Genomic DNA, 113993 nt, shown 5'->3' with positions numbered 1-113993 from the left:
ATACGACCACGTCAAGTACGGCCTGGGAGCAAAAGATCCGGACAAAGGCAGGGTCGATTGTTCTGGCTGGGTGGTCGAGATGCAGAACGCGACCATGGATGAAATCAACGAGGGCGCCGGCAAGGTCATCTTCACTAAGGACGAGAAGTTCAGCCCTGGTTTCGATAGTGCATCCGAACTGCTGCGCAAGGCCGAACAACGCTCTGGTGTCCTGATCCAAGGCAAAGACGTCACTGCCCAGAACCTCAAAGAAGGCATGATCATCGGCGAGGACAATGGCCCCCAGAGTTGGGACAAGGGGCGCTACAAGGGCATTGACCACATCACCATGGTGGTACGTGATCCCAAGGATGGCGAGCTCAAGATCAGCCAGTCGCGTGGTGGCGAGGGCGTCGAGCTCAGCTCGCTGGATTCTTACCTTGAGCGTAAGCACGCCAAGGGCGTCAAGCTCTATGCCAGCGACCCGCTGTCCGAGGCGCGCGAGTTGCTGCAGGACCGCAGCCAGAGCAAGCAGCAGTCTCACGACGGTAACGCACCCAAACCGGCGCATGCGCAGGCTGTGGCAGAAACATCCGGGGTGCTGCGCGACAAGGCGCATGGCACTGAGGTTTTGAAAGTGCAGCAGACCTTGCAGCAGTTGGGCTACAAGGACGCGAAGGGCAATGCGCTCGATGCCGACGGCGCCTATGGTCAGCGAACGGGTGAAGCGGTCAAGGCCTTTCAGCGTGCACACGGGCTGCAGGATGATGGCGTAGTGGGTGGCGATACGCTCAAGGCACTGAAGCAGGCCGAGAAGACGCCATTGCTGTCGGAAAAAACCAATCCCGATCATCCGCTCTACAACCAGGCCGTGAGCAAGCTGGAACAGCTGGGTCCGAATGCATTCGCCGACCGTCGCGCCTTGGAGAATGCAGCGGGTTCATTGGCCTTCGAAGCCAAGGTGAGCGGTCTGCAGCGCATCGACGCGGTGATGCCAAGCAAGGACGGCACCGGACTGTTCGCAGTGCAGGGTCAGCCAAACGACCCGGCGCACCAGCGGATCTATGCGGACAAGGCCGCCGCTGCAGAGCGCCCGTTGGAGCAAAGCAGCAATGCCGTGCGGCAGGACGCGCAGACGCAAACGCAGGTCCAGGATCAGCAAGAGCAGCAACGCAGCCAGGCACGCAATGTAGGCTGATGCATCTGCAATTCCGAAAGGCTGAACGGGCACTGATCGATGGATCAGTGCCCGTTTTGGTTTAAGGATGCGTGATGTCGATTTTTACAGATCACCGTAGCGGCCGCATATCCGACCTCACTCGATCTGAAGATCAGTTAGAGGCAGTCACAGTCGCTCTATCGGGGAACCACTGCGGCAACTGCTCGGCGAATTTTGCAGCGCATTCGTCGCTGTAAGCCTGCGCGGCTTCTTTGACCATCGCGTAATCGTTTGCTTCCCACTCTTCCAGCGATGCGGTGCGCGGGGTTGGTATGCAGTCCATCGAAACCGGGCTTGCCTTGCGCTTCAAAAAGCCGCTGCGCTCGCCGCCGATCGTCACTGCGTAGCGCAGTTCGTAAGGCGACTTGGTGTCGGCCAGGCTCTGGTAAACAAGCAGCCAGTCGGACATCAACACCTGCAGCGGGAACGGATCCACTGGCAATGCTGCAGGATGACCGGTGAAGTAGCTCTTCAGATGTGCATTGACCGCATCGCGCTGCAATTGATAGCCGGGATTGCCGACGCCTTCCATCTTCTCGCCTTTCAGCTGGTCCTTGCCGAAGGAAGACGCTACAACGCCGCGCGCGAACAGACTGGCGGCGACCTGCAATCCCACCATCGCGCCGGTATGACCGCGGCGCACCACGCGCAGCATTTCATCGCCGTTAGGCAGACCGTTCGAGCCGACCCGCATGGTGGCATGCAACGGTAGCAGCAACGCCCAATCTGCCGACGGTGCAACGACCGCGGCTGCATCGGCCTGCGCCTGTGACGAGGATTGTCCGTCTGCTACCACCACTAGCGTCCCCGCCTTTGCAGCAGCGACATACACGGTTGCGGTAGAAAAGTCCCCGGCAGCAAACGCGGGCACTACCGCGACAGCTTCTGCATGACGCGTCGGGGTACAGAACGTGCTGGCAGCACGCATCTGCGCTGCATGGAAACCGATACCGTTGGTCTGGTGCACCACGGCATCCTTGCCGTACTGCTCCACCAGCTTGCCGATCACAACATCCGATGGCGGTTGCTGTGCACAGACCTCGGCAGCGGCGATGCGCGACCAGACGAACTGCAGTGCAGGATCCCAGCCCATCGCATCTTCGCCGACGAAGCCGTGGTCGTAGTGATACGCATAGATGGCAGGGTCGATTTCCTGCAGCGTCATTCCGCCCTCACCGGCATAGCCCGGCGGCAGGTCTTGTGCAACAGCAAGCCCGGACAGTGCCAACAGCACCGTCGCGATACATGTCTTCATGAATCCACGTCCCTCTGGATGATTGCGGCGCGCAGCATGTCCCCCATGCTGCGCGCACGATGCGCCGCAGCGCATCGACGCTACGACGATCAACACTGCAGGGCACTGATCGTGAGGTAATGGCACTCACCCGGCGGATCTGCCTGCCGGGGTAGTGTGCGCGCAGACGCGGGCAATCGCAGTCGGGGCGGGCCCGACGCGTGTGTCGGGACCACCCCTGCCCAGGCTCACTGCTCAGGCATGCAAGATCCCGCCCGCTCCAGGTTGCCAATTGGGTGGCGTGCGTAACGCAGCAAGGATGCGAACCAACTCGCGATAACTGTCGGCCAGTTGCGCGAACAGGCTTGCATCGCTGCAGCGGGTGTCGGCGACGTCGGAATAGGCGCCGCGCCCGAGATCGATGAAGTAGTCCACGCTGACCCGGCGGCGTTGTGCCAGGCCGGGAAACAGCCCGGCAATCAGCAGACAGCCATCGCCCACATCCCGCAACAAATCGGCACGCACACTGCCGACCTGCTCCTGCGCGTGCAACCACGCCAATGCCTGCGTGCGCGACAACAGATGCGCATCGCGCTGAAAGCGCAGCAACACGAAGACCAGATAATGCTCGCGCGACTCGTCCAGCGGACGTGCGATCCGCTGCCCCGCCTCGCGCACCAACGCCTGCCACAATTCGGCCGGCGCCCCCTGTTTGAAAGACTCGTGCATACGTCCTCCTGCGTGGTGTTGACCCTCGCAAGAAGCTTATGCATAACCTGAGCCAAAGCGTTGGCAGAGGCTGTGGTCGAGCGCCAGAAACCGCTGACCAAGCTGCTGCCGGCCGTCAGGCACGTATGGGCGTTGCGCGAATCGACCTGCGCTACTCGCAACAGCAGAGACGTCTGCGCCTCGCGACCACGGCACAACCACGGCGATGCACGCGCCACTCGCGATCGCTGCCTTGCCGATCGCATCGCATCGCATCGCATCGCATCGCAGAATGATTCCGTCGCGAGGGTGGATGGAAGCGAACGATTTCGCAGCGCGATGCGGCAGCGCGCGACCACCCCACATCGCCACCACATGCCTCAAAGAGTGACTTAACTCCCGCAGCGAGACATTGGAACCAAGCGAGCACAACTGTGTGACATCTGTTCGCATTCAAACAGCTATGCATCTCTAGGATGGCCGCTGCTCGGCGAGCCCCACGCCACTGAGCATCATGGTTCTGCGGTTCTAGCAGGTGCATGCGCGTGTGCGATGCACCGCTGTCGTCATCCAGCAACAACCGTTGAACCGTCTTGCACGATCCTTGCGCAACGCATCGCGTGGTGGTCGCACGTTCCGGAAGCCCTTCGCTTCCGCATCAGGAGTGATCCGACATGGGTGTAAAAACCTCCAAACTTACGACCTTTATCGCAGTGACCCTTTGCGTTGCCAGCACTGATGGCAGCGCATCCCAACGGCCTGATCTGGGCACTGACCAAGCACGCGCCGGACGCGCGGCTTCTCCTGCATCGCTTGCCTATCCACGGCATGACGAGGTGCCGCCAGGTACCGCAATGACGTTCTGGGCATCGCAGCCGGTCGATCGCAACGAGACGGTCGTCGTGAGCGGCGGCAATCTCAGCCCAACCGCCACAGTGCACCTTACCCGGCTCGATGATGGCGCAGTAGGCAGCCCATTGGATGTCGCCGACAGCAGCAATAGCGGTTGGATCGACGTGGTGCCGAGCCAGGCCACCGAGCAATCACTCAAGTTTCAGCTACCTGATCGCGCGCGCGGCGTCTACGCGTATCGGATCGTCACCGGCAGCGGGACCGGTGCGACAACGCTGGTGAATGCGCCGGATATCTGGTTCGTGCAAGGCAACGTCGGCGGTGGCGCGTCTCCAGGCGGCAGACTCAACGTCTTCGGCACGGCACTGGGCAGGATGTCGGCATCGAGCCAACTGGTACGGATCGCATTGGTCAGAAACGGAAGCGTGCAGCGAATCCTGAGCGCAGATCCCTCCAATCCGAAGGAAGGCATGTATGTGCAGAGTTTTGCCATTCCCGCCGACGTGCCGCCAGGCGATTATGAGCTGTATCTACACAATGGCTCCGGTGGCCCAAGCGCATGGAGCCGTTATCAGAATTTCGGCAGCGGACCGGATCGCACGGCGCCGCGCACTACCATCACCAGCATCAACATCGGGTATGCCACCAATTGGCCGCAAACCCGATGCAACGTCGCGCCGCCCATCGGCAACGGCGCTTCGGACGACGCCAGCTTTGCGGCCGCATTCGCCTGCGCGGCCAATGCAAAGGGTGGCGTGGTGTCCATTCCTGCGGGCAGCTACACCTTGTCCGGCCGAGGCTTCGACAACATCCCCAACCACACCGTCATCGCAGGTGCGGGCAAACAGGCAACCGTGCTGAACTTTCCGCAGGTGGTCGGCAGCAAGGATGCACAGGCGGTGATCTTCAAGGGTGGCTCCACTGCCTACAACCAGGCCAAACAACCTAAATGTGGCCGCCCGATCAATTATGCCGCTGGCGTGTATGGCGTACGCGATCTCTCCATCAACGCGCCGGAACTGCGCGAAGGCAGTGCAATCCTGTTCGAACACATGTCCGTCGAAGACCTGCACTCGATCCCGTTCGTACGCGACTCAATCATCACACTCGGCAAGCCGTCAGATCGGACAAGAACCGATCCGCACACGACCGGCATCAAGGCCAGCGATACGTCCAACTTGCAGATCACCGGCAACGACATCACCAGTAGCAAACCGATTTTCATGGACGGCAATGTGTATGGCGTGACAGTGCAGGGCAATACCTTGCGTTGGCACGAGACGGCGCTGGCGTTCAACCACGACGCGCAGAACGCGCTCATCACCCACAACAGGAACATTTCCGCAGGGGCGCCCTATTACGGTACACCGTCGGAACTGCAATTCAGCGCGCCAAGCCGGGATGTGTATTACGCCAACAACGCCAATCAATACCAAGTCGACGCCGAGCCCCCACCGTGGCAGCTCACGATGGACGAAGGCACGGGCAACTACTTCGGGAAGGCTGCTGCGGTCTCGGGGAAGCAACTGACATTGGCAAGGCAAGCCATCGATGTGGCGTACCGCTGCGATGCCGACGGCAACTCAGCGATGATCGTCGCTGGAAGAGGCACCGGACAGCAGCGCTACCTGACAGGCAACCCGCTGACTCTCGGCAACACCGTCACCCTAGACAGCGCCTGGCAGATCCCCCCTGATCAGCAATCGGATCTGAGCATCGTGACGACCAATGGCAGGATGCTGTTCGTCAACAACGATTACAACGGGTCCGGCCCTGTCACCAACTTCTATCCATCCGCTGAGGTGATCCATGCGTACAACCGTTTTAATCGCTTCGGCGGGAGCCTGGTGCAGGCGAACGGTTTTTACACCGATGCCCAAGCGCTGCTACCCGGTTGGCATTCGCAAATGCTCAACAATGAGGTCACCGCCGAGGCGACGACGAATCCATTGTCGTCGCAAGACTCGACCGCAACGTTCAACGTACAAGGCAGCAATTGGATGATCACCCAAGGCGATCTGCAGAACCGCACGTACACCGGCTCCGTTCTCAGTACCGCCATCATCCGCAACAACCGGTTTGCCACCGGTGCGAGCGGCAGCGTTGGGCTGTGGGATCGGGTGAGCAATTCGCTGCTAGAGAACAACATCGTCCCGGCGTTTCGAATTCAGAATGAAAACGTCAAAGACTCGCTGATCCGCGCCAATCGCACTGCAGGCGGAGGCGAACCGCAGCGCTTGATCAATGAGCCCCGCCCTGGCAACGGCAACGTGCTTTGCACAAGCACTGACGCCAGCACCTGCGCGGTACTGAACCGCTAGCGCGCACTCCCGGATGGACGCCGGCGCTGCACGCACGCAGCGCTGGCGTTACTCCACCGTCACCGACTTGGCCAGGTTACGCGGCTTGTCCACGTCGGTGCCGCGTGCCAGTGCGGTGTGATACGCCAGCAATTGGACCGGGATGGTGTGGATCACCGGCGACAGCACGCCGGCATGGCGCGGGGTGCGGATCACGTGCACGCCTTCGGACTCGCTGAAGTGGCTGTCCTGGTCGGCGAATACGAACAGCTCGCCGCCGCGTGCGCGCACTTCCTGCATATTGGATTTGACCTTTTCCAGCAGCCGGTCGTTCGGTGCGATCACCACCACCGGCATCGCCGCATCCACCAGCGCCAGCGGGCCGTGCTTCAACTCGCCGGCCGGATACGCTTCGGCGTGGATATAGGAGATTTCCTTGAGCTTGAGCGCGCCTTCCAGCGCGATCGGGTAATGCAGGCCACGGCCGAGAAACAGCGCATTTTCCTTCGGTGAGAAGCGCTCGGCCCAGGCCATGATCTGCGGTTCCAGATTCAAGGCGTGTTGCACGCTGCCGGGCAGGAAGCGCAGCTGCTCCAGATAATCGGCCTCTTCAGCCTCGCTGATGCGGCCCTGCAGCTTGCCCAGCACCATGGTGAGCTGGAACAGCACCGCCAGCTGGGTGGTGAAGGCCTTGGTCGAGGCCACCCCGATTTCGGCGCCTGCGCGTGTGTAGCAAACCAGTTCGCTGGCGCGCGGGATCGCGCTCTCGGGCACGTTGCAGATCGACAACGTATGCAGATGGCCCAGCGATTTTGCGTATTTCAGCGCCTCCATCGTATCCAGCGTTTCGCCCGACTGCGAAATGGTGACGATCAGATGCTTGGGATTGGCGTACGCGGCGCGGTAACGGTATTCGCTGGCGATCTCCACGCTGCACGGCAGCCCGGCAATGGCTTCGATCCAGTAGCGCGCGGTCATGCCGGCGTAATAGCTGGTGCCGCAGGCCAGGATCTGCACGCCTTCGACATCGCGCAACACCGCTTCGGCGTTGGCGCCGAACAGCGACGCCGGGAAGCCCTTCGCATCGATCGCCGCTTCGATGGTATCGGCCAGCGCGCGCGGCTGCTCGTGGATTTCCTTCTGCATGAAATGGCGGAACGGCCCCAGCTCCAGCGATGCCAGCGACACATCGGACAGATGCAGCGAGCGCTCGACCGGCGCGTCGTTGGCATCGAAGATGCGCACGCCCTCGCGACGCAGCTCGGCGGTATCGCCTTCTTCCAGGAAGATCACCTGACGGGTGGCCTGCACGATGGCCGAGACATCGGAGGCGACGAAGTTTTCGCCCTCGCCCACGCCGATCAACAACGGGCAGCCCATGCGCGCACAGACGAACCGTTCCGGCTCGGCCTGGCTCATCACCGCCAGCGCGTAGGCGCCGGTAAGTTCCTTGACCGTGCGCTGCAGCGCGCTGAGCAAATCGCCCGCGCCGGCCAGGTGGTGATGGATCAGATGCGCGATGACTTCGGTGTCGGTCTGCGACTCGAAGGTGTAGCCGAGCGCACGCAGCTTTTCGCGCTGTTCTTCGTGGTTTTCGATGATGCCGTTATGCACCAGCGCCACGCCGGCACTGATGTGCGGGTGCGCGTTGGCTTCGGTGACGCCGCCGTGGGTGGCCCAGCGCGTATGGCCGATACCCAGCGTTGCGCCGAACTGTTCGGCCTGCGCCGCCTGCGCCATCTCGACCACCCGCCCGGTCCGCCGCACCCGGCGCACCTGCGCGCCATCGAGCACCGCAATACCTGAAGAATCGTAGCCCCGGTATTCCAGGCGCTTGAGTCCTTCGATCAGGACCGGGACCACATCGCGCCCGGCGATCGCTCCGACAATGCCGCACATAGGGACAGCTCATGAGGAAAGAAGGCCGACATTTTAGCGTGTCCGCTGTTGTCCACTGCATGACCGTGCCCGGACAGCGTGTCCGCGCCGGTGTCCGCGGACACTGCGGACACTCGCCTGACCGCCTCGAATTTCTTTTATATCAATCACTTGGATGTTGGCACGCACCCTGCTTTCTCAACCCGACGCCACCGAGCACGCCGACCATGATTCGTGATACTTCTGCCCAGGACCAGGTTCTCCGCACCCACGCCGGCAACGCGCCGTGGCGTCGTTGGCTGTGGCCCGGCGTCGCCACCGTGGCGGTGCTGGCCGGTATCGGTTGGGCGATCAGCGCGTGGAGCGCGGGCAGCAGTTCGTTCGATGCCAGCCGGGTGCGGATCGCCACGGTGAGCCAGGGCGATCTGGTGCGCGACATCGCCGCCGACGGCCGGGTGATCGCCGCCAACAGCCCGGTGCTGTACGCCATCTCGGCCGGCACAGTAACGCTGAGCGTGGTGGCCGGCGATGTGGTCAAGCAGGGCCAGGAGCTGGCGCGCATCGACAGCCCCGAGCTACGCAGCAAGCTGGCGCAGGAACAAGCCACGTTGGCCGGACTGGAAGCCGAGTCCAGCCGCGCAGGGCTGGACGCCACGCTCGCCCGTGCCAACGCCAGCAAGCTCACCGACCAGGCCAAGATCGACAAGCAGGCCGCCGCACGCGACCTGGAGCGCTATCAGCGCGGCTTCGATGGCGGCGCGGTGCCGCAGGTGGAGCTGGCCAAGGCGCAGGACACCTTGAAGAAAACCGACATCGATTTGCAGCACGCCGAGCGGGATGCGTCGTTGAAGAGCCAGGGTGCGGATCTGGATTCGCGCAACAAACGTTTGCTGGCCGACCGCCAACGCGCCGTGGTGGCCGAAGTGCAACGCCAGGTCGACGCACTCACGCTGCTGTCGCCGTTCGATGGTCAGGTCGGCCAGGTGCAGGCGGTGCAACACACCCAGGTGGCGGCGAACGCACCGATCCTGGGGGTGGTGGATCTGTCCAAGTTCGAAGTGGAGATCAAGGTGCCGGAAAGCTTCGCGCGCGATCTGGCGATCGGCATGCCGGCCCAGCTCACCAGCGGCAGCGGCGAACCGTTCCCCGGCGCCATCTCGGCGGTGTCGCCGGAAGTGGTCAACGGCGAAGTCACCGCACGCATCCGCTTTGCCGACAAGCAGCCGCCGGGGCTGCGCCAGAGCCAGCGCATGAGCGCGCGTGTGGTGATGGATACGCGTCGCAATGTGCTCAAGGTCGAGCGCGGCCCGTTTGTCGAGCAATCCGGCGGCAGCTACGCCTACGTGATGGAGGGCAATACCGCGGTGCGCCGCCCCGTGCGCATCGGCGTCAGCAGCCTGGGCGAAGTGCAGGTGCTGTCCGGGCTGCAGGTCGGCGACCGCGTGGTGGTGTCCGGTGCAGATAATTTTGGCGACGCGCCGCGCGTCACCGTTCACTGATTCGTTCAATCCTCTTCGTCGCACTCTCTTTCGCAAAGGAATCGGCAATGCTCAAGATGCAAGCGGTCTCCAAGGTCTTCCGCACCGAACAGGTGGAAACGCACGCGCTGCGCTCGTTGGACCTGCATGTGCGCGAAGGCGAATTCGTCGCGGTGACCGGGCCGTCGGGTTCGGGCAAGACCACCTTCCTCAACCTGGCGGGACTGCTGGAGACCTTTACCAGCGGGCAGTATCTGCTGGATGGCGAAGACGTCAGCCATCTCTCCGACGACGCGCGTTCGCGGCTGCGCAATCAGAAGATCGGTTTCATCTTCCAGGGCTTCAATCTGATCCCCGACCTCAACCTGTTCGACAACGTCGACGTGCCGCTGCGCTATCGCGGCATGCCCGCGTCCGAGCGCAAGCAGCGCATCGAAGAAGCCTTGACCAAAGTCGGGTTGGGTTCGCGCCTGAAGCATTACCCCACCGAACTGTCGGGCGGCCAGCAGCAGCGCGCCGCCATTGCACGCGCGCTGGCCGGCAGCCCACGCCTGCTGCTGGCCGACGAACCCACCGGTAACCTCGACTCGCAAATGGCACGCGGGGTGATGGAGCTGTTGGAAGAAATCAACAGCCAGGGCACCACCATCGTGATGGTCACCCACGACCCGGAACTGGCCGCACGCGCGCAGCGCAACGTGCACATCGTCGACGGCCAGGCCACCGATCTGGAACGCAATCCCAGCCTGATGCGCGCGCCCGCCGCCACTGCAAGCCTGGCCGAATGAGGAGCGCCCCCATGTTCGGCTATTACTTCAATCTCGCGCTGCGCAGCTTCCGCCGCAACAAGGTGCTCACCGCGCTGATGGTGCTAGCGATCGCGCTGGGCATCGGCGCCAGCATGACCACCTTGACGGTGTTCTACATCCTGTCTGGCGATCCGCTGCCCGGCAAGAGCCAGACCATCTTCATTCCGCAACTGGATGCACGCTCGCTTGATCACCGGAGTACGGAAGCACTCGAGCAGTTCACACGGTTCGACGCAGAAGCCTTGCTCCGCGAGAAACGCGCCGATCGACAGGCGATGATGAGCGGCGGTGACGTTGCTGTGGAACCGGACAATGCATCCTTGCGACCGTTTTCGCTTGACGCGCGCTACACCTCTACCGATTTTTTCCCGATGTTCGACGCGCCTTTTCTCTATGGCGGCGCCTGGTCGACCAGCGATGACGGCAGCCGCGCGCGCGTGGCAGTGCTGTCAGAAACGCTGAACAAGAAGCTCTTCAACGGCGAAAACAGCGTGGGCCGCACCGTGCGCGTGAATCGCAACGCGTTGCGCGTCGTCGGTGTCCTCAAGGACTGGCGTCCGACTCCGAAATTTTACGACCTCAACAAGGGGAGCTATGCCAAGCTCGAACAGATCTTCATTCCCTTCAGCACCGCGATGGAGTTGAAATTTGCCACCAGTGGCTCGCGTTCCTGCTGGGGGTCGAGCAGCGCGGAGAAAAAAGGCATCGATGAGCCCTGTGTATGGGTCCAGTATTGGGTCCAGCTGGACACTCCCCAGAAGGCCATCGCTTATCGCCAATACCTGGAAAACTATTCCGATCTGCAACGGCGTGCCGGTCGCTTCGAGCGACCCAACAATGTAGAGCTGCGTAGCCTGATGGAATGGCTGGACTTCATGAAAGTGGTGCCCAGCGATGTCCGCCTGCAGACCTGGCTTGCATTCGGGTTTCTGCTGGTCTGCCTGGTCAACACCATCGGCCTGATGCTGGCCAAATTTTTGCGGCGCAGCGGGGAGATCGGTGTGCGCAGGGCGCTTGGCGCGACCAAACGCAGCATCTTTGCGCAAGCGCTGGTGGAGGCCGGGACGATCGGATTGACCGGCGGCCTGCTGGGTCTCGGCCTGGCCGGCCTGGGGCTCTGGGCCGTACGACAACAGCCCAGCAGCTACGCCGATCTCGCGTATCTGGATCCAGCCATGCTGCTGAGCACCTTTGTGATGGCTCTGCTCGCCAGCATCCTGGCTGGAATGCTGCCGGCATGGCGAGCCTGCCAGGTCGCGCCGGCCATTCAACTCAAGTCCCAGTGACGCCTTGGCGTCAGGTACGACCTTCGTCGCATCGGACGCAGCCAGCAACCAGAAAGGACACTCTCATGGAAATCCGCCCCATCCTGTCCACGCTGCAACGGCACAAGACCGCTGCTGCGTTGATCGTGCTTGAGATCGCACTGAGCTGCGCCATCATCTCCAACGCGTTGTTCCTCATCGGCAACCGGATAGAGCGTATACAGCGCCCCAGCGGCCTGGCCGAAAACGAAATCGTGAGCATCAGCATCGCTGGCATCGGCGAAGATCAAAACGCCAATGCACTGACCGAAACCGACCTGGCTGCGCTACGCAACATCCCGGGAGTGAAGTTTGCCTCCTCGGTCAGCCAGGTCCCGTTCGGCGATAACATGTGGGTCACCGGTATCAACCTGACCGCTGATCAACGGGTCCCGACCGCTGACCTCAACGCCTACACCGGCGATTCCCAAATGCTCGATACGCTCGGCCTGCGGCTGGTGCAGGGGCGGCGTTTCACCGAAGGCGAATTCAACTGGAGCAATGACAAGAAGGCCACGGTTCCCAGCGTCATCCTGACCAAGAGCGCAGCGGAAAAATTGTTTCCCGGGCAATCAGCATTGGGTAAATCCATCTACACCGGGGACACGCCGAGCAAGATCGTCGGCATCGTGGAGCACCTGGCGCGTGTCAACGACTACGGTGGGGCGACTGTCTACGACGACTCGATGCTGTCCCCTGTCAAAATTGCCTACAGCGAGGGACATCGTTACCTGCTGAGGACCGATCCGGACCGACGCCAGGAGGTATTGCGTCAAGCGGTCGCGATCCTGGAGAAGAACAGCAACAGTCGCATCATCCAGAAGAAAAAGACGCTGGAAGAAATGCGTCGCGACTTCTATCGCCAGGATCGCTCCATGTCCTGGCTGCTGGTCACCATGAGCATCGCCCTGCTGATCGTCACCGCGCTGGGCATCGTCGGTCTTGCCAGCTTCTGGGTGCAGCAGCGCACCAAGCAGATCGGCATTCGCCGTGCACTGGGCGCCACGCGCGGGCAGATCCTGCGCTACTTCCAGATCGAGAATTTCCTGTTGGCCTCGATCGGGATCGTGCTCGGCATGTTGATGGCCTACTCGATCAACCTGTGGTTGATGGCGCGCTACGAATTGCCACGCCTGCCGTTGATCTACCTGCCGATCGGCGCGCTCATATTGTGGCTGCTGGGCCAGATCGCCGTGTTCTGGCCCGCACGTCGCGCGGCGCTGGTGCCGCCGGCAGTCGCTACCCGCAGCGCCTGAGCAGGCCATGGGACGCTGCCTCAAGCCCATCACCACACCCTGGCGCCCGGCGATGCCGGCCGCAGGTCAACTGCGCATGCCGACAAACCGCGATACTTCCCTCCCAAGGACTCTCTCCCTATGCGTCAGATCGTCTATCCCCGCAGCGTCGCCGCTGTACTCGCCATCGCTGCGATGAGCGGCGCGCTGCATGCCGGCAGTGACGCCTCCGTACGCCCCACTGCGCAGACGCGTAGCCAAGTGACTGAGCGCACCGCACTGCGCATCGACGATCATCAGCTGCGCTGGCGCCACAACGCACAGACGCTGGTGCTGACCGCCACAGACGCCGGCCTGCTGGTCACGCAGGCCAGCGAGTCGCTGGCACTGCAGCTGCGCAAGGGCGATACCCTGCGCGCAGCCGATGGCCGCGGCATCGCCACCGTGGAAGAACTGCTGCACGCATTACGCGCTGCAGCCGGCCGTCCAGTGCAGGTCCAGGTGGCACGCGGTCAGGCACCCTTGAGCCTTACCTGGACCGCGCAGATGTATGCATCGCTGCTGCCACCATTGCCGCCTGCGCCACCGGCACCACCACAAGCGCTGCGGTAGCCATCGCTTGCAGCCGGGGCACGCGCGCCAGCCTGTCGCAAGTCCAGCGTCAACTACTCCGGCGCATTGCCCCGTCGCAACGTCCGTTGCCATCGACACCGGCTTGCGCCGTATGCTGTGGCGAGCACCTCCCCCGATACCTTTCGCCTTTCGAGCGCGCAATGCCGCAGATCCTGATCATCGACGACAACACCGCCGTGGCCACCGCGCTGGAGGTGCTGTTTTCGTTGCACGACATCGAAGCGCGGCATGCGTCATCGCCGCAAGCCGGATTGGCGCTGCTGGACGAGCAGGCGTTCGATCTGGTGATCCAGGACATGAACTTCACCGCCGACACCACCTCCGGTGAAGAAGGCGAGGCGCTGTTTACCCAGATCCGCCAGCGTCATCCGGATCTGCCGGTGATTTTGCTCACCGCCTGGACCCATCTGGGCAGTGCGGTAGGCCTGGTCAAGGCCGGCGCCGCCGACTACATCGCCAAACCGTGGGACGACACCAAGCTGCTGACCACGGTCAACAATCTGCTCGAACTCTCCGAAGCGCGGCGCGAACTCGCACGCCGTCGCGAACGCGAGCACCGCGGCCGCGAGCAACTGACCCAGCGCTACGATTTGCGCGGCGCGGTCTTCGCCGACCCCGCCAGCGAGCGGGTCATCGCGCTCGCCTGCCAGGTCGCACGCTCGGAACTCCCTGTGCTGATCACCGGCCCCAATGGCAGCGGCAAGGAAAAGATCGCCGAGATCATCCAGGCCAACTCGGCGACCAAACATGGCCCCTTCATCGCGCTCAATTGCGGCGCCCTGCCGGGCGACTTGATCGAGGCAGAATTGTTCGGTGCCGACGCCGGCGCCTATACCGGTGCCAACAAGGCGCGCGAAGGCAAGTTCGAAGCGGCCGATGGCGGCACGCTGTTCCTGGACGAAATCGGCAACCTGCCGCTGGCGGGCCAGATGAAACTGCTGCGCGTACTGGAAACCGGGCGCTATGAGCGGCTGGGTTCCAATCGCGAGCGGCATGCCAAGGTGCGCGTGATCAGCGCCACCAATGCCGACCTGCAGTCGATGATCCGCGATGGCAGCTTCCGCGAGGATCTCTACTACCGCCTCAACACCGTGGAGATCGCGCTGCCCGCACTGGCCGAGCGTCCGGGCGACATCGCGCCACTGGCCGAGCATTTCCTGGCGGGCGGCAAGCCGTTGTCTGCACAGGCGCGCGATGCGCTGCAACGGCACGCGTGGCCGGGCAATGTGCGCGAGCTGCGCAACGTGCTGCAACGTGCGTCGCTGCTCGCGCAAGGTGCGCGCATCGAAGCCAGCGATCTGAACCTGCCACGCGCCGCAGCGGCGCGGCCGGTGGCGGCAGTCGCCGGCGAGCCCGATCGCGCGCGCATCGAACAGGCGTTGGCGCGCGCGCAAGGCGTGATCGCCCAGGCCGCCGCCGACCTGGGACTGAGCCGGCAGGCGCTATATCGGCGCATGGACCGTTACGGCATCAAATCGGAATGAATCTCCGCATGCGGCATCGTTCCTTCACACTCACCCTGTTCTTACGGCTGTTGCCGGTGCTGGCACTGGCCGCCGCGCTGCCCTGGTTCATCGCGTACTGGCTGGATCGCGGCTGGCAGGTGGCTGCGATTTCGGTCGTCGTTTTGCTGGCCGCGATGTGGTTCAGCCTCAACCGCGCCACCGCACCGATGCGCTCGTTGTTCCGCGCGCTGGCCGGCACCACCAGCAGTTACCGCGATGGCGAATACAACTTCGGCGTGTATTGGCGCGGCACCGACGAACTGGCGCAGTTGGTGCAGGCACATGCCGAACTCGGCGACGTGCTACGCGCGCAGCGGCGCGATCTGGTGCAGCGCGAATTGATGCTCGACACCATGCTGCAGAACACGCCTGTCGCGATGCTGTTGGTGGTGGCCGGCGGCGATGGGCTGCGCCGCATCGGCTTTTCCAACAACGCCGCGCGCAAACTTCTCTACGGGGGACGCAAGCTCGAAGGCCAGCATCTGGACGATGTGCTCGAACGCATGCCTGGCGAGCTGCGCGACGCATTGGCACGCGGCGGCGACTGCCTGTTCGCTGTGCGCGAGGATGGCGATGACGAAGACGATGAGCAGATCTATCACCTGTCGCGGCGCAGCTTCCACCTCAATGGTCGCGGCCATGAATTGCTGTTGATCCGCACCCTGACCACCGAATTGCGACGGCAGGAAGTGCAGACCTGGAAGAAGGTCATCCGCGTGATCAGCCACGAATTGAATAACTCGCTCGCACCGATCGCCTCGCTGGCGCATTCCGGCGCCGAGCTGCTACGGCGCGAACGCACCGACCGCCTGGGCACGGTTTTCGAAACCATCGAAGAACGCGCGCGTCATCTGGAAGGCTTTATTCGCGGCTATGCGCGCTTTGCCAAGCTGCCGCAGCCGCAATTGCAGACCATCGCCTGGGCGCCATTTCTCGAACGCCTGCAACAGCAGATCCCGTTCCAGATGCAGGGCGAGATCAGCGATGTCAGCAGCCGCATCGATGCAGCGCAGATCGAACAGGCCATGCTCAATCTGCTCAAGAACGCACATGAGGCCTGCAGCGAAGCGCAGCCGCCCAATAGCGACGTCGCCGTGCGCGTGACACGCGTATCGCAGTGGCTGCGGATCGAAGTGCTTGATCGCGGTAATGGCATGAACGAAGCGGTCTTGCACAATGCCCTGATGCCGTTCTACTCGACCAAACGCAATGGAACCGGGCTGGGGCTTGCGCTCACCCGCGAGATTGCCGAAGCGCATGGCGGGCGTATTTCGCTGCACAACCGCGAGCACGGCGGCCTGTGCGTGACCTTGTTGCTGCCCTCGGCATCGGCTGCGTAGTCAACCACATTCGACACGATCGAACGCGCCTTCTAGCGCAGCGTACTGATCGTTTGCCGGGTCCGGCGGGCCACCCAATGCGCAGGTAGTCGCTGCAACAAACGCGCACAATCGCGTTGCGATCACAGCGTCGTCAATCGGGCTTCGACGTACCGCGTTCAGCGATGCGCGGTCGTTTGAGCGCACCACATGCATCGTCTGCCCCAGTGGTACGTGTCGCCTCAATGGCGCGGTAATACCCGATACCCACGGTATTGCCAACAAACTCACCGCCCTGCGACGGGCACTCGCCATCGGCTTTGAACCAATCCGAAAACGCGGCGTACTTGCCGGCCCTGAGAAAGTGGTTACCGCCGACATAGGTCCGGTCCGAGGCATCGCGCGTGCGTATTGCGTCGCCGTTGACGTCCACAAACGTATTGCCCTCGATCCGGTTACCGGACGAGTGCCGCGCCAGATACAGCGCATGGATGAAACCCGAGGTGTCGGTATCGTTTTCGATCGACACAAAGCGATTGTGTTCGATGCGGTTGTCGCGCGACTGTTGCAGCCGGATCGCTGCAAACGAATACGCGGCCTCGTCACTGCGGCCGTAGCGCCCGCCGATCCGCTCGAACTGCATGTTGCGGATCGTGTTGCCGCCATTGCCGTCCTCACCGGCCTTGCTGCTACCCAGATCCAGCGCCATCCAGTAATTGCGGACCTTCAACCCATCGAAGGTCAGCCGCGTCGGCGCATTTCGACCACCTTTCAAGGCGAACCAGGTCGCGCCACCGCGCCCGTCGAAGAGCGGCGGGCTGGCAGCGCCGGGAGCGGCGATAAAACGGATGGGCGCGCCGTTGGCAAAGGTCCATTGCACCGACTGTTGAAGATAGGTGCCCGGGGCGATCACCACTTCCACCTCCCCTGCCGGTCGTCGTTCGACCAGGCGTTGCTGGGCAGCACCGAGACTGCGCAATGCGGTCGAAGGTTCGGTACCTGCCGCCGCATCGTCGCCATCGGGCGCCAGATACAGCCGGTAACTGGCAGCCGCTGCAGTACCCGGCTGCAGCATCAGCACGCCAAGAGCGGGTAACAACACGTAGCGAGGAATCGTCATGTGGTTACGGACAGCGCACAGGAGCCGGAGTGCAGGCGTGGTCCATGCCGCTTCCGAGAAAAGGCCACGCCCGCCTGACGGCTGCACAGTCGGGTGTTGGCCGCTCTCAGGAGCAGGATCAATAACGTGTCTGGTCGTCGCTGCATCGTGCACCTTCAGTCGTTACCCGCGGCACAGCCAAGCATCGCCGTGCTGCGGCTGCGTAGCGTCACCCACCCGCGCACCACGACACCACTCCATGCTACTTCTTGGTCGGCCGCTCCCAGCCTTCGATCACGGTCTGACGCGGCCGCGCCACGCTGAGCTGGCCGGCCGGCGCGTCGCGGGTGATCACAGAGCCGGCACCGATGGTGGCATTGGCGCCGATCTCGATCGGCGCCACCAACGCGCTGTTGGAGCCGACGAACGCGTTATCGCCGATGGTGGTCTGCGACTTGTTCACGCCATCGTAGTTGCAGGTGATGGTCCCGGCGCCGATGTTGACCTTGCTGCCGATCGTTGCATCGCCCAGGTAAGTGAGGTGGTTGGCCTTGCTGCCCACCCCCATCGTGACCTTCTTGGTCTCGACGAAGTTGCCGATATGCACCCCATCGGCCAACAGCGTGCCCGGACGCAACCGCGCGAACGGGCCGATCATTACCGCACCCTCGGTCACCACGCCTTCCAGATCGCAGTGCGCACGTACTTGCGTGCCGGCACCCAGCGTCACATCGCGCAAGCGTACGAACGGGCCAATCACCACGTCATCGCCCAGCGTCACATCGCCTTCCAGAATCACATCGATGTCCAGTTGTACATCGCGCCCCACCTGCACCGTGCCGCGCTGCTCCACGCGCGCCGGGTCGGCCATGCGCACGCCCTGCAGGCATAACGCACGCGCCGCACGCAGCTGCCAGGCGCGTTCGAGCTGAGCGAGTTGCCAGGGGTCGTTGGCACCTTCCACATCCTGTGGGTCGCCCACATGCACCATGTCGGCCGGGGTGAAGTCGCCGGCGGCGCTGGCAAACACGTCGGTGAGATAGAACTCGCCCTGCGCATTGTTGTTGGACAAGCCACCCAGCCAACGCCGCAGTGCAGTGGATTCGGCGGTGAGGATGCCAGTGTTGATGGTGCGGATGCGTCGCTGCTCGTCGTTGGCGTCCTTCTGCTCGACGATCGCCGCCACCTTGCCTTCGGCATCGCGCAGGATGCGTCCGTAGCCGGTGGGGTTGGCAAGCTCGGCCACCAGCACCGCCATCCGGCCGGGCGCATGCAGCAACTGCAGCAGGCTCTCGCTCTGGATCAGCGGCACATCGCCGTACAGCACCAGCACGGTGGCCGCATCCGGAATCGCATCCATCGCCTGCTGCACGGCGTGGCCGGTGCCCAGTTGCTGCTGTTGCTCGGCCCACTGCAGATCGGCCTGCCCGGCAAATGCCGCGCGCACCTGATCGCCGCCGTGCCCGTAGACGATATGGATCGCGGCCGGCTGCAGCTGCCGTGCGGTGGCGATGACATGCGCCAACATCGGCTGGCCCGCCAACGGCTGCAGCACCTTGGGCAGGGACGAGCGCATGCGCTTGCCCTCGCCCGCAGCCAGGATCACGACGTGCAGGGGCAGGGTCATCAAGAATTCCAAAGGCGGGAGATAGGCCAAATTCTAGTCGCAGCCATGCAAAACCGCGTGCTTGATCGATGTCTTAGAGCGGCTAACAACACGTAGCGAGCAGTCGTCAGGTGGGTGCGGGCGGCGCGGAGGAACCGGAGTGGACGAGTGGTACATGCCGCACCGAGCACCGGCCGCGCCCGCCTGGCGGTGAGCACAGTCGTTTTGTTAGCTGCTCTTAAACACGCGATGACAACTTTTTTAGCACTGCGGCCGCTAGGATGGGCGCCCTTTCTTCGTCCCCGTCACGCATGAGCCTGTTCCGCCAAGGCAGCCAGTTCACCCTGATTGGCGGCCTGCAATTGGCCGTGGATTGCGGCATCTTCATCGCCGCCACCGCCGCCGGCATGCCGACGGTGCCGGCCAATCTGCTCGGGCGCATCAGCGGCGCGGTGCTGGGTTTCTGGCTCAACGGCCGCTACACCTTCGCCCAGCAGGGCGGCGGCGCGCGGCTGGGCTGGCAGCGCTTCCGCCGCTTTGCGGTGATGTGGCTGGCGTTGACGCTGATCAGCACCTGGCTGCTGTCGGCAACGGTGGATCTGGTCGGCCTGCGCCAGGCCTGGCTGGCCAAGCCACTGGTCGAAGGCGGGCTGGCGATCGTGTCGTTCTTTCTCGGCCGGCATGTGGTGTATCGCTGAGGGCGCGCGGCAAGCGAGGTTGGAGCGCGCGCCAGCGTGCGTCGTCAAACCAAGGTGGCCGGCTGTTTACCGTTTCATGCTGCCAAGCAACGCGCGCACTGCTGGCGCTTGCCAAGCTTGAGCTGCGCACATGCGACGTGATCGAGGCTCAAGCCCATGTACCGCCCTTGGGTACCCCGGCGACAGCACACCCAATCTGCTGCGGGAACCGGGCAGCCACCACGCGGGGCACCTTGCCCCGCTGGCGACTTCATCACCCGATTACGTGTCCAGCCCTATTGCGATCGAGGTGGAAGCCGCGCGGCACGATGCGGCGGCGTGGTCGCTTAGAAAGTGCGTCGACCTTGCCGATACATCATCACCGCAAGCGCGTTGCCTCGCCACGCACTGCAGCAACAACGCCGCGCTAGCTCTTGGCGGGTGCCTGCTGGCAAAAGTCGCCCAGGCCACGCACCAGTGCCGCACGGTGCAAGGCATCCAGCTGCCATTGCGCCGCGTAGTGCGACGCGGACCGTGCCGTGTTGGCGGCGCATTGCGGTGCCGAGCGCGCCGCTGCGGCATCGGCCAGCGCATCGAGCAACTCGCCCTGCAGTTGGTCCAGGCGCGCGCGCAGTGCGGCCAGATCCGGGCGTGCGGTGTCCGGCGCACGCCCACGTTCGTGCCAATGGTTCAGCAGCGCGTACTGCACCGATTTATTGGCCTCGATCTGCGCCGCAAAGAAGCGCGCTGCATCGTCGGCATCCAGTCCATGCGCCGGCGCCTGATCGCGCACGCTCTGCAGCACCGCCGCTTCGCGCGCCTGGTCCAGTACCGGCTTGCCGCTATCCCACTTGCTCAGCGCCACCGCATCGCCGATCGCATTGCGTTGCACGATGCGATCCAGCAGCGGATCCAGCGGCGGCTGGCTGCGTGCCGGAAGCGCGCAGCCCAGCAGTGCAACCGCAAGCGTGCAAGTCAGTGCATAACCGCGGAAGCCATCGATCGAGCGAGTCATGGGGTGTCCTCAATGTCGGGGGTGATCATGCCATGGCGCAATGAAGCGCTGCATGGCAACCATGCCACGCAGTGTGCGCGCTGTCGGCAACACGCGGCCTTGTGCCACGCAGGCGCATCTCCAAAAACGAAAACGCCGACACGAAGGTCGGCGTTTTCAATCCACATCTGCATCCGGCATTACAGCTGAAGCAAGTCGCTTGCCCACGCAATGGGCCAGGCGATCGATCAGTGCTTGAGGGTGCGTCGCAACCGCTCCAGCGCCTGCAACTGCACCGTCGCCTCGGCCAGCTGACGCTGCGCCTGCGCCACGTCCACCGTGTCGCCACGGTTGGCCAGCAGACGCTCGGCTTCTTCCTTGACCTTGCGAACTGCAGCCTCATCGATGTCCTGCGCACGCACCGCGGTGTCGACCAGCACGGTCACCACCTGCGGCTGCACTTCCAGGATGCCGCCGGAGATGGCGAAATCCAGCTGTTCGCCACTGGCGGTGGTGACCACCACCTTGCCCGGCTTCAGGCGGGTGATCAGCGGCGCGTGCTTGGGCGCAATGCCCAGCTCGCCCAGTTCGCCGGTGGCCACGACCAGCGTCGCCTCACCGTGGAAGATTTCCTTCTCGGCGCTGACGATGTCGCAACGAATAGTGCTCATGGTGCCTCACTGTAGTGAGGCGGGGAATCGGGAATCGGGAGTCGGGAATCGGAAGAGCGCATGACTGCGCGCACTTCCAGATTCTCGTGACTTCCAACTCACCTAAAACCCGCCTTTACGATTCCCGATTCCCGATTCCCGATTCCAGCCGCATGGCGGCTGGGATCAATCAGGCCTTGGTGCTCATCTTGTTGGCTTTCTCGACGGCCTCTTCGATGCTGCCGACCATGTAGAACGCCTGCTCCGGCAGGTGGTCGTATTCGCCATCGCAGATCGCCTTGAAGCCACGGATGGTGTCCTTCAGCGACACGTACTTGCCCGGCGAGCCGGTGAACACTTCGGCCACGTGGAACGGCTGGCTGAAGAAGCGCTCGATCTTGCGTGCGCGCGACACCGACTGCTTGTCTTCTTCGCTCAGCTCGTCCATACCCAGGATCGCGATGATGTCCTTCAGTTCCTTGTACTTCTGCAAGGTCTGCTGGACGCGCTGGGCGGTGTCGTAATGCTCGTGGCCGATCACCAGCGGGTCCATCTGGCGGCTGGTGGAATCCAGCGGATCCACGGCCGGGTAGATGCCCAGCGAGGCGATGTTACGGCTCAGCGTGACGGTGGAATCCAAGTGGGCGAAGGTGGTCGCCGGCGATGGGTCGGTCAGGTCGTCCGCAGGCACGTACACGGCCTGGATCGAGGTGATCGAACCGCTCTTGGTCGAGGTGATGCGCTCCTGCAACACGCCCATTTCTTCGGCCAGGGTCGGCTGGTAACCCACCGCCGACGGCATACGGCCGAGCAGCGCGGACACTTCGGTACCGGCCAGCGTGTAGCGGTAGATGTTGTCGACGAACAACAACACGTCCTTGCCCTTGCCGTTCTCGTCCTTCTCGTCGCGGAAGTACTCGGCCATGGTCAGACCGGTCAGCGCCACGCGCAGACGGTTGCCCGGCGGCTCGTTCATCTGGCCGTACACCATCGCGACCTTGTCCAGAACGTTGGAGTCCTTCATCTCATGGTAGAAGTCGTTGCCCTCGCGGGTACGCTCGCCCACGCCGGCAAACACGGACAGACCCGAGTGCGCCTTGGCGATGTTGTTGATCAGTTCCATCATGTTGACGGTCTTGCCGACGCCGGCGCCGCCGAACAGGCCGACCTTGCCGCCCTTGGCAAACGGGCACATCAGGTCGATGACCTTGATGCCGGTTTCCAGCAATTCGGTGCTGGACGACTGGTCTTCGTACGACGGTGCGGCGCGGTGGATTTCCCAATGGTCCGATGCCTGCACCTCGCCAGCTTCGTCGATCGGACGACCCAGCACGTCCATGATGCGACCCAGCGTACCCGCACCGACCGGCACCGAAATGGCACGCTCGGTGTTGGTCGCCAACAGGTTGCGCTTCAGGCCGTCGGTGGAGCCGAGCGCAATGGTGCGCACCACGCCGTCGCCGAGCTGCTGCTGCACTTCCAGGGTGATGGCGGTGCCCTCGACCTTCAGCGCGTGATAGACCTTGGGTACTTCATTGCGCTGGAACTCGACGTCGACGACCGCGCCGATGATCTGAACGATCTTGCCCTGACTCATTTGGATAACTCCACTCATGTCTGTTCGATTCTTGTGTCGGGAATGGGAAATCGAGAATGGGGAATGGGAAGATCAAGAGCACCGAAGCCTTGCCTATTCCCGTTTCACGATTCTCCATTCCCGGCTAGACAGCGGCCGCGCCGCTGACGATTTCCGAAATTTCCTGGGTGATCGCCGCCTGACGTGCCTTGTTGTAGACCAGTTGCAAGGTGCCGATCATCTTGTTGGCGTTGTCGCTGGCGGCCTTCATCGCCACCATGCGCGCGGCATGTTCGGATGCCACGTTTTCCAGCACGGCCTGGTACACCAGCGACTCGATGTAACGCGTCATCACGTGCTCCAGCACGGTCGCGGCATCGGGTTCGTACAGGTAGTCCCAATCGTGATGCGCCACCTTGTGCTCGGCGGCCGGCAGCGGCAGCAGCTGATCGAAGCTGGCCTTCTGCGTCATGGTGTTCACGAAGCGGTTGTAGACCAGATACACGCGGTCCACCTTGCCGTCGATGTAGGCATCGATCATCACCTTGATCACACCAATCAGCTGCTCGACCTGCGGGCTGTCGCCCAGGTGGGTCACGCTGCCGACCATGTTGACCTTGATGCGACGGAAGAACGCCGAGGCCTTCTGACCGATGGTCACCACGTCGATCTCGGCGCCCTTGTCCTGCCACGGGCGCACTTCGCCCAGCATCTTGCGGAACAAGTTGTTGTTCAGACCACCGGCCAGGCCGCGGTCGGAAGAGATCACGATGTAACCGACCCGCTTGACCTGCTCACGCTCGACCAGAAACGGATGCTGGAAATCGGTGCTGGCCTGCGCCAGATGCCCGATCACCTGCTTCATCGCCTGCGCATACGGACGCGAGGTCTTCATGCGCTCCTGCGCCTTGCGGATCTTGGAGGCCGAGACCATTTCGAGCGCGCGCGTCACCTTGCGGGTGTTCTGCACGCTCTTGATCTTGGTTTTGATTTCGCGTCCGCCTGCCATTGCTCGCTCCGCTCGTGAGAATCGGGAATCGGGAATCAGGAATGGCCAGAGCCTCCCGCGTCCCACTTCACGACTCTCTAATTCCTAAATCTGGGATTCGGCAGCGGTGATTCGACATGGGCCAACGCCCCGAACCACCGCTCCTACAAATCCCGAATGCCCAATCCCCAATCCCGGCGCCTTACCAGGTGCCGGTGGTCTTGAACTCTGCGATGCCCTTCTTGAACGCGGCTTCGATGTCGTTGTCCCAACCGCCGGTGCTGTTGACCTTGTCGATCAACTCGCCCTGGGTGTTGGCGAAGTGCGCGTGCAGGCCTTCTTCGAACGCCAGCAGCTTGTTGACCGGCACTTCATCGAGGTAACCCTCGTTGACGGCGTAGATCGACAGCGCCTGGTTGGCGATGGACATCGGTGCGTACTGCTTCTGCTTCATCAGCTCGGTGACGCGCTGACCGCGCTCGAGCTGCTTGCGGGTGGCTTCGTCCAGGTCCGAGGCGAACTGCGCGAACGCCGCCAGCTCGCGGTACTGCGCCAGCGAGATACGGATGCCGCCGGACAGCTTCTTGATGATCTTGGTCTGGGCCGCACCACCGACGCGCGACACCGAGATACCGGCGTTCACGGCCGGGCGGATACCGGCGTTGAACAGGTCGGTTTCCAGGAAGATCTGGCCGTCGGTGATCGAGATCACGTTGGTCGGCACGAACGCGGAGACGTCGCCGGCCTGCGTTTCGATGATCGGCAGCGCGGTCAGCGAGCCGGTCTTGCCGGTCACCGCACCGTTGGTGAACTTCTCCACGTATTCCTCGGACACGCGCGCGGCGCGCTCCAGCAGGCGGGAGTGCAGATAGAACACGTCGCCCGGATAGGCTTCGCGGCCCGGCGGGCGCTTGAGCAGCAGCGAGATCTGGCGGTAGGCCACGGCCTGCTTGGACAGATCGTCGTACACGATCAGCGCGTCTTCGCCGCGGTCCATGAAGTACTCGCCCATGGTGCAGCCGGCATACGGGCTGATGTACTGCATCGCGGCCGATTCGGACGCGGTCGCAGCCACCACCACGGTGTGCGCCAGCGCGCCGTTTTCTTCGAGCTTGCGTACGATATTGGCAACGGTCGAGGCCTTCTGGCCGATCGCCACATACACGCACTTGATGCCGGTGCCCTTCTGGTTGATCACCGCATCGATCGCCAGCGCGGTCTTGCCGGTCTGGCGGTCGCCGATGACCAGCTCGCGCTGGCCGCGGCCGATCGGGATCATCGCATCGACCGACTTGTAACCGGTCTGCACCGGCTGGTCGACCGACTTACGCCAGATCACGCCCGGCGCAACGCGCTCGACCGGTGCGGTCTGGGTGGCGCCCAGGGGGCCCTTGCCGTCGATCGGCTCGCCCAGTGCGTTGACCACGCGGCCCAGCAGTTCCGGACCCACCGGCACTTCCAGGATGCGGCCGGTGGTCTTGGCCACGTCGCCTTCGCGCAGGTTTTCGTAATCGCCCAGCACCACGGCGCCGACCGAATCGCGCTCCAGGTTCAACGCCAGGGCGAAGGTGTTGTTGGGCAGTTCGATCATTTCGCCCTGCATCACGTCGGCCAGGCCGAAGATGCGCACGATGCCGTCGGACACGCTGGTCACGGAGCCTTCGTTGCGCGACTCCGCGGACAGCTTGACCGTCTCGATGCGGGTCTTGATCAGGTCGCTGATTTCGGAGGGGTTGAGCGTGGTTGCCATCGTTCAGTCCTAGGTGCCGGCCGCGAGGGCCATGCGTTTATGTGAATTCAGTGGGCGAGCGAGCTTTGCAGACGCGCGAGCTTGCCCTTCAGCGAGCCGTCGATGACCACGTCGCCGGTGTCGATCACCGCGCCGCCGATCAGCGATGCATCCACCGCGGTGGTGATGTCCACCTCGCGGCCAAAACGCTTCTTCAGTGCAACGGCGATCGTATCCAGCTCGGCCGCGGTCATTTCAGTTGCCGAGGTCACGGTCGCCTTGACGACGTGTTCGGCCTCGGCGCGCAGCTGTTCGTACAAGCCTGCGATTTCCGGCAGCGCCGACAAACGCTGCGCATCGGCCAGCAGGCCGAGGAAACGCAGATAGTCTTCGCTCGCCTGCGGCGGCGCCAGCAACGTCACTGCCTGTTCCTGGCGCAGGGCCGGGTTGAGCAGCAGCGCAGCCACGCGCGGATCGCCAGCCACCTGCGCCGAAAACGCCAGCGCATCGGACCAGGGCGCGAACGTACCGCCCTCACGCGCGATTGCAAACGCGGCACGGCCGTAGGGACGGGCAAGTGTGAGGGCCTGACTCATCGATTAAATCTCCGCCGCCAGCTCGTCGAGCAGCGCCTTGTGGGCGTTGGCATCGATTTCGCGCTTGAGCAGCTTCTCGGCGCCGCTGACCGCCAGCACCGAGATCTGCTTGCGCAGTTCTTCACGGGCACGGGTGGCAGATGCGTCGATTTCGGTCTGGGCCAGATCCTTCTGACGGTTGGCTTCGGCAATCGCCTCGAGCTTGGCCGCTTCGATGATCTGGTTGGCGCGCGCATGGGCCTGATCGATGATCTCGTTGGCCTTGGTGCGTGCGTCTTTCAGTGCTTCGTTGACCTTTTCCTGCGCCTGCGCCAGATCTTTCTGGCTGCGATCGGCTGCGGCCAGACCTTCAGCGATCTTTTGCTGACGCTCTTCGATCGCCTGCAGCAGCGGCGGCCAGATTTTGGTCGCGACGATCCAGATCAGACCGGCGAAGGCCAGCGCCTGGGCAAAGATGGTAAGGGTGATATCCATGGGTCGCTCAATCGCTGTTTAGGGGTGAAAGCGCCGCCGCAGTGGCGACGCTTTCCGACCTTCATCCGCGGATGCAACCGCACTGGCTGCCTCCACATCCTGCTACCGCTGGATCAGCCGGCAGCCGACAGACGCTCGATGAACACCTGAGCCAGCGGGTTGGCGAAGGCGAACAGCAGGCCGACGGCGACGCTGATGATGAACGCGGCGTCGATCAGGCCGGCGGTGATGAACATACGCACCTGCAGCACCGGGATCAGTTCCGGCTGGCGCGCGGCCGATTCCAGGAACTTGCCAGCCATGATGGCCAGACCGAGGCCGGCACCCAGCGCGGCCAGGCCGATCATGATGCCGACGGCGAGGACGGTGGAGCTCTGGACTTGAGCGAGGTTGGTCAGGACGGCGAGGTACATGGTGATCTCCGAACGAAAGTTTCTAAGGGTGATGGATGAATCGGGATGAAGCGTATGAAGGGTGTAGCGAAACTCAGTGACTGTCTTCCGCAAGGCTCAGATACACGATCGACAGCATCATGAAAATGAAGGCCTGCAGCGGAATCACCAACAGGTGGAACAGCATCCAGCCGAGGCCGAATACGCCGCCAGCGACCATGCCGGCGATGCCCGCACCGCCCAGCACCCAGATCAGCAGGAAGACGATCTCGCCGCCGAACATGTTGCCGAACAGTCGCATCGCCAACGAAATCGGCTTGCTCAGCCACTCGACGATGTTCAAAAGCAGGTTGAACGGCATCATCCATTTGCCGAACGGCGCCGTCAGGAATTCCTTGGTCATGCCGCCCACGCCCTTGGAGCGCAGCGAGAAGACGATCATCAGGAAGAACACGCTGATCGACATGCCCAAGGTGGCATTGACGTCGGCGGTGGGCACCGGCTTCCAGGCGTGGATGCCTGCCCAACCCAGCGGAATGGCGATGAAATCGGCCGGAATCATCTTGATGAGATTCATCAACAGGATCCAGAAGAAGATGGTGATCGCGATCGGCGTCACCAGCTTGCTGCTGCCGTGATAGGTGTCCTTGGCCTGCCGGTCGACGAACTCCAGGCAGATTTCCACGAATGCCTGCCACTTGCCCGGCACGCCGGCCGTGGCATTGCGGGTCGCCGTCCAGAACGCCAGCACCATGACCAGGCCCATCAACACGGCCATGACCAGAGTGTCGACGTGGATGGTCCAAAACGTGCCGCCACCCTCGCGAACCGGATAGATCAGGTTCTGCAAGTGATGCTGGATGTAGGAGGTAGGGGTTGCTGCCTCGCCCGCCATGTGTCTGGAGCCCTTTAAGTTCGAATCAACGTCTGGCCAGAGCCAGAACCTGAAAAATCAACCCGATGGCGATACCCGCCAACAGAGCCAGAGGAGGCAGCCGCCACAGGGCAAAGCCCAGCGACAACGCCGCAAATACCAACACCCACTTCAGCACCATCGCCAGCACCAACCGCACCATCGCGATGCCTGCTGCCTGGATGCCGCCGCCGAGCGCGGTGCGTGCCGCAACCCAACCGCCCAGTACCGTTGCAAAGCCGGTCAATGCCAGACCGGCAGAGTAACGGGGACCAACCAACAGCAACCCCAGACTGGTTATAGCTACGGCGGCAAGCGGATATACCGCAGCGCGCAGCATCAACCGCCGACCCGCGTCAACGGAGTTCAGCACTACGGTTACCTTACGTGTGAATGAGGGGGAGGCGCAGTTGCGCCTCGTCGAGCCGCGAAAGTATAGCAATGGGACAAATTGCGAGACAACCGGCAAAGGTCATCGGCTGCTGCAACGCACCAAACATGCACGGCGGCGGCGGGTGGGAACTTTGCCACAAACTGGCGGTCGGAACCTGCGAGGCCTGCACATCCTCGTCGAAAGGTACCGCCGCAGGTCGCGTATGGGAGCCCTGGGAGACCGGGGCTCCTGCTTTTTACGCATTTTGTCGCACCCTGACACTTTCCCATCGGCGGTCCAATCCGCTGCATTGCACGCTCGTTTCGCTCTATGCAGGGCCACGATGGAGGCCCGATTGCCGCGTGCAGCATCATCGGCTGCGCAGTTGGCAGCGACGACCGTACCCGCAGGTATGCACTACGGCACACTTTTCGCGTGTCGTCGTCAGCGCCGGATTGGGCGCCGCCAGCGCGCGATGCCCATGCCTATTAGGCATGCGGACCGTTTTGTCCGATTGCTATGTCCGCCTTCACGGATGTGCGACAGGCTCTTCACTTATGGAAGACGCGGGCTTATCGATAGTGCGCGCCACTGGCCCATCGGCCTGACCATTCCAAGATTACGGAGCTCCCCATGAAACACCTCCTCGCACTGGCGATCCCGTGCGTTCTGGCCGTCGCCTACGTCGCGCCGGCACACGCCGAAGATACCGATGACCGCTTCCAGATTCGCCTCGGTGCGATGAATGTGGACAACGACAACACCATCCGCGGCAACACGCTGCTGGCGGGCAACAACGTGTCGGTCAATGAAGATTTCAAGCTGGGCGGCAAGGAATGGGAGCCGCGCGTCGATGGCGTGTTCCGCATCAGCACCCGTCAGCGCCTGATCTTCGATTACTTCAAGTACGACAAGGATCGCCGCGAGACCCTGACCCAGGATCTGAGCGCAGGCGGCGTAACCGTGCCGAGCGGCAGCTTCATCAAGGGCGAGCTGAAGTATCAGGTCGCGACCCTGGTGTACGACTACTCGGTGATCGATGCACCGGAATTCAGCCTGGGCCTGCAGATCGGTGCCGAATATGCCAAGGTCGAAGCCAACGGATATGCCGATCTGGGCACCGTGTTCTCCGGCGACGTGCTGGACGAGAAGGCCGACGGCGTGGCACCGGTGGTGGGTATCCGCTTCACCGCGCGTCCGAGCGAGCATTGGCTGTTCAACGTGCAGGGCCAGTACCTCAACACCAGCTGGGGCAACTTCGACGACTACGAGGGCGACCTGAGCCGCGCCAACGCGATCGCCGAATACCGCTTCACCAAGAACTTCGGCATCTTCGCCGGCTACGACTGGTTCAAGCTCGACGTCGACCAGCGCGGCAGCGATGGTCTGATCGGCCTGAAGCAGGAGTTCAAGGGCCCGGTGGCAGGCGTGACGTTCGCGTTCTGATCTGCGCCACCGTTGCTAGCGAACGGCCCGCCCTGTGCGGGCCGTTTGCGTTTCAGCTGCCGGGCGGCGTCGACGGCACCGGGAACAGCTGCGTGGCCACGCACACGTAGTCGGCCAGCGGCATCTCGTCCATGCCGGCGCGTAGTACGTCCACCTGCGCCGGATCGGCGATCGGCTTGGGCACCCAACGCCCCTGCTCGGGCACCAGTTGGCTGCCGTAACGCTGCGGTTTGCCGTTCGCGACGAGCACGCGGTCGGTCAGCAAGACCTGCTGGTGCACCGACACCTCGCCACGGCGTGCGCCCTGCCGGGTCAGCGTGCCCAGCACGCGTTCCTGCAGGGCCGGATCGGCGTCGGCATGCTGCACCAGCAGCCAGGCGGCGGCCACGCCGTCGCGTCCGACCTGGGCCACACTGGGCAAGCCATCGTGTTCGGCGACGATGCGACGCATCTGCGGCAGATGTTCGGCGTCCAGCGCCAGCATCTTGCCCATCGCTGCCTGCGACCAGTCACCGTTGCGGACCTGTTGATCCAGGCGCTCCATTTCCAGCAACCGCGCGCGCAATGCGGGCTCGCTGGGAGCCGCCGTCTCGGCAGGCGGGGCGGTAGCGGCATCTGCCTTGGCCTGCTCCTGCGTGCGCACGAACGCTGCCGCTCCCGGGCATTTGGCCAGCGCCGCCGCCATGGCCGGATCGTCCTGCGTGGACGCTGCTGTGGTGTGCGCTGTCGCGAGCATGCAGACAAACCATATTCCAAGCACGGCCTTGCGCATCGATCGACACTCCCTGTGATGGACTGCGTGGCCGGACCTCCGCACAGCTTCCACCTGCAGCATGCCCAGGCCACGATGCCTCGTGCAAGACGGGGCGACGCGATCTTGCAGCGGCTGAGCGTGCGCCTGCGTTGTGGGCAGCGTGCGCAGACGTGGCCACTCGCAGGTTCGGTGAGTCCCGTGCCGATCAACGCGCCAGTGGCGCGCATATCGTCAGGCAGCCGCGCGCGTGCAGCTCCGCACCGGCGAGCGCCAGGGTGCTCACTCGGCGACGCGTTCGCCGCCCTTGATCACGCCCTCTACCTGCCGCAGCACGGTGACGTCCTGCAGCGGATCGCCGCTGACCGCGACCAGATCGGCGTAGCGGCCCGGGGCGATGGCGCCGACATCGTTGCTGCGCCCCAGGGCCTCGGCTGCCTCCACGGTGGCGGCGCGGATCGCTTGCAACGGCGTCATGCCCCACTCCACCATCTTGGCGAACTGGCGGGCGTTGTCGCCGTTGGGATACACGCCGCCATCGCTGCCGAACACCAGCTTGACTCCGGCCGCGTGCGCGGCGCGGAAGGTCTCACGCTGTTTGCGTCCGATCTGGCGCTCCTTTTCCAGCGATTCGGCGAACAGGCCGTTCTTTTCGCCCTCGGCCAGGATGTAGTCGTCGTTGTAGATGTCCATCGAAAACCAGGTGCCGTGCGCCTTGGCCAGCTTGAAGGACTCCGCATCGGCCAGGCTGGCGTGCTCGATGGTGTCGGCACCGGCGCGGATCGCATCGTTGATGCCGGCGGTGCCATGCGCGTGCACGGCGACCTTCAGGCCCAGCCGGTGCGCTTCGTCCACCAGCGCGCGCATTTCCTCCAGGCTGTATTGCTGCCCGCCGACACTGTCGGTCTTGGACAGCACCCCGCCGGTGCCGCAGAACTTGATCACTTCTGCGCCGTATTTGCGCAGCGTCCGCACCGCGGCGCGGATCGCGTCCGGACCATCGGCGACACCGGGGCCGGTGACCTTGACCGAGGGCGGGAATTCGGTCGCATCGCAGTGGCCACCGGTCGCGCCGATGGCGTAGGTCGCCGGCACGATGCGCGGGCCGGGCACGGTGCCGCGCTCGATCGCCTGCTTGAGCGCGACATCGTCGTAGTTGAGCGAACCGACATTGCGCACCGTGGTGAACCCTGCGCGCAGCGTTTTTGCGGCATTGGCCACGCCGACCACGGTCCAGAAATTGTCGGTGTACTCCAGGCCCTTGTAGCCGCCCAAGGTGGGGGCCACGGTGAGATGCACATGCATGTCGATCAGCCCCGGCAGCAGCGTGCGCTCGCCCAGATCGATGCGCTGCGCAGCGGCCGGCAGCGGATCGCCCTGCCGACCGACGCGGGTGATGCGGCCGGCGGCCACTTCGATCTGCGGCTTGTCCACATAGCGACCGGTCTGCACGTCCAGCAGGCGCGCGGCGGTGATCACGGTGGTCTGTGCGTGCGCGCACAGCGATGCACACAGGCAGCCAGCAGCGGCGAGCAGCACCGGCAAACGCATCTTCGACATCGGGGTCGTCCCTGAGCTGCGAACGGCGTGTCCGCGCATCGATGGTGCAAGCCCGCTGCGGACTGCGCAAGCGCCCTGGAGATCGCATCGTGGCAATGCCCTGCGTGGCGTGGTCAGCCCTGACGCGCGCGCGAGCGATGCACGATCGCCACGCACCCAGACTGGAGGCTGCCGGATAACCTGCGAAATCTGCTTGCAGGGATCAGTATTGTCGACGCATGCGATCGAGTGCAGCCGCCAAGCGGGGCAGCCACATGCGGCTGCGTACTACCCTGGAAACCCAGGAAAAATCCGCACGTGCGCAGTAGCGCCGCATGCACTTGACGCCTACCAAACGCAAGGAACAGCACCGTAAAGGCAACGGCAACGACAACGACCACAGCAAAAGGCGATCACGCGCACCAATCCCCATCACGACAACGCCCCGCACAAGGCGGGGCGTTGCTGACAGCAGCCGAGGCGAGCCGTTACTTTTTCTTCGGGATGTACAGGTCGGTGATGGTGCCGTCGTACACCTCGGCCGCCATGCCGACCGACTCGCTCAGGGTCGGATGCGCGTGGATGGTGTGGCCGATGTCTTCGGCTTCGGCGCCCATCTCGATGGCCAGGCCGATCTCGGCCAGCAGGTCGCCGGCATGCACGCCGACGATGGCGCCACCGATGATGCGGTGGGTGTCTTCATCGAAGATCAGCTTGGTGAAGCCTTCGGTGCGGCCAATGCCGATCGCGCGGCCGCTGGCGGCCCACGGGAACTTGGCCACGCCAACCTTCAGGCCCTTGGCCTTGGCTTCGTTCTCGGTGACGCCGACCCAGGCGATTTCCGGGTTGGTGTATGCCACCGACGGAATCACCCGCGCCACCCATTCCTTCTTCTCGCCGGCCGCCACTTCAGCGGCCAGTTTGCCTTCGTGGGTGGCCTTGTGCGCCAGCATCGGGTTACCGACGATGTCGCCGATGGCGAAGATGTGCGGCACGTTGGTGCGCATCTGCCGGTCCACCGGGATGAAGCCGCGCTCGGTGACGGTGACGCCCGCCTTCTCCGCGCCGATCTTCTTGCCGTTGGGCGAGCGGCCCACGGCCACCAGCACGCGATCGAACGCGGTGGCCGGCAGGCCGGGCTTCTCGCCCTCCACGGCCGCTTCGAAGGACACGGTGATGCCGCTCTTGTCGGCCTTCACGTCGGTGGCCTTGGTCTTGAGATGGATCTCCACGCCCTGCTTCTTCAGGCGGTCGGCCAGCGGCTTGACCAGGTCCTTGTCGGCGCCCGGCATCAGATGATCCATGAACTCGACCACGGTGACCTTGCTGCCGAGCGAGCTGTACACCGTGGCCATTTCCAGGCCGATGATGCCGCCGCCGACCACCAGCAGGGTCTTGGGAATGTCGTGCAGTTCCAGCGCGTCGGTGGAGTCCATCACGCGCTTGTCGTCCCACGGGAAGTTGGGCAGCTTCACCGCCTGCGACCCGGCAGCGATGACGCAGTGCTCGAAGCGCAGCAGCTGCGTCTTGCCGTCGTTGCCGACGATCTCCAACTCGTTGGGGGAGACGAAGCTGGCCACACCGGTGACGGTGCGCACCTTGCGCTGCTTGGCCATGCTGGCCAGCCCGCCGGTGAGCTTGCCGACCACTTTTTCCTTGTACTCGCGCAGCTTGTCCAGGGTGATCTTGGGCTGGCCGAAGTCCACGCCGAAATCGCCGGCATGGGCCACTTCATCGATCACCGCGGCGGCATGCAGCAACGCCTTGGACGGGATGCAGCCGACGTTGAGGCAGACGCCGCCCAGGCTGGCGTAGCGCTCGATCAGCACCGTGTCCAGGCCCAGGTCGGCCGCGCGGAAGGCGGCGGTATAGCCGCCCGGGCCGGCGCCGAGCACCACCATCTTGCAGTCGATATCCGCGGCCTTGCCGCTGGCCAGCGCCGGCTTGGGCGCTGCCGGCTCGGCCGGGGCGCGGTGCGACGGCGTCACCGGCGGCTTGCTGCCGGGTGCGGCGGCCGCAGGGGCCGCAGCAGGTGCAGGTGCCTTGGTCTCGGCCTTGACGGGCGCAGGCGCTGCGGCCTCGCCTTCGGTTTCCAGCAGCAGCACCACCGCGCCTTCGGACAAGGTGTCGCCAATCTTGACCTTGAGCTCTTTGACCACACCGGCAGCCGAGGACGGCACTTCCAGCGTGGCCTTGTCCGATTCCAGCGTGACCAGGCCCTGGTCCTTGGCCACGCTGTCGCCCACGGCGACCAGCACTTCGATGACGGGGACATCGCTGTAATCGCCGATGTCGGGAACCTTGATTTCAATGACCGCCATTTGCTTCTCCTGTGGCTTAACCGGCCGTGCCGGCAAGCGTCTGCTGGAGTTCATCCAGCGACGATTCGATTTGGGTCCAGCGCTTGTCGCGCTTCTTTTCCTTGCCGTCGCTGGCTTCGATCAGCAGCGCGGCCTGTTGCAGCAGCAGTTCGCCGGCGCCGCAGCTCGGGCGCGTGCCGCTGTAGCGCACGCCCTCGACCTGGAACGACAGCACTTCGCCCTCAGTCACCGGCGCGGTGCGGCCGCTCGGTGCCAGCTGGGTCAAGGCCGCGGTCCAGTTGCTGACCAGCCGTTTGGCCAACGCCGCCGGAATCGGGATCTCGACCGTTTCAGGCGTCTGCTCGGTGCGGAACTGCACACTGCCGCGATCGCTCTGGCTGACCCAGCTGTAGACGCGCTCGTCGGCGCGGCTGTGGCGCAGGGTCCAGTCGGCGCCGTCCTTACCCGGCACCAGCGACACGCCGCTTTCCACGCCACGTGTGGGCAGAGTCAGCAACGACAATGCCGGCTTGTTGCCGCCGTCGAGCAGCGTGCTCACCGCAGTGCCGTAGTTGCCCACGGCCGGCGGCCAGCCGCGCCCCAGCGTGCTGTCGCACTCGCGTGCCGTCGCGCAGGTCCACGGCAACACGCCGAGCACGGCGATCGTCAGCAGCGCAATCCTCACAGCAGGACGCGACGCATGTCGGCCAGCACCTGGCTAAGGTAGGTGGTGAAGCGGGCCGCCAGCGCGCCGTCGATGACGCGGTGGTCGTAGCTCAACGACAACGGCAGCATCAACGTCGGTACGAACTCCTTGCCGTTCCAGACCGGCTGCATCGCCGACTTGGACACGCCCAGGATCGCCACTTCCGGGGCATTGATGATCGGCGTAAACGCGGTGCCGCCGATGCCGCCGAGCGAGCTGATCGAGAAGCAGCCACCGCTCATGTCGGCCGGGCCCAGCTTGCCGTCGCGCGCCTTCTTGGCCAGCTCGCCGCTTTCCTGGGCGATCTGCAGCACGCCCTTCTTGTCGACGTCGCGGATCACCGGCACCACCAACCCATTGAGCGTATCGGCGGCAAACCCGATGTTGATGTACTTCTTCAGCGTGAGGTTTTCGCCGGCCGCATCGAGCGAGGCGTTGAACTCGGGGAACTTCTTCAACGCCGCGGCGCTGGCCTTGACCAGGAAGGCGAGCATGGTGAGCTTGATGCCCGCCTTCTCGTTTTCCTTGTTCAACGCCACGCGCAGTGCTTCCAGGTCGGTGATGTCGGCCGATTCGAACTGGGTGACGTGCGGAATCATGGCCCAGTTGCGCGCCAGGTTGGCACCGGAAATCTTCTTGATGCGCGACAGCGGCTGGGTTTCGGTCTCGCCGAACTTGCTGAAGTCCACCTTCGGCCAGGCCAGCAGGTTCAGGCCGTTACCACCACCGGCCGGTGCGGCACCGGCTGCGGCAGGCGCGCCACTGGTGAGCGCGGCCTTGACGAAGCGCTGCACGTCTTCACGGGTGATGCGCCCGCCCTTTTCGCTGCCCTTGAGCTGGTTCAGATCCACGCCCAGCTGGCGTGCGAACACCCGCACCACCGGGCTTGCATAGGCCACCTTGGACGGCAGCACGCTGTCGGCGTCGAAGGTCACCGGCGGGCTGCTCGGGTTGCCGGCCGATGGCTGGCTGCCTTGCGAGGCATCGCTGGAACGTGCGCCCTGCACCTGCGCGATCTCGCGCTGGGCCAGCTTGTCCGGCTCGGCCGACACCGCGACCGGCTCGACCTTGCCGGCAGTTTCGGCGGTGTCGGTGCTGGGTTTGGCCGGAGACTGCGCCGCACCGGCGCCGCCATCGCTGGCAGCGATGATCGCCACCACATTGCCCTGCGACAGGGTGTCGCCGACCTTGACCTTGAGCTCCTTGACCACGCCGGCGGCCGAGGACGGCACTTCCATCGTGGCCTTGTCCGATTCCAGCGTGACCAGGCTCTGGTCCTTGGCAACGGTATCGCCGACGGCGACCAGCACTTCGATCACCGGGATGTCGGTGTAGTCGCCGATATCGGGCACGCGCGCTTCGACCAGACCGCCTTCGGCGGCGGGTGCAGCCGGCGCGGCCTTGGCGGCAGGTGCCGGTGCAGCAGCGGGAGCAGACTTGGCCGGAGCGGCAGGAGCAGCTGCTGCTGCGGGCTTGGCCGCGGTGTCGGCACCGGCATCGGCCACTTCGATCAGCGCCACCAGGGCACCCTGCGACAGCGAATCGCCGACCTTGACCTTGATCTCCTTGACCACGCCGGAGACAGACGAGGGCACTTCCATGGTGGCCTTGTCCGATTCCAGCGTGACCAGGCTCTGGTCCTTCGCGACCGTATCGCCGACCGACACCAGCACCTCGATTACCGGGACGTCGCTGTAGTCACCGATATCGGGGACAAGTGCTTCCTTGATTTCGGCCATACGGGGAACTCCGGCAACAGATGGGGAAACCCCTATTGTGGCCGGCCACGGGCCGCAGCGCCAACCATTGGCGCGGAAAAAAACGCACAGCCGGCAGGATGCAGCGTCCGCACACGCACGTGCATGCTTATTTCGAGGCGCGTCGATCCACCCGCAACAGTTGCAGTGGCGCGCCCGAGGGCAAACGATACGCCAGCGCATTGTCCAAGCCATCCAGCGCTTCGACGCGGTCGCACAAGCGCTGCGCACGCGGGCGCAATGCACGCGCCTGCGGCTCGACCAGACGCTCGATGCGCGCTTCCAGCCCATCGAGCGAACGCAGCTGCATCTCGTTGCCGGTGAGCCCGGACTGCACCGCACCGGCAACCACATCGCCGATCAACTGCGGCAACACCTCGGCAACCAGCGCGCCGATGTCGTCGTCGATATTCACGGGCGTGAGCTGGCTTTTGCTGAAGCTCTGCTTCAAGCGCAGATCGATCTTTTCGCGCACGCTGGCCAATTGCGCACGAGTCGCCTCGGGACTGCGGCTGAACCCGGCCGCCACTTCGCCGAGCGCGGTGACCGCGATGTCGGCGGCCTCGCGCCCGACCTCCTGCGCCAGCGGCACGACCTCGCGGGTCTGCCGCTCGAACTGGATCAGGCGCGCACGGTCGTCTGCGCTCAGCGTCACCCAGCGATCGTCGACGAACAACGCACCCTCGCGCATCACGACGCGCGCGGGCGCGCCGGAGGATTCAGGCGTGCGGATCAGGATGAGGCTGCGCGGATTGAGCGTGAGGTCGCAATCGCTGCTGACATCGCACTGCATCTCCCCAGCAACGGCCACATCCGCCACGGCGAACAGGCCCAGTGCCAGCGCTGCCGCCATCGTCGTTGCGTGTCCGATCATCATCGCGGTGCTCCTTCATGTACTGCCTGCACTGTGCGGCCACGCGCTGCGGGCTGCCTGTGCCGGACGCTGGCATGACGTATGGCGGCAGGTGGCAGCGTGCTGATTGCATGCGCACGCGCTGACGGGCATGCATTGCGCGCAGACACGCATCATCGTCGGCGATTCATTGACGTGGGCCAGAGCCGCATCAGTCCAACGCATCGCGCACCGGTTGCCATGCGGCGCATAGACGCGGCAACGACCAAGCGGCGTTGGCCGGACTGGTGGACGGCAAGGCCAGCAGCGGCACGCTGCGCGCCTCCGGCGTCAGCAACGGATGCACGTGGCGATGCCAGGCCTGCGCTGCCGCGGCGCCATTGCAGGCCACCATGCGCAGCTGCGGCAAACCCGCCAGCAACGCAGGCAGCGGATTGACCACCACACTGTCTGCGACGATCGCAGCATCCAGGCTGCCGCGGCGCGCGCATTGGCCGATCACATCCCATACGCCGACGCCGCACGCGTTCAGCGCCCGCATACGCAAGGCATACGTTGCGGCGGCATCGATACCCAAAAGGGCATGTATCAAGGGCCAGAACCGATTGCGTGGATGCGCGTAATAGCGGCCGGCCTCCAACGAGGCGATACCTGGCATCGAGCCAAGCACCAGGACACGGCAATCGTTAGGAATGTGCGCTGGCAAGCCGTCACGTACGGCGTTTTTCGTCACGGCAATCGCATCTGCGTGAATGTCTTTTTCAGCTTGCATGTCGCAACCACGGCCTTCTTGGGAAAGTTCCTGAACAAACGAAATTTTAGCGAGTCGCAGGTGGGCGTGGATTCAGATTTTCAGGAATAGCTTTGGCGCGGCCCACTCCACGGGCCTAACAAAAATTATGCGAGGAGACCTCCAATGCGTGCCATTTCCATCCTGAGCCTGGCTGCTGTATCCGCTCTTGCGATTGCACCGTCCGCGTTCGCGCAGGACACCACCTATACCAGCGATACCTCCTCGACTTCCACCAGCGCCGAGAGCGCGTCCGGCAAGCATTGGGCAGTGGTCGGCGGTGTCGCCTTGATCAAGCCGAAGAACGATCCGGCTCCGGGCCTGGACGTCGATGGCGGCCCGGCACCGACGCTGAGCGCCAGCTACTACATCAACGACAACTGGGCCGTTGAACTGTGGGGCGCCGCCGACAAGTTCAACCACCGCGTCAACGCTGATGGCGTGGGCAAGGTGGGCACCGTCGAGCAGCAGCCGATCGCCATCAGCGGCCAGTACCACTTTGGCCAGGCCGACAATGTGTTCCGCCCGTTCGTGGGCGTGGGCTACTACGAGTCGAACTTCAGCAACGAGAAGATCGATGCGGCCTCGACCACCGGTCAGCACGTGGGCCTGGATACCGCCAAGGGCGTGATCGGCACCGTCGGTGTTGACATGAACATCAACTCCACCTGGTTCGCACGTGCCGACGCCCGCTATATGCGTTCGCGTCCGGAACTGCGTGTGGGCGGCCAGGGCACCGGCAGCGAGCTGGAACTGGATCCGTGGACCGTTGGCTTCGGTGTCGGCGCGCGCTTCTAAGCACGTCGCGACACACAACGTCTGAGTCGAAAAAACGGGCCGCAAGGCCCGTTTTTTTATGTCCAACATCCACGTGCGCCAGCCTGCATCGACGCATTCGGCATTGCTGGCTGGCGTGCGCGTCGCGCTTCAACGCCAATAGACGCTGCCGCGCAAGCGCGCGCTGCGCCAACGCCACCACAGCAAGGTGGCATAAGCCAACGCATAGCCGAGCAGCACGCCGGCGGCGCCCAACAGGCTGGCATGGCTGAGCCAACCATCAACCGGCCACGTCACACCCTGCCAGGCACTACGCCAGCCCTGCACCATGCCGGCGATCACCCGCACCACCACCAGCGTGGTCAATGCCAGCACCAGCCAGAGATTGGGGCGATAGAACAACCCTTGGGCGGTGCGCTCGAACCGGGTCAGGCGCAACGCCAGCACACCCAGCGCCAGCCCGCAGGCCCAACCGAAGGCGGCATGACGGATCGCACCGGGCCAGAATGCCGCAGCGATCCCGGTAAAAATGACGAACAACACGCTGGACAGCGCCGCTGAGGCCAGGTTGATCATCAGCAACCAGCCACGTGCCTGACGGCGCGCGGTACCGACACGGAAACGTTGCAGCAGCGATAACGGAAACAGCACCGCGAACACCGCCAGGGCGATGATCACGGCCAGCGGGATGGCAAGAAGCAGGGGCATCGCGTCAGGAGCCGGAGATCAGGACAGACCACGCTACTACGCCTGCGTCAGGCGCGCGTGTTTTCGGCGCTGCACGCGCAATCGGCCGCGTACGCTTGCAGCGTCTCCACTTTGCAGCGCGCGGCATAGTGAGCGGCTGGGCGGGCGGTCTGCGTTCAAAGCACGTCGCGTACTGCATGCCCCTCCCAGACCATCGGCCACGCACACCAGCTGGTGTGCGCGCCCGTGTCGTTATCGCGCTCAGAACGCCGGCAGGACCGCGCCCTTGTATTTCTGTTCGATAAAGGCCTTTACTTCCGGGCTGGTCAATGCCTTGGCCAGCTTCTGCACGCGCGCATCGTCCTTGTTGTCTGCGCGTGCCACCAGGAAGTTCACGTACGGCGACTCCTTGCTTTCGATCGCCAGCGCATCGCGCGTCGGGTTGAGCCCGGCGTCGAGCGCGTAGTTGGTGTTGATCAGCGCCAGGTCGACCTGATCCAGCACACGCGGCAGCATCGCCGAATCGAGCTCGCGGAATTTCAGCTGCTTGGGGTTGTCGACGATGTCGCGCTGGGTGGACAGCGCGTTGCTCGGGTCCTTGAGTTTGATCACCCCGGCCTTGTCGAGCAGGATCAGCGCGCGGCTGTTGTTGCTCGGATCGTTGGGGATCACCACATCGGCGCCGCTCGGCAGATCGGCCAGCGCCTTGAAGCGGCGCGAGTAAGCACCGAAGGGCTCGATATGCACGCCGACCACGGTCACCAGCTGGCTCTTGCGGTCGCGGTTGTACGCGTCCAGATAGGGCTCGGTCTGGAAGTAATTGACGTCGATCTGCTTCTGTACGACCTGGTCGTTGGGCTGTACGTAGTCGTTGAACACGCGCACGTCCAGCTTCACGCCCTGCTTGGCCAGCAGCGGTTCGACCACTTCCAGGATTTCGGCATGCGGCACGGCGGTGGCGGCGACGGTCAGGGTGTCGCCACCGCTGCCGCCATTGCCGCCGCAGGACGCCAATGCCAGCGTGGCCGCAGCAAGAAGGGAACGAAACGCAAATGTGCTCATGAAAGGGTCCGTGGGAGGAGGAATGCGGACGGGCCGCAGGCGTTAAACCTAGCAGACCGCAGGTGCAGCGGCGATCCGCACGGGCCGTGCATGGAACACAACCACCCCAGGACGGTGCCAGCGCATCCGCCTGCAGCCCGCAGCAGCAATGGACGCGGTGCCGGCTGCAGCGTCGCAGCTACCGGCCGCGCGCGGCGAGGCAGCTGGCTCAGCGGCGGCTGTAGCGGGCCACCAGACGGTCGCCCAGCATCTGCAGCAGTTGCACCAGCACCAGCAAGGCGATGACGGTGATCAACGCGACGTCCGCATGCGAGCGCATATAGCCCTCGCGGTAGGCCACATCACCCAGGCCGCCGGAGCCGATCGCCCCGCCCATGGCGGTGAATCCGATCAGCGCGATGGTGGTGACGGTGGCGCCGGCGATCAGGCCGGGGCGCGCTTCGGGCAACAGCACCCACAGCACCAGCTGGCGGGTGGTGGCGCCCATCGCCTGGCTGGCTTCGATGATGCCGCGGTCCACCTCACGCAACGCGGTCTCCACCAGCCGCGCATAGAACGGCGCGGCGCCCACCACCAGCGGCAGGATCGCGCCGCGCACGCCCAGCGAGGTGCCCATCAACGCCAGGGTGAGCGGAATCATCGCAATCATCAGGATGATGAAGGGCACCGAGCGCAGCAGGTTGATCACCAGCGCCAGCGCGCCGTACAGCACCGGGCGACGGCGCAGCTGCGGGGCGCCGCACAGGAACAGCGCAACGCCCAGCGGCAGGCCGATCAGCAAGGTCAGCGGCAACGCGCCGGCCAGCATTAGCAAGGTATCCAGAGTCGCCTGCCCGATGTCGCCCCATTTGGCGGCATCGAGATTGCGGAAGAAGCCGCCAGCGGCGGCGATCGGCAGCAGGTTCATACGCGCAGGTACTCCACGTCCACGCAGGCGGCGACGAAGCCGGCGCGCGCTGCATTCTGGTCGCCACCGGTCAGGGCGACGATGAGCTGGCCGTACGGCGTGTCCTTGATACGGTCCACGCGCCCGGACAGGATGTTGTAGTCCACCCCGGTCTCGCGGGCGATGCGGCCCAGCACCGGCTCATAGGTGCCGTTGCCCAGGAAGGTCAGCCGCACCACACGCCCGCCGACGGCGGCGAAATTGCGGTGCAGCTCGGCCTCGTCCACGTGCTCGGCTTCGGACACGAAGCGCCGCGTGGTGGCATGTTTGGGATGCAGGAAGACCTCGGTGACCGGGCCGGTTTCCACCAGCGTGCCGGCATCCAGCACCGCCACGCGGTCGCAGACGCGGCGGATCACGTCCATCTCGTGGGTGATCAGCACGATGGTCAGGCCCAGCTCGCGGTTGATCTGCGCCAGCAGCTGCAGCACCGACGCGGTGGTCTGCGGGTCCAGCGCGCTGGTGGCCTCGTCGCACAGCAGGATCTGCGGGCGCGTGGCCAACGCGCGCGCAATGCCCACGCGCTGCTTCTGGCCGCCGGACAGCTGCGCCGGATACTTGGTGGCGTGCTCCTGCAGCCCGACCCGCGCCAGCAGCTCGGCCACCCGCGCATCGATCTCGGCGCGCGCGGTGCCGGCCAGTTCCAGCGGAAAGGCGACATTGCCGGCAACGGTGCGCGAGGACAGCAGATTGAAATGCTGGAAGATCATGCCGATGCGCCGGCGCAAGCCACGCAGGCCCTGGCTATCCAGCGCGGTGACGTCGTCCTCGCCAATCAGCAGGCGCCCGCCGCTGGGCTCTTCCAGCCGGTTGATCAGCCGGATCAGCGTGGATTTGCCGGCACCGGAATGGCCGATGATGCCGAACACCTCGCCGGGGCCGATCCGCAGATCGAGCGGGTGCAGCGCCACGATCTGGCGACCGTCGACGGAGTAAGACTTGTGCAGGCCCTGAAACTGGATCACCGCGCGTGGCCGATTGGGGGGTCGTGAAGCCTACCAGTCAATGTTCACGGCCGGGAGTCGGGATTGGGGATTGGGGATTCGCAAGGACAACGGCATTCCTGCTGTTGCCAATCCCGAATCCCCAATCCCCAATCACGGCCTATCCAACGGCGGCGGCCTGTCGGTCTGCCGTATCCGCTCCCGCCGCAGCAGATACAGCCCGCTGGCGACGATGATGCCGGCGCCGGTCCAGGTCCAGCCGTCGGGCAAGGTCTGCCACAGCAGCCAGTCCCAGCCGATCACCCAGACCAGGCCGGTGTACTCCAGCGGTGCGATCATCGAGGCCTCGCCGCGCAGGAATGCCTGGGTCAGCGCAATCTGCCCCAACGCGCCGGCCAGGCCCATGCCGGCGATCAGCCAGCCGTGGCCGGCCTGTAACGGCACCCAGTCGGGGATGGCCAGCAACCCGGCGCCGATCGCCATGAACAGCAGGAACCACACCACCATGGACTGCGGCGTGTCGGTGCGGGTCAGCAGGCTCACCGTGACCGCGGCGATGGCGTAGGCCGTGGCCGCCAGCAGCACCATCAGGCCAGGCAGCGAGACCAAGCCGCCCACGCCCGGGCGCAGCACTACGATGACCCCGACCAGGCCGATGCCGATCGCCGTCCAACGCCGCGGCCCCACGTGCTCGCCCAGCAGCGGCACCGACAAGGCGGCCACCAGCAACGGCGCCACAAAGTAGATGGTGTAGGCGGTGGACAGCGGCATGCGTTTCAGGCCGTAGACAAAGCAGCCGATCATCACCATGCCCAGGGCCCCGCGCAGCAGATGCAGGCCCCAGCGCACCGGCACGATGGCACGCGGCCCGGCAGTGGCGAACACCCACACCAGCACGAACGGCAGCGACGCGGCGCCGCGCAACAAGGTCACCTGCAATGGCGGGTACTGCGCCGACAGCAGCTTCATCGCCGCATCCATCAGCGAGAAGCAGGCCACGGCGGCGACCATCCAGGCGATGGCGGGAAGCGGAGAACGGGTGCTGGGCATTGGTGCATTATCGCCATCGCAGCGCGCCGACCGCCATGCGTCGATGACGGCCGTCGTGGCGTGATGGCCTAGAATGGCCGCTGTTTTCAGACAGCAGGAGCTTTGCATGCCTTCCTTCGATGTGGTGTCCGAAGTCGACAAGCACGAACTGACCAATGCGGTGGACCAGGCCAACCGTGAACTGGACACGCGTTTCGACTTCAAGGGCGTGGAAGCCAAGTTCGAACTGGAAGACGGCAAGGTGATCAACCAGTCCGCCCCCAGCGACTTCCAGATCAAGCAGATGACCGACATCCTGCGGGCGCGGCTGTTGGCGCGCAGCATCGATGTGCGCTGCCTGGACTTTGGCGATGTGGAAACCAATCTGGCCGGCGCACGGCAGAAGGTGACCGTCAAGCAGGGCCTCGAGCAGAAGCAGGCCAAGCAGCTGGTGGCCAAGCTCAAGGAAGCCAAGATCAAGGTCGAAGCGCAGATCAACGGCGACAAGCTGCGCGTGACCGGCAAGAAGCGCGACGACCTGCAGGATGCGATCGCGCTGCTGAAAAAGGCTGATTTCGAGCAGCCGCTGCAGTTCGACAACTTCCGCGACTGAGCGTGATTGGGCGATGCCGGTGAGTGTGCTGGCCGACGCGGACATGCAGGCGCCTGCAGTGCGTTGCGGCGCCGCGCAGGGGGGCCGGCACCGCCTGCGGTGCGCCCGCGGCGATCGCAATCGCTGCCGCAGGCCGCAGGTCTAGCGGCGCGATGCGCTCCCTGCTCACCCGCCTGTTGCATCGCCTGCGCACCGGGCAGGCCAACGCGCCTGCTGCAGGCGGCATGCACGCGGTCAAGGTTCATGCGCAACCGCAGATCGAACGCGGATCGACGCTGCACACCATGGCCGCCCTCGACCCAGTGGCTGCAGCGGCCTTTGCCGACGCCTTCGCGGTGGAGATCGAACACGCCATTGCGCGCTGCACGCTGGGCGATGCCAACACCAGCCAGGCGCAGGCGCTGGAACAGATCCACTCGTTGAAGAACACCATCTCGTTGACCGGCTCCCAGCCGTTGCTCAAGGCCTGCGACCAGCTGCGTGGCGATGTGGAACGCGACGCGTTGAGCGACATGCTTGCGCACCGCTTCACCGCCGTGGCCACTGCCGCAGGTCTACTGGTCAAGCGCTACCGGCGCACTCTTCCCACCGACGACGCGGAGCCTCATGCGTAGCACTTCCGATCGCGCAGCGCCCGGCCTGATTCTGGCCGCCCGGCAGCTGCGCAACGACAGACTGGTGCGGCTGTTCGAGTCGTTTCTGGAATACCGCGCCTGCGTCGGCCGCGTGATCGTGCAGACCATCGTGACCTTGTGGTGCCTGGGCTGGCTGTACGGCCCGCAGCCGGTGCTGGTCAAGGATGCGCATAACGTCTTCCCCACCGCAGTGACCGTGTGGGTGATCTCGGTCACGTGGATGGTGCTGGTGCGGCGCCGGATCATCCCGCCGGGTGAGTGGCTGGATGCGATGGGCTTTGCGATGAGTCTGCTGTTCATCGGCATACAGACCACGCTGGCCTTCATCCTGTTGATGTCGTTGAACGCGTTTCTGCCGTTCATCACCATCGCTGCGGTGGCGCGCTATGGGCAACGCGCCACCTTCCCGGTGCTGCTCAGCACCTTCGTGCTGATGCTGTTGACCGCACCCAGCGGCTACTGGCTGTCGCGGCCGGCGTACTTTGTGTATGCGGTGGCGCTCAGCATGGTATTGCCGCTGCTGGTGGCGCGCATCGTGCTTGCGATGCAGGAAGTGGCGCTGCAGGCGCTGGCCTCGCGCGATGCGCAAAGCCGCTTTATCAGCACCATGAACCATGAGCTGCGCACGCCGTTGAATGCGGTCATCAATTGCGCACAGCTGATCGATACCGACGGCATGCCAGCCGAACAGCGCGACCTGATGCAGGCGGTGACGGTCAATGCGACCGCGCTGCGCCATCGCGTCAATGAAGTGCTGGACGTGGCCAGCATCGACGGTGGGCGGCTGCAGCTGCAGAGCAAGCCACTGAGCATGCTGGACGTGCTGACCACCGTCAAAGCGGTCTGCGCGACCGCCGCATCCACCAAGGGCGTGTCGCTGAGCGTGCGCCTGGAGGCACCGGACACGCCCCATGTGCTGGGCGACGAGGGCCGCATCGAGCAGGTCATCAGCAACCTGGTCATCAATGCGATCAAGTTCACCCCGGCCGGTGGTGCGGTCGAGTTGCTGATCGAAGCCACGCAGCTGCAGCAGCGCTGGTCGATCGCCGCGACGATCACCGACACCGGCATCGGTGTGCCCGACGACAAGAAGGCCTACATCTTTACCCCGTTCACCCAGCTCAGCACCGGATTCGGCCGTGCCGAGGGCGGCGTCGGCCTCGGGTTGTATATCGCCTTGTCGGTATCCGATGCGATGGGCGGCAGCCTGACGGTGAGCGACAACCCCGCCGGTGGCAGCATCTTCCGCTGGATCTTCGAGCTGCCTGTAGCCGCGGCCGACAGCAGCCGCACGCTCGGCCTGCGCGATGCGCTGGCGCACCACGCGCAGACGGTGCCGCCGCTGCATTGCCTGGTCTTCGAGGACATGGACACCAATCGCCTGGTGATCGGCAACCTGCTGACGCGTGCCGGGCATCGGGTGAGCTTTCATGTCGATGGCACCGATGCGGTGCAGCGCATCGCCCAGGCCGCGCCGGATCTGGTATTTCTCGATCTGCACATGCCCGGCACCTCCGGCTGGGATGCATTGGGCCAGGCCCGCGATGCGATTGCCGCGCTACCGCCGATCATCGTATTGACCGCCGACACGCGCATCGATTCGATACGCGAAGCGGCAGCCGCCGGCGTGGCCGGTTATTTATCCAAGCCGATCAACGCCCACGAACTGCTCGCACTGCTGGCCCACCATGCACACCAACGACAGCACTGAGTTGAAGCCCGGCAATGCGGCGCGCATGCATTGGCGCGGCGCTGCCCAGACACGCACCGCTGTGGCGCTGCTGTTCCTGCATGGGTTTTCTGCAAGCCCGGGCGAGGCCGGCGCGCTGCCCGAACAGATGGCCGATGCGCTAGGTGCCAACGGCTACGTGCACCGCTGGCCCCGCCATGGAGGCAGCGCACCCGATGCGATGCAGGGGCTGACGACGGCGGCGCTGCAGCGCTCTGCGCTGGAGGCGCTGGCGCAGGCGCGGCGCATGGGCGAGCGCGTGGCGATTGTCGGCTCATCGATGGGCGGCAGCTTGGCGCTCTGGCTGGCGGCGCAGCATCCCGAGCAGGTTGCGGCGGTGGTGGCATGGTCGCCCGGCATCCAGCCGGTCAATGCGGACTTGCTCGATCGGCTTTGCGACGCCGATGCGCCGATCGCCGACCCGTACCCGCGCAGCGCTGAGGAACTGGCGTATTGGTCGGACACCATCCACCCGGACGGCTTTCGCACCTTGCGCGGCGTGTTCAGAGAATTCGCCGCCACCCCGCCGTGGCCACAGGTGCGCTGCCCGGTGCTGCTGGGCTATTACCGCGCGCCCAATGGCGACGAAGATCAGATTGCCTCGGTGCCGGCGATGCTGTCCATGTTCGAAGCGCTGGGCACGCCTGCCCCGCTCAAGCAGGCGATCGCCTTCGACAGCGGCGCGCATGCCATCGGGTCGCCGCACAAGACGCCGCTGGCCGAGCACGTCGCACAGGTGTCGGTGGAATTCTTGCGTGCGCATGTCGGTGCGCACGTGGGCAAGGCGCTGCGCAGCGACGACAGCGACACGCGCTGATTGCCTGGGCGCGGCAGCATCGCGCCGGCAGCATCGGTTGGGTCTGCTGCGTCATCGCCGATGAATCGGCCCGCGCGGCCACGTCTGCAGCGATCGCATACACTGGTGTGCCATCACGCCGCCGCCACGATGACCACCACGCCTGCCACGCCCGATCCGTTGACCGCGACCCGCACCTGGATCGAGCGCGCAGTGATCGGGCTGAACCTGTGCCCGTTCGCCAAGGCGGTGTACGTCAAGGACCAGGTGCGTCTGGTGCTCAGCGATGCCAGCACGCCCGAGGCGCTGCTGGAACAACTGGCCGAAGAACTGGTGCTGCTGCGCGACACGCCGGCCGAGCAGATCGACACCACGTTGATCGTGCATCCGGACGTGCTCACCGACTTCCTGGAGTACAACGACTTCCTCGACAACGCCGACGCAGCGGTGGACGCGCTGGACCTGCAAGGCATCCTGCAGGTGGCCAGCTTCCACCCCGATTATCAATTCGCAGGTGCTGCGCCGGACGATGTGGCCAACTTCACCAACCGCTCGCCGTTCCCGACCCTGCACCTGCTGCGCGAGGACAGCGTGGAGCGTGCGGTGGCGGCGTTCCCGGATCCGGACGTGATCGTCGAGCGCAATATCCAGACGCTGGAACGGCTGGGCCATGCGGGCTGGGACCGCGTATTGAATGGCGCCGAGCACTGAACGTGTCGGCTGCTGGCGCACCATTGCGTGCAGCAACGGCAGATTGTCGGCACCGTGCGGCGGCAGGTAATCCCTTGAAGTACCGGTAAACAGCAGGTTTGCGTGATTGTCGTGGGCGTACCTGGCGTTGCTGCAGCGCTGACATGGCGCGCGCTACAGTGCTGCACCCTTCCATCAAGTGCGCACGCCATGGCTCTGATTCCCACTGTTTCCGCATGGAACCCGTTGCCGCTGCAGGACCGCGTGGTAGTGATCACCGGTGGCGCGCAAGGCATTGGACGCGGCATTGCGCAGGCCGTGCTCGGTGCCGGCGGCAGCGTGGTGATCGGCGATCTGGACGCCGCTGCCGGAAAGGCCTGTCTGCAGGAATGGGCGTTGCCGCAACGCAGTGCGTTCGTGCGTTGCGATGCGGCGCGCGAGACGCAGGCCGCACGCTTGATCGCCACGGCGCGCAAGCGCTTCGGCAGACTCGATGGCCTGGTCAATAACGCTGGCGTAGCGGACCCGCATGTCGCGCCGTTGCCGCAGCTGGAGTGGGATGACTGGAATCGGCGCCTGGCAAGCCTGCATGGTGCGTTTTTATGCAGCAAACATGCCTTGCCTGCACTGACGCAGGCAGATGGCGGTGGTGCGATCGTCAACATCGCCTCCACCCGCGCCTGGCAGTCGGAGCCGCATAGCGAAGCCTATGCGGCGGCCAAAGGTGGCCTGGTCGCGTTTACCCACGCATTGGCACTGAGCGAAGGCCCGCAGGTGCGCGTCAACAGCATCAGTCCGGGGTGGATCAGCACCGACGCCTGGCGTGCACCGCAGCGTCGTCGTGCGCCCAAACTGTCGCGACGCGACCATGCGCAGCATCCGGCCGGACGTGTGGGCACGCCGGAAGACATCGCGCAGCTGGCGGTGTACCTGCTGTCGCCGCAGTTATCCGGATTCGTCACCGGGCAGGACTTCATCGTCGACGGCGGCATGTCGCGCAAGATGCAGTACGTGTGAGGGCGTGCTGCTGATACGGCTTGGGTGATGCGCTTTGCAGCGCGCTGCTGCGACGCGGGGACGCGCGTGCTTGCCGGTCTTTGGTGTTCGTCATGCACGACCTCGACGTTGGGATCGGTGAGGCGGAAGCTCGGAGACCGGCACGCGCGTCGTGCATCTACGTCCGCTGCTGCTGCGCTTTGGGCGTTGTCCATGCGTGGTGTGATGTGAGTCGGTTTGCTGGTGCCCTCACCCCAACCCCCGCTCCGCGCCCCAGCCCGCGTTTGCGACGCGGGCGCTCCAAGGCACGCGCACCAGTGCCGCGCAAACCGTGCCTTCTCGCACCGGCGGGAGCTGGGCTTTGGTTGTTGCGCACTGATCGCTCGTGCGTGGTGGACTGATCGCCAGCGCGTATTGCTACGACTGTCACTTGGGCGCTGCGTTCCAGACGCTTTTTCGGATACTTTTTCGGACGCTAATCCACACCCGCTGATCAACCCGACAGTCGCGCTTCCAGCAGGCGCTGCGCATCGGCCAGCGAGGGCATGATGCGATGGCCCAACGCGCGCACGTTCGCATCGGGTTCGAGCAGGTCCGGGATCTGGATCGGGGTCATGCCTGCTGCCAATGCGGCGCGCACGCCGGTCGGCGAGTCTTCCAGCACCAGACAGTGTGCAGGCTCCACGCCCAGCGACTGCGCTGCCAGCAGGTAGATATCCGGCGCCGGCTTGGGATGCTGCACATCGCTGGCGCTGCACACCGCATCGAAGCGCCACAGCAGATCGGCCGCTTTCAGCTTGCGCAACGCAAGCGGGCGTTGGGTGGAGGTCGCCACCGCACGTGGCATATCGAGCGCAGCCAGATACTCCAGCAGCGCAATGATGCCGGGCCGGTGCGGAATACCACGCTCTGCGACGGCGTCATAGAGCAGTTGCGCGCGCGCCAGCATGCGTTCGGCAGCGGCGTCGCCGACGCGTTCGCCAAGCAGACGGCGGCACGCCACATCGCCGGTACCGACCATCTGCAACCAGAACGTCGGCTCGATTGTCAGCCCTTGCGCATCGGCCGCCTGCGCCAGACAGGCAGTGATGGCGCGCTCGCTGTCGAGCATCAAACCATCCATATCGAAGATCACCGCCTGCGGGCGAAACGGCAGCGGTATGGCCGCCGTCATGCAGTCGCTCCGCGCCCGAACAACACCTCCAGATCGCTTGCCTCCAAGGCACGCCATTGGCCCGATGGCAGCGCGTCCAGCGACAAGCCGCCGATGCGGCTGCGATGCAATGCCGCCACGTGATTGCCGGCGGCGGCGAACATGCGACGCACCTGGTGATAGCGGCCCTCGTGCAAGGTCAGACGTGCCTGGCGCGCGCCAAGGACCTCAAGCTCGGCGGGAAGCAATGGCTTGGTTTCGCCTTCCAGCAGCAGCTCGCCGCTGGCAAACAGCGCCGCTTCATCGCCGCGCAGGTCTTCGGCCAGGCTGACCTCGTAGACCTTGTCCAGCGCGGATTTGGGCGAAATGATCCGATGCAGCAACGCGCCATCGTCGGTCATCAGCAGCATGCCGCTGGTCTCGCGATCCAGCCGCCCCACCGGCGCCAATACTGGCGCACGCGAGCGAAACCGCGGTGGCAGCAGCTCGTAGATCAACCGGCCGGTGTCCTTGGTCGAGCAGGTGTAACCGCTGGGCTTGTGCAGCAACAGGCTAAAACCCGGCGGCGGGTCCAACGGCTCGCCATCGATGCGGATGGCGTCGTGCTCCACCTGATCGTCGGCATACAGCACCTCGCCCTGCACATCGGTCACGGCGCCCTGGCGAAACAGCTGGGTCACCTGCTTGCGGCTGCCATAGCCGAGATTGGCGATGTGTTTGACCAGTTTCATGCGCGCGCCGCCTTGCCGCGCACGGCAGCGATCAACTTGAAGCCGTCGCGCTCGGCAGCCACCCGTACCTGGCCGAAGCTTTCGTTGAGCACCTGCTCGTAAGGCAGATGCCGGTTGGCCACCAGTAGCAGTTGCCCGCCCGGGCGCAATGCCTGCGCGGCCACGGCGATGAAACGCTGGCCGATGTCCGGGCGATCGGCGCGCGAGGGCGTGTGGAATGGCGGGTTGCTGACGATGAAGTCGTACTGCGCCGCCAGCCCGGCGGTGACGTCCTGCCAGAGGTACTGCAACTGCGCCGGATGCGCGATGTCCTGCAGATTGCGCCGCGCCAGCGCGAGTGCGCGCGCTTCGGCTTCGTATAGATCCAGCGCGGTGACTTTGGCGCAGCGGGCCAGTACTTCGGCCGAGAGATACCCGAACCCCGCACCCAGGTCGGCACCGTGCCCGGCCAGGGTGGCCGGCAGGTGCTCGACCAGCAACGCCGATGCAGGATCGATGCGATCCCAGGCAAACACGCCCGGTCGGCTCACGAAGCGCCCATCCAGAATCTTGCGCGGCGTATCCAGCGCCGCCCAGCGCGCCTGCAGCGCGGCATCGGTGTTGGCCGGTAGCGGCGCGGTCCAATAGGTGCGGCAGTGGTGCTTGGTCAGGCTGCCGGCCAGACCGGCGAGCTGGCGCAGATCGGCCTCGCCCGAGCGCGCGCCCTCGTTATTGGACTGGCACGCCACCACCCGGCCGCCGGGCGCGGTCAGTGCCAGCGCACGTGCGAACAGCGCGCGCGCTTCTTCGCGCTGCCGCGGCGGCAGCACCAGCACCAGCGCATAACGCGTGCTGTCGGCCTCGATCTCGCCCTCTTCGCGCACGCGCCAGCCGCTGCCTTCCAATGCCTGCGCGAACGGGCGGAAACTCTGCTCGCAGGTCAGCGCATCGGCGGATGCATGCTCGCGCAGCGGGAAACCATCGCGCGCACGCAGGAACAGCACAGGGCCGGTCGGCCACGGCAGCGCGCTTTGGGCGAAGGGCAGGAACAGGGCTTGAAGCGGTGCATCGTGCGGGCCAGCCATCGGATCATCGGGTCGTGAACAGACCGCCATTGTAAGGGAGCGCTGCCTGGTGCCCGTCCTCGGCGCGCGGTCCGGCCTGCCGCGTGGCAAATCGCTGCGCGCTGACGCGGGTCAACCATTGCGTGATCTGCGAACGGCTCGCCTTGCGCTGTTTATACGGACCGTTGATGCGCACGCAACATCTGCCGGCCTAGGCTGGAAGCCAAGCCCACACCGGAGATACGCGATGCGAGCCCTGTTCGTAGGTGGAGTTGTCGACAACAGCGAAATGGACCTGGACGACACGCCGCCACCGATGCACTACCCCGAAAACACCGGCGCCGGTCGCCCCCGTTACCGCCTGCATCAGGTCGGTGAGCGCGACGACGGCAGCGTGGCCTACGCGGTCTATGGCGCCCCGGAAATGGCCGACGACGACATCAGCCGCATCACCGAGGAACGCGGCTACGCACGTCGTTTCAGTGCATCGCCAGAGGCACCGCGCTGAGCATGGTGCTTTGTGCAGATGAGTGAACTGCCTGCGGCACGTGCAGTATCAATTAACGGTTCGACTAGCAGCATCTCGTTGAAATCTAGCTAGCGGCCGCTCGGAAATCTGGCTAGCGGCTGCTCGTCGATACGCGCATAAGAGCTTGACGCGGCAGGCATGGACGCGTCAGCTGTCCTGCTTCTATTGACGATGTGGTGTCCACGTTGCATGCCACGGCATCTACGTTGCATGGCGATGGTGCCCGCGCCGCATATCCATCAAGAACCGGGCAAATGCCCGGCTCTTCTGGCCGCCATTGTTGCGACCACCAATGTCTCCTAGTCGCCAAACACGGCTGCAAAGATCGAATCGGCACGTCCTCAGCTTGGGCGCCACCGCAGGAAATCGGCGATAAGCCAAAGCTCCTTTCCCCCGCAGGAAAGGGGTTGGGATGAGAGGGCGGGGCCAAGCGCAGTACGCAGCACGTCTACGAGGCTGCGCACCTACCCTCATCCGCCCTTCGGGCACCTTCTCCCGAGGGGAGAAGGAACAAAGCCCCTCTCCCCTCTCCCCTCTCCCCTCTCCCCTCTCCCCTCTCCCCTCTCCCCTCGGGAGAGGGGTTGGGGTTGGGGTTGGGGTTGGGGTTGGGGTTGGGATTGGGATTGGGGTGAGGGTACGGGGCGAAGCCACGCTATGCGGCATGTCTACGAGGCTGCGCACCTACACTCATCCACCCCTGCGGGGCACCTTCACCCCTGCGGGGCACCTTCTCCCGGGGGGAGAAGGGAGAAAGCCCGCGAACGCCCCCGCTTATCGCGCCTTCGGCGTCACGCGCCAGATCACATTGCCCACGTCATCGGCCACCAACAAGGCACCGCTGTTGTCGGGTGCAACGCCCACCGGGCGACCCTGGGCATTGCCTTCGGCGTCCAGAAACCCATCCAGGACGGTGATCGGCGTTCCGCTGGGCTTGCCATCGACAAACGGGACGAACAGCACCTTGTAGCCGCTGGGCGGGTCGCGATTCCACGAGCCGTGCTGACCGATGAAGGCGCCCTGGCGGAACCGCTCCGGCAGCAAACTGCCGCTGGCAAAGGCCAGGCCCAGCGAGGCCGTATGCGGGCCGAGCGCGTAATCCGGCTTGATCGCCTTGGCCACCAGTTCGGGGTTCTGCGGTGTCACCCGCTCATCCACATGCTGGCCGTAGTAACTGTACGGCCAGCCGTAAAAGCCGCCATCGCGCACCGAGGTGAGATAGTCCGGCACCAGATCGCTGCCGATTTCGTCGCGCTCATTGACCACCACCCACAGCGATTTGCTCTGCGGCTCCCACGCGGTGCCCACCGGGTTGCGCAGACCGCTGGCGAACACGCGGCTGCTGCCGGTAGCCGGATCGATCTCCAGGATCGCCGCGCGGTTGAGCTCGGCCTCCATGCCGTTTTCGGCCACATTGCTGTTGGACCCGACGCCCACGTACAGCTTGCTGCCATCGGCACTGGCGAGCAGCGATTTGGTCCAGTGGTGGTTGATACCGCCGGGCAGATTGGCCACGAACGTGGGCTTGGCGCTGATGTGCGTGTCGCCCGGCTTGTACGGAAAGCTCACCAGCGCATCGGCATTGGCCACATAGAAGCGGTCGCCGACCAGCGCCATGCCGAACGGCGAAAACAGGCCGCTGATGAACTGCGTGCGCACCTCCGCCACACCGTCGCCATCGGCGTCGCGCAGCAAGGTGATGCGGTTGGCGCTGGGCACCACGGCGCCGGCTTTCTGCATCACCGCGCCCTGCACCTTCTTGCGCAAACCACCGCCGCTTTCGGCATTTTCCGGCTTAGGTGGTTCGGCGGTTTCGGCCACCAGCACATCGCCGTTGGGCAGCACGTACACCCAGCGCGGGTGATCCAGATCGCGCGCAAAGGCGTTGACCTGCAAATCGTCGGCCGCCATGGGTTTGGCGTTGGCGGCCCAGCGCTTGACCGGGGCCACCTTGACCGTGGGGATCAGGCGTTTGACCGGCTCGGGCAATTGCGGGTCAGGCCCGGTCCCCTGTTCGATGGCCAGCGTGGCGGTGTCGCCGCAGCCGGCAAGAACGGCGACCGCCAGCAACGACAGCGGCCAGCGAATGAGCGTGGGCAGGGATGCATGCATTGCGAGCCAATCCTGAACAGTTGCGACAGTCGGCCATCATGCCGACAACTGTCCAGGGAGAAGTAAATACATCGTCAACACGCCCGCGTCACGGCATGGCGTGTGGATCGGCCCCCAGCAGTAGCGGGTGCACGGCCACGATGCGATCCATCCAGATCCAGTGCGGCTCCTGCGTGGCATCCAGCTGATCCAGACGCAGCTGCCCGTTGACGCCTTCGTTGTCGTGGTCGTCGAGATAGGTCTGGATGGTGGGGCGCACCGCGACGGTGCCGCTGAGCGTGCTGCCATCGTCGAGTTCGATGCGCACACGTTCCTGTCCGCCGAGCAGGGACACCCAATGCTCGAGCGTGGCGATCTGCACGTGTTCGGAATAGACGTGCGGGGCGTATTTGGGCATCGCGGTATCTCCATGAGCGGAGCGCATCACGCTAGGCCAGCGTGCGTGAACGATGCAGCAAACGCGGCGTATCGCTGCATCTCCATCTACAGAATGCGCACGCTGCGCTGGCATCGGCGGCCAGCTCGCGCGGACCGTTATCGAACCCAACCGCCTTGCGATCGCCCCCTGCTCACCGCGCCACCGTCACCTGCGCGACATTGCCGCCGCGCCGGCATCACTCCACGGATTCGCGCGCTGCCCGGACTGCGGTGACCAGCTGCGCCACGCTGTACGGCTTGGCCAGATGTTCCTGAAACCCCGAGTCCAGCGCGCGCTTGCGATCGTCGTCGCGGGCCAGTGCCGTCACCGCCACCGCCGGCAGCGCGTGCCCATCCAGGCCCAGGTTGTCGCGCACGGTACGGATCAATCCGTAACCGTCCATGCCGGGCATGCCGATGTCGGTCAGCATCACGTCGAAACGCGCGTGACCGCGGTGATCGATCAAGGCCAGCGCATCGGTGGCGCTGCCGGCAGTGACCACTTCGGCGCCCTGTTCTTCGAGCAGGCGGCGCAGGTAGTCGAGCATGTCCGGTTGGTCTTCGACCGCCAACAGGCGCAGACCGTTGAGCGCACGCGCTTCGACGATCTGTTCGGACATCAGGCGCCGACGCAACTCGCGGCGCGGGCGCTTGGCCTGATCGGGAATATGCTCGGGCAGACGCACCGTAAAGGTGGCGCCCTTGCCGCGCCCGCCGCTGGTGGCGCCGACCTGCCCACCGTGCATTTCCACCAGCTGCTGCACGATTGCCAGACCCAGCCCCAGGCCGCCGTGCTGGCGGGTGGTGGTGCCATCGGCCTGACGGAAGCGGCCGAACAGATGCGGCAGGAACTCGGCCGCGATGCCGTCGCCGGAGTCGCGCACCGACACCAGCAGATGCCCATCGTCGCGTTCGATGGTGACGTCGATGCGGCCGTGCGCCGGGGTGAACTTGATGGCGTTGGAGAGCAGATTCCACAGCACCTGCTGCAGGCGGGTGGCATCGCCGAGCACCAGACACGGGGTCGGCGGCAGGTGCAATTCCAACACCTGGTCCTTGCCCTCGGCGGCCAGTTCCTGCGTGCCCAGCGCCTCGCGCACCTGCTCGGCCAGGTCCAGCGCTTCGACTTCCAGCTGCACCTTGCCCAGCAACATGCTGCTCAGATCGAGCATGTCCGAGATCAGCCGCTTCTGCGCGCGTGCGCTGCTGGCGATCACCGACAGGCCTTTGTAATTGGGGTGCCCTTCTTCCACGCGCTGCAGCAGCAACTCGCTCCAGCCCAGAATGGTGGTCAACGGGGTGCGCAACTCATGCGACAGCGTGGCCAGGAACTCGTCCTTCAGCCGCGCCATGCTTTCGGCTTCGTTGCGCGCACTGCGCTCCGACTCCAGCAATTGCTCGCGCGCCAACTCGATTTCGCGTTGTTCGGTCACGTCCGGGCTGCTGCCGGCCAGGCCGATGAAGCGTCCATCGGCCGAATAGCGCGGTGTGGCGGTCATTTCGATCCAGCGCCACTGCCCGTCGTGGCGGCGCGCACGCACCAGCGCACGCAGGCCGCGTTGTTCTTCCAGCGCAGCCGACAGCTCGAACTGGAAGATCGACAGATCGTCCGGGTGCAGCAATTCGCTCCACGCCGATACGGTGCCGCTGGAAATATCCAGGCCGAAGAATTCGCCGTAGGCGCTGTTGACGAAGCGCACCACGCCCTGGGCGTCCAATACCCATACCGGCATCGGCAGGCCGTCGGCCAGCGCGGAAAAACGCGCCTCGCTTTCGGCCAGCTCGCGCTCCACGCGTTTGCGCTCGGTAATGTCCATGAACAGCACCGCGACCCGCGCCTGTTCCGGCTGACCGACCCGGAACGCGTCCACCGAATACCAGCGCCGCAGCGCCTTGGCCTGCATTTCGAAATGGATACGGTTGCCGGTGCGGGCGACCTGGCCGTAACGGTCGAACCATTCCTGCTCATGCTCGGGGAGCATGCCGCGGATGGACACATTGAGCGCGTCGGACAGACCGGTATAGCGCTCGAACGCGCCATTGGTCGTGCGGATCACGTAATCGACCGCCTGCTCGCCCTCGAACACCATGTCGATGACGCAGAAACCGGCATCGATGTTGTGGAAGATCTCGTGATACATCGCCGGATCGAGAAACGGCTCGGCGATGACGGCCGGCAAGGCGGCGGCCAGATCGGGGCTGGAACTGGAGGTGCTCAAATCGGAAACCACGGATGCTGCCGGAGCGGATGACGGACGGATGAAACCACGCCCGATGTCGTCAGCGGGTGCACAGGGGTCGACGTCGTTCACGCCTGCGTTGCGCCGCTGGTCGCTCGCGTGATGCCGCTCCGCTTACCAGAGCGTGGCGGCGGCCAGGGCGATGCAGGTCGCCAGCACCACGATGCCGGCAATCACCCCGCGAAATACCCACTCGCCCTCACGGCGCAGCTGCTCGTCCATCCAGCGCTGCGCCTCTTCGCGCCAGGCGGTGGAGCGTGCGTAGTCGGCATCCAGCAACAGCAGCCTCACCCGCGACAGCCCCAGTTCTGCGCACTCGCCACGGCAGCGCTCGCTGAAGCCGTCTTCGCCGGTGACCACCTGCGTACCGAGCGGCAATTCCAGTTCGAGTTCATGCCTGGACATAACGCGGACGCTCCTGATCTAGCTCGTTTTCCAGCGCCATGCGCGCCAGCTGGGTGTAGTTGGCACGCGGCCCTTGTCCACGGCCGGTCAGCATTCCCTGGTAATCCAGGTCCTGCCAGACCCGCCCGGTCCACTCGACGCAGTCCTCGGCGATCACCAGCATCAGCGAGTAGCGATACTCCACCCCCGTTGCCGCGGTGTAGGCGTACACCGGTGGAAACTGCACGGCAACATCGACCTGACGTGCCAGCCCGGCCAGGTGCTCGCGCAGTGCATCGCGTGGGTCGGTACCGGGCTCGATGCGCAACCCACGTGTGGCCAGGTCCAGGTCCACCTCGCTTTGCAGGGCGACGAAGGCGGCGGCCCCGGTGGCGGGGTTGTGGCCGTGCTGTTTTGCCCAGTCGATGAACTGCAGGCGCACGTCCGCCGGCATGTGCGCCGGCGCCGATGAGGCTGACTTTGTGCGGAAAGAGTGGGTGTCCATGCGGCCGATCTTCCGGCGTGTGCCGTGAAGCGCGGGCGCAGGCGCAGTGAACTCGCCGTCATGGCGCCCCCGACGCGGATTAACCAGGCGGCAACGCGCGTGCGACACCGGCGCAGCGTGCGTTGCGGGCGGCCAGGTGCAGCCCCACACTGCTCTGACAGCGGGTACGCAACGTACCCTTGGCTTGGAGGCTTTCCATGAAACTTTCCAGTGTTTCCGGCGCCGGCCTGTTGCTGGCAGGGCTGCTCGCGGCAACCGGTGTGCAGGCCCGCGTGCGCAACGTCACCGACCCGCAGGCACCACGTGCGCTGAGCAGCGATGGCAAGGTGGACGTGCGTTGGACCGACCCGGCCGAATTTTCCGAAGTACGCTTCAGCGGCAATCGCTGGGAAGCGCAGCGCGGCGATTGGGTGACCCAGCTGGCCACGCATTTCCAGCAGAGTGCCGCCCGCAAGCTCCCAGACGGCCAGCACCTGAGCGTGACCATCACCGACATCCGCCGTGCCGGCCAGTACGAGCCCTGGCACGGCCCGCGCATGCAGGACGTGCGCGTCAAGGACATCTACCCACCGCGCCTGAGCTTTAGCTACACGCTGACCGGCGCCGACGGCCGGGTGATCGACCAGGGCGAACGCAAGCTGGTGGACTCGGCCTTCCTGATGAGTGGCCCGCGGCTGACCGACAGCGACCCGCTGCGCTTCGAGAAAGCGATGATCGACGACTGGGTACGCAAGCAGTTCCGCGGCGATCGCACGACGGCTGGGTTGTAAGCTGCCGCTTCAAGCACCTCTCAGTTCGGCAGAGGGGCTGGGGTGAGGGGATGAGCGAAGCGCTCGTATCGCCCAGCCTGCGCGAGGCTTCGCCCGTCCCCTCATCCGGCCCTGCGCGCCACCTTCTCGCGCCCGGCGGGAGAAGGGCAAGCGGTCGAGCTTCCGCTCAGGTCCCTCTCCCCCGCGGCAGAGCGAAGCACTCGTATTGCCCAGCCTGCGCGAGGCTTCGGCCGTCCCCTCATCCGGCGCTGCGCGCCACCTTCTCCCGCCCGGCGGGAGAAGGACAAGCAGTCGAGCTGCTGCTCAGGCCCCTCTCCCCCGCGGCAGAGCGAAGCGCTCGTATCGCCCAGCCTGCGCGAGGCTTCGCCCGTCCCCTCATCCGGCCCTGCGCGCCACCTTCTCCCGCCCGGCGGGAGAAGGGCAAGCGGTCGAGCTGCTGCTTGAAGCCCCCCTCATTTCCTCTCCTCTCATCTCCTCTCGGGACAGGGGTTGGGGTGAGGGGGGCGAAGCACTCGTGTCGTTCAAACTGCTGCAGCCTCGCCCACATACACCCGGGGCACGCGCTTGAGTCCGCACAGCAACTGATACGCGCTGACGTTGCACTGCGTCGCCAGTGGGCTGACGCGTGGCGCATCGCCCCAGAGCTGGACGCTGGCACCGATGTCGGCCTGCGGGTGATCGGTGAGGTCCACGGTGAGCATGTCCATCGACACGCGCCCGATCAGCGGGCACACCTGGCCATCCACCAGCACCGGGGTGCCGTTGGGCGCGAACTGCGGGTACCCGTCGGCATAGCCCATCGCCACCACGCCCACCCGCGTCGGCCGCTCGGCCACGAAGCGCGCGCCATAGCCCACCGGCTCGCCGGCCGGCAGGTCGCGCACCGAGATGATGCGCGAGCGCAGCGTCATCACCGGGCGCAACTGCGCGGTGATCTCGGTGTCCTGCGGGAACGGATTTGCGCCGTACAGCATCAGGCCCGGGCGCGACCAATCGTTGCGTAGCGCCGGCCAGCCCAGCAGGCCGGGCGAATTGCGAATGCTGGTTTCCGCATGCATGCCGCCAGCGGTCAGCGCGAACGCCACCGCCTGTTCGTCGGTGCGGCTGCACTCCAGCTCGTCGGCGCGCGCCAGATGCGTCATCAACACCAGCGAGGCGATCTGCGGCAGCCCGCGCAGACGCAACCAGGCAGCGCGAAAATCCTCCGGCGACAGCCCCAGCCGGTGCATGCCGCTATCCAGCTTCAGCCAGATACGCAACGGGCGCGGGCTTTGGAAGTCGGCCAGCGCGCGTACCTGTTGCGGCGTGGCTACCACCGTCCACACGTCGTGCTCGGCGATCAGGCGCAGCTCGTCCTGCTCGAAAAAACCTTCCAGCAGCAGGATCGGCGCGCGGATGCCGGCCTGGCGCAGTTCCAACGCTTCTTCGATGCACGCCACCGCAAAGCCGTCGGCCTCCGGCTCCAGCGCCTGTGCGCAGCGCACCGCGCCGTGCCCGTAGGCATCGGCCTTGACTACCGCCAGCGCCTTGCCGCCGCCCAGTTGCTTGGCCAGGCGGTAGTTGTGACGCAATGCCTCCAGATCGATCGACGCTTGCGCAGGACGCACTACGCGGCCTCCCGCTGCGGGCGCTGGCTGCGCGTGGACAGGTAACGGAATACGTCCAGGCCCTCGGTATCGATCTCGGGCGTGCGGCCCTGCATCAGGTCGGCCAGGTAGCGCCCGGAGCCGCAGGCCATGGTCCAACCCAGCGTGCCATGGCCGGTATTGAGGAACAAGTTGGCGTACGGCGTGGCGCCCACCACCGGGGTGCCGTCCGGCGTGGCCGGGCGCAGGCCGGTCCAGAACTCGGCCCGGGCCAGATCGCCGCCGCCGGGATACAGGTCGTTGACCACCATTTCCAGGGTGGCGCGACGGCGCGGGTTCAACGACAGGTCGAAGCCCGCCACTTCGGCCATCCCGCCGACGCGGATACGGTCGTCGAAGCGGGTGAGCGCGATCTTGTAGCTTTCGTCCAGCACCGTGGAGGTCGGCGCGCGCGCGGCATCGACGATCGGAATCGTCAGCGAATAGCCCTTGAGCGGGTAGACCGGCAGATGCAGGCCGAGCGAGAGCAGCAGGTCGGCCGAATAACTGCCCAGCGCCAGCACGTAGCGGTCGGCGGTTTCCATGCGGCCATCAATCTGCACGCCGGTGACGCGGCCGCCGCTGTGTTCCAGGCGCTCGATCTGCTGCCCATAGCGGAACTGCACCCCCGCCTGCGCAGCCAGCTCGGCCAGGCGCTGGGTGAACAGGCGGCAGTCGCCGGTCTGGTCTTCGGGCAGGCGCAGCGCGCCGGCCATCTGCGCGCCGCCCCCGGCCAGGCCGGGCTCGAACTGCGCGATCTGCGCCGGGCTCAGCAGCTCGTACGGCACCCCGTATTGGGCCAGGATCTCGATGTCCTGCGCGGCGGCGTCCAGTTGCTGCTGGGTGCGGAACAACTGGGTGGTGCCGAGCTGGCGGCCTTCGAATTCGATCCCGGTGCTGGCCCGCAGCGCGTTCAGGCAGTCGCGGCTGTAGTCGGACATGCGCACCATGCGCGCCTTGTTCACCGCGTAGCGCTCGGCGGTGCAATTGCGCAGCATCTGGCTCAGCCACGCCAGCTGGCGCAGGTCGCGGGTGGGGCGGATCGACAACGGGGCATGCTGCTCGAACAGCCACTTCACCGCCTTGCCCGGCACCCCCGGAGCGGCCCACGGCGAGGTGTAGCCGAACGAGAGCTGGCCGGCGTTGGCATAGCTGGTTTCCAGCGCCGACGCCGGCTGGCGGTCGACCACGGTGACCTCGCAACCCGCCTGGGCCAGATACCACGCACTGGTGGTGCCGATGACGCCGCTACCGAGAATGAGCACCCGCATGTCGCTCTCCTGAAAGGGTATTCCCCCACAACCACGCGCTGAGGGAGATAGTTAGACGCAGTATATTGCGAGCCAGGCAGTGCCATTTCTGGAATCGGCTGACCTTTGCAGTGGAACTTCCTGTCAAAGCTTGTGGAGACAAACCCCATGACCACCCGCGCCCGCGAGCTGGACAAGATCGACCGCAAGATCCTGCGCATCCTGCAGCAGGAAGGGCGGATTTCATTCACCGAACTGGGCGAACGCGTCGGTCTGTCGACCACGCCGTGCACCGAGCGCGTACGCCGGCTGGAGCGCGATGGCGCCATCACCGGCTATTACGCGCGGCTGGACCCGCACTATCTCAAGGCCAGCCTGTTGGTGTTCGTGGAAATCAGCCTGGCCTACAAATCCGGCGACATCTTCGAAGAGTTTCGCCGCGCCGCGTTGAAGCTGCCCAACGTGCTGGAGTGCCATCTGGTGTCCGGCGATTTCGATTACCTGCTCAAGGCCCGCATCAGCGAAATGGCGTCCTATCGCAAGTTGCTGGGCAGCACACTGCTCACCTTGCCGCATGTGCGCGAATCCAAGAGCTACATCGTGATGGAAGAGGTCAAGGAGACGCTGGCGTTGCCGATTGAGGGCTGAGATTGGGGATTGGGGATTGGGGATTGGAAAGTGCGGCTCGCGAGGGCCGTTGGCAATGCGGGTGGAGCGGCGGCCGGCTCGGCTTGGTGCTTCGTGCTTGGTGTTTGGCGGCAGATGTGCAGGGAGCGTGTCGGCTGAGCATCTGCCTGCTGGATGGCCGTTGATGGGGTAAGCACATTCACCCTGCGGCGCTGACCACGTTGCCCCTGCATGCCGGCGTTGCCACTGGCTGACAAGTCGGCAGGCACTACTGCGGCTGTCAGCGCACCACGCGCATGCCGTCGCCGGCAGGAACGGCGTCGTAGTAGCGCCCGGTCTTGGTATCCAGCACCCGGTTGGGGCCGGCTGGCTGCATGCCTTGCAACAGACGGCCGTTGCGGTCGTAGACCATCGGCGTGGCGGTCGGCACCTGGCTGCCCGCTGGCGCAACCAGCGTTGCTGCCGGGCCACGCGTCGGGATGCTGGGAGCGGCCGGTCGCTGGCTGAGCTGCGATGGCACCGGGCTCAACGCATTGGATGGCTGCAGCGCGCGCGGCGGCGCCACCTTGGGCTGGGCGGGGGCCGGCGTCGCGATGGGCTGCAGCGTGTTCGACGAGCGCGTGCTGGTGGCGGACTGCGCGCAGGCAGCGCCGGCAATGCCGAGCAGGGCGCAGGCCATCAGGGCGCGCGTGGAAGGATGGATCGCCATGTCAGCCACCGCAGTGAGTAAGGACACTCACGGAGTGGGGGCGCCACCGTTGCGTGGCAATGGATGTGCCCGGCCGGCACATGAACGTCAGTGCTCGACGAACCATCCGGGTGCCGGGAAACGGACCTACCCGGGCGCGAAATAGAAACGGACCTACCCGGGCGCGAAATAGACGTGTCTGCGGCAGCGGATCCCGATCAGGCATGGGAACAAGCGTTGGCAGACCCTGGTGATTGCTGTTGCATCCCTTGTCGGCGATGTCCGCTGCCCCGCAGGCACTCCGCCGGTTCGCAGGTTCGCATAGCGGCTACGACAGGTCGGCAGAACGACCGATGCAACCACGCCGATCTCCGCACGTCTGCGCGAAGACTCGGCCAGCGTGTGCCCTCGCCTGGGAGCGCCTGCGCGGCGGCTGCGGGCGTCATACGGGTGGGCCAGCGTTTGCGCTCCCCGCTCCCCGGTCACTGGTCACTGGTCACTGGTCACTGGTCACTGGTCACTGGTTGCCGGTTGCCGGTTGCCGGTTGCCGGTTGCCGCACTCCATCACGGTTGAACCAGCCCCGCCGTGCCCATATCACCTGTGCAGACGCCGGTACGTCGCCAGCGCGCGCATGCGAGAGCCCTATGAGCCAGTTCGACCTGACCCCTCCCTCCCCCGCCCAGCGCGATGCCCTGATCGCCGGGCTCAGCGACGAGGAACAGCGCGTGCTGCTGCACCATGGCACCGAGGCGCCGTTCTGCGGGGTCTTCCTGGACAACAAGCTGGACGGCGTCTACACCTGCCGGCTGTGCGGGTTGCCGCTGTTCCGCTCCAGCGCCAAATTCGAATCCGGCACCGGCTGGCCGAGCTTCTTCGCCCCCTACGATGCCGCGCATGTGCGCGAAATCCGCGATGTCAGCTACGGCATGATCCGCACCGAAATCGTCTGCGCACGCTGCGATAGCCACCTGGGCCATGTGTTCCCGGACGGCCCGCCGCCGACCGGCGAGCGCCATTGCCTCAACTCGGTGTCGCTGGGCTTTACCGAAAATGGCCAGGCGCTGCCCAACCCGCTGCACCGCGATGGCGCCGAGGCGCAGCCGGCGTGATGGAGTGCGAGCGGTCCGGCAAGGTCGCTGAGCAGCGGAGCAGGTAGGCAGCTCCGTTCGGGACCAGGCAGCCGGTCGGCCGGTGCACGAATGGTCCGGGATTGCGCCCTGAAGCGGTGCGCATCCCCGTCAGGCGACGGGTAGCCGGTCGGCCCGCTGGCGCGCGCGCGGCCCGGCATCGCGGTTGACGGAGTGCGGCATCCCGGCAGGCGCCAGGCACAGCGCGACGACTGCTCGGGCGGCCGATTCGGGTAGCGGCGTCTAGCCGGCACTCTCCCAATCGCGTTCGGTTGCGATTGCCGGCACGGCGTTTCAATGTCGGCACCATCGCCCAGCGCCTGTTGCCGCCGTCACTGCCCCGGCGACGGCTCGACGTCCCAGGTAGGAGTCCGCAGATGCGTCCATTCTCGACCCTGACACTTTCCAGCCTGCTGGCGGCCGCGCTCGCCAGCTGTCATGCAGCCGATCAGCCGCCGGCAGCCGTCACACCCCCGGCAGACACGTCACCTGCCGCAGCGTCCGGCGGGCCAGCCAGCCCGCCGCCCATCGGCACCGATGCCAGCGTGACCGGTCCGTTGCCCCGCCCTGCCCACGCCGCTCCACCGGCGCCGGCATCGCTTGCTGGTCCCGTGGACGCGGTGCCCTGGCGGTGCGGCACGCGCGCGATCACCACCCGCTTCGATCCGGCCACCGATGCGGTGCAGCTGAGCGTCGACGGCCGCACGCTGACCCTGCTCAGTGCCCAGGCCGCATCCGGAGCGCGGTTTGCCGACGCCCAGGGCAATCAGTTCTGGGAGCATGCCGGCGAGGCGACCCTGTCGCTGGCAGGCGGCGAAGCGGTGAAATGCGTGCATGAGGCCGCCACGACAATCGGCTGAGCGTTCAGTTACAGCGCACATCTTCACGCCGTGCGCTTCAAGAATCCGCCGCGCAAGCCGAAACAACTAGCACTCCCAGATTGCTTCCGGCTTCGCCATGCTCATCATCGTTGGCTTCATTGTCGTCATCGTCAGCGTCCTCGGCGGCTATGTGCTGTCGCACGGAAAGCTGGGCGCGTTGTGGCAACCGTACGAGCTGATGATCATCGGCGGCGCGGCATTCGGCGCGTTCCTGGTCAGTACGCCGGCCAAGATCGTCAAGGAGACGATCGCCGACGTGCTGGGCGTGTTCAAGGGCCCGCGCTACAAGTCCGACGACTACAAGGACACCCTGAGCCTGATCTACGAGCTGCTGAACAAGGCGCGTCGCGACGGCTTCATGGCGCTGGAAGACCATGTCGAAAAACCGCAGGACAGCACCATCTTCGGCAACTACCCCAAGGTGGTGGCCGACCATCACCTGCTGGACTTCATCACCGACTGCCTGCGTCTGATGATCGGCAGCAACATCGAGCCGCACGAACTGGAACCGCTGCTCGAACTGGAGCTGGAAAAGCACCACCACGAAGCGATGGCGCCATCGCATGCATTGAGCAAGATCTCCGACGGTCTGCCAGGCTTCGGCATCGTGGCGGCGGTGCTCGGCATCGTGATCACCATGGGGTCGATCGGCGGCCCGATCGAAGAGATCGGCCACCATGTCGGCGCCGCGCTGGTCGGCACCTTCCTGGGCATTTTGCTGGCCTATGGCTTCGTGGCGCCGCTGTCGGCGGCGATGGAAGCGCGCGCCGATCAGGACGGGCGCATGTACGAAGCGGTCAAGACCGCGCTGCTGGCCTGCCTGCGCGGCTACAACCCGAAGATTGCGCTGGAATTTGCGCGCAAGACCCTGCCGTCCAACGTGCGTCCGAGCTTCGGCGATTTCGAAACGCACCTGAAGACGATCAAGTAGGACCGCGGTCATGGCCGAGGGCAAATCCACCGTCGTCATCCGACGAGTCAAGAAGGTGCAGGGCGGCGGCCATCATGGCGGCGCCTGGAAAGTGGCGTTTGCCGACTTCGTGACCGCGATGATGGCCTTCTTCCTGGTGCTGTGGCTGATGGCCGCCACCACCAAGGAACAACGCGCGGCGATCTCCGAATATTTCCGCAACCCCAGCCCGTTGTCCGGCAAATCGCCGGCGCCATCGCCCGGCATGAACGGCCCCGGCGGGGCCAGCACCTCGATGATCAAGCTCGGCGGCACCGCCGACATGGCCAAGGGGCAGAAGGACGAGATGGGCCGCAAGCGCGACAACGCGGCCGACACCAGCGAAGACAGCCGCGCCAAGGACAAAAAGCGCCTGGAAGCGCTGATGCAGGACCTGAAGGAAGCCATCGACAAGAGCCAGGCGCTGGAGCCGTTCAAGGACCAGTTGCTGCTGGACCTCACGCCCGATGGCCTGCGCATCCAGATCGTGGACAAGCAGAACCGCCCGATGTTCGACATCGGCCGCGACCAGCTCAAGCCGTACACGGTGGACATCCTGCGCGAGCTGGCCAACTTCATCAATCAGGTGCCCAACCACATCAGCATCACCGGCCACACCGACACCACTGCCTACAGCAGCGAAGCCGGCTACACCAATTGGGAACTCAGTGCCGACCGCGCCAACGCCGCGCGACGTGCGCTGGTGGGCGGCGGCATGTCCGACGCCAAGGTCACGCGCGTCGTTGGCCTGTCGTCGTCGGTGCTGTTCGACAAGACCGACCCGCAGAACCCGATCAACCGCCGCATCAGCATCGTGGTGATGACCCAGGACGCCGAACAAACCGCGCTGGCCGGCGCCGGCCAGGGCGTGGCACTGGGCAAGCCGGTGCACGACGCCGACACCCAGGTGCCGGACCTGAGCGCCGCCGCCGGCACGGCCAGCGTAGGCGCACCCGTGGCTGGCGCTGCGCCGACTGCGGCTGCATCGGCGACACCGCCCGCTGCCGGGAAGGACGCTGCGGGAACCACCCCGGTACCGCCCGGCACCGCCGCGGCACGCCCCGCCGCACCGCGCGTGTCGTCCAGTGCACAGGTGGCCTCGGCCGCCGCACTTGCCAAGGCGGCCGAAGCGGCCGTGGCCTCGCCGCGGGTGGCGGTAGAGGGGCAGTGATCGGCGCTGGGGATTCGGGATTGGCGGGGTCTGCGGGATTCGGGATTTGAGATCCAGAAGTTGCCAGGCAATCGCACCTGGGGCGTGCACCGCGCCTGGCCCGTGACCCGACCGCTTGCCGCTGCTCATCGCATCGTGCGGCGCACGCTCTAGAATGGCCGGCCATTCCCAGCGTCGAGAACACCGTGTCCCGCAATTCCAAGGCCAAGCGCGACAAGCGCAAGAAGCAGCAACCCAAGCGCCCCATCGTCCGTCTGGGCCAGGCGTCCCAGGTCACCAACCACGCCGTGCTGCAGGACGCCGATGGCCGTGTGGTGGCCGCGATCGGTCTGCAGGGCGGCAGCGAGTGGATGCTGTCGATCGGCGGCCAGACCATGGGCAGCGCCGACAACCCGGTCCCGATGCTGGCCATGCTCAAGCACCTGGCCAACCTGCAGGAAGCCGAAGGTAAGACCATCTCGCTGGAATATTCGACCCAGCTGCAACAGATGATCGACGACCTGGCCGCCGACGAAGGCCAGACCGCAGAGGAATATCTGACCGCGCTGGTGGCCGAATTCCAGAACGCCGATGCCGATGAAGACGGCGAGGCCGAAGCCGATGACGCAGCCGACGATGCCGGCACCGACGCCGTTGCAGAAGAGGCGGCTGGCGACGACGACAGCACGGCAGACGCAGACGCCGGCGATGCCGCAACGGACGACGCCGACGGCGAGAACGCCGGCAAGAAGCCGAAGACATCCAAGAAGGCCTGACCCGGCCGATGGCTGTCTACATCGACGATGCGGTGCATCTGTGGCGCGACCAGCGCTGGGCGCACCTGCTCGGCGATACGCTGGACGAGCTGCATGCCATGGCGGCGCGGTTGGGCATTCCCCGCCGCGCCTTCCAGAACAAACTCAGCGGTGCGCATTACGACGTGCCCGCGCCGCTCCGCCTGGAGGCCATCGCCCTGGGCACCATCCCCATCTCCCGCCATACCGATCGCGCACTGCTCAAGGCGCTGATCGCCAATGCGCGAGCGCAGGCGCGCGGTGAGGTGCCGTAGCGCCGGTCCAGCGATCGCGCGAATCACGCGACAGGGACAGCACCACCGAAAGCGCATGACCCCAGCATCGCGCCAGTCGCGCAATGCTGGGCGTTGGCTGACAACAGCACGCCGGCATCTCTTGTGTTGCAGCGCCACATCAAGCCGTAAGCCGCACACCTGACGCCGCAGACGGCAGACGGCAGACGGCAGACAGCAAGCAGCAAGCAGCAAGCAGATCAGCACGACGACGCAACCAATGCGAGTCGCGCGCAGGCGAAACACCCATGGCGCAGCCACTGCGCATCATGCTCGTGCATACAACGCATGCATCTTTGCAACCCGATGACGCCTGTGGCGCACACACCCATGTGACCAGCGAAGCCGCTTCCGCGCCCACGCACAAGCCTGTCACTATCGAAGCGACCTATCTTCCGGAGCCGTTGCATTGCCTGTTCGCGTCCCGCCCTCCGAGCTACCGTCCATGTTGCGCGTCGCCGTTCTCGAAGACGACGACGTCCTGCGCGAAGAAATCCTGATTCCCGGCCTGCAGGAGTTCGGATTCGCGGTCAGTGGCGCCGGCACCGCCGGGGCGCTGTACCGACTGATGCTGGAGCAGACCTTCGACATGGTGGTGCTGGACCTTGGGCTTCCGGACGAAAGCGGCCTGAGCGTAGTTGCGCATATGCGTTCGCTGTTCACTGGGTTGGGCATCGTGGTACTCACCGGCAACCGCGGCCGCTCGGACCACGTGCATGCGCTGAGCAGTGGCGCCGACGCGTTCCTGCGCAAGCCCGCAGATCCTGAAATCCTGGCGCTGACGCTACGCAACCTATCGCGGCGCTTGCGCCCGGCCGATGCCAGCAGCGCGGAAAAACCGGCGTGGCGATTGGAATCGGATGGCTGGTGCCTGGTCGCACCGGATGCGCGGATTGTGGTGCTGACCTCGCTCGAGCGCTGCCTGATGGGCTGCCTGGATGCACAGCGCGGCCAGGCGGTGGAGCGCGATACGCTGGTGTCGGCATTGGAAGACTGCGTCGGCGATTTCGACCTGCATCGGTTGGAGATGCTGATCCATCGCCTGCGGCGCAAGGCCGCCCGCATCACCGCAGCCGATGCGCCGGCGTTTCCGCTGCTGTCCTCGCGCGGAATGGGTTACCTGCTGGCCACCTGATCGGCACGACTCGCTCGCTCCGGCGGCGCCGCAGCCGGCAACAACAGGCGGATGCAGGCACCATCGCCCGTGTTGCCGACCTCCACCCGCCCGCCGGCGGCGATCACGATTTCGTTCACCACCGATAACCCAAGACCGGTGCCCTTGCCGGCCGGTTTGGTGGTGTAGAACGGCTCCAGGATCCGCGCCAGCAACTGTTCGGGAATCCCCGGGCCGGTATCCGAAAACTGCAGCACCACCATACCGGCCTGCTGCTCGCCTTCGATGCGGAACAGCCCCTGCCCGTCCATCGCATCGCGCGCATTGGCGGCGATGTTGAGCAACGCCAGTTCCAGTTCGTCCAGATCCATCGCGATCCACAGCGGCGGCCCCGACGCGATGCCTTGCAGTCGGATCTCGTGGCCGAACAGTTGCCTGAGCGTGGGTTCGATCTCCAGCAATGCGTGGCGCGCATCGAACAGGCGCGCAATGCCGGGTTCGGCACGGCCGAAGTTGAGAATCCTGCGACTGACGGTCAGCGCGCGGCGCGATGCGGCTTCGATGTTTTCCAGCGTCTTGAGCAAGGGCGCTTCGCCACGGCCTTCCAATGCATCGCGACGCTGCGCAAAGCCGATGATCACGTTGATCAGATTATCGAAATCGTGCGCAACGCCGGAGGCCAGGCGTCCCAGCGCTTCCATCTTCTGGGTGTGCAGCAGTTGCTCCTGCACCCGCTCGCGCTCTGCCATCTCGCGCACCAGCTTGCGGTTCACCGCTTCGAGTTCGCGACGGCGGCGTTCCGATTCCACCAGGCTGTCGCGCAGCGCGGCGATGGTGCGGTCGAGCATCAAGGTGATCAACAGATACACCGCCACCGTCATCAGCCCCAGCCCGACATTGCCCCAGGTCGAACGCGATGGTGGAAACCACAGCAATTGCGCGACCAGCGCCATCGCACACACCGTCGCCAGCAGCGCAAACACGCGCCACAGATTGCGCCGACCGAGCGCCATGCCGGCGAGCACCAACGCAATCACCGGCATCGGATTGGTCATCAGGTCGAAGATATCGACCCGCACGTAAGTGACGAAGGTGCCGAGCAACGCGGCGGCAATGAACACCTTGACGCCTGCCGCACTGCGTCCGCGCCGGATCATCGGCACACCCGCCAGCGCGCCGAACGCGGTGAGCACGGCACCGGCCAACGCGCAGGCCAGATCGGGCCGCGCCTGCAAGCGGCTCAACCCGGCGACATACAGAAAAAATCCGACATCGCCCAGGTTGTACAGCGCGATGGCGACCAATAGCAGTTGCAGGAAGGCCACCTGCCGTCGATCGATCGGATCCTCGCGCCAGCGCGTGGCCAACCAGCGCGGCACGAACCTGGATTTTGCGGCAGACAGCATCGCGACAGGACGTCTTTGAGTGTTTTTGCATCCTCACATTCGTGGTGAGTGGATGCAATCGTGGCTTGGTGACACGTGGCCGAGCGCATGACTGTGTTGCGTTGTCCCGCAACATGAAATGTACGGAATTCCAAGACATGTGGGGATGTCTGGGAGCCGATATGCAGCGGTCGACCACTCCAACCACGCGCCAGGGAATCTCCATGAGCCAGATTGATCGCCTCTCGAACCGGGCCTGCGCCCGGCACGCGACCACCACCGCGCCGCACCCCCATGCCGGCACACGTCCGCAGCGCGTGCTGCTGCATGTTGCAGTGCTGACCGCGTTGCTGCTCAGCAGTAGCGCGGTGCTTGCGCAGGTCGCCACCACCCAGCGCAACAGCGGCACCACCCATGATCAAGCCGCGACCGATGCAGCCGCCATTGCAACCGATCAAGACACCAGCGCGCCGGCCGATGCCGATGCCGATGCCGACCAGGACGATGCTGCCGACACCGGCAAGCATTTCCAGATCGTCGGCGGCGCCGATGCCACCACCGATGTAGGCGCGTTCGCCGCCGAGCCGTATGCCGTGGCGATCGGCGAAGCCAGCAATGCGCTCGGTGAGGGCGGCATCGCACTGGGCGCCGGGGCCACGATCACCGAAAAGTTCGCCATTGCCGCCGGCTACGCGGCGGCGGCCACCGGCGAATCGGCGGTTGCGGTGGGTGGCACCACCGACGTGTTCGATTACGACGACGGCGGCAATATTCTCGCTGTGCACGCCGAGTCCACCGAAGCCACCGGCTTCGTGTCCACTGCGCTCGGCGGCGGTGCCAAGGCCCTGGATGCGATGACCACTGCAGTCGGCAGCGGTGCCGAAGCCAGCGTCTTCGAGGCCACTGCGCTGGGACATCGCGCCCGCGCGCTGGAGCAGGGCGCCACCGCCATCGGCACCCGCTCGCAAGCGATCGGGCTGGGCAGCAGTGCGCTCGGCAACGGCGCGCGCGCGGTCGCCGACAGTACCGTGTCCATCGGTTTCAATTCCTTGGCCAGCGGCACCGACAGCGTGGCGATCGGCGGCATCAGCACCGCCGCGGAGAGCGCAGGCAACAGTGTGGGTATCGCGGCGGCCACCGGCACCGGCGCCATCGCCCTGGGCGCCGGTGCGCAGACCCAGTCCGACTACGCCATCGCCATCGGCTACAACGCCAACATCTTCCCCAACCTGCCGGGCAACACCGATTCGGTGGCGATCGGCCACAGTGCCGGCTCGTTCGCGGCCAACACCGTGTCGATCGGCGGGTTCGCGTTGACCCAGGATGCCGAGTCGGTGGCGATCGGCCACCGTGCAGTGACCTACACCGCCAACAGCGTGGCACTCGGCGCCAATGCCGAAACCTCCTGGTTCAACCCCAACAGCACCGCGATCGGTGCCGACACCGAGGTCAACGGCGTCGATGCAACCGCCATCGGCTATGGCGCAAAGGTCGGCGACTGGGTCGACGATGCATGGAACCGCTCGGCCAGCAGCGCAGTTGCGTTGGGCGCGTATTCGAATGCCACCCGCAGCAATAGCGTGGCGGTGGGCGACGTCGCGGCCGGGTTGACCCGGCAGATCACCAGCGTGGCGGCCGGCAGCGAAGCCACCGACGCGGTCAACCTGGCCCAGCTGCGCAGCGTGGCCACCGCCCTGGGCGCCGGCAGTGCTTTCGACCCCACCGGCACTCTGATCAGCGGCAGCTACCTGGTGCAGGGCGCGAACTACGGCAATGTCGGCGAGGCGATGGGCGCCATCGATGCGGCGCTGACCGTGTTCGATGGCCGCCTCGGTGCCATGCAGAACATGTCTGCCGGTAGCGTGGCAGTTGGTGGTGGCAGCCTGGCGCCGGTGGTCGGCAGCGGCACCAATGCCGTGGCGATCGGCTCGTCCGCCACCGCCAATAGCGACAACGGCCTGGCGGTCGGCGCCGACGCGCTGGCCTACGGCCCGCAGGACACCGCGCTGGGCGCCAATGCCAGGGTCAATGCCGACGGCAGTACTGCGGTCGGTGCGAATACGAGCATTGCCACCGCCGCCACCAACGCGGTGGCCGTGGGCGAAAGCGCCAGCGTCACCGCAGCCTCGGGCACCGCGCTCGGCCAGGGCGCGCGCGTGGACGCCGACAACGCGGTTGCGCTGGGGCGCGGTGCGGTGGCCGATCGCGCCAATAGCGTCTCGGTGGGCAACGCCGGCAACACGCGCCAGATCACCAATGTCGCCGCCGGACAAAGCGATACCGACGCCGCCAACGTGGCCCAGCTCAACGCCAGCAACAGCCGCACGCTGAGTTCGGCCAACAGCTACACCGACAGCCGGGTGTCGGCGCTGAGCGACAGCTTCACGCAACTGCGCGACGGCAGCGAACGGCGCTTCCAGACGATGGATCGCCGCATCGACCGCATCGGCGCGATGAGCGCGGCGATGCTCAACATGGGCATCAATGCTGCCGGCACCCAGAGTGCGCGCGGTCGCGTGGCGGTCGGCGCCGGGTTCCAGAGCGGTGAGCGTGCGCTCTCCATCGGCTACGCCAAGAAGGTGGGCGAGCGCGCCTCGTTCAGCCTGGGCGGTGCGTTCAGCGGCAGCGACGCGTCGGCAGGCCTGGGCTTCGGCGTGGACTTGTAGGTCCTGCGCCGCGCCGTACACGTCTTCCCCCTTAACTCCATCGATTCTTGCGAGAGCCATCCCATGAACAACGCTTCGCTACCGCTCAAGCCCCTGCTATTGAGCGCAATCCTGGCCACGGCCACGTTTCAGGCCCATGCGGCCACCGACCAACTCAGCCTGCGCGGCCTGCCGACGGCCGGCGACCCTGCCGCACTCCCCGCTCGCCTGATCGTCAAATACAAAAGCAGCGTGCCGTCCGACGGCTCGCGTCTGGCGATCCTGTCTGCAGCCGCCAACCGCGCCGGAGTCCTGCGCGCGGCCAGCGGCACGGCGCGTGCCACGCCGCTCAACGCACGCGTGCTGCGGCGTACCGGCACCGGCGCCAGCCTGCTGGACCTTGCGCGCACGCTCAGCAGCGCCGACCAGGCCAAGTTGCTGGGCGAACTGCGCGCCGATCCACAAGTGCAATACGCCGAATTCGACCGCATGCTGCGCGCGGTCGATGACATTGCAGGGCCCAGGCTCAAGGCCGGTGCCGTCGCAGCGACGCCGCAGGCCACTGCCACCGCCGTGCCCCCCAACGACCGCCTGTATGCCGAGTTCCAGTGGCATCTGCAGGACAGCATCGGCGGCATCCGTGCCCCGCAAGCCTGGGAGAGCTCCACCGGTGCCGGCGTGGTGGTGGCGGTGCTCGACACCGGCATCCTGCCCGACCATCCGGACCTGAAGAACAACGACCACATCCTGCCGGGCTACGACTTCATCACCAATGCGACGATCTCCCGCCGCGACAGCGACGCGCGCGTGCCGGGCGCGCTGGACTACGGCGACTGGACCGAAGAGGACAACTTCTGCGGACTGCCGGCACGCTCCAGCAGCTGGCACGGTACCCATACCGCGGGCACGGTCGGCGAACTCACCAACAATACGATCGGCGGCGCCGGCGCCGCCTACGACGCGCAGATCCTGCCGGTACGCGTGCTCGGTCAATGTGGCGGTACCAGCTCGGACATCGCCGATGCCATGGTGTGGGCCTCCGGCGGCCATGTCGACGGAGTGCCGGACAATGCCCATCCGGCCGAGGTCATCAGCCTGAGCCTGGGCGGCCCGGGCACATGCGACAGCAATACCCAAAGCGCCATCGACACCGCAGTGGCCAACGGTGCGGTGGTGGTGGTGGCGGCAGGCAACGAGGCCAGCAATGCCTCGCAGTTCAGCCCGTCGAGCTGCGGCAACGTGATCACGGTGGGCGCCACCCGCATCACCGGCGGGATCGCGTTCTACTCCAACTTCGGCAGCAGCGTGGATCTGTCCGGCCCCGGCGGCGGCGCCACCGACGATACCGGCAACGGCGGCTGGGACGGGGTGGTGCTGTCGACCGGCTACAGCGGCCAAACCACGCCCACCTCCGGCGAGTACGAATACGTCGGCTTTGCCGGCACTTCGATGGCCACCCCGCATGTGGCCGCAGTGGCCGCCCTGGTACAGAGCGCGTTGGCCGCCTCCGGCAAGACCCCGCTGGCCCCTGCGCAGATGGAAGCCATGCTGCGCCAGACTGCGCGCACCTTCCCGGTCAGACCACCGGCCGGCCGCGCGATCGGCACCGGGATTGTCGATGCCACCGCGGCGCTGGACTACGTGCAGAACAGTTGCAGCGGCAGCGCCTGCATACCGGTCACCGTGAGCCTGACCAACCGCGTCGCCCTGACCGGTCAGAGCGGCGGTCAAAGCGAGGAAAAAACTTATCGCTTCGCCGCCACCGCCGGCAGCGCCTTGAATGTGCTCAGCTTCGGTGGCGGCGGCAACGTCGCGCTGTATCTCAGCTACGACGTCGAGCCGACCACCAGCAGCTACGCGTTGAAGTCCGCACGCACCGGCAGCGCGCAGACGCTACGGCTGACCGCACCGCAGACCGGCACTTACTACATCAAGTTGGTCGGCGGCACAGGGGGGTTCAACAACGTGTCGCTGATGGCGCGGCAGTAATCGGTAAGCGTGCCGGAGGTGGTGCACACCACCTCCGGCACCGGTGTTGCGCCCGGCTTAAAACGCCTCGTTGCCCAGCCGCACTTCCACGTCCAGCAGCGAGGTCAACGCCAGCATCGCCTCGTCGTCGCGACTTAGCGCGATCCAGCCGGCATAGGCATCGCCGCCGGTGTTCCAGTTCCACAGCGAATAACCATGCTCGCGCAGGCGGTCGAAGGCCACCGCCATCAGGTCGGGCACGCCAAGGCCGTTGGCGAATTCTTCGTCGTCCAGGTCGCCGCCCCAATCGATCCGCAGGTTCCAGCGCGCGCTGAGCTCGTCGATGGCGGCAATGAACGAATCGGTGTCCTTCCAGTCGACGTAAAAGCCCGAGCGCCAGTCGATGGTGTCCTTCAGCGCCCACAGCCAGGCATCGTCTTCATCGTCCTCGTCCGCCTCGGCCTGCGCTTCGCGCCAGGCGTCGAACTGACCCAGCGCGGTCTCTTCGTCGCCCGGGTTGATCAGCACCAGCAGATTCCAGACCCGCGCCGGATGGTCGTCGACATCGTCTTCGTCGGTCTCGGGCGGCAGGCCTTCGTCGTCTTCGTAATCGGCACTGTTGTCGGGCATGGCGGTCTCGCTCAAGGATTGCAGGTGCGAAGTGTGACGCCTCACGCGGCGCAAGCAAACCGGCGGGCGCGCGCGTCGTGGCATCGAGGCTGGTCTTCCCGGCGCAGGCACGTATCCTGTGCGGCCGAAGACGGCTATCCCGGCCCGTCATGATGCCTTCCCCATGAGCGATACCCCTCCCGATCATCTGGCCATCGACCCACGCAGCCCGTTCCACGATGCCGAGGCCCTCAACCGCGGCATCGGCGTGCGTTTCAATGGTGTCGAACGCGACAACGTGGAGGAATACTCGGTGAGCGAAGGCTGGATCAAGGTGCAGGTCGGCAAGGCGCGCGACCGTCGCGGTAACCCGATGACGATGAAGGTCAAGGGTGAGGTGGTGGCCTACTTCCTGGACACCAAGAGCGACGCCAAGCCTGCTGCCGAGTAAGAGCGGCTGACCACACTACTTCAAGCTGTTCTATTGCACAGCTGCTGAGCTGCGAGTTTGCTGCAGGGCCCTTGCCTACCTACCATCGCGGGACACGCTGCAAGGACGTCCTTGTCAGCGCTTACGCGGCATGCATGCCGCGTAAGGTCCCGCGACGGTAGGCAGGCAAGGACCCGTCTGGATGATCGGGATGCATGGCGTTGAGTAAAGCAGCCAGCAAACTCTCTGGTGCGGTGTCCTCGCCGATTGCGGGACCGTGTGGCGGCATGGATGCCGCCACCGAGCCCCCAGGGATGGGTTGACGGCGTGTCCCGCAAGCGGCGCGGGCACCGCGCACTCGATCCACTCAGCGTTTGACCTGGACTTCCGATGCGTTTGACCTGGACTTGCGAAGGCATGCACCAGGATGCGGCCGACAACACCACTGCACTCACCGCTCACGCCTTGAGCCGGTAACCGCTGCGGAAGATCGCCGCCACCACGCCCAGGCACACCACCAGAAACAAGAACGTCATGCCGGTGCTCACTGCGATGTGCACGTCGGCCTTGCCGTAGAAGCTCCAGCGGAAACCGCTGATCAGATACACCACCGGGTTGAACAAGGTGACCTTCTGCCAGATTGGCGGCAGCATGTTGATCGAGTAGAAACTGCCGCCCAGGAAGGTCAGCGGCGTCACCACCATCAGCGGAATCACCTGCAGCTTTTCGAAGCCGTTGGCCCAGATGCCGATGATGAAACCGAACAGGCTGAAAGTCAGCGCGGTGAGCACCAGAAAGCCCAGCATCCACACCGGGTGGGCGATCTCATACGGCACGAACAGCCGCGCGGTGAGCAGAATCAACAAGCCCAGCATCACCGACTTGCTGGCGGCCGCGCCCACGTAGCCGATCACGATTTCCCACCACGCCACCGGCGCGGACAACACCTCGTAGATGGTGCCGGCCCAACGCGGCATGTAGATGCCGAACGAGGCGTTGGAAATGCTCTCGTTGAGCAGCGACAGCATCACCAGCCCGGGAATGATGAAGGCGCCGTAGCTGATACCGTCGATGTCGCCCATGCGCGAGCCGATGGCCGCACCGAAGACCACGAAATACAGCGAGGTCGAGAGCACCGGCGAGGCGATCGACTGAGTGAGCGTGCGGAAAGCGCGCGCCATTTCGAAACGATAGATCGCTGCAATCGCATGCCGGTTCATGCGTGTGCCTCCGCAGCGCGTGCGCCATGCACCAGGTTGACGAAGATCTCTTCCAGCGAGCTTTCGCTGGAATGCAGGTCCTTGAAGTCGATGCCGTGCTCGTTGAGCCGGCGCAACAACGCACCGATCCCGGTCTGCTCGGCCTGGGTGTCGAAGGTGTAGATCAGGCTATTGCCATCGGCCGACAATTCCAGCGGCAAATCTGCCAACGCGGTGGGCAGCGTGTGCAATGGCGATTGCAGGCTGAGCGTGAGCTGTTTCTTGCCCAGCTTGTGCATCAGCGTGTGTTTGTCTTCCACCAGCACCAGCTCGCCGCGATTGATGACGCCGACGCGGTCGGCCATATCTTCGGCTTCCTCGATGTAGTGGGTGGTCAGGATGATGGTAGTGCCCTGCTCGCGCAGGCGCCGCACCATCTGCCACATGTCGTGACGCAGCTCCACGTCCACACCGGCGGTGGGCTCGTCCAGGAACAGGATGCGCGGCTCGTGCGCCAGCGCCTTGGCGATCAGCACACGCCGTTTCATGCCGCCCGATAGCGTGGAAATCTTGTTGTTGCGCTTGTCCCACAGCGAGAGCTCGCGCAGCACCGCTTCCAGGTACTGCGGGTTGGCCGGTTTGCCGAACAGGCCGCGGCTGAAACGCACCGTGGCCCACACCGTTTCGAACGCGTCGGTGGCCAATTCCTGCGGCACCAGCCCGATGCTCGCGCGTGCGGCGCGGTAGTCGCGCACGATATCGTGACCATCGGCCAGCACGGTACCGGTGCTGGGGTTGATCAGTCCGCAGATGATGCTGATCAAGGTGGTCTTGCCCGCGCCGTTGGGCCCGAGCAGCGCGAAGATTTCGCCGCGCTGGATGTCCAGATCCACCTGTTTGAGGGCCTGAAAACCGCCGGCGTAGGTCTTGCTCAATCCCTGGATGGAAACGATGGGCGTCATGGGTTCTGCACGGGGACGATAAGCGCCACAGGGTAGGCGCTGCGCCGTGACGATGGGAGGGGGGCAGATGGGATGGTGTCTCCCGAGTCGCCGTGATGGCGGTTGCGGCTGCTGTTGCTCGTAGGACTCCCGCCTCACCAGCGCGTGAGCACGCGCATTACACGCACGGCCCGTCACGCCCAGGTGCGCTCCTACAAAAGACCGTGGCTACCGGCCCGGCTCTTGCGATTCCCGATTCCCTGCGCGCATAAGCGCGCACCACACGTACAGCTCCGGCGCGCCCAGGTGCGCTCCTACAAAAGACCGTGGCTACCGGCCTGGCTCTTGCGATTCCCGATTCCCGATTCCCGATTCCTGCGCGCATGAGCGCGCACCGCACGTACGGCCCCGTCGCGCCCAGTTGCGCTCCTACGACGGGCGTGCCGTTGCCCGGCTGTTGCGAATCCCCACTCACGACGCCCCAATCCCTACCCTCAAGCGCGCTTGCGCGACTCGATCAAATCCAGATTACGCACCAGCCTGCGCGACAGATCGTCGGAAATCTCGCGGCGGCGGGCAAGCTTGAATAACTCGTTGCGCTCGGCCACCAGGGCAGCGTGACGGAACTGGCGTAGGGCCTGCTCGTAGGCACCGGCTTCTTCCGGATCGGTCTCGGCCATGTCCACCGCGCCGAGCTTGCGTTGATAACGCTGGCTGACCTGGTTGGCGGCCGCGTTGTAGCGCTCGGCATGCGTACTGTCGTGCACCAGCCGCTGGCGCAGCTTTTCCACCGCCTCCAGTGCCGCCTGCGAGGCGGCCTTCACTGCCAGATCTTCCTTGAGCTGCTCGTCTTCTTCTTCCGGCAATTCCAGCCCGCGTAGCAGCCGCGGCAATGCAACGCTTGCCACCAGCAACGACACCAGGATCACCGAGGCGGCCAGAAAGATCGCCAGCTGGCGGGCGGGGAACGGCGAGCCGTCCTCCAGCATCAACGGCAGCGTGAGCACGCCGGCCAGGGTGATCGCACCGCGCACACCGGCCAGCGACACCGCCACCACGATCCGCCATGGCGGGCTCACGTGCGCCTCGCCGCGTCGCTGCGCCTTGAACAGGTTCCAGCGCAGCGACAGGAAGACCCACACGAACCTCAGCGCCATCAGGCTGGCGCTGATGGTGGCCACGTACACCGCCAGCCACCATGGGTTGAGGTGACCGGCTTCCTGCACACTACGCACCGCGCCGTCCAGGATGCCCGGCAACTGCTCGCCCAGCAGCACGAAGATGATGCCGTTGAAGGTGAACTGCACCGTGTCCCACACCGCCGAGCGTTGCAGGCGCATATTGCCCGGCGCATTACCTGCCATTTCCACGTAGCTCATGGTCACCCCGGCAGCCACGGCGGCCAGGATGCCCGAGGCGTGGAAGGCTTCGGCCAGCAGATACGCGGCGAACGGGGTGAGCAGGTTGACCAGGATCGCCGAACCGGGTTCTTCGCCGAAGTGGCGCCAGATCCAGGCCTGGATCCGGCTCAGTCCGAAGGTGGTAGCCACGCCCAGGGCCAGCCCGGCCAACGCCACCCACAGGAAGGTCAGCGACGCGCTGGCGATCGAAAAGGTGCCGGTCAGCACCGCGGCCACCGCGAACTGAAAGCACACCAGACCGGAGGCATCGTTGAGCAGCGACTCGCCTTCCAGGATGTGCATCAGCCGCTTGGGAATCGACACCTTGGAGGCGATCGAGGACACCGCCACCGGGTCGGTTGGCGAGATGATCGCCGCCAGTGCAAACGCCACGGCCAACGGCATCGCCGGGATCAACCAATGAATCAGCAACCCGGCCCCGACCACGGTGAACACCACCAGGCCCAGTGCCAGTTCCAGAATGGCCGCCTTGTCGCGGAACAGGCCTTGTTTGGGAATACGCCAACCGTCCAGGAACAGCAGCGGCGGCAGGAACAACAGGAAGAACAACTCCGGTTCCAGCTCATGCCCCGCATCGAACACGCCCGAAACCACCGCGCCGAGCGCGATCTGGACCAGCGGCAACGGCAGCGAGAACGGCAGGATGCGGATCAGATAACCGCTGGCCGCGACCGCCAGCAACATGGCGAGGACGACATCGATCGAATGCATAAAAACCCGGAAGAAGAGACGGCCGCACGTGCGGCATCGTCTCGCGACGCACAACAACGCACCTACGGGAACATACCGGTTTGCAACCGACGATGAAACCACCGCACCGCCTGGGCCTGGGCGTGGTCCGTGGCGGTGACCGCCTCCAGGGTGTGGTGCTGCAGCGCTGTGGCCGGTGTCTATCGATCAGGCACCGTGGCTGCCGGAAGGACACGCGACACAACGGTGCGGCGGTGATTCGTCAACACAGATGGCCTGCAGCACGATGAAGCGCAGCGCCAGGGTGGCCCTGCAACAGGCCCGCAATGCGGATGCGCGTTGCGGGCAGCGCGCAAGCGATGGATCCATCGCCAAGGCCAACAGTGGTTCGCTCGCCTGCAACGCAGTGCCGTCGAACGCAGCCGGCAACGTGATCGTTCACGATGCGGCGCATGCCGACGGCATGCGCGCGCAGATTGGCCGAACGCGGATCAGCTGTGGCGAACGTGCCTGTTCGCGTGCCGCGTCGATTGCCGAGCGCCCTCGACCGGGACCAGGAAGGTCGCTTCATGCAGTTTCAGCTTCGAGTCGTAGTGACTCACCGTCACCTTGACCGCCTTGACCTTCTTCTTGAAGGCGTACGGCCACTGCGCACCCACCATTTCCTTCCCGGGCGTCTGACCGTCAGCATCTCCGGCAAGCTTGATGTGCACGGGGTAATTGCCTGCGCCGCCGTTGTCCGCATCGTTGGCATCGGACACGTCGATATGTGCTTTCGAAAACGCCAGCGTCGACGGCCCGCCGTCCTTGTAGTTGGCGCTGTCGTCGAATCCGATGTTCTTGTAGCGATAGGTCAGCAGGATCACTTGCGTGGGAACCCACGAGCCGCCGCCATAGTTGGGGATTTTGACCTTGGCCACGCGCGCAGAATCAACCGTGAATTCCCACTCCCCCGGCACAATCCATTTCTGCCCTGGTCGATAACTGCCACTCGCAGGGGCAGCCGCGGTCGCTGATGGCGCATGCGTTGGCGTTGGCGTTGGCCTGACGGCCGATGCGTGTGCAGTGCCAAATAACGCCAGCGCGCCTGCCACCAACACTGTCGGCAGCGCCAGTCGATTGAATTCGCTTTTTTTGGACTTCATGGTCTACAGCGCCTTAGAAATGATTATCACGCAAGGGCATCAAGACTAATCGCACTGAGCGGCGTCGCCTTTGCCAATCGCGAACATTCGTGCAGCATTAGGGAGGTGTGCGATAGCGGCGGCGCCGATGGAGTTGGCCACACCCTGATCGCGCGCGCCTGCACTGCGGTTTCGCCATGGGGTATTCCAGCCGTCGGTCGGCACGTGCGGCCAGCGCTGATCGAACGGACTCAACCAAGGGCCACCCGATCGCGGCTCCTATGGCGCAGTGCGACGACGTTGCAGCGCAGCATCTCTATGTAAAAAACGCGTGATGCATCCGCGCCGCATCTGGCCGCGTATCAAGATCCACGATTGCCATCCAGGTAATCGCTCACCCAAAGGATCGATGCCTCATGAAGACCTCATTCCAGTCGCTTGCCATTGCCACCGCTATTGCCCTCACCAGCGCGATGGCTCCCGCTTACGCTGCGTCCAATCCGATGGTGGGTGGCGCGCCGATGCTGGCGACCAAGGACATCGTCGATAACGCGGTCAACTCCAAGGACCACACCACGCTGGTGGCCGCCGTCAAAGCCGCTGGCCTGGTCGACACCCTGAAGGGCCCGGGTCCGTTCACCGTTTTCGCCCCGACCAATGCTGCGTTTGCCGCATTGCCGGCCGGCACGGTGGACACGCTGCTGAAGCCCGAATCCAAGCCGACGCTGACCAAGGTGCTGACCTACCACGTGGTACCGGGCAAGGTGGACGCGGCCTCGTTGATCGCCAAGATCAAGGCTGGCGGCGGTAGCGCCACGCTGACCACCGTGCAGGGCGAGCCGCTGACCGCAAAGCTCAATGGCAAGAAGGTCACCCTCACCGACGTCAAGGGCAACACCGCTACCGTCACCATTGCCGACGTCAATCAGAGCAACGGCGTGATCCATGTGATCGACAAGGTGCTGATGCCGTAACTGCAGGCAGATCGCTGGCGCATGCTCCTATATCCCACCGATGCAAACGGCTCGCATGTTTGTCGGTGGGCACTTAGCGACGCATTCGCTGCTGCGTGATTGCATGGCGTCGGTGGGCGATCGTTGTAGGCACGAGTTGGTCGTGTCCACTGGCCCATCGATGCGCCGATTCATGCGCGTGCAGTTGCAAGACGCGCGACCCAACCGCGAAGCGGCGGTAACGAGGTCGCCGGCATGCCGGCGACCTCACTTGGTGTCTTGTTCTCCGACACCATGCGCGTGCATTTGCACGCGCTTTTTTTATGCCTTGGAAAGATCGCTTGCCGCACCCGGCGGCGCCAACAACTGCCGCAGGTCCTCCACAAAGCCGCGATAGCCTTCCTCGCGCGCCTCCTCGGAGCCTTGTCGCAGCACCCAGGACGGGTGCACGGTCGCCAATACCGGCGTGCCGTCGTCCAGCCGTTGCCACTGCCCACGCTGCTGCAGTAAGCGAAAGCCCGGCCCCAGCACCGCTTGCGCGGCGGTCGCCCCCAGACAAACGATCTGCGCGGGCCGCAGTTGCGCACGCTCGGCATGCAGCCAGCCACTACATGCCTGCACATGCGCACGCTCCGGATTGCGATGCAGGCGCCGCTTGCCGCGTTGCTCGAAACGGAAATGCTTGACCGCATTGGTCACGTACAACACCTGACGGTCCACACCCAGCTCGCCGAGCGCCATGGTGAACAGACGCCCGGCCGGGCCCACGAACGGACGCCCGCTCAGGTCCTCTTCGTCGCCGGGTTGTTCACCGATGACCATCACCGATGCATTGTCCGGCCCTTCGCCGAACACCGTTTGCGTCGCCGGTTGCCATAGCTCGCAGCGGCGACAATCGCGTGCGGCCGTGCGTAGCTGCGCCAGACTTTGCGTTACAACTTCCACGGCGGGCGCGGGCGCCACCGGTACGCGCCGCCGCACCGGCTCGGGCGCACGCTCGGCCATCTCGCGCACCCGCACACCGGCCTCGCGGATCAACTCCGGCAGCAGCGCCGCTTCGGGCAGGTTTTTCCAGTATTTCTGCGGCATTTCCTGCCGCATCATGGTGGGGTTGAGCCGCGCAGGATTGAAGATGTGCGCGTAGTACGTGCGCCACAGGGTTTCCTGCGCGTCGTCGGCCGGCACCTGCGACCGTACCGCCGCATCGCCGAACGTCAACGTCTCGCCATCCCAGCGCACGCTGCGGTATGGCGTAAGGATTGCCCACTGCATGCCGGCAAACCGCCGCGCGAAGAACGGCGCCACCCGATCCACGATGCAGTGCTCGGGTTCGAACCAGGCCACGAAATCTTCCTCTTCTCCAGGCAACCGCCGAAAGCGCACGAATGCCTTCATCTTGTGGGTGTCGCGCTGCACCGCCTTTTGCCATTGCCGAAGGCGGTGTACATCCACATCGGTGGCGCGCTCCAGCAGCGCCTTTTCGCCGGAGGCGATTCGCCACAACAACCGGTACAGCACCGCGTGCCGCTGTGGATCGCGATGGCACAGCACCGATGCAGCCAGCTGCATGAAGTCCGCCGACACCCGCGGCGGCGGCACGGTCGCCGGCAACTCCAGCAACCCCTGCCCCATCAACAACCCGCCCTGCGCCCCACCGTTCCACGCCACATCGTCCGGCTGCACCTGCGCGCACCACGCTGCCCGCGCTAGCGCACGCCACGCCTCGAAACTCCACGGTGGTTCGACCTCAGCGCTGAACATCATGTCCACCTGACCTCAAGATTTCCGATCCGGCTGTCGCTTCGTCGCCGGCACTCTGGTTGTGTCTTGCATCTGTATTGCTGCTTTTTTTGCAGTTGGTATCGCTTCGTCGCTCCCGCGCAGGATCGCATCAGGCGATGGCGGTGTTGGTGACGTTTGCCAACACAAAAGTCGCCCGCGCCGCAAGGCGCCCAAACTCGTGGAGCAGGGATTCGGCGACCGAAGTTGGGGATTCGTGGCAGCAATCAGGAACGTCCAGGTCATACCTGCGGGCGCCCCCTCATCCGCCCTTCAGGCACCTTCTCCCGATGGGAGAAGGCAGGCGCATCAATCGAACAAACTTGCCTGCCGCGGCGCAGGCGCCAACTGCGCGCGCAACCGCGCCGGATCGTCCAGCCGCTGGCGCGGATGATGGTCCAGCACACTCACAAACGGCAGCAGCTTCTTCATCGGCACCCGCAGCCGCGCCAGGTCGCCCACCCGCAACCGCGCATGCCGGCGCGACAACAGCAGCCGCTCCACATTGCGGGTACCCAACCCTGGCACCCGCAACAACATCTCACGCGGCGCCACATTCAGATCCACCGGAAATCGCTCCGGATTGCGCAGCGCCCAGGCCAGCTTGGGGTCCACATCCAGGTCCAGCATGCCGCTGGATTGTGCAGGCGCGATTTCCTCTACCGAAAATTCGTAGAACCGCAGCAACCAATCGGCCTGATACAGCCGATGCTCGCGCTGCAACGGCGGCGCCTGCAACGGCAGCTTGGACGATGCATCCGGGATCGGACTGAAGGCCGAGTAATACACCCGGCGCATGCGGTAATTGCCGTAGAGATTGTGGCTGGTGTCCAAAATGGCGCGGTCGTTGGCATCGTCGGCGCCAACGATCATCTGCGTACTCTGGCCTGCCGGCGCAAAGCGCGGCGGCTTGGCACGGCGCACCTTTTCGGACTTGCGCTCCAGCTGGTTTTCTTCGATGCGCCAACGCAGCTCGCCCATCGCCGAGCGAATGCCGCCAACGCTTTTTTCCGGCGCCAGCAAGGTCAGGCCCTGCTCGGTCGGCAACTCCACATTGATGCTAAGACGGTCCGCATAACGGCCGGCCGCCGCCAGTAGCTCGGGCGCGGCGTCGGGAATGGTCTTGAGATGGATGTAGCCGGCAAAACGATGCACCTCGCGCAGCTGCCGCGCCACTTCCACCAGCTGCTCCATGGTGTAGTCGGAGTTGCGGATGATGCCGCTGGACAGAAACAGGCCTTCGATGTAATTGCGCTTGTAGAAATCCAGCGTCAGCGTGACCACTTCCTCCGGCGTGAAGCGTGCGCGGCGCACATTGCTGGACACGCGATTGACGCAGTACGCGCAGTCGAAGATGCAGAAGTTGGTCAGCAGGATCTTCAGCAGCGACACGCAGCGGCCATCGGGCGTGTACGAGTGGCAGATGCCCATGCCCTCGGTGCTGCCGATGCCGCCCGTGCCCAGCGAATTGCGCTTGTTCGCGCCGCTGGAGGCGCACGAGGCATCGTATTTGGCGGCGTCGGCAAGGACGGCGAGCTTGTCGAGGAGTTTCACGCGGGCAGCATGCAGCGAGGGAGTCTCAGCCTATGAGACTGTGCCGCAGCAGATCGTGAATGCTTCAGAGCGCTGCGGCGGCGATGATGCCGTCAGCGCTGTTGTGCGGTGATGCGTCGACCTGCGGTCCCGCTGGATGACGGGATACTGTCAGCGCTGCACTGCAGCGGTGATGTGGCCAGCGCTGTTGTGAAGCGTGATGCCTTATTGCGGCCTCACCGTAATGACGCAGTAACCGCCGTCATCTCGAGCGCTGCCGTCATCGCCACAGTGCCGCCACGAAGGCGACACTCGCGTCCACAACCCGATCAAGCGGCAATCGCCGCATCGCCGTCGAAGCGATACAGATCCATCGCCAGAACGCCCTGATCGATCCCGGCATCGATCCGCTGCGCACCGAGCTGGTCGCTGCCGGCCGCACCCATCGCGACATACAGCGGCAGCAGGTGCTCGTCGCTGGGATGCGCGCGCTCGGCGTACGGCGCCTGGCGGCGATAGTCGAGCAGCGCGGGGATGTCGTTTTGCAGCAGCTTGCGCTCGGTCCATGCGATGAAGGGCCGCACATACGGCGCCTCGCGTTCCACGCTATACCCGTGGCGGAAATCGTGCAGGTTATGGGTGATGCTGCCCGAGCCGATCACCAGCACGCCGTCGTCGCGCAACGGCGCCAGCGCGCGTCCCACCGCAAACTGGTGGGCAGGGCCAAGCTCGGGCTGGATCGACACCGACACCACAGGGATGTCTGCCGCCGGGTACAGCAAACGCAGCGGCACCCACACGCCGTGATCGAAGCCGCGTTGCGGGTCGAGCTGCGGATGCAGGCCGGCCTGTTCCAGCCGGCGGGTGAGCTGCTGCGCCAGCGCAGGCTCGCCGGGGGCGGGATACTCCAACTCGTATAACGGCGCAGGAAAACCGCCGAAGTCGTGAATCGTCGGCGGCCGCGCGGCGCCGCTGACCAGCGGGCGGCGGCCTAACCAGTGCGCGGTGGCGATGACGATCGCGCGCGGCTGCGGCAATTGCTGGCGCAGTTCTTCCAGGCGCAGCCCGACCTGGCCCGGCTGCAACGCCGTCATCGGCGATCCGTGCGAGATATACAGCGATGGCATGCGGCTCATGCGTGGCTCCTTGAAATGACAGGCGTCGAAATGACAGGCATCAGCGCGCCGGCTTCAGCGCAAATGCGCCATCGCCCAGCAGCGCTTGGACGACCAGCAACACCGCCCACAGCGCCGGGTACTCCCAACCGCCGCCGGGGTTGGAGACACCGAACCCGTTGGCGCCATGCACGCTGACGATGGCGCCCAGCAGCAGCGGAATGCCCAGCAGCGCCACCCAACGCGCGTAAAGGCCCAACAGCAACGACAGGCCCAGGCCGAGTTCCAGCGCCATGCTGAGGTAGGCCAGCGCGGCGGGCAGGCCCAACGACTGGAAGTCGCGCACGGTGCCGGCCGGGGTGAACACCAATAGCTTGGTCAGGCCATGCACCAGGAACGGGGCGCCCAGACTGATGCGCAGCAGCGCCGCGCCGTAGGCGGCCGTGCGAGGCATGGCGAGGTAACTGGACATGATGGGCATTCCACTGAAGACCAGCACAGCCTATTAGCTACCGAAATCTGATAAATACGTTCCATTCGGATAATTTATTGCAGCTAAAGAAATAATCGGAGCACCCATGGATACCCTTGATGCGATGCGCGTGTTTACCGCGGTGGCCGAGCGCAGCGGCTTCAGCGCCGCGGCCGATGCGCTGGACCGTTCCACCGCCAACGTCACCCGCCAGGTCGCCGCGCTCGAGCAACGCCTCGGCACGCGCCTGCTCAACCGCACCACGCGGCGGGTCAGCCTGACCAGCGCGGGCACGGCGTATTACCAGCGGTGCCTGCAGTTGCTGGCCGACCTGGACGACCTGGAAGCCACCATTGGGGCGCAAGCGCTGGAGCCGTCCGGGGTGCTGCGGGTCAATGCGCCAGTGAGTTACGGGATCGAGCGTCTGGGCGCGCTGCTGCCCGGCTTTCGCGCACGCTACCCGCAGGTGGAACTGGACCTGTCGCTGTCCGACCGCCTGGTCGACATGGTCGAAGAAGGCTTCGATGTCGCCATCCGCATCACCCGTCAACCGGCGCCGATGCTGATCGCGCGGCAGCTGGGCAAGGTGCGACTGCTGACCTGCGCAGCGCCGGCCTATCTGGCGCGCGCCAGCACACCGAAGCACCCGTCCGACCTGGCCGGCCACGAATGCCTGCTGTACCAATACTCGCCCAGCGGCGACGAGCTGCGTTTCCATGGCCCGGATGGCGATGTCACTGTGCGCATCCACGGCGGGCTGCGCGCCAACAACGGCCATGTGCTCAATGCGGCAGCGCTGGCCGGCCAGGGCATCGTGATGCAGCCGGACTTCCTGGCCGATGCGCATATCGCCAGCGGCCGCCTGGTGCGCCTCCTGCCCGCTTACGAACTTGGCGAGATCGGCATCTTTGCGGTGTACGCCAGCCGCAGCCATCTGGCGCCGAAGGTGCGCAGTTTTATCGACTACCTGCTCGAGTGCCTGGCCGAGCCGGCGGCCGGCTGACCGCGGTCGGCAACACTCACCAGCACTCGTCGGTTGGTGTGGCGACGCACGCAGCCGGAGCCTGGCACACGCCACACCTGGCGCCGGCTACTGGCCGAAGCGGCGGGCAACACGCGTCAGCGATCGTCAGCTGGCGTGGCGGCGCGCGCAGACCGGCATGCATGAATAGCCTCTCCGCACCGAGCGCCGGCTGCGCCGCCTGGTGGCCGTGCAGTGCTTGTATTGGCCGCCCCAAGCGGCCCCGGCAACAGTTCGTCCCGCACATGGTCATTCATCTGTCGCGGCCGGTGTGCACACAATCGGCCTCCCTCGTCCAACAGGAGCGTCCATGAGCAAGATTGCCATCGTGTATTTCAGCGGCTACGGCCACACCGTCAAGCAGGCCGAAGCCGTGCATGCAGGGGCCGCCAGTGTCGGCGAGGCCACGCTGTACCGCATCGACCAGGACGGCAACCTGCCCGACGAGGCCTGGGAGGCGATCGGCGCAGCCGACGCGATCATCTACGGCAGCCCCACCTACATGGGCGGGCCGGCCTGGCAGTTCAAGAAATTCGCCGATGCCAGCTCCAAGCCGTGGTTTGCGCAAGCGTGGAAGGACAAGGTGGCCGCCGGCTTCACCAACTCGGCCTCGGTGAACGGCGACAAGTACGCCACCATCCAGTATTTCTGGACCTTGTCGCAGCAGCACGGGCAGGTCTGGGTCGGCACCGGTCTGCCGCCGTCCAACACCAAGGCGCACGGGCCGCAGGACATCAACTGGACCGCCGGTTGGGGCGGTGCGCTGGCGATCTCGCCCTCGGACGCCTCGCCCGACGAAGCCCCGCGCAGCGGCGATCTGGAAACCGCAAAACTGCTTGGCAAGCGCGTGGCCGAGTTCGCCCACAAGCTCAGGGGCTGAGGCCAGCATCGCAGCGCCCGCGCGGTTGGGCCGGCTTGAGGCGGCTCGATACGCGCGGGCATTGGTTTGTTTGACGGTGCGGTTGCCGCCGTGGCGCCGAGAGCAGGCGTGCAGGTTGGCCGATGTCGTTGGCATTGACTGCGTTGCGTGACCACGCTGGAGGATCGCTGGGGCTGCGCGCACTGCACTCAGTGATGACCAGATCGCAGGGCAATGCGCAATAACGCCGTGTATCGGCGACAGCGTGATGAGTGCGGCAACATCGCACGCGCAGTCTTCGGCATCAGGCAAGACGGCACCAGTCAAGGGTGCCGATTGCAGGGTCTGTAACGCGTCGCGCGATGGGCGATACGGCAAGCGCAACCAGACGCAGGCGTTGTGTGTCGCCACAGGTCATCGAATGCCGCAGCGAACGCTGCTCACTACACGACGCTGCCGTGTAACTCAGTGCCATCAACAACTGGCCCCTTGCTCAGCGCAGCAGCTGTTAAATCCGTGGGCACCGCGGTGCAGCGCTGCAATTCCCAAGTAACAGGCATCGTCCCCCTCCTCACCGGCCTCGAGCATTCGCGCGTGGGCCACATCGCGCTAACGTGCGCCGCGTCACTCTCCCCGCCTACCTCGCTGCACGGAGCTTCCCCCAGCATGCAAACCCGCACACTTGGCCGATCCGGCCCCACCGTTTCCGCACTCGGCCTTGGCTGCATGGGCATGAGCGCGTTCTATGGCGATCGCAGCGATGAGGCCACCTCGATCGCGGTGATCCATCGCGCACTCGACCGCGGCATCAGCCTGCTCGACACCGCCGACATGTATGGGCCGCACACCAATGAAGTGCTGGTGGGCAAGGCGATCGCATCCCGCCGGCACGAGGTGTTTCTGGCCACTAAATTCGGCATCAAGCTCGACCCCAACGACCCGTCGGTGCGCGGCATCGATGGCAGCCCGGACTACGTGCAGTCCGCCTGCGAGGCCAGCCTGCGCCGTCTTGGCGTCGAGTACATCGATCTGTATTACCAGCACCGCGTGGATCCCAACGTGCCGATCGAAGACACCGTCGGTGCCATGGCGCGTCTGGTCGAACAGGGCAAGGTGCGCTTTCTCGGGCTGTCGGAAGCGGCCGCAGCCACCATCCGCCGCGCACACGCCGTACACCCGATCACCGCAGTGCAGAGCGAATATTCGCTATGGTCGCGCGAGCCGGAAGACAACGGCGTGTTCGCCACCGTGCGCGAGCTCGGCATCGGCTTCGTGCCGTACTCGCCGCTGGGCCGCGGTTTTCTCACCGGCGCGTTCTCATCGCCCGACGACTTCGACGCGGACGATTACCGCCGGCATTCGCCGCGTTTTCAGGGCGACAACTTCATCCGTAACCTGCAGTTGGTCGAACAGGTCAAGGCGATCGCCGCCGACAAGGGCATCACGCCCGGGCAACTGGCGTTGGCCTGGGTGCTGGCGCAGGGCCAGGACCTGATCCCGATCCCCGGCACCAAGCGTGTGGCCTATCTGGACGAGAACATCGCCGCGCTGGAGGTGGCACTGATGCCTGACGAGCTGGCGCGCATCGATGCGATCTTCCCGGCGCAGGCCGCGGCCGGCACGCGTTACCCCGAAGCCATGATGGGCGCGCTCAACCGCTGAGCCATGACCGCGTGGCCACAGCGATCGCTGCGGCCACGCGCTGGCAACTGAAAGCCTCTGCATACAGTGCCTGCACGCACAAATACGGGCGGCAGACATGCGCGCACCGCCCCCGGCGGCCACGTCCAGCTGAGCACGGTATGGCTATGCCGATCGCACGCACTCACGCCATCGCATCGCACCTGCTTGCACACTGGGCGCACCATCGCACACACCGCGCCCAATGTTGTCTTTCGTGATTCCCGCGCACAACGAGGCTGCACTGATCGGCGAAACGCTGCAGTGCCTGCATGCCTGCGCACAGGCGATGCAGCTGGACTACGAAGCGATCGTGGTGGCCGATGCCTGCGAGGACGACACCGCACGCATTGCGCGCGATAACGGCGCGCAGGTGCTGGAGGTCGAGCTGCGGCATATCGCCGCCACCCGCAACGCGGGCGCGCAGGCCGCACAAGGCGAGCGCCTGCTGTTTCTGGATGCCGACACCTTGATCAACCCGCAGGTGGTCGGCGCCGCATTGGCTGCGCTGGATGCTGGCGCGGTGGGTGGCGGTGCGCAGGTGCATCTGCAGGGCAAGCGGGCCTGGTTCGAACGCGTCGCGCAAGCGGCGTTCGGCTGGTTTTTCCGCGTTGCCGGCATCGCGCCCGGATGCTTTCTGTTCTGCACACGCGTGGCCTTCGTCAGCGCCGGCGGCTTCGATACGCGGTACTACGCCGGCGAAGATGTGGCCTTGAGCCGCGCACTGGCGCGGTGCGGGCGCTTTGTGATCCTGCGCCAGACCGTCCACACCTCCGACCGCAAGCTGCGCAGTTTTTCCAAGCGCGAGCACCTGGGCCTGCTGCTGCGATTTGTGTGGCGCGGCCGCCGCATGCTGCAGACCCGCGACGCGCTGGGCTTCTGGTATCAGCGACGGCGCTGAACCGAGCGTGTCCGCGGCACGTCAGGATGCCGCGCCACCTGCCCTCAGATCGGGACGTGGCAGCACATGCCACTTACACTGCGGTCCTTGTTCTTGTCTCCGAGTTGCGCCGCATGGCTTCTTTGCACCGCCCTGTCCTGATCGCTGCCATGGCTGCTGCGGCATTGACCACCGCAGCCTGTCACCGCGATGGCATGGCGCCAGCGGCCGACACCCGCACCACGCCCGCTCCCAGCACGCCCAAGCTCGGTGATTTCGGCTTCGATATGGCGGGCATGGATCGCAGCGTGGCACCAGGCGACGACTTCTTCAGTTACGCCAGCGGTAACTGGGTCAAGACCACGCAGATTCCCGACGACCGCTCCAGCTTCAACAGCTTCGTCGGCATCGCCATCGACACCGAGCGCCACAGCCGCGACATCATCGAAGGCGCCGCCGCCAACGACCGCGTCACCGGCGAAGACAAGCAGATCGGCGACTATTACGCCGCCTACATGGACGAAGCCAGTATCGAGGCAAAGGGCGTGCGACCGGTGCAACCGGAGCTGGATGCCATCGCGCAGCTGGAAGACAAGCAGGCGCTGGCACGCACCCTGGGCGGGCAACTGCGCGCCGATGTGGACCTGCTCAACTCGACGAACTTTTACACCGACCGTCTGTTCGGCCTATGGGTGTCGCAGGATCTGCACAACCCCGGCCGCTACGCGCCGTACCTGGTGCAAGGCGGCCTTGGCATGCCCGAGCGCAGCTTCTATCTGGACGGCGGGCGCATGGCGCAGCTGCGCGACGCCTACCGCGCCCACATCGTCAAGGTGCTGGAACTGGCCGGCATCGACGATGCACCGGCCAGGGCCGAGCGCATCCTGGCCCTGGAAGTCGCAATCGCCCGCGTGCACGCCACGCCCGAGCAGACCAACAATGTGCAGGCGGGCGCAAATGCCTGGAAACAAGCCGATTTCGCGCGTAATGCGCCAGGCCTGGACTGGGCGCTGTTCTTCGATGCCGCCGGCCTGAAGGCGCAACAGGACTTTATCGTGTGGCAGCCGCAGGCCGTACGCGGGTTGTCGGCGCTGGTGCGGTCCGAGCCGTTGCACACCTGGAAGGACTATTTGCGTTTTCGCGCGCTGGATCGTGCATCGCCGTATCTGTCCAAGGCATTTGCCGATGAGCGGTTTGCGTTCTACGGCACCACCCTGGAAGGCACACCGCAGCAGCGCCAGCGCTGGAAGCGCGGGATCGATGCCACCAACGCCGCATTGGGCGAAGCGGTCGGCAAGCGCTACGTGCAGAAGTACGTCAGCGCGCAAACCAAGACCCGCGCCGAAGAGATGGTCAAGAATCTGATCGCCGCGTTCGGCAAGCGCATCGACGCGCTGGAATGGATGACGCCGGAGACCAAGCAACATGCAAAGGCCAAGATCGCCGGATTGACGGTGGCGGTGGGCTACCCGGACAGCTGGCGCGACTACAGCGCGCTCGATGTGCGTCGCGACGATGCGCTGGGCAACGTGGAACGCGCCGGTCTGTTCGAGTACCGCCGCAACATCGCCAAGCTGGGCAAGGCGGTCGATCATCGCGAGTGGTACCTGCTGCCGCAGGAGGTCAACGCACTGAATGTGCCGCTGGAAAACCGCCTGCTCTTCCCGGCCGCGATTCTGCAACCGCCGTTCTTCGACCCCGCCGCCGACGATGCGGTGAACTACGGCGCGATCGGCGCGGTGATCGGGCACGAAATCAGCCATAGCTTCGACAACATGGGCGCACTATTCGACGAACACGGCGAGCTGCACAACTGGTGGACGCCGCAGGATCTGAAGAAATTCGAGACCGCCGGCAATGCGCTTGCCGCACAGTTCGGCGCCTACAAGCCGTTCGACGATCTGGCGGTCAACGGCAAGCTGACGCTGGGCGAAAACATCGCCGACGTCGCCGGCCTGGCCACCGCGTACGACGCCTACCAGTTGTCGCTACAGGGCAAGCAGCCGCAGACCATCGATGGCTTCAGCCCCGATCAGCGCTTTTTCCTGGGGTTTGCGCAAGCCTGGCGTGGCAAGTACCGCGACGCCGCGCTACGCAACGCCGTGCTCACCGATGTGCATGCGCCCGGGCGTTTTCGCGCGCAGACCGTGCGCAATCTGGATGCATGGTACCCGGCCTTCGATGTCAAGCAGGATCAGCAGCTGTATCTGGCGCCGGAACAGCGGGTCAAGATCTGGTAAGTGCTGGCGTTGGTCGTGTGAGGCGGCGATGTAAACGCGACTGTCAGCGTGCCTGCCGTCATCGGACGGTCATGCTGCTCACTCTGCCATCGCCCGCAACGCCGACTGTGCAGTAGGTTGCAGTGTCGGCCTGATGTCGGCCCGACATGCCTGGCGTTGTCGCTCCACGCGCGCCATTCCTCACCCAAACGCATCTCTCGGGGGAGAGGGGTTGGGGTGAGGGTCGGTAGTCGCGGCGATGTAACCGCACCCGCAGCACCATGCAGCACTAAACCAGCACGCAAGCCACACACAACTCGCACCTGCCAAACCGCTACTCAGGCCACTGCAGCAACGTCGCCGGTTCCAACTGCATGCGCCTGCAGGCGCGGGCCGATAAGCCATCGCGCAACGCGGTGCGGAACAGCGGCGACAAGCTGCGCAGCAGGCGGGCGGATGCACGAGCCTGTGCGCGTTGGGTGGTGGTGCGGCCCAGCATGTCGCTGGCCCAGCCCGGCAACAACGCAGTGCCGGCGCCGAGGAACACACCGCGCGACAGGCCTGCCGCAGGCACCGGCAGCTGGATGCTGGTGAGGATGTCGAGCACCTCGCGCGAACGTGCATCCATGCGCAGCTCGCCGCGCACCGACGCAAAATACGCATCCACCTCGGCCTCGCTGGCGGGCACGTCGGTGGCGCCCAGGGCTTCGGCCACGCGGCGCGCTTCGTCGTAATAGCGGTCGGCGATTGCGCCCGGCACATCGCGGCAATAGCGTCGGCAGCCCTGCAGAAACCCATAGGCTTCGGTGACATGCACCCAGGTCAGCAGCGCCGGATCGTTGGCTTCGTACGGCACGCCATCGGCAGTGTGGCCGCGGATATGCGAATGGATACCGCGCACGCGCGCGATCAGCTGCTCGGCTTCGGCCTGCGGCGCGTAGGTCGTGCCGGCGACGAAGTTGGTGGTGCGTCGCAGCCGGCCGACCAGGTCGACGCGGAAGTTGGAGTGGTCGTAGACCCCGGCCAGCGCGCGCGGGTGCAACAGTTGCAGCATCAATGCGCACAACCCGCCGGACAACATGCCGGGAAATTCGGAGTGCACGCGCCAGGTGACGCTATCGGGCCCGAAGATGCCGGGGTCGCCCAGCGGCTGATCGTATTCGATAGTGCTCTGGCCACGCGGAAACGCGCCCAGCACCCAGCGGCGGATCTGTTCGGCGGCGGGGGCAGTCAGGGTTCGCAGGACGGCAGACATACCGCCATGATACGGGTGCGTCTGCACGATCACGTCAGCGCGCGTCCGGTCTGGCACAGGCGCCTCATCCGCCGGTCAGGCGCAGACATGCGCCGCCGTTCCTCGCAGGCGAGCCAGCGAGCACGCACAGGCGTTTGTGAAGCGCCAACGGGGTGCTGAGCAATCGCCAGAAAGACGCAGGCGATGCGGAAGGAGCCAACACACCCGTGGCAGTCCCGGCTCCGTACACCCGCAGCGCCCGCCCGGCGGCGGTGGCGTCGTTTTGGTGGCCGCTTACAGGCAACTAAGGTGCCGTCCAATCCATCGTCCACACGTCGGCCAGACACGCGACTGCCGCACTGCCAGGTGTGCAGTGCAGCAAGAGTGGCGACGCAAGGCACGCGCGATCTGGCGCTATCGCGGCCAAATCAGCTGAATTCAGCGTTTTGTGCACGGGTGCGCAACTTTGCGCGGTCACAGGTTCGCCGCAGGCATTGCCATGCACGGCGAAAGTGCTAGAACTAGGGCCGTCCGACATCGGCCCTGCATCGCAAGGCGCGTCGGTCGCTCCAGGGCACCGGCCAGCGCCGGTGCAGCACGTCGTTCGCCAGCCATCCGTCAGGAGCTTGTCATGATCGCTTTGTTCCAGGGTTTAGGCCTGCTATTGCAGGACAACGCACTCCATCGGCGCTCCTTCGATGAGCAGGTCGTCTATTGGCGCGACAAGACCGATGCGCAGCTCGACGAAGAGCTCGATCTGCTCAAGGTCGCCAAGAAACAGTGGGTGATCGCCTCGATCATCGGCTGGCAGGCGATTTCGCTGGTGCTTCTGGGCGTGATCACGCATCAGCTGTGGCAGAACGACTACCACCTGACCTTCAGCCGCGTGGTGATCATCTTTACCTCGTGGGCATCGATCCTGTTCATCATGTGGTACATCGCCGACCTGTTCGACCACAGTGCCGGTTTCGAGCGCTGGTTGCGCGCGTTCAATAGCCGCGCGCGGGTGACCCCGGATGCCGACTCGGTCGAGTGCGTCGCCGACGCGCTGGACATGACGCGCCGCTACCCGGAAGTGCTGCGCTACAAACAGGAAGTGACCTCCAAGCGCGAGCTGCGCCACGAGGACATCGTCAACATGCGTGAGATGGGCCGCCTGCGTCGCTACACCGAATTGCTGCGCGATCTGGACCGTTTCGATGGCGCGCCACGGTTGGTGGCCAACGCCTGATACACCGCTGCAGCGATGGATGTCGCTGCAGCACGCACCTGAAAGATGATTCCAGACAAAAACGGCCGGTGCGCACTGCACCGGCCGTTTTTTCTCATTGCATCGCGGCGAACGTGGCAGCGCGATCGGCCGGCAAGGCCATCGCAGGCGGAAACACCGCTGCGATCAAGCCCCGCCAAGCACTGCCTCTGACGCAGAGCCGCACTCAATCGGTACGGCGGCGCGCCCCACTCAAGCCCGCGCCACCGCCTGCTCCACCGACGGGGTGCGCCAGCCGCTGCGGACGCCCCAGATGTAGAAAACCACGCCAACTGCAGCGACTACCGCCAGGTCGGTGCCGTAGCTCAGGTAGCCATGGCCGCCGAAATCGCTGCTGCCGGCCCAGGACAGCAGCGCAATGATCGGCAGGTAGCAGATCATCCAGGCCGCGCCCTTGAGGTTGCGGCGCAGATCCGGCCAGCCCTGCTTGGCCTGGTAATAGCAGTACACCGGCAGCGCCACGACCATCAGCAGGATGATCTCGCCGGTCAGCGGCCAGCGCGCCCAGTACAGCAGTTCGGTCGCCATCACGAACGCGACGCCAGCAAGCACCGGCAAAGCGGCGATGCGTAGCGGGCGATGCAACTCCGGCGCGTGGCGACGCAGCGCCATCGCACTGATCGGTCCGGTGAGATAGGAAATGATCGTCGCCACCGAGATCACCGCCGCCAGCGTGCCCCAACCGCGGAAGAAGAACAGGAACACGAACGACACCGCCAGGTTGAAGAACATCGCCATGCGCGGCACGCCCCACACCGGGTGCAGCTTGCCCAGCGCGGCCGGCATGGTGCCGTTCTTTTCCATGCCGTAAACCATGCGCGCGGTGGTGGCGGTATAGGTAATGCCGGTGCCGCTGGGGCTGACGAACGCATCGATGTACAGCAGCATCGCCAGCCAATGCAGGTTGACGATGATGGCCAGCTCGGCGAATGGCGAGCGGAAATCGATACCGTGCCAGCCGGCCTTGGCCAGCAGATCCGGCGGCACCGCGCCGATATAGGCCACCTGCAGGATCACGTAGACCACCGTGGCCAGCGCGATCGAACCGAGCACCGCGAACGGAATGCTGCGCCCCGGGTTACGTGCCTCGCCGGCCAGGTTCACCGGGCTCTGGAAGCCGTTGAAGCTGAAGACGATGCCGGCGGTGGCCACCGCGGTGAGCACCGCCGCCAGGTCGAGCACATGGGCATCGCCATGGATGCCCACGCTGAAGTTTTCGCTGTGGAAGCCGCTGGCGATCAAGGCCACGCCGGTCGCCGCCGGCACCACCAGCTTGAACACGGTGATCAAGGTGTTGGAGCGCGCAAACAGCTTGACGCTCCAGAAATTGAGGAAGAAATACACCAGCACCAGCACCGCCGAAATCAGCAGCCCGGGCACCGACAACTCGCCAGCGCCGCCAGGTGCCTGCACATACAGACCCTGCGCCCAGGCCCACGGCCAGGAGGCCATGTATTGCACCGAGGCTTCGGCTTCGACCGGGATGACCGAGACGATTGCGATCCAGTTCGCCCAGCCGGCGATGAAGCCCACCAGCGAGCCGTGCGAATAATGGCTGTAACGCACCATGCCGCCGGATTCGGGGAACATCGCGCCCAGTTCGGCGTAGGACAACGCGATGGTGGTGATGATCGCCGCGCCCAGGATCCAGGCCCAGACAGCGCCCGGACCGGCCAGCCCGGCCGCGCGCCAGGCGCCGAACAGCCAGCCGGAACCAATGATCGAGCCCAGCCCGGTGAGCATGAGCGCAAAAGGGCCGACGTCGCGGCGCAACGAATGTTCGGACATGAAAAGCCTGGCAGTGATGGCGCCGTGACCCGGCAACAAGCCGGTAATGATCGCAGATGCGACCGCTTGCCGTCAGTGCGTATTCAGGCACGCTACGAGAATGCCGGGCGACACCGCGCGCCCCTAAGCCCTGATCGCCGATGTTGCAGCGATCAGGCGACGACGCGACGACAGACGCTGCGGCCTACCCGTGGCACTGCGCAGCGGGCGCATCGCGGCCCACGCAGGTGTGCGCCGCGGCCGGAAGGCCGCGCAGCGCACGCACCTGGCCTGGCAGCAGCGCAAAGCTGTCCAACGTCTTGCGCGCACACGCCGGCGCCGGTGTGCTGCCGCTAGACGCGGCGGTGGGTGTGGCAGCTGGACACTGCTCTTCATAGATCAGGTAATGGCACTGGCCGCTGCTGCTGGCCAGGCAGTGCACATTGGTCTCGGCGTCGGTGACCTGGGTCTTGCTGAAAAGCACGTCGCGGCCATCGCTGGTGGCGCGGGTGATCGAGGTGGTGCCGTTGCGTTCGTGGCAGCCGGCCAGGGCGAGCAGGCAATACACCAGGGAGGCGATCAGGCGCATGGAGGCAGTCCTTTCGTGTCGATGCGGTATGGGGGGAGACGGGGGATTACATGCCGCGGAACAGGGTCATGAACGGCTGGCTGACGGTGAGCGTTTCGCTGCGCCCGCGCAGCGCCAGCCGGCCTTTGCCGGTGTCCTCGCGCACCACCGAGGCCACCGCCTTCATGTTGACGATGGTGGAGCGGTGGATCTGCTTGAACACCTGCGGGTCGAGCACATCGAGCAACTCGCGCAGCGGGGTGCGCAGCAGCGCCTCAGCGCCGGCCGTCATCACCGTGGTGTATTTCTGATCGGCCTGGAAATACGCCACCTCGTCCAGTGCGATCAAACGCGTCTCGCGGCCGCTGGTGGCGGTGAGCCAAGCCAGTGGCGGCGCGACGCCGGGCGCTACCGGACGCGCGGCCAGCTGCTGCAAGAGCGCTTCCAGCAAGCCGTTGTCCGGCTGACCGGCGGCGGCGCGTTGCTGCACGCGTTGCCAGGTGGCCTGCAGGCGGTCGCGATTGATCGGCTTGAGCAGGTAATCCACCGCGCCGTGTTCGAACGCATCGATGGCGTATTGATCGTAGGCGGTGACGAACACCACCTGCGTGCGCGGGCTCACCTCGCGCATCGCGCGTGCCACCTCGATGCCGGTGAGGCCGGGCATGCGGATGTCCAGAAACACCACATCCGGCTGCTGAGTGGCGATGGTCTCCAGCGCGCTGGCGCCGTCTTCGCATTCGCCGACCACCTGCAGTTGCGGGCACACCTCGGCCAGCAGCGCGAGCAAGGACTGCCGCAGCAGCGCTTCGTCTTCGGCAATCACCGCACGTAGCGCGCTCATGCCTGCACCTGCACGGCCGTGGCAGTGTCAGGCAACGGCGGCGGGCGCGGTGCGGCCGGTTGCGCCGGCAAGGGCAGCGTGAGCGTGGCCGCCACGCCGCTGGGGAAATTGGACACGATGGCAAAACTCGCCTTGCCGGCGTAGATCAACTGCAGCCGCTCGCGCAGGTTCTTCAGCCCGATGCCGGTGCCGTGGCTATGGGTGTTGAAGCCTTGGCCGTCGTCGGCCACGGTCAGCGTGGCCTGGTGCTCGTCCAGGCGGCGCGCCAGGATCCACACGGTGCCACCGCCGGGCTTGGGCTCCAGACCGTGCTTGATGGCGTTTTCCACCAGCGTCTGCAACATCATTGACGGCAACGGCAGGCCGCGCAGCTCGTAGGGCACTTCCACCTGCAGCGCCAGCCGTGCGCCCATGCGGATGCGCAGGATCTCCAGGTAGGCCTGGGTGCGTTCGAGCTCTTCGCCCAATGTGGAAGTGGCATCGTCGGCGCTGGGCAGCGAGCGGCGCAGGTACTGGATCAAGTGGCCGATCATGATGTCGGCGCGCGGCGGATCGGTGCGCGCAAGGACCTGGGCGCTGGCCAGCGTGTTGTAGAGAAAGTGCGGTTCCACCTGCGCATGCAGCAGGTTCAAGCGCGCCACGGCCAGTTCCTTTTCCATCACCGATTGCTCGGCAGCGGCCTGCTCGTCGCGACGTTGCTCGCCGACCCGGCGCACCACCGCGCGATTGATCGCCTCGGCATTCTCGTAATTGCTGCCCTCGTCCACCGCGAACAGATCCACCCAGGCGCCGGCATCGGGCTCGCACAACACGGTGACGCTGCTGGTGCCCTGCCCCGGCGCAATGGTCACCAGTACCTGGTTGTGGGTGATGGCAAAGCGCGCAAACAGATTCCAGCGCGACGGCTTGCGGCCTGCATACGGATCGATGCGGCGGATCTTGGCGCGGATCAGCAGGCTGCCGGGCGCGCTTTCGATGTCCTGCACGCGCGGCAAGGCACGCACCGCCTCTTCCACCATCGAAAAGCTGGCCTGCACCTCCAGCGGCACTTCGATCTGCCGCCGCTGGCGGGTGGACAAGGTGGCATGATCCAGCCGCCCGGCGATCAGGCGTACCCGCCGCACGTGGGTGATCGCACTCATCAACGCCAGCGCCAGCGCCAGCGCCAGCAGCACGATGCAGATCAGGCTGAAAAACGCACCGACCGAGTCGAACAGCTGCGCCCACATGATGCCGGCCACCACCAATGCGGCGGCCCAGGCAAACACGATACGCACGATCAGAAAGACGCTGGCAGACACGGGAGGGACTCGTCGAAAGATGGGACGGGAGCGAGCATAGCCGCCGCGTGCCACTGCGAAAGCCCCGGGCGACGAATGGCCGCCAGCGCCACCTCAACTGCCCGGATCGCAGGATGAAACCCGACCTGGCAGGTCGGCGGCACGGGGGCCTGCGCGGTATGCTCGCCATGGGCAAGCAACAGGCCGCTTGCGTGGTTACTGTGCGCTATGCGGCCGAGCACGCTGTCGTGCCAAGCAGCTATCTAGTGCCATCGGGCGACACCGCCGTGTGGCTGCGGAACGTCGGCGCGGCAGACATCGCAGTGGGCCGGCAAATCTCCAACTCATCTCGCAGGAGTCGCATGCAACGCCGTCATTTTCTGCACAGCGCAGGCCTTGCGCTTGCGGCCGCTTCGACCGGCAGTTGGGCTGCCAACGGCAGGGCCGCCATTGCGCCGTCCGCTCCGTTGCCGGCATCCGACGGGCCGGCGATGTCGTTCGCTAACCCGCCTGCACTGGCGCCGATCCGCGCATCGGTCGATCGCATCATCGCCATCGACGGCTGCACCCGGCCGTTCCGTGCGCAAGGCCCCCGCATCGAGGCAGAACGCATCGGGCGTAAGACGGTGGTGCATAACTACGGGCACGGCGGCAGCGGTTGGTCGTTGTCGTGGGGCGCAGCCGAACACACGTTGCGACTGGTGCGCGCAGCCGATGCAAACGTGCGCGCGCTGGCAGTGATCGGCTGTGGCGCGATTGGGCTGACCACGGCGGTGGCAGCGCAACGCGCCGGCCTGCGCGTGCGCATTTATGCCCGCGAGCGGCTGCCGGACGTGCGCTCGTTCTATGCCACCGGCGTGTGGTCGCCGGATTCGCGCGTGTGTACCAGCGAGTACGCTAAAGCCGATTTCAAGACGCGCTGGGAAGAGATGGCGCGGATCTCCTTTCGCCGGTATCAGACGCTGCTTGGTTTGCCCGGCGAGCCGATCGAATGGCGCGATGGCTACGCGCTGTCGGATGTGCCGTTCGATCAACCCATCGCCTCGGCCGAAGCGCACGAGCCGGACTACCCGCCACTGGAGCGCACGCTGCTGCACGACCTTGGCCCGCGCTCGCACGCACTGAGTGCCGGCAGCCACCCGTTCCCGGTGCCGTTCGTGCGGCGCTACAGCCAGCTGACTTTCAACATCAGCGCATATGCGCGGCTGTTGCTGCAGGATTTTCTGCAGGCGGGCGGCGAGCTTTACACGCGCAGCTTCGACGATCCGCGTCAGTTTGCCGACCTGCGCGAAAAAATCGTGGTCAACGCCACCGGCTACGGCGCGCGTGCGCTGCTGGGCGACGACAGCGTGATTCCGGTGCGTGGCCAGACCGCGCGCCTGATCCCGCAACCGGAGGTCACCTACGGGCTGGTCTGGCGCGGCCACAATCTCAACGTGGTGCCGCGTCGCGATGGGCTGCTGGTGCAGGCCCAGGGCAGCAACGACTTCAACAATGCCGATGCAACTCCCGACCGTGCCGCAACCGAAGCGGCAGTGCGCACGCTGGCGCAGTTATTTCCGACAAGCTGAGGTACGCGTCCATCCCGGCGCTATGCACTGCGCCTTGAGCGCCGCACCCATCGCTGAGTGACGCATTCAAGGCGATGGCCAATGCGGCATCGCCGTTAACCAGCGCGTCCCACCGCGAGCGCACGCCCTTGCGTTTGCCTTTTTCGACCAACTTCAAACCGTCGGGGTCGATCACCAACGGATACGCCTGGTCGCCGATCTGCAGTTCGCGACGTAATGGTTTATCCAGCGGAGTCATAGGACATCGCGTGCGGGCGTGTGCATTCGTTGTAGTGCATCGGTCTGCGCTGCAGGACACATGATGCCGACAGGCATGTCATTGCCTGTGTAATTTCCGCGCATGGCCTGTCCGTAACTCGGCAAGAAAGCATCCGTCCTAATGCTGCTGCGCATCCGCACAGCCCGATCAGCGACGGCGATTCGCGCACCATGAAGCGAAACATCTGCCACAGCGCGGCTGTGGGTTAACTCACGCCTGTGTGAGCGATGCGTGCACACATTCCGGTATGGCACAGGTCGTCATCGCACCGGGATCACCGTTTCCACCGATGACGCTAACACTCGCAGGGCTAGCTTAGCAATCACGCGGTACGGCCTGAGGCCAGCTCGACATGACACATGGCAGGGCGCACCAACAAGCAATCGCACTCGCGTTTTTTATCGGACGCGAACAACAAGAACGCGTGACCACCCAGCGGTGAATGCCACGCTTCAAACCTCTGACCCACACCAGGAGCCACCCATGGCGATCAAGACTGTCGAAGAACTTTTCATCCATGAGCTGTCGGACATCTACAGCGCCGAAAAACAACTCACCAAATCGCTGCCGCGCCTCGCACGTGCGGCGACCGAACCGAAATTGAAAAGCGCATTCGAAACCCATCTGGAAGAAACCCAGGGGCAAATCGAACGCATCGACCAGGTGGTCGACGTGCTCGGCATCAAGCTCAAGCGCATCAAGTGCGCGGCGATGGAAGGCCTGGTCGAAGAAAGCCGCGAAGTGATCGAAGAAATCGAAGCCGGCCCGGTCCGCGATGCCGCACTGATCGGTGGCGCACAGAAGGTGGAACATTACGAAATCGCTTCCTACGGCACCATTGCGGCGATGGCCAAGCAACTCGGCTACACCGATGCGCTGCCGCTGCTGCTGGCAACGCTGGAAGAAGAAAAGGCCACCGATGAAAAGCTGACCCTGCTCGCCGAACAGGGCGGCAACCAGAAAGCCGCCAAGACCAGCAAGGCGGCCTGATCCATCTCGCGGGGCGGCACACCGCCGCCCCCCGTTGCCTGCAGCTTGCGGGCACATTCTCAAAACCAACGCTCCACCGTTAGCCAATATGGTTGGTCGGTGGAGCGTCATCCAATCGTCGCAGATTACGGCAGATCATTGCAGCGGTGATCGATAGGGGCTACGGCGCACCGCTGACTGGCCGACGCATCCCGGTGAACGAAGACGATTATCCGTTGGCCGAAGCGCTCGACGATTCGCTCATCAAAGCAGGTACGCGCGCAATGACGCCGGTTGGCAAGATAACGGACGCGCTACCGCTGCCAAACTCCGGACAGGCCATAGATAGTGCGCTGCTGCACGTCGACGTCTGTGGCTATACACGGTTTTTCCGGTTGCCGATGCGCTATTGGCGCGTGGGGTGCCGCTCTAGTTCTGTTCCGGCTACCACCGCTACATACTGCCGCCGCGCGTCGCGCTCCTGTCGTACTGCATGAAGCCGTACAACCCGCGCACCATCACCATGCTGCTCAGCAAGCAGACTCAAGCGGCCGAACGTTACTGATCAGGTGTCGTCGTTTGACGACGCTGGCGGTGGTACCTCTACATGCGGGCCATCAGCGCGCTGCTCGGCGCGCTCCTGTTCGCCCAATTCATTGAGCAACAGGATGGCCGACTGATGTGCAGTGCGTAGCGTCTCCATTGGCTTGGAGGTATCGCCACGCAGGGCATACAGCGCAAAGCCCATCACATTGAGACGGTTACGCAGCTGATGCAGCAGCTCGCGCTGCCGGCCGTGCGATGCAGCATCGCTCACTACGCGTCCTTGTCGCTCAGTCGGTTGTGCAGCGTGCGCACGCTGATCCCCAACTCGCGTGCCGCCGCCTTCTTGTTGAAGCGCGTCCGTGCCAGGGCCGATTCGATCATGGCGTCTTCGGCCTGACGCATGGTCCAGCCGGCCGGAATCAGCAAGCCGTCTTCGTCGGCCTGCGGCACGGTCTGCTCCACATCCGGCGCCGTCAGCAAATCGCCGTCTGTGCGCAGATACAGATAGTGGATGAACGAGCGCAGCTCGCGCACATTGCCCGGCCAGGTGTGATACGCCAGATAGCGCAGCAGCGACTTGGTCGGCAGCTTGCGCTTGCCGTATTTGACGTTGAGTTCGTCGATCACGCGCAGCCCCAGCACGCGCGCATCGCCGCGGCGTTCGCGCAGCGCCGGCACCTGGATCGGGTACTCGTTGAGGCGGTAGAACAAGTCCTCGCGCAGCACGGCGTGCTCGCGCTGCACATGCTGGTGGGTGGCCGCGACAACGCGGGCATTGAGCGGAATCTCTTCATTGCCGCCAACGCGCATGAAACTGCGCGACTCGATCGCCCGCAGCAGATAGACCTGCAGCCGCTTGGGCATCTCGCCGATCTCATCCAGAAACAGCGTACCGTCGTCGGCCTGTTCCAGAAATCCGGCGTGCCGGCGATCGGCACCGGTGAAGCTGCCGCGCTCGTGGCCGAACAGCTGGCTGGCCAGCAACTCTTCCGGAATCGAGCCGCAGTTGACCGGCACGAAGCGACCGCGACGGCCGGACACCCGGTGGATGGCACGGGCGACCAGATCCTTGCCGGTGCCGGTCTCGCCGGTCACCAGCACATTCAAATCGGTCGGCGCCACGCGCACGATGTCCTTGCGCAACAGCACGATGCTGTCGCTGTTGCCGATGATGCCCAGATTGCCTTGCTGCGCGTCGCGCAGGCCGCCCAGCACGCGTTCCAGGCGCTCCGGCGCAAAGGGCTTGGTCAGGAACTCGCTGACGCCGAACTGCTGCGCGCGGCCTTGGGTTTCATAGGCGTAATCGCCCGACACCACCACGATCTTCGGGGTGTGGTCCGGGTCCAACCGCTCGATGAGATCGAAACCGCTGCCGTCGGGCAGGCCAACGTCCACGACCAATAGATCGGGGAAATTGCTGTCCAGCCAACGGCTGGCTTCGCCAAGCGTGTGGATGCCCTTGGCACGGAAGCCGCTATCGGTGGCTAACTCCACCACCTGATCGCAGAACTCCACGTCGTCGTCGATGATGGCGCAGGAAAGACGGTCCATGAGCGCTTTTGTCCGCAATGACTACTACATGTTCAGTTGAGAATTGTGACAGCGGCGCGAAAAATACGCCTGCGCATCACCACGAGATTGCTCGCTGCAGTCACGACCATCGTGATCGAACGGCGCTCTTCCCCCAAGTCGAGCTCGCCGTGTCATGCGCGCAGTACGCATGGCTGGGCAGCAATTTGCCAGTGCCAAGCGTCATGGTCGGGGTCGGTCGCCGCGTCGGGCATGCCGAAACGCCAAACAGTGCAAGGTTTGCCGGCACTGTTGCCGCGCATTCTTGAGGCGCACCGTCGGGCTCAACGCAATGGATCAGTTCGCTTGTGCTGTTGCATCCATCGCAACCGGAAGTTTAGCCGGCGCCGACGTGAGCAGATGCCGAGTGCTGTCAGACCAGTCGACCAGTCAAAGTAGTGGCCTGAGGCGTGATCCATTGCCGGCGCGTGCCGTGTGGAGAAGGCGTGTAGGCCATCCTCACAGCAACGTACTTTCGACGCGCAACCATTGCTTCCCGACTTAGCCGCGCGAGGTGTCTCATGCAAGCAGTTTCGGTACATCGCCACGCCGATGTGCAAAGTGAATTGACGTATTGGCGGGACCAGCACCGACGCGGCCAGCTCGGCTATCACCCCTTCGATGGCATCCCGGAAGGCACCGTGCGCGCAGTCTGCGAGGCGTACAACACGCAGCCGGACCTGACCGAATCGCAAGCGGTCAAGGCTGTGCGCGAGGCCCTGTGTTTGACGCCAGGTTCGACCAATGCAGCCCTTGCCGACTGGCTGGCGCCGCGCTGCCTGCGGCATTTGCGCAGCGCGTAGCCAGCGCACCGACACAGGTCTGCAGACGCGGGCACGGATGCCGAACGCAACAACACAACCCGACCGCAGTGGCACTGCGGTCCAGCCACCCCCACCCTGCTGCCGCATGCGGCCACGCTTGCAGCTTGAACGATCGTGAAACGTTAAGCGTCAGAGCCGCGCATTTCATCGCCACCTATCCGCACATCAGCCTCGACCATACGATCACCGTGACGCCCGTCATTGCCATCACCACGCCAGTGCCGTCGTAGACGCATCCTAGCCCGGCATCAGGGAGATTCCTGTGGAAGCGCTGCTGTTGTCCCGCATCCAGTTCGCCTTCGTCATTTCGTTCCATGTGCTGTTCCCTGCCTTCACCATTGGCCTGGCGAATCTGCTGGGCTTTCTGGAATGGCGTTGGCTGCGCACGCACGACGAGGGATGGAAGCGGCTGTATTTTTTCTGGTTGCGCATCTTCGCCGTGTCCTTCGGCATGGGCGTGGTCAGCGGTATCGTGATGGCGTTCCAGTTCGGCGCCAACTGGCCAGAGCTCAGCCGCATTGCCGGCGGCGTGATCGGGCCGCTGCTGAGTTACGAGGTGCTCACCGCGTTTTTTCTGGAAGCGAGCTTCCTTGGCGTGATGTTGTTCGGCTGGGGCCGCGTATCGGAGAAGCTGCACTTCTTTGCCACTTGCATGGTGGCGATCGGTACGCTGGTGTCCACTTTCTGGATCCTGTCGTCCAACAGCTGGCTGCATACGCCGCAGGGCTATGCGATGGTCAACGGCATCGTGCATCCGGTGCGCTGGACGCAGATCATCTTCAATCCCTCGTTTCCGTATCGGCTTGCGCATATGGCGCTGGGCTCGTTCATCACCACCTGCTTCGTGGTGGGCGGCGTGGCAGCGTACTACCTGCGCAAGGGCGTGCATCTACCCGACGCTGCGCGCATGTTACGGCTGTCGGTGGCCTTTGCGGCCATCGTGCTGCCAATCCAAGTCATGGTTGGCGACCAGCATGGCCTCAACACGCTGGAACACCAGCCGCTCAAGGTGGCGGCGATGGAAGCGCATTGGCATAGCGAACAAGCCGGCGCCGGCGTGCCGCTGGTGCTGTTTGCGCTGCCCAATGCCGAGGCCGAGCGCAACGACTATGAAGTGGCGATCCCGCGCCTGGGCAGCCTGATCCTGACCCACAGCACCGATGGCGACATCACCCCATTGACCTCGGTGCCGCGCGATCAGCGGCCGCCAGTGGTACCGGTGTTCTTTGCGTTCCGCATCATGGTCGGTCTGGGCATGGCGATGCTGTTGCTGTCCTGGGTCTCTGCCATTGCATGGTGGCGCGGCCGGCTGCATGCAAAAGTGCTGATCCTGGCCTGGAACGTGATGCTGCCGGCCGGCTTTATCGCGTTGGTCGCCGGTTGGTTCGTGACCGAGATCGGGCGACAGCCGTGGGTCGTGTACGGGCTGCTGCGCACCGCCGACGCGATGGGCCCGCAATCGACCGCGACCGTGGCGGTGTCGCTGCTGGTGTACGTGCTGGGCTACGCGTTCGTGTTCGGTTTCGGCATCTTCTATCTGACCAAGCTGGTTCGCGCCGGTCCGCACCCCAGTCGCGATGGTCCGGATGTGGCCGGCGGCGAACACACCCCTGCACGCCCGTTGTCGGCCGCAGACACCGCGTTGGATCAGGAGACCACACCATGGAACTGAGCTACTGGTTGCCGGTGGTGTGGTTTGGCGTCATCGGCTTTGGCGTGCTGATGTACGTGGTGCTGGATGGCTTTGTCTTGGGGTTGGGCATGCTGGCGCCGTTCGCACGCGACGAGCAGGAAGTGGACCTGATGATGAACACCGCAGCGCCGATCTGGGACGGCAACGAAACCTGGCTGGTGCTCGGCGGCGCAGGGTTGTTCGCAGCGTTTCCGACTGCGTACGCGGTGATCCTGTCGGGGCTGTATCTGCCGGTGCTGTTGATGGTGATGGCGTTGGTGTTCCGCGGTGTGGCCTTCGAGTTCCGCTTCAAGGCGCAACGCTCGCGGCCACTATGGACGCTGTCGTTCATCGCCGGCTCGATCCTTACCGCATTCGCGCAGGGCATCATCTTGGGCGCGCTGGTGGAAGGCATGGCGTTGGAGAATGGGCGCTACATCGGCGGAGTGTTCGGCTGGTTCAGCCCGTTCACCATGCTCACCGGCGCAGCGTTGGTGTTCGGCTATGCGTTGCTCGGCAGCACCTGGTTGATCCTCAAGACCGAGGGGCGCACGCACACCCTGGCGCGTCAGCTGACCAAGCCGCTGGTCGGTGTGGTGGTGACCTTCCTTGTGCTGGTCAGCGCGTGGCTGCCGTTCCTGAGCTCGCACGTGATGGCGCGCTGGTTCGCGGATGACAACTTCTGGTGGTTGTCGCCCATTCCGGTGGTGACCGCGGCAGTGGCACTGGCGTTGTGGCGTAGCAGCGACCGCTCGCGCAGCGATGCCACGCCATTTCTGCTGACGCTGGCGATCTTCGTGCTGGGCTTTATCGGGCTGGTGCTGGGTATGTGGCCGTATCTGGTGCCGCCGAGCTACACCATCTGGCAGGCCGCCGCGCCACCATCCTCGCAGATCTTTCCGCTGGTTGGCCTGGTCGTGCTGTTGCCGTTGGTGCTGGGGTATACGGTGTGGTCGTATCGCGTGTTCCGCGGCAAGATCGCCGCCGATGTGGGCTATCACCATTGAGCCCGCTCCAGCGCTACGCAGCGTGGAGTGCCGGCATGACATCGCAACGTGGCAGATAGCACAACGCCAGCATTTGCGGGCGTTATGCTATCGAATTACGAGAGGATCTCAGCGCTTTTCCGATCCATCCGGTCGTTCGTAATCGTGCTCCGGGTCGGCCTTGTTCACGTCACGGTCCTGGTCGGGCATGTCGTGCACCTTCCAGTGCGCATCTTCGTTGCGTCTTTCCTGCGGCGTAAATGGCTTGCTCTGATCGGCGTCAGGGCCCCATGGTTTTTTCGGTTCGGTCCCCATCTGCATCTCCTGCGTCGCGGTGTGATGTCACGCTAGACAGAGGCACATTGCAGTGCGGTGAACGACGCTGTGTGATGGCGTGAAGTGCTCTCTCGCGGGTCCGCCTAGTGTCTGCGCAGCGGGCTTGCGACCACCATCATCCGCCGGTTTGCGAATGTGGCGCCTCGACCGGTTTGGATTGTGGCGAGTCCTTCTGGCGCAGCCAGATCGTCAAGACCACCAGTGAAAACACTGCCAGAAATTCGCTTTGCCAGTTTTGCATCGACTCGAACCAGAACCCGGCATCGGTGAAATGGTCGAGCATACTGATCGGTGGCATGCCCTTCTGTGCACGTTCCAGCAGCTCCAGCCGCCAGCTGCCGATCAGATGCAACACAAAACTCATCAGGAACAGGATGCCAAACGCGATCGCCAGCGAATGCTGGTACAGGCGCAGCCACAGTCCACCGGCACGTACCGGCCACGGCGCAGGGCCTGGCTTGATCGACGTTGGCTCTTCATCGGTGTCGAGCGGGCGCGATTCCGCAGACCCCACCTGACGCAACTTGACCGTCAGCAACACGTACATGCCCATCTGCAAAAATTCGCTTTCCCAATTCTCGAACAGCGCAGACATGAAGTGCGGGCCGTGCAAATAGGCAGCCAGCTGCAGCGTCGGCAATCCATGCTCGCGTAGCTCCGTGTTGTAGGCGTGGAGCCCGGCATAGATCTGGCAGCCGATGAAAAACAAGGTCAGCGCAAGCAGACACAACGACAGCCCGTTACGGCGCAAAAACATGGGAGGTCTCCTGACAATGCGCTCAGTATCGAATGCAGTGAGCAAGAACACATGAAGTTCGCAGCGACGCGCACGCCGATCAATGCAACTCCGTAACCGAACAGACAGCTGCACCACCCACGCGTGGGTCGCCAGCACACGCGCTGCCGACATCGCCTAGCCCGGATGTTTACGTTTGCATGCTCACACTGGCTTTCACCGCAGCACTCGCGCGCTGCACGTCAGCGAACCCAATGTCAGGAGACGATCATGCCCGTACCCAATTACCCGCGCCCGCCATTCAAGCCCCAGCAGCAAAGCTTCCCGGGCCGTACCGAAAAGATGGACCCACGCCCGGACCACGGCGAAGACAGTTACGTCGGCCATGGGCAATTGAAGGGCAAGCGTGCATTGATCACCGGTGGCGACAGCGGCATCGGTGCGGCCGTTGCGATCGCCTATGCACGTGAAGGCGCCGATGTGGCCATCGCGTTTCTGCCTGATGAGCAGGAAGATGCCGCCAAGATCGGAGCACTGATCGAGAAAGCCGGCGTCAAGGCATTGTTGGTGGGGTGCGATATCAGCGATCCTAGCCAGGCAGCCGCATTGATCGACAAGGTCAACAGCACGTTCGGCGGTCTGGATATCCTGGTCAACAACGCCGGCTATCAGCAGTATTTCGAACGCTTCGAAGACATCACATTGGATGAGTGGCGCAAGACCTTCGACACCAACGTCCATGCCGTCTTCAATCTGGTGCGGCTGTCGGCCCCACTGATGAAAGATGGGGGCTCCATCATCAACACCGCCTCAGTGCAATCGAAGAAGCCGACCCCCAACATCCTGCCTTACGCGGCCACCAAGGGTGCGCTGGCCAATCTCACCATTGGGTTGGCGGGCGTGCTTGCCGAAAAGAAGATTCGCGTCAACGCAGTGCTGCCCGGCCCGATCTGGACGCCATTCATTCCCTCCGGCATGGACGAAGAATCGGTGGAGAATTTCGGAGCGCAGACACCGATGGGACGTCCTGGGCAGCCGGTGGAGTTGGCCTCGGCCTACGTCATGCTCGCAGCCGACACGGCCAGCTACACCTCGGGCACGCTGCTGACGATCTCCGGCGGCGCTGTCACGCTTTGACGCGCGTGTAGTGTGATCGCGCCCGCGTCACCCGTGAGGGGAGGCGGGTTTATTTGGCCGAGATAGGGTTGCTGCTGGCTTCGAATCATGCCGCCACCTGCACGACAGCATCAGAAGCACATTCTTCGGCTTGCCGATTCAATCTAACGCAAGACCGCACTGCGTCCAGTCGCGCCAGGTGACTACAGTGCGCAGTCGCGCACCATGCTTCAGTCAAAAAGACAGGCAGCTTTCACTACCTGTCTTATCTACGTTGCGCGATGATCAACTTGGAGTTCAATGTTCGCGCCCAACAGACACGTTACCCAGTGTTCAAAGCACCCGCCTTAGCCGCTGGTCGAACATCACGATGTTGCTGGCTCTAGGGCGGCTAGTAGAGTGTCACCGACTTCCGTCAGATGGGCGTGCAAGCCACTCTCAGAATCGGTTGTACGAGTGGTGCAGCCTGCTCGAGCAACGATCACGTCCACCTGGCGGCGCAGCCGTTTATCAGCTGATCTGATCACTGTTAACTGAGCTTAGTGGGGCTGGGTCTGCTTCGCGCTGAGGGCCTTGGCATGCTCCAGATGCTCGGCGATGGTTTCGCGCATGCGCTGCAGTTCCTTGCCCAGATCGCTGGAGCCCGGCTCGCTGCTCAATTGTTTGTCCAGCAACTCCAGCGCCTGCTCATGGCTGCGCACGGCAGTTTGCAGATACTGCGTTTCGAATGCCTGCCCGTGCAACGCTTGTAGCTGGTCGCGTGCGCTCTTGGAACGCGCAGATGCGGCTTGCCCGAGCGGACCGCTGCGGTCTGGTGCGAAACGGCTGAGGTCGGTCAGTGCAGCGCTATGCGCTTCATCCATCTTGCGTGCGAAATCCAGCAACTCGCCCTCGACGCCCTTGACCACGGCCAGCTGCGCTAGCGTGCGCTCTTGCTCGTTGAAGATGGCCAGCGCGCCCAGCGCCTGCTTGCGGTCGCGTGCATCACCCACATTGGCGCGCAGTGGGTCGCCATGCGGCGGCGTGGTCCCGATGGCAGATTGCGCGGTTTGGCGATCCTCCCGTAAGCCCTGCTCGACTTGCGTGTCCGCTGCCAGACCCTGATGACGCTGCCAAGCCTTATATGCCACATAACCCACGGCGCCGGCCGTCATCATCTTGAAAAGTCCCATGCCTATCTCCTGAGTGATCGCACGTGGCGATCATTGATTGTCGGGCTTGCATCACCGCAGTTGCGTTGCAACGCAGTGCTGCGCGTGAAATCAGCCTGCGAGCGCGCGGGTTATCCAGACGTGACATGCGCATCAACGCGATGTCGTCGAGCAAGCACGTGCACACCGTGCGCACGCAATGTGCTGACCGGCTTAACAGCCCAATGCAAACACTGCACTGCATTGCCGCACCCCGCCGGCCTTCAGGAGATCCACATGCTTGCCCTCAACTACCACGGCTCACGCGATGTGCGGGTCGAAACCGTGCCGGACCCTTAGGTATCCCCACGTTTTTAAGGTACCAGGCTCATCTGCTCGCGCACTGCGTCGGGCAGGGTGCGCAAGCGTTCTAGCCAGCGTGAGAC

102 protein-coding genes, 2 other RNA genes and 3 pseudogenes (1 of these 107 running past the window's edge) are annotated in these 113993 nt (G+C 64.9%); 46 read left to right on the top strand and 61 right to left on the bottom strand.

What is annotated here, in order from left to right:
• Window positions 1–1177: the 3' portion of a peptidoglycan-binding domain-containing protein gene (locus XdyCFBP7245_RS07505; RefSeq protein WP_104615082.1), read on the top strand. It extends 689 nt beyond the left edge of the window; 1177 of the gene's 1866 nt are visible here — the last part of the coding sequence; its start codon lies off the left edge, out of view; it ends in the stop codon at window positions 1175–1177.
• 133 nt (window positions 1178–1310) lie between these two features.
• On the opposite strand, the gene XdyCFBP7245_RS07500 is transcribed toward XdyCFBP7245_RS07505, so the two are convergent.
• Together XdyCFBP7245_RS07500 and XdyCFBP7245_RS07495 are read right to left on the bottom strand one after the other, a co-directional pair.
• Window positions 1311–2453, bottom strand: a complete 1143-nt coding sequence (locus tag XdyCFBP7245_RS07500; RefSeq protein WP_104615081.1) for a hypothetical protein — start codon at window positions 2451–2453, stop codon at window positions 1311–1313.
• 234 nt (window positions 2454–2687) lie between these two features.
• A complete protein-coding gene (locus XdyCFBP7245_RS07495; RefSeq protein WP_104615080.1) occupies window positions 2688–3161 on the bottom strand; it encodes a hypothetical protein in 474 nt (157 codons plus the stop codon).
• A 653-nt stretch (window positions 3162–3814) separates the two neighbouring features.
• Between XdyCFBP7245_RS07495 and XdyCFBP7245_RS07490 the strand changes: the two genes are divergently transcribed.
• Window positions 3815–6313 (top strand): hypothetical protein, encoded by a 2499-nt coding sequence (locus tag XdyCFBP7245_RS07490; RefSeq protein ID WP_146091653.1) that lies wholly within the window; start codon window positions 3815–3817, stop codon window positions 6311–6313.
• Between the two features lie 48 nt (window positions 6314–6361).
• Here XdyCFBP7245_RS07490 and glmS read toward each other — a convergent pair whose 3' ends face one another.
• Entirely contained in the window at window positions 6362–8191 is a 1830-nt protein-coding gene (gene glmS, locus XdyCFBP7245_RS07485) for a glutamine--fructose-6-phosphate transaminase (isomerizing) (RefSeq protein WP_104615078.1), read from the bottom strand.
• Between the two features lie 206 nt (window positions 8192–8397).
• Between glmS and XdyCFBP7245_RS07480 the strand changes: the two genes are divergently transcribed.
• The 7 genes from XdyCFBP7245_RS07480 to XdyCFBP7245_RS07450 all read left to right on the top strand — a co-directional run bounded on the left by XdyCFBP7245_RS07480 (window position 8398) and on the right by XdyCFBP7245_RS07450 (window position 16474).
• Window positions 8398–9669 (top strand): efflux RND transporter periplasmic adaptor subunit, encoded by a 1272-nt coding sequence (locus XdyCFBP7245_RS07480; RefSeq protein ID WP_104615077.1) that lies wholly within the window; start codon window positions 8398–8400, stop codon window positions 9667–9669.
• Between the two features lie 47 nt (window positions 9670–9716).
• On the top strand, window positions 9717–10436 hold the full coding sequence (locus tag XdyCFBP7245_RS07475; RefSeq protein WP_104615076.1) for an ABC transporter ATP-binding protein: 720 nt from the start codon (window positions 9717–9719) through the stop codon (window positions 10434–10436).
• An 11-nt stretch (window positions 10437–10447) separates the two neighbouring features.
• Window positions 10448–11743 carry an ABC transporter permease gene (locus tag XdyCFBP7245_RS07470; RefSeq protein WP_104615075.1) on the top strand — a complete coding sequence of 432 codons (1296 nt, stop codon included), beginning with the start codon at window positions 10448–10450 and terminating at the stop codon, window positions 11741–11743.
• 65 nt (window positions 11744–11808) lie between these two features.
• Window positions 11809–13017, top strand: a complete 1209-nt coding sequence (locus XdyCFBP7245_RS07465) for an ABC transporter permease (protein ID WP_104615074.1) — start codon at window positions 11809–11811, stop codon at window positions 13015–13017.
• A gap of 120 nt (window positions 13018–13137) precedes the next feature.
• Complete coding sequence (locus tag XdyCFBP7245_RS07460) at window positions 13138–13608, top strand: PDZ domain-containing protein (protein ID WP_228323578.1); 471 nt, start codon at window positions 13138–13140, stop codon at window positions 13606–13608.
• A gap of 161 nt (window positions 13609–13769) precedes the next feature.
• Window positions 13770–15113 (top strand): sigma-54-dependent transcriptional regulator, encoded by a 1344-nt coding sequence (locus XdyCFBP7245_RS07455; RefSeq protein ID WP_104615073.1) that lies wholly within the window; start codon window positions 13770–13772, stop codon window positions 15111–15113.
• An 8-nt stretch (window positions 15114–15121) separates the two neighbouring features.
• Window positions 15122–16474 carry a sensor histidine kinase gene (locus XdyCFBP7245_RS07450; protein WP_104615117.1) on the top strand — a complete coding sequence of 451 codons (1353 nt, stop codon included), beginning with the start codon at window positions 15122–15124 and terminating at the stop codon, window positions 16472–16474.
• Window positions 16475–16607: 133 nt separating this feature from the next.
• On the opposite strand, the gene XdyCFBP7245_RS07445 is transcribed toward XdyCFBP7245_RS07450, so the two are convergent.
• From XdyCFBP7245_RS07445 to XdyCFBP7245_RS07430, 4 genes are all read right to left on the bottom strand, one after another.
• Window positions 16608–17528, bottom strand: a complete 921-nt coding sequence (locus tag XdyCFBP7245_RS07445; RefSeq protein ID WP_104615072.1) for a right-handed parallel beta-helix repeat-containing protein — start codon at window positions 17526–17528, stop codon at window positions 16608–16610.
• 15 nt (window positions 17529–17543) lie between these two features.
• Window positions 17544–17619: non-coding RNA, sX9 sRNA (locus XdyCFBP7245_RS07440), on the bottom strand.
• Between the two features lie 195 nt (window positions 17620–17814).
• Entirely contained in the window at window positions 17815–19179 is a 1365-nt protein-coding gene (glmU, locus tag XdyCFBP7245_RS07435; protein WP_104615116.1) for a bifunctional UDP-N-acetylglucosamine diphosphorylase/glucosamine-1-phosphate N-acetyltransferase GlmU, read from the bottom strand.
• Window positions 19180–19259: 80 nt separating this feature from the next.
• A non-coding RNA gene (locus XdyCFBP7245_RS07430) (sX9 sRNA) lies at window positions 19260–19335 on the bottom strand.
• 134 nt (window positions 19336–19469) lie between these two features.
• On the opposite strand from XdyCFBP7245_RS07430, the gene XdyCFBP7245_RS07425 reads away from it, so the two are divergent.
• A complete protein-coding gene (locus tag XdyCFBP7245_RS07425; protein WP_104615071.1) occupies window positions 19470–19856 on the top strand; it encodes a GtrA family protein in 387 nt (128 codons plus the stop codon).
• 406 nt (window positions 19857–20262) lie between these two features.
• Here XdyCFBP7245_RS07425 and XdyCFBP7245_RS07420 read toward each other — a convergent pair whose 3' ends face one another.
• The 10 genes from XdyCFBP7245_RS07420 to XdyCFBP7245_RS07375 form a co-directional block, all read right to left on the bottom strand.
• Complete coding sequence (locus XdyCFBP7245_RS07420; RefSeq protein ID WP_104615070.1) at window positions 20263–20850, bottom strand: chorismate mutase; 588 nt, start codon at window positions 20848–20850, stop codon at window positions 20263–20265.
• 227 nt (window positions 20851–21077) lie between these two features.
• The gene (locus XdyCFBP7245_RS07415) at window positions 21078–21500 is read right to left on the bottom strand and encodes a F0F1 ATP synthase subunit epsilon (RefSeq protein ID WP_002814084.1); all 423 of its coding nucleotides are present in this window, start codon (window positions 21498–21500) and stop codon (window positions 21078–21080) included.
• A 169-nt stretch (window positions 21501–21669) separates the two neighbouring features.
• Window positions 21670–23076 carry a F0F1 ATP synthase subunit beta gene (gene atpD, locus XdyCFBP7245_RS07410; RefSeq protein ID WP_104615069.1) on the bottom strand — a complete coding sequence of 469 codons (1407 nt, stop codon included), beginning with the start codon at window positions 23074–23076 and terminating at the stop codon, window positions 21670–21672.
• Between the two features lie 124 nt (window positions 23077–23200).
• Entirely contained in the window at window positions 23201–24064 is an 864-nt protein-coding gene (gene atpG / locus XdyCFBP7245_RS07405) for a F0F1 ATP synthase subunit gamma (protein ID WP_005992067.1), read from the bottom strand.
• Window positions 24065–24245: 181 nt separating this feature from the next.
• Window positions 24246–25793: a F0F1 ATP synthase subunit alpha gene (gene atpA / locus XdyCFBP7245_RS07400; protein ID WP_104615068.1), complete on the bottom strand. Its 1548-nt coding sequence runs from the start codon at window positions 25791–25793 to the stop codon at window positions 24246–24248.
• 47 nt (window positions 25794–25840) lie between these two features.
• Window positions 25841–26368, bottom strand: a complete 528-nt coding sequence (locus tag XdyCFBP7245_RS07395) for a F0F1 ATP synthase subunit delta (RefSeq protein WP_104615067.1) — start codon at window positions 26366–26368, stop codon at window positions 25841–25843.
• Window positions 26369–26371: 3 nt separating this feature from the next.
• A complete protein-coding gene (locus XdyCFBP7245_RS07390; RefSeq protein ID WP_055847997.1) occupies window positions 26372–26842 on the bottom strand; it encodes a F0F1 ATP synthase subunit B in 471 nt (156 codons plus the stop codon).
• 113 nt (window positions 26843–26955) lie between these two features.
• Window positions 26956–27255, bottom strand: coding sequence for a F0F1 ATP synthase subunit C (atpE, locus tag XdyCFBP7245_RS07385; protein WP_104615066.1), 300 nt, complete (start codon window positions 27253–27255; stop codon window positions 26956–26958).
• 73 nt (window positions 27256–27328) lie between these two features.
• The gene (gene atpB / locus XdyCFBP7245_RS07380) at window positions 27329–28129 is read right to left on the bottom strand and encodes a F0F1 ATP synthase subunit A (protein ID WP_039421795.1); all 801 of its coding nucleotides are present in this window, start codon (window positions 28127–28129) and stop codon (window positions 27329–27331) included.
• Window positions 28130–28154: 25 nt separating this feature from the next.
• Complete coding sequence (locus XdyCFBP7245_RS07375) at window positions 28155–28520, bottom strand: hypothetical protein (protein WP_074059361.1); 366 nt, start codon at window positions 28518–28520, stop codon at window positions 28155–28157.
• 633 nt (window positions 28521–29153) lie between these two features.
• Here XdyCFBP7245_RS07375 and XdyCFBP7245_RS07370 point away from each other — a divergent pair.
• A complete protein-coding gene (locus XdyCFBP7245_RS07370; RefSeq protein WP_170068561.1) occupies window positions 29154–29966 on the top strand; it encodes a hypothetical protein in 813 nt (270 codons plus the stop codon).
• 52 nt (window positions 29967–30018) lie between these two features.
• Here XdyCFBP7245_RS07370 and XdyCFBP7245_RS07365 read toward each other — a convergent pair whose 3' ends face one another.
• The 7 genes from XdyCFBP7245_RS07365 to XdyCFBP7245_RS07335 all read right to left on the bottom strand — a co-directional run bounded on the left by XdyCFBP7245_RS07365 (window position 30019) and on the right by XdyCFBP7245_RS07335 (window position 38644).
• Window positions 30019–30702 (bottom strand): DUF6624 domain-containing protein, encoded by a 684-nt coding sequence (locus XdyCFBP7245_RS07365; RefSeq protein WP_104615065.1) that lies wholly within the window; start codon window positions 30700–30702, stop codon window positions 30019–30021.
• 297 nt (window positions 30703–30999) lie between these two features.
• Complete coding sequence (locus XdyCFBP7245_RS07360) at window positions 31000–32277, bottom strand: Xaa-Pro dipeptidase (RefSeq protein ID WP_170068560.1); 1278 nt, start codon at window positions 32275–32277, stop codon at window positions 31000–31002.
• A gap of 467 nt (window positions 32278–32744) precedes the next feature.
• The gene (gene lpdA / locus XdyCFBP7245_RS07355) at window positions 32745–34577 is read right to left on the bottom strand and encodes a dihydrolipoyl dehydrogenase (protein ID WP_104615064.1); all 1833 of its coding nucleotides are present in this window, start codon (window positions 34575–34577) and stop codon (window positions 32745–32747) included.
• Window positions 34578–34593: 16 nt separating this feature from the next.
• Entirely contained in the window at window positions 34594–35241 is a 648-nt protein-coding gene (locus XdyCFBP7245_RS07350) for a hypothetical protein (protein ID WP_104615063.1), read from the bottom strand.
• Window positions 35238–37001, bottom strand: coding sequence for a dihydrolipoyllysine-residue acetyltransferase (locus XdyCFBP7245_RS07345; RefSeq protein ID WP_104615062.1), 1764 nt, complete (start codon window positions 36999–37001; stop codon window positions 35238–35240). Before XdyCFBP7245_RS07345 ends, XdyCFBP7245_RS07350 begins: the two co-directional genes overlap by 4 nt.
• Before the next feature lie 127 nt (window positions 37002–37128).
• The gene (locus XdyCFBP7245_RS07340) at window positions 37129–37896 is read right to left on the bottom strand and encodes a DUF2884 family protein (RefSeq protein ID WP_104615061.1); all 768 of its coding nucleotides are present in this window, start codon (window positions 37894–37896) and stop codon (window positions 37129–37131) included.
• 187 nt (window positions 37897–38083) lie between these two features.
• On the bottom strand, window positions 38084–38644 hold the full coding sequence (locus XdyCFBP7245_RS07335; protein WP_104615060.1) for a DNA-deoxyinosine glycosylase: 561 nt from the start codon (window positions 38642–38644) through the stop codon (window positions 38084–38086).
• 144 nt (window positions 38645–38788) lie between these two features.
• On the opposite strand from XdyCFBP7245_RS07335, the gene XdyCFBP7245_RS07330 reads away from it, so the two are divergent.
• Complete coding sequence (locus XdyCFBP7245_RS07330; RefSeq protein WP_104615059.1) at window positions 38789–39460, top strand: OmpW/AlkL family protein; 672 nt, start codon at window positions 38789–38791, stop codon at window positions 39458–39460.
• Between the two features lie 129 nt (window positions 39461–39589).
• On the opposite strand, the gene XdyCFBP7245_RS07325 is transcribed toward XdyCFBP7245_RS07330, so the two are convergent.
• The 5 genes from XdyCFBP7245_RS07325 to XdyCFBP7245_RS07305 form a co-directional block, all read right to left on the bottom strand.
• Window positions 39590–40147: a CcdC protein domain-containing protein gene (locus XdyCFBP7245_RS07325; protein ID WP_104615058.1), complete on the bottom strand. Its 558-nt coding sequence runs from the start codon at window positions 40145–40147 to the stop codon at window positions 39590–39592.
• Between the two features lie 240 nt (window positions 40148–40387).
• Window positions 40388–41188: a MetQ/NlpA family ABC transporter substrate-binding protein gene (locus tag XdyCFBP7245_RS07320; RefSeq protein WP_104615057.1), complete on the bottom strand. Its 801-nt coding sequence runs from the start codon at window positions 41186–41188 to the stop codon at window positions 40388–40390.
• 208 nt (window positions 41189–41396) lie between these two features.
• On the bottom strand, window positions 41397–42089 hold the full coding sequence (locus XdyCFBP7245_RS07315) for a methionine ABC transporter permease (RefSeq protein ID WP_193552510.1): 693 nt from the start codon (window positions 42087–42089) through the stop codon (window positions 41397–41399).
• A gap of 2 nt (window positions 42090–42091) precedes the next feature.
• A complete protein-coding gene (locus tag XdyCFBP7245_RS07310) occupies window positions 42092–43099 on the bottom strand; it encodes a methionine ABC transporter ATP-binding protein (RefSeq protein WP_104615056.1) in 1008 nt (335 codons plus the stop codon).
• Window positions 43100–43231: 132 nt separating this feature from the next.
• The gene (locus tag XdyCFBP7245_RS07305) at window positions 43232–44128 is read right to left on the bottom strand and encodes a DMT family transporter (RefSeq protein ID WP_104615055.1); all 897 of its coding nucleotides are present in this window, start codon (window positions 44126–44128) and stop codon (window positions 43232–43234) included.
• 106 nt (window positions 44129–44234) lie between these two features.
• Between XdyCFBP7245_RS07305 and XdyCFBP7245_RS07300 the strand changes: the two genes are divergently transcribed.
• The 6 genes from XdyCFBP7245_RS07300 to XdyCFBP7245_RS07275 all read left to right on the top strand — a co-directional run bounded on the left by XdyCFBP7245_RS07300 (window position 44235) and on the right by XdyCFBP7245_RS07275 (window position 49587).
• Entirely contained in the window at window positions 44235–44720 is a 486-nt protein-coding gene (locus XdyCFBP7245_RS07300; protein ID WP_104615054.1) for a YajQ family cyclic di-GMP-binding protein, read from the top strand.
• Window positions 44721–44872: 152 nt separating this feature from the next.
• Entirely contained in the window at window positions 44873–45334 is a 462-nt protein-coding gene (locus XdyCFBP7245_RS07295) for a hypothetical protein (protein ID WP_104615053.1), read from the top strand.
• The gene (locus XdyCFBP7245_RS07290) at window positions 45327–47066 is read left to right on the top strand and encodes an ATP-binding response regulator (RefSeq protein WP_104615052.1); all 1740 of its coding nucleotides are present in this window, start codon (window positions 45327–45329) and stop codon (window positions 47064–47066) included. Before XdyCFBP7245_RS07295 ends, XdyCFBP7245_RS07290 begins: the two co-directional genes overlap by 8 nt.
• Window positions 47044–47901 carry an alpha/beta hydrolase gene (locus XdyCFBP7245_RS07285; protein WP_104615051.1) on the top strand — a complete coding sequence of 286 codons (858 nt, stop codon included), beginning with the start codon at window positions 47044–47046 and terminating at the stop codon, window positions 47899–47901. Before XdyCFBP7245_RS07290 ends, XdyCFBP7245_RS07285 begins: the two co-directional genes overlap by 23 nt.
• Window positions 47902–48030: 129 nt before the next feature.
• Entirely contained in the window at window positions 48031–48591 is a 561-nt protein-coding gene (locus tag XdyCFBP7245_RS07280) for a DUF1415 domain-containing protein (protein WP_104615113.1), read from the top strand.
• Window positions 48592–48780: 189 nt separating this feature from the next.
• Window positions 48781–49587: an SDR family oxidoreductase gene (locus XdyCFBP7245_RS07275; RefSeq protein ID WP_104615050.1), complete on the top strand. Its 807-nt coding sequence runs from the start codon at window positions 48781–48783 to the stop codon at window positions 49585–49587.
• A gap of 472 nt (window positions 49588–50059) precedes the next feature.
• Here the strand turns inward: XdyCFBP7245_RS07275 and XdyCFBP7245_RS07270 are convergent, their stop codons facing one another.
• The 3 genes from XdyCFBP7245_RS07270 to XdyCFBP7245_RS07260 are packed head-to-tail and all read right to left on the bottom strand — an operon-like array spanning window position 50060 to window position 52514.
• Window positions 50060–50740 carry an HAD family hydrolase gene (locus XdyCFBP7245_RS07270; RefSeq protein WP_104615049.1) on the bottom strand — a complete coding sequence of 227 codons (681 nt, stop codon included), beginning with the start codon at window positions 50738–50740 and terminating at the stop codon, window positions 50060–50062.
• The gene (locus tag XdyCFBP7245_RS07265; RefSeq protein ID WP_104615048.1) at window positions 50737–51450 is read right to left on the bottom strand and encodes a pseudouridine synthase; all 714 of its coding nucleotides are present in this window, start codon (window positions 51448–51450) and stop codon (window positions 50737–50739) included. The genes XdyCFBP7245_RS07270 and XdyCFBP7245_RS07265 overlap by 4 nt, the downstream gene beginning before the upstream one ends.
• Window positions 51447–52514 (bottom strand): class I SAM-dependent methyltransferase, encoded by a 1068-nt coding sequence (locus XdyCFBP7245_RS07260; protein WP_104615047.1) that lies wholly within the window; start codon window positions 52512–52514, stop codon window positions 51447–51449. Before XdyCFBP7245_RS07260 ends, XdyCFBP7245_RS07265 begins: the two co-directional genes overlap by 4 nt.
• A 226-nt stretch (window positions 52515–52740) precedes the next feature.
• Between XdyCFBP7245_RS07260 and XdyCFBP7245_RS07255 the strand changes: the two genes are divergently transcribed.
• Complete coding sequence (locus XdyCFBP7245_RS07255; protein WP_082862103.1) at window positions 52741–53001, top strand: hypothetical protein; 261 nt, start codon at window positions 52741–52743, stop codon at window positions 52999–53001.
• A gap of 792 nt (window positions 53002–53793) precedes the next feature.
• On the opposite strand, the gene XdyCFBP7245_RS07250 is transcribed toward XdyCFBP7245_RS07255, so the two are convergent.
• The 5 genes from XdyCFBP7245_RS07250 to XdyCFBP7245_RS07230 form a co-directional block, all read right to left on the bottom strand.
• Window positions 53794–55131, bottom strand: a complete 1338-nt coding sequence (locus tag XdyCFBP7245_RS07250; protein ID WP_104615046.1) for a PQQ-dependent sugar dehydrogenase — start codon at window positions 55129–55131, stop codon at window positions 53794–53796.
• An 88-nt stretch (window positions 55132–55219) separates the two neighbouring features.
• Window positions 55220–55528 carry a DUF3247 family protein gene (locus XdyCFBP7245_RS07245; protein WP_104615045.1) on the bottom strand — a complete coding sequence of 103 codons (309 nt, stop codon included), beginning with the start codon at window positions 55526–55528 and terminating at the stop codon, window positions 55220–55222.
• Between the two features lie 217 nt (window positions 55529–55745).
• Entirely contained in the window at window positions 55746–57779 is a 2034-nt protein-coding gene (locus tag XdyCFBP7245_RS07240; protein ID WP_104615044.1) for a hybrid sensor histidine kinase/response regulator, read from the bottom strand.
• 123 nt (window positions 57780–57902) lie between these two features.
• Window positions 57903–58193, bottom strand: coding sequence for a hypothetical protein (locus XdyCFBP7245_RS07235; RefSeq protein ID WP_104615043.1), 291 nt, complete (start codon window positions 58191–58193; stop codon window positions 57903–57905).
• Window positions 58180–58626 (bottom strand): hypothetical protein, encoded by a 447-nt coding sequence (locus XdyCFBP7245_RS07230; protein ID WP_170068559.1) that lies wholly within the window; start codon window positions 58624–58626, stop codon window positions 58180–58182. The genes XdyCFBP7245_RS07235 and XdyCFBP7245_RS07230 overlap by 14 nt, the downstream gene beginning before the upstream one ends.
• Window positions 58627–58874: 248 nt before the next feature.
• Between XdyCFBP7245_RS07230 and XdyCFBP7245_RS07225 the strand changes: the two genes are divergently transcribed.
• Window positions 58875–59447 (top strand): DUF3016 domain-containing protein, encoded by a 573-nt coding sequence (locus XdyCFBP7245_RS07225; RefSeq protein ID WP_104615041.1) that lies wholly within the window; start codon window positions 58875–58877, stop codon window positions 59445–59447.
• A gap of 521 nt (window positions 59448–59968) precedes the next feature.
• Here XdyCFBP7245_RS07225 and alr read toward each other — a convergent pair.
• Together alr and XdyCFBP7245_RS07215 are read right to left on the bottom strand one after the other, a co-directional pair.
• On the bottom strand, window positions 59969–61054 hold the full coding sequence (gene alr, locus XdyCFBP7245_RS07220; protein ID WP_104615040.1) for an alanine racemase: 1086 nt from the start codon (window positions 61052–61054) through the stop codon (window positions 59969–59971).
• Window positions 61054–62343: a D-amino acid dehydrogenase gene (locus XdyCFBP7245_RS07215; RefSeq protein WP_104615039.1), complete on the bottom strand. Its 1290-nt coding sequence runs from the start codon at window positions 62341–62343 to the stop codon at window positions 61054–61056. Before XdyCFBP7245_RS07215 ends, alr begins: the two co-directional genes overlap by 1 nt.
• A gap of 147 nt (window positions 62344–62490) precedes the next feature.
• Between XdyCFBP7245_RS07215 and XdyCFBP7245_RS07210 the strand changes: the two genes are divergently transcribed.
• On the top strand, window positions 62491–62970 hold the full coding sequence (locus tag XdyCFBP7245_RS07210) for an Lrp/AsnC ligand binding domain-containing protein (RefSeq protein ID WP_104544170.1): 480 nt from the start codon (window positions 62491–62493) through the stop codon (window positions 62968–62970).
• A 259-nt stretch (window positions 62971–63229) separates the two neighbouring features.
• On the opposite strand, the gene XdyCFBP7245_RS07205 is transcribed toward XdyCFBP7245_RS07210, so the two are convergent.
• Window positions 63230–63658, bottom strand: a complete 429-nt coding sequence (locus XdyCFBP7245_RS07205) for a hypothetical protein (protein WP_104615038.1) — start codon at window positions 63656–63658, stop codon at window positions 63230–63232.
• A gap of 625 nt (window positions 63659–64283) precedes the next feature.
• Here XdyCFBP7245_RS07205 and msrB point away from each other — a divergent pair.
• The 7 genes from msrB (at window position 64284) to XdyCFBP7245_RS07170 (ending at window position 69968) form a co-directional block, all read left to right on the top strand.
• Entirely contained in the window at window positions 64284–64748 is a 465-nt protein-coding gene (gene msrB / locus XdyCFBP7245_RS07200; protein WP_104615037.1) for a peptide-methionine (R)-S-oxide reductase MsrB, read from the top strand.
• 395 nt (window positions 64749–65143) lie between these two features.
• Complete coding sequence (locus XdyCFBP7245_RS07195) at window positions 65144–65626, top strand: MliC family protein (protein ID WP_104615036.1); 483 nt, start codon at window positions 65144–65146, stop codon at window positions 65624–65626.
• 97 nt (window positions 65627–65723) lie between these two features.
• Window positions 65724–66578 carry a flagellar motor stator protein MotA gene (gene motA, locus XdyCFBP7245_RS07190; protein ID WP_104615035.1) on the top strand — a complete coding sequence of 285 codons (855 nt, stop codon included), beginning with the start codon at window positions 65724–65726 and terminating at the stop codon, window positions 66576–66578.
• A gap of 10 nt (window positions 66579–66588) precedes the next feature.
• Window positions 66589–67767: a flagellar motor protein MotB gene (gene motB, locus XdyCFBP7245_RS07185; protein ID WP_104615034.1), complete on the top strand. Its 1179-nt coding sequence runs from the start codon at window positions 66589–66591 to the stop codon at window positions 67765–67767.
• 185 nt (window positions 67768–67952) lie between these two features.
• Complete coding sequence (locus XdyCFBP7245_RS07180; RefSeq protein WP_104615033.1) at window positions 67953–68522, top strand: hypothetical protein; 570 nt, start codon at window positions 67953–67955, stop codon at window positions 68520–68522.
• Window positions 68523–68530: 8 nt separating this feature from the next.
• Window positions 68531–68815, top strand: a complete 285-nt coding sequence (locus tag XdyCFBP7245_RS07175) for a DUF4031 domain-containing protein (protein WP_104615032.1) — start codon at window positions 68531–68533, stop codon at window positions 68813–68815.
• A gap of 466 nt (window positions 68816–69281) precedes the next feature.
• Entirely contained in the window at window positions 69282–69968 is a 687-nt protein-coding gene (locus tag XdyCFBP7245_RS07170) for a response regulator transcription factor (protein ID WP_104615112.1), read from the top strand.
• Here XdyCFBP7245_RS07170 and XdyCFBP7245_RS07165 read toward each other — a convergent pair.
• Window positions 69950–71353 (bottom strand): sensor histidine kinase, encoded by a 1404-nt coding sequence (locus XdyCFBP7245_RS07165; RefSeq protein WP_104615031.1) that lies wholly within the window; start codon window positions 71351–71353, stop codon window positions 69950–69952. The two genes, XdyCFBP7245_RS07170 and XdyCFBP7245_RS07165, sit on opposite strands and share 19 nt — an antisense overlap.
• A 203-nt stretch (window positions 71354–71556) precedes the next feature.
• Here XdyCFBP7245_RS07165 and XdyCFBP7245_RS07160 point away from each other — a divergent pair, with 203 nt between their 5' ends.
• Together XdyCFBP7245_RS07160 and XdyCFBP7245_RS07155 are read left to right on the top strand one after the other, a co-directional pair.
• Window positions 71557–73998: a YadA family autotransporter adhesin gene (locus XdyCFBP7245_RS07160; protein WP_104615030.1), complete on the top strand. Its 2442-nt coding sequence runs from the start codon at window positions 71557–71559 to the stop codon at window positions 73996–73998.
• A 63-nt stretch (window positions 73999–74061) separates the two neighbouring features.
• Window positions 74062–75966 (top strand): S8 family peptidase, encoded by a 1905-nt coding sequence (locus XdyCFBP7245_RS07155; RefSeq protein WP_104615029.1) that lies wholly within the window; start codon window positions 74062–74064, stop codon window positions 75964–75966.
• 57 nt (window positions 75967–76023) lie between these two features.
• On the opposite strand, the gene XdyCFBP7245_RS07150 is transcribed toward XdyCFBP7245_RS07155, so the two are convergent.
• Complete coding sequence (locus tag XdyCFBP7245_RS07150) at window positions 76024–76575, bottom strand: DUF6630 family protein (protein ID WP_104615111.1); 552 nt, start codon at window positions 76573–76575, stop codon at window positions 76024–76026.
• A gap of 163 nt (window positions 76576–76738) precedes the next feature.
• On the opposite strand from XdyCFBP7245_RS07150, the gene XdyCFBP7245_RS07145 reads away from it, so the two are divergent.
• On the top strand, window positions 76739–77005 hold the full coding sequence (locus XdyCFBP7245_RS07145) for a DUF3297 family protein (RefSeq protein WP_104615028.1): 267 nt from the start codon (window positions 76739–76741) through the stop codon (window positions 77003–77005).
• 437 nt (window positions 77006–77442) lie between these two features.
• Here XdyCFBP7245_RS07145 and XdyCFBP7245_RS07135 read toward each other — a convergent pair whose 3' ends face one another.
• From XdyCFBP7245_RS07135 to XdyCFBP7245_RS07115, 4 genes are all read right to left on the bottom strand, one after another.
• Window positions 77443–78204, bottom strand: a complete 762-nt coding sequence (locus XdyCFBP7245_RS07135) for an ABC transporter permease (protein ID WP_104615026.1) — start codon at window positions 78202–78204, stop codon at window positions 77443–77445.
• Window positions 78201–79145, bottom strand: a complete 945-nt coding sequence (locus tag XdyCFBP7245_RS07130) for an ABC transporter ATP-binding protein (RefSeq protein ID WP_104615025.1) — start codon at window positions 79143–79145, stop codon at window positions 78201–78203. Before XdyCFBP7245_RS07130 ends, XdyCFBP7245_RS07135 begins: the two co-directional genes overlap by 4 nt.
• 473 nt (window positions 79146–79618) lie before the next feature.
• Window positions 79619–81256 carry a Na+/H+ antiporter gene (locus XdyCFBP7245_RS07125; RefSeq protein ID WP_104615024.1) on the bottom strand — a complete coding sequence of 546 codons (1638 nt, stop codon included), beginning with the start codon at window positions 81254–81256 and terminating at the stop codon, window positions 79619–79621.
• A gap of 470 nt (window positions 81257–81726) precedes the next feature.
• The gene (locus tag XdyCFBP7245_RS07115; protein ID WP_228323614.1) at window positions 81727–82380 is read right to left on the bottom strand and encodes a hypothetical protein; all 654 of its coding nucleotides are present in this window, start codon (window positions 82378–82380) and stop codon (window positions 81727–81729) included.
• 395 nt (window positions 82381–82775) lie between these two features.
• Here XdyCFBP7245_RS07115 and XdyCFBP7245_RS07110 point away from each other — a divergent pair, with 395 nt between their 5' ends.
• Window positions 82776–83333 (top strand): fasciclin domain-containing protein, encoded by a 558-nt coding sequence (locus XdyCFBP7245_RS07110; protein ID WP_170068558.1) that lies wholly within the window; start codon window positions 82776–82778, stop codon window positions 83331–83333.
• Between the two features lie 300 nt (window positions 83334–83633).
• On the opposite strand, the gene XdyCFBP7245_RS07105 is transcribed toward XdyCFBP7245_RS07110, so the two are convergent.
• The 4 genes from XdyCFBP7245_RS07105 to XdyCFBP7245_RS07090 form a co-directional block, all read right to left on the bottom strand.
• The gene (locus XdyCFBP7245_RS07105; RefSeq protein WP_104615110.1) at window positions 83634–85073 is read right to left on the bottom strand and encodes a UdgX family uracil-DNA binding protein; all 1440 of its coding nucleotides are present in this window, start codon (window positions 85071–85073) and stop codon (window positions 83634–83636) included.
• Between the two features lie 327 nt (window positions 85074–85400).
• On the bottom strand, window positions 85401–86645 hold the full coding sequence (locus XdyCFBP7245_RS07100) for a putative DNA modification/repair radical SAM protein (RefSeq protein WP_104615021.1): 1245 nt from the start codon (window positions 86643–86645) through the stop codon (window positions 85401–85403).
• Between the two features lie 308 nt (window positions 86646–86953).
• Complete coding sequence (locus tag XdyCFBP7245_RS07095) at window positions 86954–87760, bottom strand: DODA-type extradiol aromatic ring-opening family dioxygenase (protein WP_104615020.1); 807 nt, start codon at window positions 87758–87760, stop codon at window positions 86954–86956.
• Between the two features lie 40 nt (window positions 87761–87800).
• Window positions 87801–88211, bottom strand: coding sequence for a DoxX family protein (locus XdyCFBP7245_RS07090; RefSeq protein WP_104615019.1), 411 nt, complete (start codon window positions 88209–88211; stop codon window positions 87801–87803).
• Window positions 88212–88317: 106 nt separating this feature from the next.
• On the opposite strand from XdyCFBP7245_RS07090, the gene XdyCFBP7245_RS07085 reads away from it, so the two are divergent.
• The 5 genes from XdyCFBP7245_RS07085 to XdyCFBP7245_RS07065 all read left to right on the top strand — a co-directional run bounded on the left by XdyCFBP7245_RS07085 (window position 88318) and on the right by XdyCFBP7245_RS07065 (window position 94891).
• Window positions 88318–89214: a LysR family transcriptional regulator gene (locus XdyCFBP7245_RS07085; RefSeq protein WP_104615018.1), complete on the top strand. Its 897-nt coding sequence runs from the start codon at window positions 88318–88320 to the stop codon at window positions 89212–89214.
• 328 nt (window positions 89215–89542) lie between these two features.
• Window positions 89543–90112, top strand: coding sequence for a flavodoxin family protein (locus tag XdyCFBP7245_RS07080; RefSeq protein WP_104615017.1), 570 nt, complete (start codon window positions 89543–89545; stop codon window positions 90110–90112).
• Window positions 90113–90757: 645 nt separating this feature from the next.
• The gene (locus tag XdyCFBP7245_RS07075; RefSeq protein WP_104615016.1) at window positions 90758–91753 is read left to right on the top strand and encodes an aldo/keto reductase; all 996 of its coding nucleotides are present in this window, start codon (window positions 90758–90760) and stop codon (window positions 91751–91753) included.
• A gap of 223 nt (window positions 91754–91976) precedes the next feature.
• Window positions 91977–92672 (top strand): glycosyltransferase, encoded by a 696-nt coding sequence (locus tag XdyCFBP7245_RS07070; RefSeq protein ID WP_104615015.1) that lies wholly within the window; start codon window positions 91977–91979, stop codon window positions 92670–92672.
• Window positions 92673–92821: 149 nt separating this feature from the next.
• Window positions 92822–94891 (top strand): M13 family metallopeptidase, encoded by a 2070-nt coding sequence (locus XdyCFBP7245_RS07065; RefSeq protein ID WP_104615014.1) that lies wholly within the window; start codon window positions 92822–92824, stop codon window positions 94889–94891.
• Between the two features lie 313 nt (window positions 94892–95204).
• Here the strand turns inward: XdyCFBP7245_RS07065 and XdyCFBP7245_RS07060 are convergent, their stop codons facing one another.
• Window positions 95205–96125 carry an oxygenase MpaB family protein gene (locus XdyCFBP7245_RS07060; protein ID WP_104615013.1) on the bottom strand — a complete coding sequence of 307 codons (921 nt, stop codon included), beginning with the start codon at window positions 96123–96125 and terminating at the stop codon, window positions 95205–95207.
• Between the two features lie 491 nt (window positions 96126–96616).
• On the opposite strand from XdyCFBP7245_RS07060, the pseudogene XdyCFBP7245_RS07055 reads away from it, so the two are divergent.
• Window positions 96617–97335: pseudogene (locus XdyCFBP7245_RS07055) on the top strand (hypothetical protein).
• 231 nt (window positions 97336–97566) lie between these two features.
• Here the strand turns inward: XdyCFBP7245_RS07055 and XdyCFBP7245_RS07050 are convergent.
• From XdyCFBP7245_RS07050 to XdyCFBP7245_RS07035, 4 genes are all read right to left on the bottom strand, one after another.
• The gene (locus tag XdyCFBP7245_RS07050) at window positions 97567–99162 is read right to left on the bottom strand and encodes an APC family permease (RefSeq protein WP_104615012.1); all 1596 of its coding nucleotides are present in this window, start codon (window positions 99160–99162) and stop codon (window positions 97567–97569) included.
• 184 nt (window positions 99163–99346) lie between these two features.
• Entirely contained in the window at window positions 99347–99730 is a 384-nt protein-coding gene (locus XdyCFBP7245_RS07045; RefSeq protein ID WP_104615011.1) for a hypothetical protein, read from the bottom strand.
• Window positions 99731–99776: 46 nt separating this feature from the next.
• A complete protein-coding gene (locus XdyCFBP7245_RS07040) occupies window positions 99777–100553 on the bottom strand; it encodes a LytR/AlgR family response regulator transcription factor (protein ID WP_104615010.1) in 777 nt (258 codons plus the stop codon).
• Window positions 100550–101854: a sensor histidine kinase gene (locus tag XdyCFBP7245_RS07035; RefSeq protein ID WP_104615009.1), complete on the bottom strand. Its 1305-nt coding sequence runs from the start codon at window positions 101852–101854 to the stop codon at window positions 100550–100552. The genes XdyCFBP7245_RS07040 and XdyCFBP7245_RS07035 overlap by 4 nt, the downstream gene beginning before the upstream one ends.
• A gap of 341 nt (window positions 101855–102195) precedes the next feature.
• On the opposite strand from XdyCFBP7245_RS07035, the gene XdyCFBP7245_RS07030 reads away from it, so the two are divergent.
• Window positions 102196–103404, top strand: a complete 1209-nt coding sequence (locus XdyCFBP7245_RS07030) for an FAD-dependent oxidoreductase (protein ID WP_104615108.1) — start codon at window positions 102196–102198, stop codon at window positions 103402–103404.
• A 49-nt stretch (window positions 103405–103453) separates the two neighbouring features.
• On the opposite strand, the pseudogene XdyCFBP7245_RS07025 reads toward XdyCFBP7245_RS07030, so the two are convergent.
• Window positions 103454–103642: pseudogene (locus XdyCFBP7245_RS07025) on the bottom strand (hypothetical protein); the annotation flags it as partial.
• A 504-nt stretch (window positions 103643–104146) separates the two neighbouring features.
• Here XdyCFBP7245_RS07025 and XdyCFBP7245_RS07020 point away from each other — a divergent pair.
• On the top strand, window positions 104147–104653 hold the full coding sequence (locus tag XdyCFBP7245_RS07020) for a YciE/YciF ferroxidase family protein (RefSeq protein ID WP_104615008.1): 507 nt from the start codon (window positions 104147–104149) through the stop codon (window positions 104651–104653).
• Between the two features lie 149 nt (window positions 104654–104802).
• A pseudogene (locus XdyCFBP7245_RS24150) lies at window positions 104803–105197 on the top strand (response regulator).
• Here XdyCFBP7245_RS24150 and XdyCFBP7245_RS07010 read toward each other — a convergent pair.
• A complete protein-coding gene (locus XdyCFBP7245_RS07010) occupies window positions 105198–105380 on the bottom strand; it encodes a hypothetical protein (RefSeq protein ID WP_342352084.1) in 183 nt (60 codons plus the stop codon).
• 68 nt (window positions 105381–105448) lie between these two features.
• A complete protein-coding gene (locus XdyCFBP7245_RS07005; protein WP_104615007.1) occupies window positions 105449–106729 on the bottom strand; it encodes a sigma-54-dependent transcriptional regulator in 1281 nt (426 codons plus the stop codon).
• Window positions 106730–107268: 539 nt separating this feature from the next.
• Here XdyCFBP7245_RS07005 and XdyCFBP7245_RS06995 point away from each other — a divergent pair.
• From XdyCFBP7245_RS06995 to cydB, 4 genes are all read left to right on the top strand, one after another.
• A complete protein-coding gene (locus tag XdyCFBP7245_RS06995; protein WP_104615005.1) occupies window positions 107269–107550 on the top strand; it encodes a hypothetical protein in 282 nt (93 codons plus the stop codon).
• Window positions 107551–107675: 125 nt separating this feature from the next.
• Window positions 107676–107801, top strand: a complete 126-nt coding sequence (locus tag XdyCFBP7245_RS24740) for a hypothetical protein (RefSeq protein WP_280523187.1) — start codon at window positions 107676–107678, stop codon at window positions 107799–107801.
• 32 nt (window positions 107802–107833) lie between these two features.
• The gene (locus XdyCFBP7245_RS06990) at window positions 107834–109243 is read left to right on the top strand and encodes a cytochrome ubiquinol oxidase subunit I (RefSeq protein WP_104615004.1); all 1410 of its coding nucleotides are present in this window, start codon (window positions 107834–107836) and stop codon (window positions 109241–109243) included.
• A complete protein-coding gene (cydB, locus tag XdyCFBP7245_RS06985; RefSeq protein WP_104615003.1) occupies window positions 109234–110250 on the top strand; it encodes a cytochrome d ubiquinol oxidase subunit II in 1017 nt (338 codons plus the stop codon). The genes XdyCFBP7245_RS06990 and cydB overlap by 10 nt, the downstream gene beginning before the upstream one ends.
• A gap of 108 nt (window positions 110251–110358) precedes the next feature.
• Here the strand turns inward: cydB and XdyCFBP7245_RS06980 are convergent, their stop codons facing one another.
• Window positions 110359–110544 (bottom strand): hypothetical protein, encoded by a 186-nt coding sequence (locus tag XdyCFBP7245_RS06980; protein WP_170068556.1) that lies wholly within the window; start codon window positions 110542–110544, stop codon window positions 110359–110361.
• A gap of 136 nt (window positions 110545–110680) precedes the next feature.
• A complete protein-coding gene (locus XdyCFBP7245_RS06975; protein ID WP_104615001.1) occupies window positions 110681–111322 on the bottom strand; it encodes a DUF6766 family protein in 642 nt (213 codons plus the stop codon).
• Window positions 111323–111571: 249 nt separating this feature from the next.
• Here XdyCFBP7245_RS06975 and XdyCFBP7245_RS06970 point away from each other — a divergent pair, with 249 nt between their 5' ends.
• A complete protein-coding gene (locus XdyCFBP7245_RS06970) occupies window positions 111572–112438 on the top strand; it encodes an SDR family oxidoreductase (RefSeq protein WP_104615000.1) in 867 nt (288 codons plus the stop codon).
• Between the two features lie 518 nt (window positions 112439–112956).
• On the opposite strand, the gene XdyCFBP7245_RS06965 is transcribed toward XdyCFBP7245_RS06970, so the two are convergent.
• On the bottom strand, window positions 112957–113589 hold the full coding sequence (locus tag XdyCFBP7245_RS06965; RefSeq protein ID WP_104614999.1) for a DUF4142 domain-containing protein: 633 nt from the start codon (window positions 113587–113589) through the stop codon (window positions 112957–112959).
• Between the last annotated feature and the right edge of the window lie 404 nt (window positions 113590–113993).

It is taken from the genome of Xanthomonas dyei (genome assembly GCF_002939865.1).
GTDB lineage: Bacteria > Pseudomonadota > Gammaproteobacteria > Xanthomonadales > Xanthomonadaceae > Xanthomonas > Xanthomonas dyei.
The sequence above is the reverse complement of the archived record's forward strand: the minus strand, read 5'-3'. Positions and strand labels throughout refer to the sequence as shown.

Coding starts and splice junctions, on each gene's coding strand:
- XdyCFBP7245_RS07500 (WP_104615081.1), bottom strand. CDS start 2,453: ATGAAGACATGTATCGCGACGGTGCTGTTGGCACTGTCCGGGCTTGCT.
- XdyCFBP7245_RS07495 (WP_104615080.1), bottom strand. CDS start 3,161: ATGCACGAGTCTTTCAAACAGGGGGCGCCGGCCGAATTGTGGCAGGCG.
- XdyCFBP7245_RS07490 (WP_146091653.1), top strand. CDS start 3,815: ATGGGTGTAAAAACCTCCAAACTTACGACCTTTATCGCAGTGACCCTT.
- glmS (WP_104615078.1), bottom strand. CDS start 8,191: ATGTGCGGCATTGTCGGAGCGATCGCCGGGCGCGATGTGGTCCCGGTC.
- XdyCFBP7245_RS07480 (WP_104615077.1), top strand. CDS start 8,398: ATGATTCGTGATACTTCTGCCCAGGACCAGGTTCTCCGCACCCACGCC.
- XdyCFBP7245_RS07475 (WP_104615076.1), top strand. CDS start 9,717: ATGCTCAAGATGCAAGCGGTCTCCAAGGTCTTCCGCACCGAACAGGTG.
- XdyCFBP7245_RS07470 (WP_104615075.1), top strand. CDS start 10,448: ATGTTCGGCTATTACTTCAATCTCGCGCTGCGCAGCTTCCGCCGCAAC.
- XdyCFBP7245_RS07465 (WP_104615074.1), top strand. CDS start 11,809: ATGGAAATCCGCCCCATCCTGTCCACGCTGCAACGGCACAAGACCGCT.
- XdyCFBP7245_RS07460 (WP_228323578.1), top strand. CDS start 13,138: ATGCGTCAGATCGTCTATCCCCGCAGCGTCGCCGCTGTACTCGCCATC.
- XdyCFBP7245_RS07455 (WP_104615073.1), top strand. CDS start 13,770: ATGCCGCAGATCCTGATCATCGACGACAACACCGCCGTGGCCACCGCG.
- XdyCFBP7245_RS07450 (WP_104615117.1), top strand. CDS start 15,122: ATGCGGCATCGTTCCTTCACACTCACCCTGTTCTTACGGCTGTTGCCG.
- XdyCFBP7245_RS07445 (WP_104615072.1), bottom strand. CDS start 17,528: ATGCTGCAGCCGGGTACTGCAGCGGCTGCCAGTTACCGGCTGTATCTG.
- glmU (WP_104615116.1), bottom strand. CDS start 19,179: ATGACCCTGCCCCTGCACGTCGTGATCCTGGCTGCGGGCGAGGGCAAG.
- XdyCFBP7245_RS07425 (WP_104615071.1), top strand. CDS start 19,470: ATGAGCCTGTTCCGCCAAGGCAGCCAGTTCACCCTGATTGGCGGCCTG.
- XdyCFBP7245_RS07420 (WP_104615070.1), bottom strand. CDS start 20,850: ATGACTCGCTCGATCGATGGCTTCCGCGGTTATGCACTGACTTGCACG.
- XdyCFBP7245_RS07415 (WP_002814084.1), bottom strand. CDS start 21,500: ATGAGCACTATTCGTTGCGACATCGTCAGCGCCGAGAAGGAAATCTTC.
- atpD (WP_104615069.1), bottom strand. CDS start 23,076: ATGAGTCAGGGCAAGATCGTTCAGATCATCGGCGCGGTCGTCGACGTC.
- atpG (WP_005992067.1), bottom strand. CDS start 24,064: ATGGCAGGCGGACGCGAAATCAAAACCAAGATCAAGAGCGTGCAGAAC.
- atpA (WP_104615068.1), bottom strand. CDS start 25,793: ATGGCAACCACGCTCAACCCCTCCGAAATCAGCGACCTGATCAAGACC.
- XdyCFBP7245_RS07395 (WP_104615067.1), bottom strand. CDS start 26,368: ATGAGTCAGGCCCTCACACTTGCCCGTCCCTACGGCCGTGCCGCGTTT.
- XdyCFBP7245_RS07390 (WP_055847997.1), bottom strand. CDS start 26,842: ATGGATATCACCCTTACCATCTTTGCCCAGGCGCTGGCCTTCGCCGGT.
- atpE (WP_104615066.1), bottom strand. CDS start 27,255: ATGTACCTCGCCGTCCTGACCAACCTCGCTCAAGTCCAGAGCTCCACC.
- atpB (WP_039421795.1), bottom strand. CDS start 28,129: ATGGCGGGCGAGGCAGCAACCCCTACCTCCTACATCCAGCATCACTTG.
- XdyCFBP7245_RS07370 (WP_170068561.1), top strand. CDS start 29,154: ATGAAACACCTCCTCGCACTGGCGATCCCGTGCGTTCTGGCCGTCGCC.
- XdyCFBP7245_RS07365 (WP_104615065.1), bottom strand. CDS start 30,702: ATGCTCGCGACAGCGCACACCACAGCAGCGTCCACGCAGGACGATCCG.
- XdyCFBP7245_RS07360 (WP_170068560.1), bottom strand. CDS start 32,277: ATGTCGAAGATGCGTTTGCCGGTGCTGCTCGCCGCTGCTGGCTGCCTG.
- lpdA (WP_104615064.1), bottom strand. CDS start 34,577: ATGGCGGTCATTGAAATCAAGGTTCCCGACATCGGCGATTACAGCGAT.
- XdyCFBP7245_RS07345 (WP_104615062.1), bottom strand. CDS start 37,001: ATGGCCGAAATCAAGGAAGCACTTGTCCCCGATATCGGTGACTACAGC.
- XdyCFBP7245_RS07340 (WP_104615061.1), bottom strand. CDS start 37,896: ATGATGATCGGACACGCAACGACGATGGCGGCAGCGCTGGCACTGGGC.
- XdyCFBP7245_RS07335 (WP_104615060.1), bottom strand. CDS start 38,644: ATGCAAGCTGAAAAAGACATTCACGCAGATGCGATTGCCGTGACGAAA.
- XdyCFBP7245_RS07330 (WP_104615059.1), top strand. CDS start 38,789: ATGCGTGCCATTTCCATCCTGAGCCTGGCTGCTGTATCCGCTCTTGCG.
- XdyCFBP7245_RS07325 (WP_104615058.1), bottom strand. CDS start 40,147: ATGCCCCTGCTTCTTGCCATCCCGCTGGCCGTGATCATCGCCCTGGCG.
- XdyCFBP7245_RS07320 (WP_104615057.1), bottom strand. CDS start 41,188: ATGAGCACATTTGCGTTTCGTTCCCTTCTTGCTGCGGCCACGCTGGCA.
- XdyCFBP7245_RS07305 (WP_104615055.1), bottom strand. CDS start 44,128: ATGCCCAGCACCCGTTCTCCGCTTCCCGCCATCGCCTGGATGGTCGCC.
- XdyCFBP7245_RS07300 (WP_104615054.1), top strand. CDS start 44,235: ATGCCTTCCTTCGATGTGGTGTCCGAAGTCGACAAGCACGAACTGACC.
- XdyCFBP7245_RS07295 (WP_104615053.1), top strand. CDS start 44,873: ATGCGCTCCCTGCTCACCCGCCTGTTGCATCGCCTGCGCACCGGGCAG.
- XdyCFBP7245_RS07290 (WP_104615052.1), top strand. CDS start 45,327: ATGCGTAGCACTTCCGATCGCGCAGCGCCCGGCCTGATTCTGGCCGCC.
- XdyCFBP7245_RS07285 (WP_104615051.1), top strand. CDS start 47,044: ATGCACACCAACGACAGCACTGAGTTGAAGCCCGGCAATGCGGCGCGC.
- XdyCFBP7245_RS07280 (WP_104615113.1), top strand. CDS start 48,031: ATGACCACCACGCCTGCCACGCCCGATCCGTTGACCGCGACCCGCACC.
- XdyCFBP7245_RS07275 (WP_104615050.1), top strand. CDS start 48,781: ATGGCTCTGATTCCCACTGTTTCCGCATGGAACCCGTTGCCGCTGCAG.
- XdyCFBP7245_RS07270 (WP_104615049.1), bottom strand. CDS start 50,740: ATGACGGCGGCCATACCGCTGCCGTTTCGCCCGCAGGCGGTGATCTTC.
- XdyCFBP7245_RS07265 (WP_104615048.1), bottom strand. CDS start 51,450: ATGAAACTGGTCAAACACATCGCCAATCTCGGCTATGGCAGCCGCAAG.
- XdyCFBP7245_RS07260 (WP_104615047.1), bottom strand. CDS start 52,514: ATGGCTGGCCCGCACGATGCACCGCTTCAAGCCCTGTTCCTGCCCTTC.
- XdyCFBP7245_RS07255 (WP_082862103.1), top strand. CDS start 52,741: ATGCGAGCCCTGTTCGTAGGTGGAGTTGTCGACAACAGCGAAATGGAC.
- XdyCFBP7245_RS07250 (WP_104615046.1), bottom strand. CDS start 55,131: ATGCATGCATCCCTGCCCACGCTCATTCGCTGGCCGCTGTCGTTGCTG.
- XdyCFBP7245_RS07245 (WP_104615045.1), bottom strand. CDS start 55,528: ATGCCCAAATACGCCCCGCACGTCTATTCCGAACACGTGCAGATCGCC.
- XdyCFBP7245_RS07235 (WP_104615043.1), bottom strand. CDS start 58,193: ATGTCCAGGCATGAACTCGAACTGGAATTGCCGCTCGGTACGCAGGTG.
- XdyCFBP7245_RS07230 (WP_170068559.1), bottom strand. CDS start 58,626: ATGCCGGCGGACGTGCGCCTGCAGTTCATCGACTGGGCAAAACAGCAC.
- XdyCFBP7245_RS07225 (WP_104615041.1), top strand. CDS start 58,875: ATGAAACTTTCCAGTGTTTCCGGCGCCGGCCTGTTGCTGGCAGGGCTG.
- XdyCFBP7245_RS07215 (WP_104615039.1), bottom strand. CDS start 62,343: ATGCGGGTGCTCATTCTCGGTAGCGGCGTCATCGGCACCACCAGTGCG.
- XdyCFBP7245_RS07210 (WP_104544170.1), top strand. CDS start 62,491: ATGACCACCCGCGCCCGCGAGCTGGACAAGATCGACCGCAAGATCCTG.
- XdyCFBP7245_RS07205 (WP_104615038.1), bottom strand. CDS start 63,658: ATGGCGATCCATCCTTCCACGCGCGCCCTGATGGCCTGCGCCCTGCTC.
- msrB (WP_104615037.1), top strand. CDS start 64,284: ATGAGCCAGTTCGACCTGACCCCTCCCTCCCCCGCCCAGCGCGATGCC.
- XdyCFBP7245_RS07195 (WP_104615036.1), top strand. CDS start 65,144: ATGCGTCCATTCTCGACCCTGACACTTTCCAGCCTGCTGGCGGCCGCG.
- motA (WP_104615035.1), top strand. CDS start 65,724: ATGCTCATCATCGTTGGCTTCATTGTCGTCATCGTCAGCGTCCTCGGC.
- motB (WP_104615034.1), top strand. CDS start 66,589: ATGGCCGAGGGCAAATCCACCGTCGTCATCCGACGAGTCAAGAAGGTG.
- XdyCFBP7245_RS07175 (WP_104615032.1), top strand. CDS start 68,531: ATGGCTGTCTACATCGACGATGCGGTGCATCTGTGGCGCGACCAGCGC.
- XdyCFBP7245_RS07165 (WP_104615031.1), bottom strand. CDS start 71,353: ATGCTGTCTGCCGCAAAATCCAGGTTCGTGCCGCGCTGGTTGGCCACG.
- XdyCFBP7245_RS07160 (WP_104615030.1), top strand. CDS start 71,557: ATGAGCCAGATTGATCGCCTCTCGAACCGGGCCTGCGCCCGGCACGCG.
- XdyCFBP7245_RS07155 (WP_104615029.1), top strand. CDS start 74,062: ATGAACAACGCTTCGCTACCGCTCAAGCCCCTGCTATTGAGCGCAATC.
- XdyCFBP7245_RS07150 (WP_104615111.1), bottom strand. CDS start 76,575: ATGCCCGACAACAGTGCCGATTACGAAGACGACGAAGGCCTGCCGCCC.
- XdyCFBP7245_RS07145 (WP_104615028.1), top strand. CDS start 76,739: ATGAGCGATACCCCTCCCGATCATCTGGCCATCGACCCACGCAGCCCG.
- XdyCFBP7245_RS07135 (WP_104615026.1), bottom strand. CDS start 78,204: ATGAACCGGCATGCGATTGCAGCGATCTATCGTTTCGAAATGGCGCGC.
- XdyCFBP7245_RS07130 (WP_104615025.1), bottom strand. CDS start 79,145: ATGACGCCCATCGTTTCCATCCAGGGATTGAGCAAGACCTACGCCGGC.
- XdyCFBP7245_RS07125 (WP_104615024.1), bottom strand. CDS start 81,256: ATGCATTCGATCGATGTCGTCCTCGCCATGTTGCTGGCGGTCGCGGCC.
- XdyCFBP7245_RS07115 (WP_228323614.1), bottom strand. CDS start 82,380: ATGAAGTCCAAAAAAAGCGAATTCAATCGACTGGCGCTGCCGACAGTG.
- XdyCFBP7245_RS07110 (WP_170068558.1), top strand. CDS start 82,776: ATGAAGACCTCATTCCAGTCGCTTGCCATTGCCACCGCTATTGCCCTC.
- XdyCFBP7245_RS07105 (WP_104615110.1), bottom strand. CDS start 85,073: ATGTTCAGCGCTGAGGTCGAACCACCGTGGAGTTTCGAGGCGTGGCGT.
- XdyCFBP7245_RS07095 (WP_104615020.1), bottom strand. CDS start 87,760: ATGAGCCGCATGCCATCGCTGTATATCTCGCACGGATCGCCGATGACG.
- XdyCFBP7245_RS07090 (WP_104615019.1), bottom strand. CDS start 88,211: ATGTCCAGTTACCTCGCCATGCCTCGCACGGCCGCCTACGGCGCGGCG.
- XdyCFBP7245_RS07085 (WP_104615018.1), top strand. CDS start 88,318: ATGGATACCCTTGATGCGATGCGCGTGTTTACCGCGGTGGCCGAGCGC.
- XdyCFBP7245_RS07080 (WP_104615017.1), top strand. CDS start 89,543: ATGAGCAAGATTGCCATCGTGTATTTCAGCGGCTACGGCCACACCGTC.
- XdyCFBP7245_RS07075 (WP_104615016.1), top strand. CDS start 90,758: ATGCAAACCCGCACACTTGGCCGATCCGGCCCCACCGTTTCCGCACTC.
- XdyCFBP7245_RS07070 (WP_104615015.1), top strand. CDS start 91,977: ATGTTGTCTTTCGTGATTCCCGCGCACAACGAGGCTGCACTGATCGGC.
- XdyCFBP7245_RS07065 (WP_104615014.1), top strand. CDS start 92,822: ATGGCTGCTGCGGCATTGACCACCGCAGCCTGTCACCGCGATGGCATG.
- XdyCFBP7245_RS07060 (WP_104615013.1), bottom strand. CDS start 96,125: ATGTCTGCCGTCCTGCGAACCCTGACTGCCCCCGCCGCCGAACAGATC.
- XdyCFBP7245_RS07050 (WP_104615012.1), bottom strand. CDS start 99,162: ATGTCCGAACATTCGTTGCGCCGCGACGTCGGCCCTTTTGCGCTCATG.
- XdyCFBP7245_RS07045 (WP_104615011.1), bottom strand. CDS start 99,730: ATGCGCCTGATCGCCTCCCTGGTGTATTGCCTGCTCGCCCTGGCCGGC.
- XdyCFBP7245_RS07040 (WP_104615010.1), bottom strand. CDS start 100,553: ATGAGCGCGCTACGTGCGGTGATTGCCGAAGACGAAGCGCTGCTGCGG.
- XdyCFBP7245_RS07030 (WP_104615108.1), top strand. CDS start 102,196: ATGCAACGCCGTCATTTTCTGCACAGCGCAGGCCTTGCGCTTGCGGCC.
- XdyCFBP7245_RS07020 (WP_104615008.1), top strand. CDS start 104,147: ATGGCGATCAAGACTGTCGAAGAACTTTTCATCCATGAGCTGTCGGAC.
- XdyCFBP7245_RS07010 (WP_342352084.1), bottom strand. CDS start 105,380: ATGGGCTTTGCGCTGTATGCCCTGCGTGGCGATACCTCCAAGCCAATG.
- XdyCFBP7245_RS07005 (WP_104615007.1), bottom strand. CDS start 106,729: ATGGACCGTCTTTCCTGCGCCATCATCGACGACGACGTGGAGTTCTGC.
- XdyCFBP7245_RS06995 (WP_104615005.1), top strand. CDS start 107,269: ATGCAAGCAGTTTCGGTACATCGCCACGCCGATGTGCAAAGTGAATTG.
- cydB (WP_104615003.1), top strand. CDS start 109,234: ATGGAACTGAGCTACTGGTTGCCGGTGGTGTGGTTTGGCGTCATCGGC.
- XdyCFBP7245_RS06980 (WP_170068556.1), bottom strand. CDS start 110,544: ATGGGGACCGAACCGAAAAAACCATGGGGCCCTGACGCCGATCAGAGC.
- XdyCFBP7245_RS06975 (WP_104615001.1), bottom strand. CDS start 111,322: ATGTTTTTGCGCCGTAACGGGCTGTCGTTGTGTCTGCTTGCGCTGACC.
- XdyCFBP7245_RS06970 (WP_104615000.1), top strand. CDS start 111,572: ATGCCCGTACCCAATTACCCGCGCCCGCCATTCAAGCCCCAGCAGCAA.
- XdyCFBP7245_RS06965 (WP_104614999.1), bottom strand. CDS start 113,589: ATGGGACTTTTCAAGATGATGACGGCCGGCGCCGTGGGTTATGTGGCA.